We start from the raw sequence: 108883 nt of genomic DNA on the forward strand, positions 1-108883 counted from the left end.
GTCGTACTGGGTCTTGTAGGCGATCTTGGCGCCAGCGGCGCCGGGGGCTGCGTAAAGCATGTTGTCTTCCTCAGGATGGACGTTGATGGCAAGGCCTGTGTCTTCAGGCCCTCTGCTCTCTTCAAGTTCCATGCCATGGGCTTGGGCCCGGTGAAGCGCTGCACGAAAGCACACATGCGGGGTTCGCACTGTCCCGGAACCGTGCACAAGCGAACCGGCTGTCTCAAAGCGGCACACACGCCGGCGCCATGAAAAAAGCCACTGGTTGCGCGCGCAACCAGTGGCTGTGTTGAAGCGTCGGGCGTCAGGGCGCGGTGAGCGTGAGCCCATGTTGCTGGAAGATGGCCAGCAGCTCGCCGCTGTCGCGCATCGATTTCAAGGCCCCTTCCAGCGCCAGGCCCAGGTCCTTGTGTTCGGCCTTGATCGCCATGCCCACGGGCCAGCCGGTGTCGGGCACGCCGCCGAGCGAGAGCGTGCTCAGGCGGATGTGGCTCGGCCTCGGATCGGTGTGCGAGAGCACCGACTCGGCCTGCGCGCGCGTCACATACGCGGCGGCGGCCTTGCCCTCCACCACGGCCTGCACCGCCTGCTCGCCGCTGTTGTGGATGCCCACCTGCGCGCGCAGCAGACCGCCGCCATGGCCCATGAGCGCGCTGGCCGCGCCGGCCCCGCGCTCGGCGGCCAGCGGCAGGCCTTTGAGGTCTTCCGGCGTGGCCACCTCGGCGACGCGGCGCGTGTCGTGCGCCAGCACCAGCTGCTGGCGCATGTAGGGCGCGAGGATCATCACCTGGCGGTTCTTCTGCATCAGGTAGCGGTCCACCGGCACCTGCAGCATCACGTCGGCAGGGCCGTAGCCCAGGTAATGGCCGCGCCAGACCATGTTGCGCAGGTCGTCGTTCATGTTCTCGCCCGCGTCGAACGGCAGCAGCGCCAGCCTCAGCTGGAGCTGGCGCGCCAGCGCGGCGGCGATCGACACGTCCAGGCCGTGGAGGTCGTTGGCCGGGCCGTCGGAGAACGGCGCGTTGTCCTTGTAGACCGCCACTTTCAGCGCGCCATTCGCGCGGATGCGTTCGAGGTCGCTCAGGTCGGCCTGCGCGCGCGCCAGTGGCACGCTCGCGGCGAGCAGGGCCGCCAGCACCTGGCGGCGGTCGGGGTGGTGGTGATGGGTGGTGGTCATGCGCGTCTCCCGTCTCAGGGCTCGCGGCGGGTTTCGAGGTAGGTCTTGATCGACCAGATCGCCTCCTGCGACAGCGTGCCCTCGAACGGCGGCATGTACACGCGCCCGTCGCGCACGCGGCCCCGGCGCACGGTGGCCATGTAGTAGTCGTCCATCTCCTTGAAGCACGCGGCCTTCTTCGCCGCGTCGGCGTAACCCGAGCATTCGCCGTCGAACTTGCGCAGGTCGGGCGAGATGCCGCCGGAGATCGCCTCCAGGCCGTGGCAGCGCGCGCAGTTCTGGTTGTAGGCCGAGGTGCCGATGCGCAGCGCCTCCTTGTTCGCGGGACCGCTGCTGTAGGGGTTGGCATCGAGCCACTTGGTGCCCAGCTGCGGCAGGGTGCTCGTGTCCACCGCCTGCGGTGTCACATCGCCATGCGCCATCACGGCGGCCACGCCGCAGGTGACGGCCAGCGCGAGCAGGCCGCGCGCGCCCCGCAAGGAAAGAGAGAAACGCGAAATCTTCATGGGTTGTCTCCGGTTCAGAAAGGGTCTTTTCCGGCATGGACAGCAAGTTGCAGGCCATGGCGCCGTGGACCGGAGCCACGCAAGGGACGGGCCCGCCCGCAGGCCCGGTCAGGCCCGTGCAAGGTGTGCCAATTTGAATCACCGGGTCGCCTGCGATCGCACCGGATGTCACAGTCCGCCGCTTCATGGGCGCCTTGTGTGTCAACTTTGCGCGCCACGGCCTGGCCCAGGTGGTGGCCGGCTCTTTGCTAACAGCGAAGGTGTGACACTCGGGACACGCTGTTGCATCTCGGGATTAACCAGTGTTGCTCACAGGGACAGATATGAAGAGAATTGCATGAACCCGCGCGACCAAGACGACAGCCCGTCTGACGACCCGGAGCACCCGCCACGATGGGTGCCCGACTACTGGGGGGGATTTCCCCCGGATCCAGGAGACAACATGAGTGCTGCCCTCTTCACGCCTCCCGGCGGAAGACACGATGCGCCCGCGCCCCCCGGCCCGGACGGCAACGCACCACCCGATCCCATCGGCCAGGCCCACCGCCGGTCGCAGGCCTATGGCATCGACTCCACGGACGCGCCCGATTTCTCCAGCCCCGGCGTGGGTCTGCTCAACGATGCACGGGAAGAGAACCGATTCCTGTTCCAGCACGCCGCCCCGGTCATGGAGACGCTCTACGACCAGATCGTGAACACCCACAGCATGGTGCTGCTCACCTCCGCCAAGGGCCTGGTGCTGCATTCGCTGGGCGACACCGACTTTCTCGAAAAGGCCTCGCGCGTCGCGCTCACGCCCGGCATGGACTGGTCCGAGAAAAACAAGGGCACGAATGCGATCGGCACCGCGCTCAGCGAACAGGAAGCGCTCACGGTGCACGGCAGCCAGCACTACATGGACGCCAACAAGTTCCTCACCTGCTCGTGCTCGCCGATCTTCGATCCCTACGGCCAGGTCATCGGCGCGCTGGACGTGACGGGTGACCACCGCAGCTACCACCAGCACACGCTGGCGCTGGTGCGCATGTCGGCGCAGATGATCGAGAACCACATGTTCGCGGACATCTTCCCCAAGGCCATCCGCATCCACTTCCACACCCGCTCCGAGTTCCTGGGCACGCTGGTCGAAGGCATCGCGGTGTTCTCGCCCGAGGGCCGCTTCCTCTCGGCCAACCGCAGCGCGCAGTTCCAGATCGGGCTGCCGTTCAGCGCGCTCAAGGCCCACACCTTCTCCTCGCTCTTCGGCATGCCGATCTCGGCCCTGTTCGAGCTGTTCAGCGGCGCCATGCCCACGCCCAAGCAGCTGTGCATGCACAACGGCGTGTCGGTCTGGTGCCGGGTGAAGATCAAGGCCGCCAACCCCTGGTCGGGCGGTGGCAAGCCCACGGGCGCCGCGCCCGACGCGGCACCCGCTTGCGCCGCCGCCGCGGCCGAGCCGCTCAGGCCCACCGGCCGCAAGATGCAGTTCTCCTCGCTGCAGTACCTCGACACGGGCGACCCCCAGGTGTCGACGGTGATCCACAAGCTGCGCCGGGTCTCGGGGCGCGACATCCCGGTGATGATCCTGGGCGAGACCGGCACCGGCAAGGACCTGCTGGCCCAGGCCATCCACGGCGATTCCACGCGCTCGGCGCAGCCCTTCGTGTCGGTGAACTGCGCCTCGATCCCCGACACGCTGATCGAGTCCGAGCTGTTCGGCTACGAAGAAGGCGCCTTCACCGGCGCGCGCAAGAAGGGCTCCATCGGCAAGATCCTCCAGGCCCACGGCGGCACGCTGTTCCTCGACGAGATCGGCGACATGCCCAAGCACCTGCAGGCCCGCCTGCTGCGCGTGCTGCAGGACCGCAAGGTCAGCCCGCTGGGCGCGGGCAAGGAGGTGGAAGTGGACGTGACGGTGATCAGCGCCACGCACAAGAACCTCAAGGACATGATCGCGCGCGGCGATTTCCGCGAGGACCTCTACTACCGCCTCAACGGCCTGGTGGTGCGCCTGCCGGCGCTGCGCGAGCGCACGGACTTCGAACTGGTGGTGCACAAGATCCTCAAGGCGCTGTGCGACCAGGGCCAGCAGATCGGCATCGCGCCCAACGTCATGGCGCTGTTCAAGCGCTACCAGTGGCCGGGCAATTTCCGCCAGCTGCACAACCTGCTGCGCACCGCCGTCGTGATGGTGGGCAGCGACGGCGTGATCGACGTGGCGCACCTGCCCGACGATTTCCTCGACGAACTCGAACACGCCCAGGCCGCCGATGCGGCGGAGGGCGGCCTGGCCGAGTCCTTCGGCACCGCCCCGGGCAGCGAACCGCTGCCACCGCCCGCGCCGCTGAGCGAGGTGGCGCCGGGCGATGGCCAGCGCCTGCAGGACGTCACGCTCAGCGCCATGGCGCAGATGCTGCGTCTGCACAAGGGCAATGTGTCGGCGGCGGCGAAGGCGCTGGGCGTCTCGCGCAACACCATCTACCGCAAGAAGGACCAGCTACCGCCCGACCTGCTCGGCTGAAGCCGGCGGCGGCGCCTGCCGCATCCATAGCGGCTCCAGCTCGCGCCAGGCGCGCTGCACGTTGAAGTCCTGGCGCTGCGCGTGGCCGGCCCAGCCGCGCCATTCGGGCATGGGCACGGTGGCGCTCTCGCCGGCGTGGCGCCCCTGGTCCATGGCGCTCAGCACCTGATCGCGCAAGGCCTGCAGGTAGCCGCGTGTGCCCGAAAGAGCGGCGGGCCCTGAATCGCCCTGCGCGCTGGACACCACCGCGCCGATCACGTGGCGCGGCCCCAGTGCCTGCAAACGGTCCAGCGCGGCGAGCCAGCCGTCCACGCTGCCCTGCGCGAGTTCGGGCAGGCGCTCGCCGTACACCAGACCCCCCGCCCACAACACGCCCTGCTGCGCGTGCCAGAGCACCAGGTCGCTCTCGGTGTGCCCCTGCTCCACGCGCATCACGCGCAGGCGCTGCGCGCCCACCGCCAACACCGCGCCTTCGATCAGGCCGCGCGTGGGCCACACGATGGCCGTGCCCGCCATGGCCTGCGCGCCGGCGCGTTCGATGAGGCTTTGCAGGCAGGCCGGGCAGCGCTGCTCCATCGCCCGGCGCGTGCCCTCGGTGGCGAGCACCGTGGTCTGGCCGGTCTCGATGCGGTCGGCCCAGGCGCCATTGGCCAGCACGTTCTCGGCGTGCGCGTGGGTGTTGACGATCCAGCGCACCTGCACCCCGAAGCGGCAGGCCAGCGAGGCGCGCACGCGCTCGCCATGCCGATGGCTCGGGCCGGGGTCCACCACCAACGCCTCGCCGCCGTCGATCAGCACCGAGGTCGGCACCACATGGCCGGCGTTGTCGGGCGAGATCTCCTGCGGCGCCGGCGGCGACCAGGCCCACACGCCCGGTGCCACAGGTTGCCAGGGCACGCCGTCCGGGCAGTCGCGGCCCTGTGCGTTCACGGAGACACACAGCGCGAACAGCAAGGCGCCCAACGCTCTCATGGCAACGAGCGCCTCACGCACGCGCGCAGACACGCCAGCATCGTCGGCTCGCCACCGAGGTGGCCGCTGGGCGGCAGGTGCAACACCACCGGGCCACCCGCCCGCCGGCCCAACGCGGCCCAGCGGGCGCTGTTGGCCGGTGGACAGATCGCATCGAAGCGCCCATGCACCCAGTCCACCGGGATGCGCTCGCGCGCGAGCAGCGCCACCGCGCGGTCCAGCCCGCCCGGGCGCATGAAACCCCGGTGCAGCAGGTAGTGCGCCTGCACCCGGTACCGGGTCCGGGCCGCGCGGTCGCTGCGGCGCACACCGGGCTGGGGCAGGCGCGCCAGCGCGCGCCGCTGCTGGCGCTGCAGGCCGGCCCATTCACGGCGGATCGGGTTCGCCCAGGGCGAGCCGGTGTGCGCCGCGTGGCGCAGGCTGCGCCGCAGGCCATGCGCCGCGTCGGCGGTTTCGCGCAGGCCCCAGCCGCGCCACGCGCGCAGCGATGCAACACCGGGTGTGCCGTTTTGAATCAGTTGTCTCAGCCGTTGCAACGCCACCGGCACACCGTCACCCGGCCGCACCGGCCACAAAGCGGCCGGCGCCCTCAGGGTTTGCCCTCGCCTGGCCGACGGCAACAGCAGGCCGCCGATCTCGCGGCGCGTGAGCGCGAAGGCGCCGCGCAACACCAGGCGCTGCACGCGCGCGGGGTGTTGCTGCGCATACGCCAGCGCTACCACCGTGCCCCAGGAACCCGCCAGCACCGACCAGCGTTGAATGCCCAACTGCTCGCGCAAGCGCTCCAGATCGGCCACCAGCGCGAGGGTGTGGTTGCCCTGCGTGCGGCCACGCGGCCGCGAGGCGCCGGCACCGCGCTGATCGGGGGCGATCACGCGCTGGCGGCGCAGGTCGAAGGGCCGCAGCATGCCGGGCTGGCAGGCGCCGCCCGGCCCGCCGTGCAGCAACAGCCAGGGCTCGCCGCGCGCCGCGCCGAGCTCGCGCCAGGCCATGCGGTGCAGGCCACCGACGGGCAGGCGCCGGGGTGCTGGCCAGGGGGTGGCGTTCGGGGGCTTTTGCATGGCATCGATATTGCTGTTCAGGGTCGCGGCCGGTGTGGCGATGGTGCCATCCGGCTTGCAGACATGTTTCATGCCAACCCTTTCTGGAGAACGACCATGCAATGGACCACCCCGGCCTTCACCGACCTGCGTTTCGGCTTCGAGATCACGATGTACATCGCCAACCGCTGATCGATCGATCCGCCAGCGCACGTGTGAACAGCGCGTGCGCTTTTTTTGACCCTTCACCTTCCTCCATCGACCATGCGCATCCGGGTTCTGGGCTCTTCGGCCGGCGGCGGTTTCCCCCAGTGGAACTGCAATTGCCCCAACTGCGACGGCCTGCGCCGCGGAAAGCTCATGGCCCACGCGCGCACGCAGTCCTCGATCGCGGTGAGCGCCAACGAGGTGGACTGGCTGCTGGTCAACGCCTCGCCCGACATCCTCGGCCAGATCCGCGACACGCCGGAACTGCAGCCCGCGCGCGCGGTGCGCGACAGTGGCATCGCCGCCGTGCTGCTGATGGACGCGCAGATCGACCACGTCACCGGCCTGCTGATGCTGCGCGAGCGCGCAGGCGCGCTGCCGCTGCTGGCCACGCCCGAGGTGCTGTCCGAACTGGACAGCGGCTTTCCCATCACCCGCCTGCTCTCGCACTACTGCGGCGTGGCGCCCCATCCCGTGCCCACCGACGGCCGCACGTTCACCGCGCCCGGGCTGGAGGGCATCGAGCTGCAGGCCGTGCCGCTCGCGTCCAAGCCGCCACCGTATTCGCCGTTCCGCGGCAACCCGCGCCCGGGCGACAACATCGGCCTGGTGCTGCGCAACCCGGCGACTGGCGCGCGCGTGTTCTACGCCCCCGGCCTGGGCGAGGTCACGCCCGAGCTGCTGTCGCTCATGGCCACCTGCGCCGTGGTGCTGGTGGACGGCACCTTCTGGACCGGTGACGAGATGCAGCGGCTGGGCCTGTCGCCCAAGGCCGCGGCCGACATGGGCCACCTGCCGCAGAGCGGGCCCGGCGGCATGATCGAACACCTGGCGCGGCTGCCGGAGACCACGCGCAAGCTGCTGATCCACGTCAACAACACCAACCCCATCCTGATCGAGGACTCGCCCGAGCGCGATGAACTCACCCGCCAGCGCATCGAGGTGGCGCGCGACGGCATGGACATCCGCTTCTGAGCGCGGGCACGCCATGGACATCGCCACCACCCCGCGCCCCCGCACCGGCCTGCCAGCCTGGACGCGCGGCGAGTTCGAGGCCCAGCTGCGCGAGAAGGGCCGCTCGTACCACATCCACCACCCGTTCAACGTGCGCATGAACAGCGGCGGCTGCACGCCCGACGAGCTGCGCTGCTGGGTGGCCAACCGCTTCTACTACCAGATCTGCATCCCGCGCAAGGACGCGGCCATCCTCGCCAACATGCCCGACCGCGCGCACCGCCGGCTGTGGATCGAGCGCATCCTCGACCACGACGGCCATGGCGACCACGAAGGCTCGGCCGCCGGCGGCATCGAGGCCTGGACGCGGCTCGGTGAGGCCGTGGGCCTCGCGCGCGAAGACCTGTGGTCGCTGCAGGGCGTGGTGCCCGCCGTGCGTTTCGCCTGCGATGCCTACGTGAACTTCGCCGCCAGGGCGCCCTGGCAGGAGGCGGTGTGCTCCTCGCTCACCGAGATGTTCGCGCCCCAGATCCACAAGGACCGCCTGGCCACCTGGCCCACGCACTACCCCTGGATCGAGGCCGAGGGACTGGCCTACTTCCGCAAGCGCATCCCCCTGGCCGGGCGCGACGTGGCACACGGCCTGCGCGTGACGCTGGAGCACTTCGACACCCGCGAGGCCCAGCACCGCGCGCTGGACATCCTGCAGTTCAAGCTGGACATCCTCTGGAACATGCTCGATGCCATCGAGAAAGCCTGCCAATGAAGACCCCCCCTGCGCCGCTTCGCGGCTTCCCCCCTGAGGGGGGACCACACCAGCGGCCTGGCAGAGCCAGTTCCGCGGTGTGTGCTGGTCCAACGATCTCTTTGCGCCGACCATGACAGCCATCTCCACCCATCCCAAGCTCTCGCGGCGTTTCCGCCTGCAGTACGAGCCCGCGCAGGAGCGCTGGGTGCTGCTCTACCCCGAAGGCATGGTGCAGCTCAACGAGAGCGCGGCCGAGATCCTGAAACGCTGCGATGGTGAGCGCACGTTGGCCGCCATCGTGGAGGATCTGGAGACCACGTTTTCCATCCAGGGCATTGGCCGCCAGGTGAAAGACCTGCTCGAAGAAGGAGGCCGCCGTGGCTGGATCGATTGAACCGCCCGGCCCGCCGCTGTGGCTGCTGGCCGAGCTCACCTACCGCTGCCCGCTGCACTGCGTGTTCTGCTACAACCCCACGCAGCACGCGCGCATCCAGCAGGAGCTGAGCACCGCGCAGTGGGTGGACGTGATGCGCCAGGCGCGCGCGCTGGGCGCGGCGCAGCTCGGTTTCTCGGGCGGTGAGCCGCTGCTGCGCGACGACCTGGAAGAGCTGGTGCAGGAGGCGCACGCGCTCGGCTACTACACCAACCTCATCACCTCGGGCGTGGGCCTGACCGACGCGCGCGCCACGCGCCTGAAGGCCGCCGGCCTCGACCACGTGCAGCTCTCGTTCCAGGACAGCACGCGCGAACTCAACGACTTCCTGAGCCACACGCGCACCTTCGAGCTCAAGCAGAAGGTCGCGCGCATCATCAAGTCGCACGACTGGCCGATGGTGATGAACTGCGTGCTGCACCGGCACAACCTGCCACACGTGGGCCCGATCATCGAGATGGCGCTGGACCTGGGCGCGGAATACCTCGAACTCGCCAACACGCAGTACTACGGCTGGGCCTGGGTCAACCGCGACCACCTCATGCCCACGCACGAGCAGCTGGTGGAGGCCGAAGCGGTGGTGAACCGCTACCGCGAGCAGATCGGCTCGCGCTGCCGGCTGCTGTTCGTGGTGCCCGACTACTTCGAGCAGCGCCCCAAGGCCTGCATGAACGGCTGGGGCTCGGTGTTCCTCTCGGTCGCGCCCGACGGCCTGGCCATGCCCTGCCACAACGCGCGCAACCTGCCCGGCCTGGCCCTGCCCAACGTGGCGCACACGCCGCTGGCCGACATCTGGCGGACCAGCCAGGCCTTCAACGCCTACCGGGGCGATGGCTGGATGAAGCCGCCCTGCCGCGACTGCGACGAGCGACACAAGGACTTCGGCGGCTGCCGCTGCCAGGCCTTCCAGATCACGGGCGACGCGGCGCAGGCCGACCCGGTGTGCGGCAAGTCTCCCCACCACGACCAGGTGGTGCAACTCGTGAAGCAGGCGCCCACGCAACGCCACATCCCCATCGTGTTCCGCAGCGACACCGAGTCGCGCGGCCTGCACCCCGAGGTGCCGGCATGAACACCGCCACCGGCCACCACCGCATGCTGGGCGCGGCGGTGGTCAGCCACCTGCCGGTGCTGCGGCGCGGCCCGTTCGCGCTGGAGCACGCGCCGCACGGTCTCTTCCTGCTGTGGCTCGCCTTCATGGGCCTGGTGGGTTTCGGCGCCCTGCTGCTGTGGCAGGCCGGCGCCTGGCACCGGCTGGTGCACGCCGACCCCACGGGCCTGACCGTGGTCATCGTGCTGCTGTTCATCGGCGGCTCGCTCTGGGCTGGCCGCCGCGCCTGGGTGCTGGGCGAACAGCGCCTGCGGCTGGACGCCGCGCGCGAAGACCCGCTGGACACCTGGAGCGCCGAGTACCGCGACGGCTGCGCGCGGGCCGGTGCCGACCCCACGGTCTGGCTGCAGGTGCTGGGCGAGCGAGCGCACGGCCCGCACGAAATGGCCTGGTGGCTCAATGGCATCCAGCTCAAGCTGGGCCTGCTGGGCAAGGTGATCGGTTTCTCCATCCTTGCGCTGCAGCTCGGCGAGGTGCAGAGCTTCGACGCGAGCCAGTCCACGCAATTGCTCAAGAACCTCACCGGCGGCCTGGGCATCGCGCTGCTGACCACCGTGACCGGCCTCACCGGCAACATCCTGCTGGGCCTGCAGCTCATGCGGCTGGACCGGTTCGCCGACGCGCTCATCGCCGACACGCTGGCCACCACACCGACCCCGGAGGCGCGCGATGGCGATCGGCCGAGCGGTCCGTGACACCGAGACCGACCCGTTCTACGACATGTTGTTCAACATGCTGATCGCGTTCGTCTTCTGTTTCGTCATCGCGCTGCTCGCCTTCAACCCCAAGGCGCGCAAGAGCGGCGACATCCCGGCCAAGGCCGAGTTCATCGTCACCATCTCCTGGCCCGACAACAACCCCAACGACGTGGACGCCTGGGTCAACGAGCCGGGCGGCAAGACGCTGTGGTTCCGCCAGCGCGACGCCGGCATGCTGCACCTGGACCGCGACGACCGGGGCGCGAAGAACAACAGCGTGATCGTCAACGGCCGCGAGATCCGCAGCCCGGTGCGGCAGGAGATCGTCACGCTGCGTGGCCTGGTGCCGGGCGAGTACGTGGTGAACGCGCACTACTACGACTCGCGCGACCAGCAGCCGGTGGATGTGTCGGTGGCGGTGGTGAAGGTCAACCCGCAGGCGGAGATCGTCTACACCGGCACGCAGCAGATCCCGCGCAAGGGCGACGAGCGCACGCTGGTGCGCTTCACCCTCGACGAGGCCGGCACCGTGACCGACCTCAACACCCGGCCGCTCGCGATCGTGCAGCGCACCGGCCTTTGAACCACCGCCTCCGATGATCCCCACCGTCTCTTCCCAACTGCTGTGGCTGGTGCTGGTGTACGCGCTGCTGGCCTTCCTGTTGCTGTGTCTGCTGCTGGCCACGCGCTGGCACTGGGGCGTGAAGCTGGGCGCGGTGCTGCTGGTCAGCGGCTTCTACGCGCTGAGCCATGCCACGCTGCAGGGCATCGCGGGCTGGCCGAGCGACGACGCCCTGCCTCCACGTTTCGTGCTGCTTTCGGCGGTGTTCGACGAACCCAGCCCGGGCCGGGGCCACGCCGGCGCGATCTACATCTGGGTCAACCCCATGAAGGACAACCAGCCGCTGGCGATGCCACGCGTGCACCGCCTGCCCTACGAGAAGGACCTGCACCGCATCCTGGGCGACGGCCTGCGCAAGGCGCGCGACGGCAACACACAGATAGGCAGCACCGAACCGGTGCCGGGCTCGGGCGGCTTCGCCTGGCTGCGCCCGGCCGGCAACGACCGGCTGCAGATCAAGCTGAGCGACCTGCCGCGCGCTCAGTTGCCGGAGAAATGAGGCCCCTCCTGCCCGCGCTGCCGCTGGCCGCCCTGGTGCTGGCCGCTTGCCGGCCCGCGCCCGCCGACACCTGGTTTCCGCTGGTCGAAGGCGAGCGCATGGTCTACGCCGTGACGGTGGAGAGCGACGAAGCGCCACCGCCCGAGGCATGGACGCTCACCGTCACCGCGCCGCAGAACGTGGCCGGCCAGCGCACGCAGGTGCGCCACCATTCGGCCGGCGTGAGCTACCACCTGCTCAGCGACGAACAAGGCATTCGCCGCGTGGCCACGCGCACCGACATCGACCGCGAACCCACGCCCGACCCGGAGCCGCTGTGGGTGCTCAAGGCGCCCTACGAAGTGGGCACCGAATGGAGCACGCCGACCGTGCCCTACCTGATCCTGCGCCGCAACGAACACCCGCGCGAGCTGCGCTACAGCCACCGCGCGCTGATGACCTGGCGCATCGAGGCGGTGGACGACGAGGTGACCACGCCCACCGGCACGCACAAGCCCTGCCTGCGGGTCGTGGGCCGGGCCAGGCTCAACCTCTTCACCGACCCGGTGAACGGCTTCACCGACGTGCCGCTCACCAGCCGCGAGTGGTACTGCCGGGGCCAGGGCCTGGTGAAATTCGAGCGCGAGGAACCGGTACCACCCGGGTTTCTGGTGGGTGGGCGATTGACGGCGGTATGGGCACGCTAGGGCGACAGGTCAGCGCTTGCCACCGCCGTTGCCACCCCCGTGGCCGCCACCATTCCCACCGCCCTTGCCACCGCCGTGGCCGCCCCCATGACCGTTGCCCTTGCCCTGGCCGCTGCCGCCCGCACCGCGCGCGTGACCCACGGACGGGCCCGGGGCATCGATCGAGGCCGCCGCGGCCAGCTTGGTGTGTTTTGTGTCTTCGGCATGGCGCGCCCGGTTGGCCGAGCTCACCACCTCGCCCAGGCGCAGGCCGAGGTCGTTGGCGATCGCGCCCCAGCCCATGCCGCTGTCGCGCATGGCCTGCACCTCGTGGGTGGCCCTGGCCAGCTGCCGTCGGGTGGGGTGGTGGATGCCGTCCTGCGCCAGGTCGGCCTTGGCGATCTCGGTCGCGAAATTCCGAGCGGGCGATGGCGAGGTCGGGGACGGTACCTCAGGCAGTGGCTGCGCGAGCGCGGCACCCACCGCCAGCAGCGCGAGCATGAAGGAGGACCGGAGCAGAACGCGAGGGATCTTGGTCATGGCAGGTCTCCACATCGGGAACAGACCCTCATGCTAGCCGCACCGGCGGCGCGTGGTGCGCGAGTTGGTTACCAGTTGTTGAGCCGTGGCCCGCCTGTGCGGCGCGGGTGAAGAACGCCTCGGCCCGGGCCGGGTTGCGCGGCTCGCCCAGGCCCTCTTGGGCCAGCACGCCCAGCATGAACAAGGCCTCGGCGTTGCCCGTCTCGTCGGCCAGCGCCGCCCAGAGCTCGCGCGCCTGGGCGTAGCGGGCCAGCCGGAACTCGGCATGGGCCCGGTACCGCGCGTCGCCCACGCTGGACAGCAGGGCGAGGGCCGCACCCAGCAGGGTGCGGGGGTGGCACAGATCGGTCTGCGCGCTCATGGCGGGACAGGTGGGTGAGCCGGCTCAGGGCTTGACCGTGAGCACCCAGGTCGAGAGCGTCTTGAGGTCGGCCGCGCTCAGGCTGGGGTGGCCCGGCATGGGCACGCGACCCCACTTGCCTTTGGAGCCGTTCTGGATCGACTGCGCGAGCGAGGCCGCGGCGTCTTTTTCGCTCGCGTATTTTTCGGCGATGGCGCTGAAGGCCGGGCCGACCACCTTGTCGGCGTTGGCGTGGCAGCTGTAGCAGCCGCTGGCCTTGGCGAGTTCCACGGCGGCCACGTCGGCGGCGGTGGCGTGCTGGGCCAGGCCGGCCAGCACAGTGGGGAGGATCAGGAGGTAACGCATGGCGGGCACCGGAGAAAGGAAGGAAAGAAGGGACAGAAAAAAGGGGTGGCATGGCCTGGGCCACGCCACCCCCAACACCACATCACTTCATGAGCTTGAAGGTCCAGACCGAACCGCCCTGTTCGAGGAAGTTGACCTTCTTGGCCACTTCACCGCCCCACAGCGGCACGGCACCGCCCCAGCCCGAGACCACGCTGACGTACTGCTCGCCGCCCTCGGTCCAGGTGATGGGGGGCGCGACCACGCCGGAGCCGGTCTGGAACTGCCACACCACCTTGCCGGTCTTGGCGTCGGCGGCCTTCAGGTAACCCTCGGGCGTGCCCCAGAACACGAGGTCGCCGGCGGTGAGCACACCGCCCCACAGCGGCGCGCTGTTCTTGACTTCCCAGGCCACCTTGCCGGTCTTGGGATCGATCGCGCGCAGCGAACCGATGTGGTCGTCGAACAGCGGCTTGATGGTGAAGCCCGCGCCCAGGAAGGCCGCGCCTTTCTTGTAGGTGATGGGCTCGTTCCAGATCTCCATGCCCCATTCGTTGGTGGGCACGTAGAACAGGCCGGTCTTGGGGCTGTAGGCCATGGGCATCTGGTTCTTGCCACCCAGGAAGCCCGGCGCGGAGAACACCGCCTTGCCCTTGGCACCGTCGCCACCGGCGGCGGTCGGGTCGCCCGGGCGGTTGGTGTCGTCGAAGTTGGGGCGGCCGGTCTTGAGGTCGATGCCGGTGGCCCAGGTCACCTTCTTCACGAACGGGAAGGCGTTGACCAGCTTGCCGGTGGCCGCGTCGTTCACGTAGAAGAAACCGTTGCGGTCGGCCTTGGCGCCCATGCGCTTGCCGTCCATGTCGAAGGTGACGAATTCGTTGACGCCGTCGTAGTCCCAGCCGTCGTTGGGCGTGCTCTGGTAGTGCCAGACGATCTTGCCGGTCTTCACATCGATCGCGACGGTCGAGGCCGAGTACAGGTTGTCGCCCTTGCGCACATGGCTGTTCCAGGGGCCGGGGTTGCCGGTGCCGAAGTAGGCCAGGCCGGTCTTGGCGTCGTAGGTGCCGCCCAGCCAGGTGGCCGCGCCGCCGGTCTTCCACGTCTCGCCCGGCCAGGTGGCGTTGGTGGTGCCGGTGATGCCGTTTTCCTTGCCGTCCTTGTAGCCCATGTGGCCTTCGACGACGGGGCGCGTCCACACCATCTTGCCGGTGCGCGGGTCGCGTGCTTCCACGCGGCCGACCACACCGAACTCACCGCCCGAGACACCGGTCATCAGCAGGCCTTCGGCGATGAGGGGCGCGGCGGTGTAGCTGTAGCCGGCGGCGTAGTCGTCGATCTTCTCGCGCCACACCACCTTGCCCGTGTTCTGGTCGAGCGCGACCAGCTGCGCGTCGAGCGTGCCGAAGATCACCAGGTTGTCGTACAGCGCGGCGCCGCGGTTGATCACGTCGCAGCAGGGCATGATGCCTTCGGGCAGGCGGTGTTCGTACTTCCAGAGCTTCTCGCCGGTCTTGGTGTTGACCGCGTAGATGCGCGAGTAGGACGCGGTGACGAACATCTTGCCGTTGTGCACCAGCGGCTGCGACTGCTGGCCGCGCTGCTTCTCGCCGCCGAACGACATGGACCACACCGGCACGAGCTTGTTGATGTTGCGCTCGGTGATGCCGTTGAGCGTGGAATGGCGCTGGCCCTGGGTGCCCAGGCCCCAGCTCAACACGTTGTCGGGGGTCTTGGCGTCGTCGGCGATCATCGCGTCGGTCACGCCCTGGGCGCTCACGTGGGCGGTGGCGGCCAGAATCATCAGGCTCAATAGGGTGCGTTTCACAGTGTGTCTCCTGCTCGTTCGTGGATGTGTGATGCCTGCGACCGAGCACCATGCCCGGCCGCCCGTGAACACCCCGGCCCTGCGGCCGTCGGGGTTTGCACAGACAGCAAATGGCAACATCCATGCCAGCGTTTTCGAGCGGTTTTCCGGCCTGAAATGCGCCACGCCCGGGCCTCGCGGCGGGTCGCGGCTGTGACACTGTTCAGAAACGAATCAACCCCTGCAACAGGGTTCAGCGCGCGCGCGAATCCAGCGCCCGCTGTTCGTACCGCGGGTACCACTGCACGAGGCTGCGGTGCAGCTCGGCGGGCTGCGCGGCCCAGCCGGCGAAGCGCGCGGGCACGGGCGTGCGCAGCAGCTCGCTCAGGTCCAGGCCTTGTTCGGCGCTCGCCTGCATGAGCGTGGTGAGCCAGCGCAGCCAGTCGCGCGTCTGCTGCACGCCCACCGGCCCGCTGTGCACCGGGCCGTGGCTGGGCACGACCTGCCGCACCTCGCCCGCGGCGAGCCATTGCGCCAGCGTGTCCAGGCTGGCGAGCCAGGCGGCGGGGTCGGCGTGCGGCGTGGTGGGCACGCGCTCGGCGAACACCAGGCCGCCGGCGAACAGCACCCCGGTGCGGTGGTCGATCAGCACCAGGTCATCGCCGGTGTGGCCGCTCAGGCGCCGCAGCTCCAGCGTGTGTGCGCCCAGGCTCAGCGTGCGCGGTTCGATGGCTTCGCGTGCCGGTGTGGGCTCGGTGCCTTTCATCCAGTCGCCGCACAGGCGGTAGAGGTTGTCGGCGTAGGCCGCGCCCTCGGTTTTCATGCCTGCGATGCTGCCGGCCAGGGCCTGCGTGGGGCGGTCGGCCCAGGCCTGGTTGCCGAAGAAGTAGTCGGGGTGCAGGTTGAGGTTGAACACGTGGCGCACCGGTTCGTGCGTGAGCTGTTCGATGGCGCGGCGCTGCTGCTCGCCATAGCCGCGCGAAGGACCGGTGTTGACCACCACCACGCCCTCGCCCGTGGCGATGAAGGCGGTGTTGATGATGTTGCAGCCGTTGGCGCGCGAGAAGTCGGCCACCGCGCCTTCGATCACCCAGGTGTGTTCGGCGACCTGGCGCGGCCGCAGGCCGTGGTCGAGCCGCGCCACGTCGGGCTGCGGTTGCGCGTGGACCATGGCCGCGAACAGCAGGGCCGCTGAGGCCAGCGCGCCGCGCGCCGTCACGCGGGCACCTCGGCATCGATGCGGTTGCCGTTGTTGTCGCGCCCGGTCAGGCGGAAACCGCCCACGTGCTGCGGCGGCAGCTCGAAGGTGAGCAGCGGGTTTTCCGACACCGGCTCGTGCAGGGCCAGGCGCCACCAGGCCTGGCCCGCGCTGTCCACCAGCTGCAGCTGCTCGATGTAGAACGCGGGGATGCCCGCGACCAGGCCGGTGTCCATCGGGTGCATCACGCGCACGCGCAGGCGACGGCTGCCCTCGATCACATTCGGGAAGAAGCGCGCCTGCACCTGGTTGAGCGTGCGGCTCCACGAGCCGTCGGCGCGCGTGGCGCCGGGCACCGTGCAGCCCCCACCGGCCGCCTGCACCCAGGTGCCGCCCACGTGCCAGCGGCCGTCCGCCGTCTGCACCATCGCGCGCACCGGCGATGCCTGTTCCATGCGGATGCGGAACGCCAGCATGGGCAGCGCGCGCAAGGGCTCGAAGGCCAACACCTCGCGCACCGGGTTGCGGTCCACCACCACCAGGATGCGCGCCACACCGCCGCCCGTGCGGGCCAGGCCGCGCGCGTCCACCAGCAGCGGCACGTTCATCGCGTCGTCCGCGAAGGCCGGGCCGCGCACCGTCACCGCCTCGGAAAACACCATGGGCGCATCGCGCAGGTACTGCCGACGCAGCGTGGGCCATTGCATGGAGCCCAGCGGGTCGCCCCCGGTGCGGTCTTCGGCGGCAGCCCACAGCGGCGGCGCGCCGAGCAGGCCGCCCCAGAGCAAGGTTCGGCGCCGCAGCATGCTCAGCCCCCGCCCTTCTGGCGGATGAAGCCGCGCTGCGGGTCGTAGCCCCAGAGCGCGAGCACGAAGAACACGGCGGTGCACCCCAGCACCACGGCCCAGGCCACGGCGTTGAACTGCCCAACCATGGCAAAGCGCATGGCCTCCACCGCGTGGGTGAAAGGGTTGAACTCCGCGATCTTCAGCAGCCAGTAGGCGCCCGATTCCTCCAGCTTCCACAGCGGGTACAGCGCAGGGCTGATGAAGAACATCGGGAAGATCACGAAGTTCATGGTGCCGGCGAAGTTCTCCAGCTGCTTCACGTACACCGAAAGCACGAGCCCCAGCGCGGCCAGCATCGCGGCGGCGCAGGCCATGGCCAGCAACAGGCCCGGCAGATGCGCCCAGGCCAGCTCGACGCCGAAGGCCAGCGCGATCAGCAGGAACACCGCCATCTGCAGCACCGAGAGCACGGTGCTGCCCAGGAGCTTGAAGGCCAGCAGCCAGCCGCGCGCCAGCGGCGCGGTGAGCAGCAGGCGCATCACGCCCATCTCGCGGTCGTACACCATGGAGAGCGAGCTCTGCATGCCGTTGAACAGCGCCACCATGCCCAGCAGGCCCGGCACCATGTAGACCTGGTACTCGATGTAGGTCTCGTAGGGCGGGATGATGGCCACGCCGAACACGTTGTGAAAGCCGGCCGAGAACACCACGAACCACAGCAGCGGGCGCACCAGCGCCGAGCCCAGGCGCGTGGGCTGGCGCAGGAAGCGGCCCAGCTCGCGACCGACCACGGCGCGCAGCGCGCGCGCCAGGTGCAGCGGCAGCGAGGGCGCGGCCAGGGGGCTCAGGGGCGTTGCCGGCATGCGGTCTCCGCTTCGTCCACGCCCAGCGTGTCCAGCACGTCCTTGGGGTGCAGCACGCCGTCGAGCGGCGCCACGCCCGCCACGCCGTCGATGTGGCTCAGGAACACGGGCTGGCGCAACTGCCCGTCCCAGGCGCGGAAGGACAGGCGCGGGCCCTTGAAGCCGTCGATGAAGACGCTGCCGCCGCGCAGCTTCTTCAACTGCTGCGCCAGCGGTGCCTTGGGGTCGTCCACCAGCACCGCCGCCACCGCGCGGCCCGCCACCCAGGCCGACCAGTCGTGCGACCGCATGGGGCGCTGCGCGAGCTTCTGAAAACGGCGCGAGAGCTGCGGCCCGCCGTTGCGCTCCCACTGCGCATGCCAGGCGCTGGCCACCAGGCCGCTGGCACCGACCACCGGGCGCGGCCACTGCGTGGCGTAGGGCAGCGTGCGCGCGAACTCGCCGTCGGCGTCCATCACGGCCACCACCTCGTGCTCGCGCTCGCCGGTGAGCAGCCGGGTGTTGGCCAGGTCGCGCTCGCGTGGGTCGCCGGTGAGCTTGAAGGGTTTGCTCTGCACGATCTTCAGGCCGTAGCGCCTGGCCGCGCGGGTGAAGGACTCGCCCATGAGCAGGTCGGCCGGCTCCGGCCCCTGCAGCAGCAACACCTTGCGCCAGTTGCGCGCGGCCAGGTACTGCGCCAGTGCATCGCTGGCCATGTGGCGGCTGGGCAGGGTGTGCAGCAGGTGCGCGGCGCAGCCCTGCGCGCGCAGGCTGTCGTCGTCCAGCCCGGTGTTGAACACCATGGCACCACCGAGCGCGGCCGGCGCGCTCTGCACCAGCTGGCGCAGTTCGGCCAGCGGCAGGTCGGCCACGAGGTGCTGCACCTTCGCCGCCTTCAGCTCGGCCAGGGCCTTGGGCAGCGCCGCCGCATCGGGCAGCACCACCTCGCGCAGCGCGAGCTCGATGCCGGCGGCGTCCAGCTCGAACGCCGCGTCTTCCAGCGCGAGCCGCACGCCCTGCACCGCCCGGCCCTGCGGGTGGCCGGGGTAGGCGCGCTCCAGGCGGCGCGGCGCGTAGCGCGCGTCATCGGCCAGCGAGACCACAGCCACCGTCAGCTTGACCGCGGCGGCGTGCACCGACGGCGCACCGAGCAAGGCGGCCAGCGCGAGCAGCGGGGCTTTCCACATCAGGGCGCCACGATCACGCTGTGCGGCACACGGCCCACGGCCACCGTCTTCACCGTCTTGGCGCCGGCCGTGTCCACCAGGGTCATGTCGTCCGACAGGCCGTTGGTCACGTACAGCGTCTTGCCGTCGGGGTGCACCGTCAGGCCCCAGGCGCGCTTGCCCACCAGCACCTGGCGGCCCACGGTGCGCGTGGCCACGTCCACCTCTGCCACGTGGTTGGCGCGGCCCAGCCCGACCCACAGGGTCTTGCCGTCCGGGCTCAGCGCCATGCCCACGGGGGTGATGTCGGCCTCGCGCATGCCCTTCACCGCAAACTTCACCGTGCCCTTGACGCTGTGGTCTTTCGTGTCCACCACGCTCACGGTGGCGTCGAGTTCGTTGCTGACCCACAGCTCGGCGCCGCCGGCGGCGAGCACGAAGCGGCGCGGTCGTTTGCCCACCTTGATGTTCTTGATCACCTTCTTCTGGCCCAGGTCGATGACGTGCACGACGTTGGCCACCTCGGAGGTGACGTAGGCGAACTTGCCGTCGGGCGTGATCAGCACGCCCTCGGGCTCGCCACCGGTCTTCACCTCGAACAGGGGCTTCTTGCTCGCCAGGTCGTAGGCGGCCATCACGTTCTCGTCCTCGATCGACACGTACACCGTCTTGCCGTCGGGGCTGAGGTCGAAGATCTCGGGACTGTCCCCCAATGGAACAGTGCCGGTCATCTTGCCGCTGGCGGTGTCGACCACGCCAAGCTGGTTGCTGTCGCCGCAGCACACGTAGAGCTGGCTGCGGCTGGCATTGAACATCATGTGGCGCGGGCGCTTGCACACGTCGATGGCCGCGAGGCGCTCGCCTTTCGCGTCGAACACATAGAGCTTGTTGTCCTTCTCACTGGACACATACACCTTGCCCTGGGCCATGGCGAGGGTGGCACAGCCCAGCAGGGTGGCAAGGGTGAGCAGGCGAAGCGGGCGGGTCATGTCGGTGTCTCCTGAAGGGGTCTTGTGGGTGGCACAGCGGTCACCCGGGTGGCGCCGCTGCCCTTGTTCCGCAAATTCGATGCCAGCGCCAGTGGGGGAATGGAAATTGCGTTGACCTGCCCCAAACACCCCGTTGGCGACCCGATCGCTACGGACAAACCCTGAGACCACACGGCTTCGCAGGCCCGCACCGCATGACCCGACTGCCCCACGGCCCTCCCGACTGTTCCAGCAAGGAACACTGTTCTGTGACACGCCGCCGCGCGCTGGCCTGGGGCCTGGCGCTGGCGGCCTCGGCGGGCCCGTCGCTGGCCAGCACGGCGGCCTGGCCCATCCGGCCCCTGCAGCTCATCGTGCCCTGGCCCGCCGGCGGCGCGACCGACCTCACGCTGCGCATCCTGTGCGAGGAAGCCGAGCCCCTGCTGGGCCAGCCCATCGTGGTCATCAACCGGCCCGGCGCGGCGGGCACGCAGGTCGCGCCGCTGCTCAAGGCCGCCGAGCCCGACGGCCACACCATCGGCCAGGTGCCCATCACGGTGTACCGGCACGCGCTCATGAACCCCGTGCCCTGGGACCCGGTGACGGATCTCAGCCCCATCGTGCAGGTCTCGGGCACCACCTTCGGCGTGCTGGTGCCCAGCACCAGCCCCTGGAGGCAATTGCCCGAGATGCTCGACTGGGCGCGCGATCACCCGGGCGAACTCATCCTGGGCTCCACCGGCATCGGCACCACCGCCCACCTGGCGATGGAAGAGATCCTGTTGCAGCGCGGCATCCGTTATGTGCACGTGCCCTACCGGGGCACCGCCGACCAGATGCTCGCGGTGGCCAGCGGCCAGCTGATGGCGGGCGTGAACTCCACCGGCTTCGCGCCCTGGGTGGACCAGGGCCGCATGCGCGTGCTCGCGATCTTCAGCGCGCAGCGCAGCCCGCGCTGGCCCGACGCACCCACGCTGCGCGAGCTGGGTTACCCGCAATCGGTCTACACCTCGCCCTGGGGTCTGGCCGCGCCGCGCGGCACACCCGAGCCGGTGGTGCGGAAACTGCACGACGCCTTCGCCCGCGCGATGCAGAGCGAGCGCCACCTGCGCGAGCTGGCGCGCTACGACCAGACGCTGGACTACCTCAACACCCGCGACTACCGGCAGGCCGTGCGCGACACGGTGGAGCGCGAGAAACGCCTGCTGCAGCGCATGAACCTGCTGGCCCGGCCGATGGGAGCGACGGGATGAACCCCACCACCCTGCTCCAGGCCGGCGGCCTGCACAAGGCCTACGCCGGCAAGCCCGCGTTGAAAGGCGTGGACGTGGCACTGCGGGCCGGCGAGGTGCTCGCGCTGCTCGGTCCCAACGGCGCGGGCAAGTCCACGCTGCTGCAACTCCTCACCGGCCTGTTCACGCCCGACCAGGGCCGCATCGAGGTGCTGGGCCACGACATGTGCCGCCACCCCAGCCGCGCGCTGGCCGGGCTGGGCGTGGTGTTCCAGCAGAGCGCGCTCGACCTGGACCTGTCGGTGATGGCCAACCTGCTGTTCCACACCGACCTGCACGGCCTCCCGCGCGCGCAGGCGCGCGAGCGCATCGCGGCGCACCTCGATGCCATGGGCCTGGGCGAACAGGCGCGCGCCGTGGTGCGCAGCCTCTCGGGCGGCACGCGGCGCAAGGTGGAGCTGGTGCGCGCGCTGCTGCACGAGCCACGCGTGCTGCTGATGGACGAAGCCACCGTGGGCCTGGACCCGGCCTCGCGCCAGCAGTTGCTCGACACCGTGCGCACGCTGTGCCGCACACGGGGCATGGGCGTGCTGTGGGCCACCCACCTGATCGAGGAAGTGCACGGTGCCGCCCGCCTGATGCTGCTGCACCAGGGCACGGTGCGCTTCGAGGGCTCGATCCCGGCCTTCATGGCGCAGGCACAAGGCGCGGACTTTCAGGCCGAGGTGCTGCGCCAGCTCGGGCCGCCATAATCAGGGCATGCCCGACAAAGACCCGGACGCCCGCTTCAAGACCGCCCTGCAGGTGGTGGGCATCCTGGGCCTCACGGGCATGCTCGCGATGATCTTCCACAAGGGCTTCGCCGACATCTCGTTGCTGTGGCAACAGCACTCCGGGGGCGACTTCTGGGTGGCGCTGGCGCGCTACTTCTTTCGCAACCTGGCGGGGTGAGATGCGTCCGCCGAACCGTCAGGACAACTGGATCTCGACCACCGTGCGACCCGGCGCGCTCTGAAGAGAGAGCACCGCGCCGATCGCGCGGGCGCGTTCCCGCATCGCCAGCAGTCCCTTGCGCCACGCCACGGTGGCGTCGAACCCTCGGCCGTTGTCCACGATGCGCAGGCGCACACCCTGCTCGGCCGCGACGGCTTCGATGCACAGCTCGGTTGCCTGCGCATGCTGCAGCACGTTCGACAAGGCCTCGAAGACCATGAACTGCAGCTGGCGCATCGCGCCGGCGTCCAGCCGCTGCAGCGGCTCGATCAGTTCCACCGCCCAGCGAAGCGCGATGTCGCTGGCCTGCAGGCGAGGCTCCAGGCGGTAGCGCAGGTTGGCCAGCAGCGCCGTCACGTCGCCCGGCGGCAGGTTCATGGCGTCGATCGACAGCTTGAGCTGATCCAGCGAGTCGCGCAGCGTCTGCAGCAGCTCCTGCTGGCTGGACCGGCCCGACTCGAGCTGCCGGATCGCCGAGCTGATGTGGGCTCCCACGCCGTCGTGCATGTCGCGCAAGATGCGGGTCCGCTCGAAGGTGCGCTCCTGCTCGCGGGCCAGTTGCTCCACCCGCCGGTAGGTCTCGGCGAGCTCGCGCTCCTTCTCGCTCACCCGCGCGGCCAGGGTGTTCAGGAGGTCGCGCACCTGGGCCGACACCCGCCGGAACCGCTCGATCACGATGTAGACCAGCCCCAGGCCGAACACCACCGACGAATACCGCATCAGGCTGCTGTCGGCGTAGGTCGGGTCGATGCGAAACACGTAGAGATCGCGAAACCCCACCGCCACGTTGAGCAGCACCGCCAGCGCCACCACCCGGTGAGGCATGCTGGCGCCACGCAGCGCCTGGCCCAGGAAAACCGCACCGAACAACAGGAAGGTCAGGCCCAGCGCCGCGTACCACGCCGTGAGCGCCAGCGGGTGACCAAAGCCCAGCGCCCAGATCGCCATGGGCCCGCTGGCCAGCATCAGGGCGGTCAGCCAGGTGGCCATCAGGCGCCCGGCCGGCCGATTCTCCCAGCGCGCCACGTTCATGCAGAACAGCCCCATGCTCCAGCTCCAGACCGCGAGCGCCACCACCGGCACAACGCCCCACCAGGGCCAGGCCAGCACCGGGTTCTCGATGAGCACATCGCCGACGCGGACCGCCCAGAACAGTTCGGCCAGGCCGGCATACAGGTACAGCGGGTCGCGCCGCTGGTGAACCGTGTTGGACAGGTCGGGCTGAGTCACCCACAGGGACAGCGAGATCAGCCCGACCAGGAGGCTGAAGCCGACCACGACCATCGAGCCCGTCACCCGCCAGCGATGGGCCTCGGCGTACTTCGCGACGACCGCCTCCCGTGGCCCGATCCAGACGGTGGAGAGCCCACCCCGGCGGCCCACGTCGGCGCGCACCCGCACCTGCAGGGTGTTGTGTCGCTGCAGCAGGCCTGCGGGCAGCGGCGCCATGCGAGGCACCTGTCCGTAGTCGGCCCCGTTGGGCCGCAGCATGTCGCCCTCGTGCTGCACCCGCATGCCGTTAAGCCAGATTTCGTAGGCGTTGCCCAGCCGGGGCAGGTAGATGCTCCAGGGCTCCTGCGGCACCTCGGGCAAGGTGAAGCTCAGGTCGAAGGTCGCCCGGCCGGCTCGGCCGGGATGGTGCCGGTCCCAGTGGTAAGGCAGGGTCAGCAGGCGCTGCTCGATGCGATCGTCCACCACCACGGTGGCCTGGGCTTCGCGCAGCTCCAATGCGGGGTGATGGGGCGTTTCCCGATCATCGGCGTGCAGCGATCCCGTCAGGCCCAGGGCCAGACTGAGGCACACCAGCCAGCGCCACCCGATGCCCTCAGTCATGCCGAGGCAACATGCCCATGCGCGTGGCTTCAAACACCGCCTCCATCTTGGAATGCACCGCCAGCTTGCTGTACAGGCTCTTGATGTGCGCCTGCACCGTGTGCACGCTCACGCCCTGCAGGACAGCGATTTCCTGGTACGAGAAGCCTCGGGCGATCAGGCTGAGCACCTCCTGCTCGCGGCGCGACAAGGGCGGGCGTTCGACCGGCGGCGGCGCGGCGGCGGGGGGCGGGACGACGGCCTGGCGGGTGGCGTACTTGGCCAATACGCGGCGGGCGATCATGGGAGAGATCGGTGAGCCGCCGGCCTTCATCTCCAGGATGGTCTGGGCGATGTCTTCGGGTGCCGCGTCCTTGTGGATGTAGCCCAGCGCGCCGGCCTCGATGCTGGCCAGCACGTTGTCCTCGTCGCCGAACATGGAGATGACCAGGGTCTCGCAGGCGGGGTGGGTCAGGTGTGCCTGCTGAATGACCTCCAGACCGGACCCGTCGGGCAGGCCCAGATCGGTCAGCAGCACGTCCACGTCCAGGCCTGGACGGGTCAGGCAGTCTTTGGCGTGCGCCACGGTGCCCACACAACCGGCCAGCGTCAAGGCCGGCGAGCGGGCCACGCAGGACTCAAAAAAACCCCGCATCTCGGGGTCGTCTTCGACGATCAGCACACGCCACATCGGGATCGGTCTCCAGCGGCCCGCGGGTTGGACACATTGCGCGCGGGCTCCTTCGAGCATACCCAGAAAGCGGGCGCCGACCGTGCAAAGCGGCACGCCACGCGGGCCAGGAACGCCTCGAACCCCATGTTCATGGGATGCAATTTGTCGCCGCCAGACCTCCAATGCCGATGCCTGGGTCCAGGGATCCCGGGCCACTGTCCCACGAACACATGGAGATTGCATGCGAAACGACTACAGACGGTATGCCCTCGCGGGCTTGTTGATGCTGGCACTGGCGGGCTGCGGCGGCGGCAGCGGCGTCAACTCGGGCGCCGGGGGCGGCGGCACCGTCACCGCCCCGGTGGGCCTCACCGTCAGCGGCGTGGCCGCCACCGGCGCGGCCTTCACAGGCGCCGTCATCACCGTGGTCGACAGCCGCGGCGTCACCGTGGGCCAGAGCCAGCCCGTCGGCGCGAACGGCACCTACAGCATCCCGCTGGACGCGGCGGCCGTGGCGCCTTTCGTGCTGGTGGCCAACCGCACCGACGCCAACGGGGCCACCCAGACGCTGGTCAGCGTGATCGCTTCGGCCAGCGCGACCACCGCCAACATCACGCCGATCACCACGCTCATCGCCTCGCGCCTGTCGCCCTCCGGCGACCCGGGCAAGCTGGCCAGCGAACTGGCCGCGGGCAATGCGGTCATCTCGACGCAGGCCGTGGCCGCCACCGTGACAGAGGTGCAGGCCATCCTGGCGCCGTTGCTCACGGCCACCAGCACGACCGGCGTCAATCCGCTGACAGGCACCTTCAGCACCGACGGCACCGGCTACGACCGCTTGCTGGACTCGGTCAACATCACCTTCCTGCCGGCCAGCTCGACCACCACCAACATCGAGATCTCGGTCAAGCAGGAAGTGCCCGATGGCCAGCAACCCATCAGCCTGAGCTTCAGCAGCAACACGACGACCGTCGCGCCCCTGCCCGCGATCGATCCGACCACGCTCATCGCCGAAGGCACCTCCGCGAAGATCACCCAATTCCTTCAAGCGCTGACCGCCTGCTATGCCCTGCCGGCCAACCAGCGCGCGGCGGCGCCCAGCACCGTGCTGGCGGCCGCCTGCCTCGACGTGTTCCACGACAACGACCCCGCACTCTTCAGGAACAACGGTGGCACGGTGGGCAGCAGCGGCGCTTTCGCCAGCCTCTTCAACCCCAACGCCGTCGGTGTCGTGTTCAACCAGGGCAACTACGAATTCACCCGCGACAATGCCGACAAGGACATCGTCGTGGGCTACAAGACCACCAGCCCTGACGGCAGCGAGTCCTACGACAGCTTCGTGCTGCGCACCAGCACGGTGGACGGCAAGCTGCGGCTGATCGGCAACCAGTACCGCTTCCCCGGCCGCGTCGCGGCCTACCAGCAGCGGCGCAACTTCATCAGCCTGGGCCAGGAAGCCTACGACTACTTCAGCACCGGCTACGTGCTGGACGTGGCCAACCGCCAGCGCCCGGGCAACCAGGGTCCGCTCTTCAACCGCGTCGTCGTGACCACGCCGACCGGTTCGGTCCTCACCCTGCAACCGAGCGGCAACTCCAGTTTCCTGGGGCTGGTCAAGCCCGGGCCCGTGGTCTCCGGCACCAGCTTCGTGCGCTTGCGCAGCGAGTACGTGGATGGCAACACGTCGCGCCCCCATCCGCGCAACGTCGACCCCACGCTGTTCTTCGTGGCCGATCCGGACCGCACCGAGGCCAGCCTGGCCAGTGCCAAGTCGCAGGGCAGCTGGCGGTTCGATTACTACCTCAACGTCGACGACCCGGCCACGCCGCAGGACGACACCACGGTACCCGAGGTGCAGTACTACAAGAACCGCGCCCGCGCCCTCACCATCGCCGAACTCCGCACGCAGGGTCTCGCGCAGCTGACGCCGGCCCTGATCGCCGAAATCCGGTCGGGCACCGAGCCGGCCGGCGTGCAGGACGCGGGACAGATCGTGTTCGTCGCAGGCGACCCCGGCGACATCTCCTCGGAAGGCGGCGGCAACGGCTGGAGTGTGGGCACGGGCCAGTTGCCCCCCACGCAGATCACGATGTTCGGGCGCTCGCCGCGCACGGGCAGCAACGCCAACTTCACCGATTCGGTCGAGGTGCGATCGACGGCGCGCCAGGCTGTCGTGGCCTGCTCGCAGCAGAGCGTGACGGACGACCACTGCTTCAACGGCGGCCCGACCTTCGCCGAGGGTTCGCGCCTCAGCGGCCTGCACCTCTCGGCCCGCGACGTCGTCGGGCGGGAGTACGCCAACTTCTACGCGCTGTACCAGCTCAACATCGTGCCCTGAAGCCCCCGGGGCTGGCTCCGCAGCCCCGCTTCGGCGGGGCTTTTTCATGCCTGAAACGACAACGCCCCGCAAGCGGGGCGTTTCTGCCGCACCGGTTCAGTGGATCAGCTGAACAGTTCCTTCGGCACGTTGCCGCCGTTGGCGGCGATGTGGGCCAGCACGTTCTTGTGCAGCCACATGTTCATCTTGGCCGAATCGCCCATCAGCTCGTCGGGGCAATACAGCTCCTTGGCGAGCGCCTTGCGCGCCTCGAGGCTGCTGTCGAGGTCCAGCAGCTTGAGCAGGTCGACGATGGAGGTCTTCCAGTTCAGCTTCTGCGGGTTGGCGGCCGCCTTCTTCTCCATCAAGGCCATCACGTCGACCATGGTGATCGATGCGACGGCGGGCGCGGCGGCCGGCGCGGGTGCCGGTGCGTCAGCAGGCGCCGTGGGCACGGTGGGCGGTGTGATGACCGGGGCCTCCGCGGCCTTGGACATGCCGAGCTTCTCGAGGATGTTGCTGAAAAATCCCATGGTGTTCTCCTTGTTTCCGTTGAAAAAGGCCCGCCTGGCCAGTGTGGAGGCGCGCCACGCCAGCATAGGCCATAAATGCGACAAGCCCAACCGCCGGTCTTGATGCTTTCTTGATACCGGCCCGCGCAGTCTTGCGCCCGTCTTGACGCCCCCGTTCCTAGCATCGGTGGACTGTCTTGAACGGAGAACCCCATGGACTTCATCTACCTCGGCCTGGCCGCTGCCTGCGGCCTGCTCGTCTGGGGCCTGGCATTGCTCTGCCAGCGCCTGCAACCCACCGGCGGGGGTCGCGCATGAGCGCCGCGCCGGGCCGCCCCAAGCCAGCTCGCACCGCAGCGCGTCGCGCGGAGGTACTCCTATGAGCGGTTGGACCCTGCTGGCGGCCGCGCTTTCGGGCGGGCTGCTGATCTACCTGGTGGCCGTGCTGCTGCGGCCGGAGGACTTCTCATGAGCGCGATGGCATGGCTGCAACTGGCGGTGTTCCTCACGCTGCTGCTCGCGCTGGCCTGGCCACTGGCGCGCGCGATCGACGCGGTGATGGCCGGCCGCTTCGTGCTCGGCCAGCGTATCGAGGCGCCGCTGTGGCGCCTGGCCGGCGTGCGGCCCGAGCGCGAATCCGGCTGGCTGCGCTACGCGCTGGGCCTGCTGGTGTTCAACGGCCTGGGCCTGCTCGCGGTGTACGCGCTGCAGCGCCTGCAGGGCGGGCTGCCGCTCAACCCGCAGGCCTTCGGCGCGGTCACGCCCGACTCGGCCTTCAACACCGCCATCAGCTTCATGGCCAACACCAACTGGCAGGGCTATGGTGGCGAGTCCACCATGAGCTACCTCACACAGATGCTGGGCCTCACGGTGCAGAACTTCCTGTCGGCCGCCACCGGCCTCGTGGTGGTGGTCGCGCTGGTGCGCGGCTTCTCGCGCCATTCGGCCCAGTCCATCGGCAACGTGTGGGTGGACCTGACGCGCGCCACGCTGTGGGTGCTGCTGCCGCTCTCTCTGGTGCTGGCGGTGTTATTCGCGGGCCAGGGCGTGATCCAGAACCTCTCGCCCTACACCGAGGTGAAGACGGTCGAGACCGTCACCTGGGAAACCTCGACCCCCGGCGCCGAAGGCCAGCCGGCGCTCACCGAGGCGCACCGCAGCGCGGCGCAGACCCTGGCCATGGGGCCGGTGGCCTCGCAGCTCGCGATCAAGATGCTGGGCACCAACGGCGGCGGCTTCTTCAACGCCAACTCCGCGCACCCGTACGAGAACCCCACGGCGCTGTCCAACTTCGTGCAGATGCTGGCCATCTTCCTGATCCCGGCGGCGCTGTGCTTCGTGTTCGGCCGCATGGTCGGCGATCCGCGCCAGGGCTGGGCCGTGCTCGCCGCGATGGCGCTGCTGTTCGTGGCCTTCGTGGTCGCGGCCACCGCGTTCGAGCAGCAGGGCAACCCGGTGCTCGCCGCGCTCGGGGCCGACCAGGCCAGCAGCGCGCTGCAGTCGGGCGGCAACATGGAAGGCAAGGAAGTGCGCTTCGGCATCCACGCCTCCAGCCTGTTCGCGGTGGTCACCACCGCAGCGAGCTGCGGCGCGGTGAACGCCATGCACGACAGCTTCACGCCCCTGGGCGGCATGGTGCCGCTGGTGCTCATGCAGCTGGGCGAGGTGGTGTTCGGCGGCGTCGGCGCGGGCCTCTACGGCATGCTGGTGTTCGCCATCATGGCGGTGTTCATCGCCGGTCTGATGATCGGGCGCACGCCGGCCTACCTGGGCAAGAAGATCGAGGCGCACGAGATGAAGATGGTGTCCATCGCCATCCTGGTCACGCCCCTGCTGGTGCTCGTGGGCACCGCCGTGGCCGTGATGGCCGGCGCCGGGCGCGCGGGCATCCAGGACCCGGGCGCGCACGGCTTCACCGAGGTGCTGTATGCCCTGACCTCGGCCGCCAACAACAACGGCAGCGCCTTCGCCGGCCTGTCGGCCAACACGCCGTTCTACAACGTGCTGCTGGGCCTGGCCATGGTGTTCGGCCGCTTCGGGGTGATCGTGCCGGTGCTCGCCATGGCCGGCTCGCTCGCCGCCAAGCAGCGCGCCGGCGCCACCGACGGCACCCTGCCCACCCACGGCCCGCTGTTCGTGGCCCTGCTGATCGGCACCGTGTTGCTGGTCGGCCTCTTGAACTATGTGCCCGCGCTGGCGCTCGGCCCGGTGGCCGACCACCTGCTGCTGTGGGCCCGCTGAAAGCCTCATCACCATGACCCGCACAACCCTGACCCTGTTCGACCCGGCACTGGTGCGCCCGGCCCTGCTCGATGCCGTGCGCAAGCTCGACCCCCGCGTGCAGCGCCGCAACCCCGTGATGTTCGTCGTCTACGTGGGCAGCGCGTTCACCACCGCGCTCGCCTTCGCCCGGCCCGAGGCCTTCACCATCGCGGTGGCGCTGTGGCTGTGGTTCACCGTGCTGTTCGCCAACTTCGCCGAGGCCCTGGCCGAGGGCCGCAGCAAGGCGCAGGCCGCCGCGCTGCGCGGCCTCAAACGCCAGACCTGGGCCAAGCGGCTGGACCGCCATGTGCAGTACGACCGGCGCGTGCCCCGCACGTCCATGGCGTGGCTGCCGATCGAGGCCGACCAGCTGCGCAAGGGCGACGTGGTGCTGGTCGAGGCCGGTGACACGGTGCCGGCCGACGGCGAGGTGATCGACGGCGTGGCCTCGGTGGACGAGAGCGCCATCACCGGCGAGTCGGCCCCGGTCATCCGCGAATCGGGTGGCGACTTCTCGGCCGTGACCGGCGGCACGCGCGTGCTGTCCGACTGGGTCGTGGTGCGCGTCTCGGTCAACCCCGGCGAGACCTTCGTGGACCGCATGATCGCGATGGTGGAGAACGCCAAGCGGCAGAAGACGCCGAACGAGATCGCGCTGACCATCCTGCTGGTGGCGCTGACCATCGTGTTCCTCGGCGTGGTCGCCACGCTGCTGCCCTTCTCGTCCTTCAGCGTGCAGGCCAGTGGCGCGGGGCAGCCGGTGAGCCTGGTGGTGCTGGTCGCGCTGCTCGTGTGCCTGATCCCGACCACCATCGCCGGCCTGCTCAGCGCCATCGGCGTGGCCGGCATGAGCCGGCTGATGCAGGCCAACGTGATCGCCACCTCGGGCCGCGCGGTGGAAGCCGCCGGCGACGTGGACGTGCTGCTGCTGGACAAGACCGGCACCATCACGCTGGGCAACCGCCAGGCCAGCGCCTTCCTGCCGGCGCCCGGCGTCCAGGAGGCCGCCCTGGCCGACGCCGCGCAGCTCGCCTCGCTGGCCGACGAGACGCCCGAAGGTCGCAGCATCGTGGTGCTGGCCAAGCAGAAGTTCCAGCTGCGCGAGCGCGAGGTGGAGGCCCTGGGCGCGAGCTTCGTGCACTTCACCGCGCAGACGCGCATGAGCGGGGTGGACCTGCCCCAGGGCCGCACGCTGCGCAAGGGCGCGGCCGATGCGATCCGCCGCCACGTGGCGTCGCTGGGCGGCGCCTTCCCCTCCCACGTGCAGGCCACGGTGGACGAGGTCTCGCGCCGCGGCAGCACGCCGCTGGTGGTGAGCGACCGCGACCGCGTGCTCGGCGTGGTCGAACTCAAGGACGTGGTCAAGGGCGGCATCAAGGAGCGCTTCGCCGAGCTGCGCCGCATGGGCATCCAGACCGTGATGGTGACCGGCGACAACCGCCTCACCGCCGCGGCGATCGCCGCCGAGGCCGGCGTGGACGACTTCCTGGCCGAGGCCACGCCCGAGGCCAAGCTCAGGCTGATCCGCGAACACCAGGCGCAGGGCCGGCTGGTGGCCATGACCGGCGACGGCACCAACGACGCGCCCGCGCTGGCCCAGGCCGACGTGGCCGTGGCCATGAACACCGGCACGCAGGCCGCCAAGGAGGCCGGCAACATGGTCGACCTCGACAGCAACCCGACCAAGCTGATCGAGATCGTGGAGACCGGCAAGCAGATGCTGATGACGCGCGGCTCGCTCACCACCTTCAGCATCGCCAACGATGTCGCCAAGTACTTCGCCATCGTGCCCGCGGCCTTCGTCACCACCTACCCGCAGCTCTCGGCGCTCAACGTGATGCGGCTGACCAGCCCCGACTCGGCCATCCTCTCGGCGGTGATCTTCAACGCGCTGATCATCGTCGTGCTCATCCCGCTGGCGCTCAAGGGCGTGCGCTACCGCGCGGTCGGCGCGGCCTCGCTGCTGCGCCGCAACCTGGCCCTCTACGGCCTGGGCGGCATCGTGGTGCCCTTCATCGGCATCAAGGCCATCGACCTGCTGCTTTCGGCCATCGGCTTCGCCTGAACACCCCCAAGGATTTGTCATGAACCCCACAACGCCCTCTTCCGAATCCGATCCCGTGTGGCGCCCGGCCCTCGTGCTGTTCGTGCTGCTGAGCCTCGTCACCGGCCTGCTCTACCCCTTCTTCGTCACCGGCGTGGCGCAGGCGGTGTTCCCCCACCAGGCCAACGGCAGCCTGATCGAGCGCCAGGGCCAGGCCGTGGGCTCCGAGCTCATCGGCCAGCCCTTCACTCAGGCCGGGCACTTCTGGGGCCGCCCCTCGGCCACCGGGCCGATGGCCTACAACGCCGGCGCCTCCAGCGGCTCCAACCTCGGCCCCAACCACCCCGCGCTGGCCGAGGCGGTGAAGGCCCGCATCGACGCCTTGCGCGCGGCCGACCCGGGCAACACGGCGCCGGTGCCGGTGGACCTGGTCACCGCCTCCGCCAGCGGCCTGGACCCGCACATCAGCCTGGCCGGCGCGCGCTACCAGGTGGCGCGGGTGGCGCGCTCGCGTGGCCTCGCCCCCGAGCAGGTGAACGCGCTGGTGGACCAGCACACCGAGACCAGCCTGTTCGGCTTCCTGGGCGAGCCGCGCGTGAACGTGCTGGCGCTCAACCTCGCGCTCGACGCGCCGCGGCCATGAGCGGCGGCTGGCTGGAACCGGTGCTTGCGTTCGGGGCCATCGTGTTACCCCTGCTGCTGGCCTGGTGGCTGGTGGCGCGCGGGGCGCAGCGCCCCCGGCAGCGCAAGCGCCGCTCGGGCGACAATGGCAGCCACCCGCGCGACCCCTCCTGACGCGCCGGCCCCGCCACCCCATGCCCGATTCCTCCCGCCCCGACCCGGATGCCCTGCTTGCGCGGGTGCAGCAGGAAGAAGCCCGCGCGCGCCGGGGCAGCCTGAAGATCTTCTTCGGCGCCTCGGCCGGCGTGGGCAAGACCTACGCCATGCTCTCGGCCGCGCGCGCGGCCCTGGCCCAGGGCACGCCGGTCACCATCGGCGTGGTGGAGACGCACGGACGGCCCGACACCGAGGCCCTCGCGCGCGGCCTGCCCCGCCTGCCGCTGCAGGCCGTGGCCTACCGGGGCCACCAGCTGCACGAGTTCGACCTCGACGCCGCGCTGGCCTTCGGCGCGCAGCACCCCGGCCAGGCCCTGGTGCTGCTCGACGAGCTGGCCCACAGCAACGTGGCCGGCACGCGCCACCTCAAGCGCTGGCAGGACGCCGAGGAGCTGCTGGTGGCCGGCATCGACGTCTGGTCGACCATGAACGTGCAGCACCTGGAGAGCCTCAACGACATCGTCAGCGGCATCACCGGCATTCGCGTCTGGGAGACCGTGCCCGACCACTTCTTCGACGACGCCGACGAGGTGGTGGTGGTCGACCTGCCACCCGACGAACTGCTGGAGCGCCTCAAGGCCGGCAAGGTCTACCTGCCGCAGGGCGACGACCAGCGCGCCGAACGCGCGGCGGCCAACTTCTTCCGCAAGGGCAACCTGCTGGCGCTGCGCGAACTCGCGCTGCGCCGCACCGCCGACCGGGTGGACGACGAGATGCGCGCCTACCGGCGCGGCGGTGCCGACAAGCCGGTGTGGCCCAACCGAGAGGCCCTGCTGGCCGGCGTGGGGCCGGGCGCGCACGCCGAGAAGGTGGTGCGCAGCACGGCGCGCATGGCCGCCCAGCTCGACGTGCCCTGGCACGCCGTGCACGTGGAGACCCCGGGGCGCCCGATGGCCGAGGCCACGCAGCGCACCCTGCGCCTGGCCGAATCGCTGGGCGCGAGCACCGCCACGCTGTCCTCCACCGACGCCGCCACCGCCCTGGTGCGCCACGCGCGCGAACACAACCTGGCGCGCCTGGTGCTCGGCCGCCGCCGCGCGCGCCGCTGGCCCTGGCAGCGCAGCCTGGCCGAGCGGGTGGCCGAGCGCGCCGACGACCTGGACCTGGTGCAGGTCGGCCTGCCCGCGGCGCCCGACGACACCCCGCCCGCCGCGCGCGCCGAACCCACCGAGGGCCGCTGGCGCGGCTACCTCTGGGCCGCCGCCACCTGCCTGCTCATGGCCCTGCTCGCGATGCCGCTGCGCGACGTGCTGGAGCGCAGCAACATCGTCATGCTGTTCCTGCTCGTGGTGGTCGGCGTGGCCCTGGTGCTGGGCCGCGGGCCGGCCGTGCTCGCCGCCTTCCTGGGCGTGGGGCTGTTCGACTTCCTGTTCGTGCCGCCCTTCCACAACTTCGCGGTGAGCGATGTGGAATACCTCGTCACCTTCGGCGTGATGCTGGTGGTGGCGCTGGTGGTGGGCCAGCTCACGGCCGGACTCAAGCAGCAGGCCGAGGCCGCCACCCAGCGCGAACACCGCGTGCGCAGCCTGTACGACATGTCGCGCGACCTCTCGGCCGCGCTGCTGGCCACGCAGGTGGCCGAGATCGGCGCGCGTTTTCTCACCGGCGAGTTCGGCGCGCGCTCGGCGCTGCTGGTGGCCGACGACCACGACCGGCTGCAGGCCCTCGACGGCGGCAGCGCGCCGGTGGACACCGCCGTGGCGCAATGGGCCTTCGAGCGCGGCGAAGAAGCCGGGCGCGGCACCGACACCCTGCCCGCCAGCGCCTGCCTGGTGCTGCCCCTGAAAGCGCCCATGCGCGTGCGCGGCGTGCTGGTGATCGAGCCGCCCGGCGGGCGCCCCTGGGGCATCGAACAGCGCCGCCTGCTGCAGACCTGCGCCTCGCTGCTGGCGATCTCGCTCGAGCGCATCCACTACATCGAGGTGGCGCAGAGCAGCACGGTGCAGATCGAGTCCGAGCGGCTGCGCAACTCGCTGCTCTCGGCGATCTCGCACGACCTGCGCACGCCCCTGGCCTCGCTGGTGGGCCTGGCCGACGCGCTCGAACTCACACCACCCGCGCTCGGCGAGGCGCAGCGCGAGGTCGCCAGCGCGATGCGGCAATCGGCCCAGCGCATGAACGCCCTGGTGAACAACCTGCTCGACATGGCCCGCCTGCAGGCCGGCGCGGTGCAGCTCAACCGCGCCTGGCAGCCGCTGGAAGAGGTGGTGGGCAGCGCGCTCGCCGCCTGCGGGCCCTTGCTGGCCGGGCGCGACATCCGCGTGGACCTGCCCGACGGCCTGCCCCTGCTGCACCTGGACACGGTGCTGATCGAGCGCGTGCTGGTGAACCTGCTGGAGAACGCCACCAAGTACACGCCGGCGGGCAGCGCCATCCAGATCGCGGCGCGCGAGCGCAGCGACAGCGTGGTGATCCTGCTCGACGACCACGGCCCCGGTCTGCCCAAGGGACACGAGGCGCGCGTGTTCGAGAAGTTCGAACGCGGCCAGCGCGAGAGCGCCCTGCCCGGCGTCGGCCTGGGGCTGGCGATCTGCCGCGCCATCGTGCAGGCGCATGGTGGCACCATCGAGGGCCACAACCGCGAGTCGGGCGGCGCCGTGCCGGGCGCCCGCTTCGTCATCACCCTGCCCCGGGGCACACCGCCCGCCGACCTGGGCACGCACACCGAGGACGCGCCCCCGCCATGAGCACCGCCGGCAGCCAGATCCTGATCGTCGAAGACGAGGCCCACATCCGCCGCTTCGTGCGCCTGGCGCTGGAGGCCGAGGGCCACACCGTGCACGAGGCCGAGAACTACCAGCGCGGCCTGATCGAGGCCGGCACGCGCCGGCCCGATCTGGTGGTGCTGGACCTGGGCCTGCCCGATGGCGACGGCGTGGACCTCATCCGCGAACTGCGCCAGTGGTCGGCCATGCCGGTGATCGTGCTCTCGGCGCGCAGCGCCGAGGCCAGCAAGATCGCCGCGCTCGACGCGGGCGCGGACGACTACCTCGTCAAGCCCTTCGGCGCGGGTGAACTCGGCGCGCGCGTGCGCGCCCAGCTGCGCCGCCACCAGCAGCAGACGCCGAGCGGCGCGCCGCAGATCGTGTTCGGCGAGGTGCGCATCGACCTCGTGCGCCGCGTGGTGGAGCGCGCGGGCGAGGCGCTGCACCTCACCCCCATCGAATACAAGCTGCTCACGCACCTGGCCTCGCAGCCCGACCGCGTGATCACGCACGCGCAACTGCTCAAGGCCGTGTGGGGCCCCGGCCACCTGGAAGACTCGCACTACGTGCGCGTGCACATGGCCAACCTGCGCAAGAAGATCGAGGCCCAGCCTTCGATGCCGCGCCACCTGGTCACCGAGACCGGTATCGGCTACCGGTTCGTGGCCTGAGCGGTCTCGAACTCGGGCAGGAACACCGGCAGACCTCCACCCGCGTCGTCCACCTGGTGCACCCCCGCGCGGTAGAGCGCGCGCAGGCCCTCGGCCTCGATCACCGCCCCCACCGCGCCTTCGCCCAGCACCTGGCCCTCGCGCATCAGCAGCGCGCGGTCGGCGCAGCGCAGGGCCTGGTTGGGGTCGTGCGTGGTGAACAGCACCGCCAGGCCTTCGCGCGCCAGCGTGCGGATGGCGCGCATCACCAGGCCCTGGTTGCCGAAGTCGAGGCTGGCGGTGGGCTCGTCGAGCAGCACGGCCTGCGGCTGCTGCGCCAGCGCGCGGGCGATCAGCACCAGCTGGCGTTCGCCGCCGCTGACCTCGTGCACCGAGCGCGCGGCCAGGTGCGCGATGCCCAGGCGCTCCAGCGCCTGCAACGCGATGGCGCGGTCTTTCGCGCCGGGCCGCGCGATCAGGCCCAGGTGCGCGGTGCGGCCCATCAGCACCATCTCGAGCGCGGTGAAACCGAAGGTGCTGGCCTGGCCCTGGGGCACATAGGCCACCACGCGCGCGCGCTCGGCCAAGGGCCAGGCCGCGAGCGCGCGGCCCTGCAGCCGCACCGAGCCCGCCAGCGCGGGCAGCAGGCCGAGCACGGTCTTGAGCAGCGTCGTCTTGCCGCAGCCGTTGGGGCCGAGCAGCGCGAGCACCTCGCCGCCGCGCAGTTCGAGCGAGAGGCCCGCGCCCACCACGCGGCCCGGGTAGCCCACGCTCAGGCCGTCGGCGTGCAACAGGGCCGCCGTCATGTCCAGCCCCGGGAGGCGCGCCGCAGCAGCACGATGAAGAACGGCGAACCGATCAGCGCGGTGAGGATGCCCAGCGGGATCTCCACCGGTGCCAGGGTGCGCGCCAGCGTGTCGATGAGCAGCAGCAGGCCACCGCCGAGCACGGCCGAGGTGGGCAGCAGGCGCACGAACGAAGGCCCGACCAGAAAGCGCGCCAGGTGCGGCACGACCAGCCCGACCCAGCCCACGATGCCGGCGGCCGCCACACTCGCGGCCGTGACCAGCGTGGCGGCGGCGACGATAAGCAGGCGCAGGCCGGTGGTGCGCGCGCCCAGCGAACGCGCCTCCTCCTCGGGCAGCGACATCACGTCCATGCGCCAGCGCAGCAGCAACAGCACCACCGTGCCCAGCGCCACCGGCCCGATCAGCGAAGGCAGGTCGTTGGCGTGGGCGCCGGCCAGGCTGCCGAGCAGCCAGAAGGTCATGGCGGGCAGCTGGTTGTAGGGGTCGGCCAGCACCTTGACCAGGCCGATGCCCGCGCCCAGCAGCGAGCCGATGACGATGCCCGCGAGCAGCAGCACCAGCACCGGGTCGCCGTGCCGCACGGTGGAGCCCACGCCGTACACCAGCGTCACCGCGAGCAGGCCACCCACGAACGCGGCCATCTGGATGCCGAACACGCCGAACGAGAAGAAGATGCCCAGCACCGCGCCGAGCGCCGCGCCGGCCGAGGCGCCCAGGATGTCGGGCGAGACCAGCGGGTTGCGGAACAGGCCCTGGAAGGCCGCGCCCGCCACCGCCAGCGCCGCCCCCACCGCGAGGGCGGCGAGCGCGCGCGGCCCGCGCACCTGCAGCACGATGGTCTGCACCTGCTCATTGGGCGCGGGCGCGCCCTGCAGCAGGGCGGCCGCCCATTGCACGAGGTCGCCGAGCGGGATATCGATGCGGCCCTGCGTGAGCGCGAGCAGCAGGCCCGCGAGCAGCACCGCCCCCGCCCAGAGGCCGCCGCCTTTCATGTTCAGTCCCGGCCGGCGAGCACGCGCTGCACCTGCGCTGGCGTCAACTCGACCTGGTAGAACAGCTGGTAGAACTCGCGCGTGATCGCGCCCAGGTCTTCGGGGAACAGCGCGGGAAACACCTTGCTGCCCAGCCACCACAGGCCCGGCAGGCGGTTCACGCTGGGCGGGAAGTCGATCCAGCCGAAGGGCAGCTTGGGCGAGAGGTGCACGCGAGCGTTTTTCACCGCGCTCACGCCGCGCCACAGCGGGTTGTTGTGCACGGTCTGCGCGAAGCTCTGGTCGATGGTGACGATCACCTCGGGGTCCCAGGCCAGCACCTGTTCGATCGACACCGTGGCCAGGCCCCCTTGCAGGCCGGCGGCCACGTGGCGGATGCCCATGGCCTCGAACATCTCGACGTTGATGGATCCACCCAGGCCGGTCTCCAGCCCCTCGGGGCCGCGCGCGTAGTACACGCGGGGTGGTGCGGTCGCGCGCGCCACGCGCTCGCGCACCGTGCGCAAGGTATCGGCGGTGTAGCGGGCCAGCCGCGCCGCGCGCTCGGTGCGCCCGGTGAGTTCGCCCAGCAGGGTGTAGCCCTGCGCCGTGGCCTCCAGCCGGCCGTCGAGCAGCGCGTAGGGAATGCCGGTCTGCGCCTGCATGCGGTCGGCGAGTTCGACGAAGGTCTGGCGCGTGGAGCCGGCGTCCACGATCAGGTCGGGCTTGCTCGCCAGCAGCTGTTCAAGGTTGGTGGTGTTGCCGCGCCCGGTGAGCCGCCCCACCTCGGGCCGGTTGCCGATGCCGGGCAGCAGGAACTCGAGCTCGGGGCCGCGGTTGGCGCGCGGCCAGCCGATGAGCGCATCGGGCGCGAGCGTGTAGAGCCAGATGGCCGCCGGCGGACCGGCCGGGAAGATGCGCTGCACCCGCGCCGGCACGTTGACGCGCCGGTTGGCGCCGTCGACCACGCTGCGCGTGGCCTGTGCCCCCGCCGGCAGGCAGGCGCCCAGGCCGGCGGCGATCAGCAGATCGCGCCGGCGCGGGTGGGCATGTTCAGGGTTTTCCAAAGCCATAACGCGCGAACGTGGCTTGCGCGGGCGGCGCCAACAGGGCCTTGGCGAAGGCCTCGGCCTGCGCGGGAGCCCCTTGTCGCACCGTGAGACCATACGACGCCCCCACCTGCAATTCCACCGGCACTGGCACCACCTTCAGGCGCGGGACTTCCTTCTGCGACGCCACGGCGTTGGTGCAGTACGTCAGGAACACATCGGCCTGGCCCTGGTCCATCACCCAGGCGTACGTGCCCTGGCCGGCAGGCGGCTTGGGCGAATCCGGGCCGCCGGTGAGCTTGAGGGCCTTGGCGTCGAGCGCCGCGTAGGCGCCAGCGCGCACCTGGTCGGCCTTGCGGAACAACTCCCACGCATAGTCGCCCGACGGATCGGCCTTGGGCGTGGACGTGCCCAGCTTCACCGCCGGGTTGAGCATGGTGGCCAGCAAGGTCTGCGGCGTGGCGTTCACGTTCGCCTGCGTCAGTGCGCACAGGCTGTTGCGAACGAACACGGTGTGCGGCGCCCAGCCTCCCGCGGCGGCCAGGCGTTGGGGATGCTGGGTATCCGCCGAGGCAAACACCATCGCGCCCTCGCCTTTCTCGATGCGTTCGCGCAGCAAGCCGGAGGCGCCGAACGTCAACGCAATCTTCTGCCCGGTGCGCATCTCGTGATCGCGCGCGATCTCGGTGAGCACCTCGCGCAGGCTGCCGGCGGCGTAGACCTGAAGGGGTTCTTTCATCGGCGCCACCTCAGGCGAGGCACAACCGATCAGCGTGGCCAGGGCAACGGCCGTCAGGCTGGCGCGGTGCATCACGCTTCACTTCGCCGCGTTGGGGAAAAAGAGCTGCTCGCCGCCGATCTTGTAGCTGGCGATGGCCGCCTGACCGGCCGGGCCGGTGACCCAGTCCACGAACTTCTGGCCTTCGGCCGTCTTCACCTGCGGGTGCTTGGCCGCGCTCACCAGCATCACGCCGTACTGGTTGAACAGGCGCTTGTCGCCCTCCACCAGCACCGCGAGGTCGGCGCGGTTCTTGAAGTTGAGCCAGGTGCCGCGGTCGGACAGCACATAGCCCCCGCTGCTGGCGCCGATGTTGAGCGCCGGGCCCATGCCGCAGCCGCATTCCTTGTAGCCGCTGCCCTTGTTGGCGTCGGTGTCGGTCATCTTCCAGAAGCGCAGCTCGGCCGCGTGCGTACCACTCTTGTCGCCGCGCGAGATGAACTCGGTGTTGGTGCTGGCGATCTTCTTCAGCGCGGCCACGATGTCGTCGCCCTTGGTCTTCGCGGGGTCGGCCTTGGGGCCGATCAGCACGAAGTCGTTGTACATGACCTCCTGGCGCTTGGCCGAGAAGCCGTCGGCGACGAACTTCTCTTCGGCCACCTTGTCGTGCACGAACAGCACGTCGGCATCGCCCCGGCGCGCCATGTCGATCGCCTGCCCGGTGCCGAGCGCGACCACCTTCACGTCGATGCCGCTGGCCTTCTTGAACTCCGGCAGCAGGAAGGAGAACAGGCCCGACTGCTCGGTGGAGGTGGTGGAGGCCACCACGATGCTCTGGGCGAGCGCACCGGCGCTGGCCAGCAGGCCGGCGGTGCCCAGCACGGCGGTGAGGGTGAGGTGGCGGAAGGTGGTTTTCACAGGCTTTCTCCTTGGACAAACAAATGGGCCTGCGGGCACAGGGACCGCAGGAGATCGTGGTTGAAAAAATCGGTCACGGGCAGGTCCGCCAGCAGGCGGCCCTTTTCCAGATACACGACGCGGCTGGCCAGGCGCTTGACCTGGCCGAGGTTGTGGCTGCTGAAGACCAGCGTGGTGGGTTTGCCCGTGGGTTGGCCGGCCACGTCGCGCTGGCCGGCGGTGGTGAACTCGGCGATCAGCGCCTCCACCTCGCGCTTGGCGTGCGGGTCCAGGCTGGCGGTGGGCTCGTCGAGCAGCCACACGGCCGGGCGCAACGCCCAGGCCCGCGCGAGCGCCAGGCGCTGCTGCTGGCCGCCGGAGAGTGCGCGCCCGTTGCGCTCGGCCAGGTGGCCCATCTCCACGCGCTCCAGCGCCTGCAGGGCCAGCGCGCGCGTCTGGCGCGCGGGCACGCCCTGCAGCCACAGACCGAGCTGGATGTTGCGCCGCGCGCTCATGCGCAGCATGTGCGGCCGCTGGAACAGCATGGCCACGCGCTGGTGCGCGGGCATGTGCAACTCGCCCGCGCTGGGGCGCTGCAGCCCGTGCAGGGTGCGCAGCAGCGTGCTCTTGCCGCTGCCGTTGGCGCCGACCAGCGCCACGCGCTCGCCCTCTTCGATGCGCAGAAACACGTCCGTCAAGGCCTGCAGGCGCGCGGCCGGGCCCAGGTGCACCTGCACGCCGCGCAGCTCGAAACAGGGGGCAGGCGCCACGGCGCGGCGCGCGGTCACGGGCAAGCCGCTCATGCCGCCACCAAGGCCGGCGCGGCGCTGGCCGCGCCGTCGGCGCGCTCGCGCCAGCGGCTCAGCAGCGACACGAGGGCGTTGAGCAGGAGCACCACCAGCAGCAGCACCACGCCCAGGCCCAGCGCCAGCGGCAGGTCGCCCTTGCTGGTCTCGAGCGCGATGGCCGTGGTCATGACGCGCGTGAAACCTTCGATGTTGCCGCCCACGATCATCACCGCGCCCACCTCGGACACGGCACGGCCGAAGGCGGTCAGCAGCACAGTGAGCAGCGCGTAGCGCTCGTCCCAGGCCAGCAGCAGGCTTCGGAAAGCGGCACCGGCGCCCAGCGAGGCGAGCTGCTCGCCATGGCTGCGGTCGGCGTCTTCCACCACCTGGCGCGTGAGCGCGGTCACCAGCGGCAGCACCAGCACCGTCTGCGCCAGCACCATGGCCTGGAAGCTGAACAGCCAGCCCAGGAAACCCAGCGGCCCCGAACGCGAGAGCAGCAGGTAGATGACCAGGCCGACCACCACCGAGGGGATGGCCAGGAAGGTGTTGAGCACGGTGAGCACCGCGCCCCGGCCAGGGAAGCGCGCGGCCGCGAGCCAGGCGCCCAGCACCAGGCCCAGCCCGCAGGCCAGCAGGCAGGCCGTGGCACTGACCGCCAGGGAGCGCATCACCACCGCCCACAGGCCCGGGTCGCCCGAAAGAATCAGCCGCAGCGCCGTGGCCAGGCTGTCTGAAAATGTGTTCATATGTTCGGCCGAGCTTACGGGTGTGCTCCTGAATCGAGAGTACGTAATGACGCGGTATGAAATTCAATGCATAGGGCGCCCGCTCGCCGGACCCGCCCTTGGTTTGGTGCAAACTCGGCGTCCATGCGAAAAATCGAGCTCTCCTACACACTGACGTCACCGACGCCGGAGCGCTCGTCCCATCCCGTGCAGCTGCGCAATCCCATGATGGACGTGCTGCACGCCGTGCGCAGCAGCGGCTCGATCTCGGGCGCGGCGCGCGAGCTGGGCCTCTCGTACCGCCACGTGTGGGGCCAGTTGAAGGACTGGGAAGCCAGCCTGGGGCAGGCGCTGATCTTCTGGGAACGCGGGCAGGCCGCGCGCCTCACGCCTTTTGGCGAACGCCTGCTGATGGCCGAGCGGCTCGCCCAGGCGCGCCTGGGCCCGCAGATGGAGAGCCTGCGCGCCGAGCTGGAGCGCGCCTTCGCCATGGCCTTCGACGAAGGCCAGCACGCCAGTGCGGCCGACGTGCTCACGCTCTACGCCAGCCACGACCACGCGCTCACCGAGCTGCAGCATCAGGCGGGCAACGCCGCGCCGCCCCTGCACCTGGACATCCGCTTCTGCGGCAGCGTGGACGCGATCCGCGCGCTCAACGAAGGGCGCTGCGAGCTCGCGGGCTTCCACACCCAGCCCTTCGCCGCCGCTGGCAGCCTGAGCGCGCGCGCCTACCGGCCCCTGCTCAAGCCCGGCCTGCACAAGATCATCGGTTTCGCGCGCCGCTCACAGGGCCTGATGGTGGCGCCGGACAACCCGCTGCGCCTGCGCGACATTGCCGACGTCTCGCGCCTGCAGGCGCGCTTCGTGAACCGCGCCATCGGCACCGGCACGCGCCTGCTGCTCGACGAGCTCCTGGCCCAGGCCACGTTGCTGCCCATGGACATCGTGGGCTACCACAACGTGGAAAGCTCGCACGCGGCCGTGGCCCAGGCGGTGGCCAGCGGCAGCGCGGACGTGGGCCTGGGCACCGAGTACGCCGCGCGCTCTCGGGGCCTGGACTTCGTGCCCCTGACCGAGGAGCGCTACCTGCTGGTGTGCCTCAAGAGCGCGCTGGAGCAGCCCGCCATGCAGCGCCTGCTCAAAAGCCTGCGCAGCCGCGCCTGGCAGGAGCGGCTGAACGCCCTGCCCGGTTATGCCACCGACCACTGCGGTGAGGTCGCGGCGATGAAGCGCCTCTTGCCCTGGTGGGACTGAAAGAGCCCCCACGCTCCACCGCTGCGCGGGTCGCTGCCCCCCGAGGGGGCTGATCCGGCTTGGGGCGGCCCGGCGCAGGATCGTAGCCCCCACGCTCCACCGCTGCGCGGGTCGCTGCCCCCGAGGGGGCTGATCCGGCTTGGGGCGGCCCGGCGCCGGATCGCTTTTCGCCGGCTACGGCCAGTCCCGCATCACCTCGGCCGCATCGGGCTTGCTGAACTTGGGCGAACCCGCCTTGCGCGGCGTGCCCAGCACCACCCAGCCCACCAGCTGCTCCCCCGGCTCGCAGAACGCGGCCACCACCGGTGCGGCGCGCACCTTGGCACCTGAGAGCATCTTGCCGCCGTAGCCCAGCGCGTGCGCGGCGTTGAGGAAGTTGGTGAGCGCGCCCCCCACGGTCATCCACTGTTCGTGCGGCGTGGCCACCGGGTGGCCAGGGTCGATGCGCGCGATCACCGCCACCAGCAGCGGGGCATTCAGCGCACGGCCACGGTCCAGCGACGCCTCTGCCGGGTTTTTCCCGGCCAGAACAGCGGCCTGCTCGAACAGGTCGGCCAGGCGCTCGCGCGCGTCGCCCCGCACCGCCGCGAAGCGGAACGGCACCAGACCGGCGTGATCAGGCGCGCGCAGAGCGGCCTCGGTCATGCGGTGCAGCGCTTCCAGGGAAGGGGCGGGCTCTTCCAGGTGCTTGGCGCCCACCGAGAAGCGGCCCAGCAAGCCCGCCAGCAACGCATCGCCCGCCGACGCATCCATCGATCGCATGGCCACCCAGCCTAGGACGACAGGCGGCGCGCGATCTCGGCCACCAGTTGGCGCGCCAGCACCAATTTGGGCGCGCGGAGCAGCTCTTTCATGCCGCGCTCGTCCACCAGCAGCAGCGCGTTGTCGTCCTGGCCGAAGGTGGCCGGGCCGATGTTGCCCACCAGCAGCGGCACGCCCTTGCGCTTGCGCTTGGCCTGGGCGTGCTCTTCCAGGTCGTGGCTTTCGGCGGCGAAGCCCACGCAATAAAGCTCGCCGCTCTTCGCGCGTGGCGAGGCCGCGATGGCGGCCAGGATGTCCGGGTTCTCGACGAACGACAGCGTGGGCACCTCGCCCGAGCCGTCCTTCTTGATCTTGTGTTCCGCCGATGTCGCGGGGCGCCAGTCGGCCACGGCCGCCGCGGAGACGAAGACCGTGGCGCCGGGCACCAGCAGGTCCAGGCTTTTCTGCATGTTCAGCGCCGACTTCACGTTCACCCGCCCCACGCCTCGCGGCGTGGGCAGCCCCACCGGGCCGGCCACCAGCGTGACCTGGGCGCCCGCCTCGTGGGCGGCGCGCGCGATGGCGAACCCCATCTTGCCGCTGGAGAGGTTGGTCAGGCCCCGCACCGGGTCGATGGCTTCAAAAGTCGGGCCGGCGCTCACCAGCACGTGCTGGCCGGCCAGCGGCTTGGGCTGGAAGAAGCGGGTGAGGTCGTAGAGCAGCTCGTCAGGCTCCAGCATGCGGCCATCGCCCGTTTCACCGCAGGCCTGCTCGCCCGCGCCCACGTCCAGCACGGTGGCGCCGTCGGCGCGCAGCTGCTTGACGTTGCGCTGGGTCGCCGGGTGGGCCCACATCTCGCGGTTCATGGCCGGCGCCAGGATCAGCGGCACCCGATCGATCGGCCGCGCCAGGCACATCAGGCTGAGCAGGTCGTCGGCCCGGCCATGCACCAGCTTGGCCATGAAGTCCGCGCTCGCGGGCGCCACCATGATGGCGTCGGCCTCGCGGCTGAGGTTGATGTGGGCCATGTTGTTGCCCGGGCGCGCGTCCCACTGCGAGGTGAACACCGGCCGGCCCGACAGCGCCTGCATGGTCACCGCGGTGGTGAACTGTTCGGCCGCCTCGGTCATGACGACCTGCACCGTCGCGCCCTCCTTGACCAGCGCCCGGCAGAGTTCGGCGGCTTTGTAACAGGCGATGCCCCCGGAGAGGCCCAGCACGATGTGTTTTCCGGCGAGGTCGTTCATGCGCGCAATGTAGCAGTTCGGGTCTGCCCCGACAGACCCCATGGATAGCCCGGGAAGAGGCGGCCTTTATAATCGCCATTTCCACCTCCTGCGAGCAACCGGCTCGCCCGAGACATGACCAAATTTGTGTTCGTCACCGGCGGTGTGGTGTCCTCCCTGGGCAAGGGCATTGCCTCCGCATCACTGGCCGCTCTCCTCGAGTCCCGCGGCCTCAAAGTCACCCTCATCAAGCTCGACCCGTACATCAACGTGGATCCGGGCACCATGTCCCCCTTCCAGCACGGCGAGGTCTTCGTCACCGACGACGGCGCCGAGACCGACCTGGACCTGGGCCACTATGAGCGTTTCATCGAAACGCGCATGAAGAAGACCAACAACTTCACCACCGGCAAGATCTACCAGTCGGTGCTGGAGAAGGAACGCCGGGGCGACTACCTCGGCAAGACGGTGCAGGTGATCCCGCACGTCACCAACGAAATCCAGGAGTTCATCCAGCGCGGCGCGGGCATCGGCACGCCCGACGCGGTGGACGTGGCCATCGTCGAGATCGGTGGCACCGTGGGCGACATTGAGTCCCTGCCCTTCCTGGAGGCCGTGCGCCAGATGAGCCTGCGCCTGGGCCCGAACAACTCGGCCTTCGTGCACCTGAGCTACGTGCCCTGGATCGCCGCCGCCGGCGAGCTCAAGACCAAGCCCACGCAGCACACCGCCAAGGAACTGCGCGCCATCGGCATCCAGGCCGATGCGCTGCTGTGCCGCGCCGACCGCCGCATTCCCGACGACGAGCGCGCCAAGATCTCGCTGTTCTCCAACGTGCCCGAATGGGGCGTGATCTCCATGTGGGACGTGGACACCATCTACAAGGTGCCGCGCATGCTGCACGAGCAGGGCCTGGACGGCCTGATCTGCGACAAACTGCGCATCAACACGCCCCCGGCCAAGCTCCAGCGCTGGGACGACCTGGTGCACGAGGTCGAGCACCCGAAACACATCGTGAAGATCGCCATGGTCGGCAAGTACGTCGACCTGTCGGACAGCTACAAGTCGCTCAACGAGGCGCTGCGCCACGCCGGCATGAAGAACCACGCCAAGGTGCAGATCGACTACATCGATTCGGAAACCATCTCGCCGGCCAACGTCGCCAAGACGCTGGGCGCGTTCGACGCCATCCTGGTGCCCGGCGGCTTCGGCAAGCGCGGCATCGAAGGCAAGATCTGCGCGGCCCGCTATGCGCGCGAGCAGAAGGTGCCCTACCTCGGCATCTGCCTGGGCATGCAGGTCGCCACCATCGAGTACGCGCGCCACGTCGCCGGCCTCAAGAACGCCAACAGCACCGAGTTCGAACCCGACACGCCGCACCCCGTGATCGCCCTGATCACCGAGTGGAAGGACGCCGACGGCAGCATCCAGCAGCGCAGCGCCAGCTCCGACCTGGGCGGCACCATGCGCCTGGGCTCGCAAAGCTCCGACGTGGCCCCCGACACCCTGGCCCACCAGATCTACGGCCCGGTGGTCACCGAGCGCCACCGCCACCGCTACGAAGCCAACGTGAACTACCTGGACCAGCTGCGCGCGGCCGGCCTGGTGATCGCGGCGCTGACCCAGCGCGAGCAGCTCACCGAAATGGTCGAGCTGCCGCAGAAGGTGCACCCCTGGTACGTGGGCGTGCAGTTCCACCCCGAGTTCAAGTCCACCCCGTGGGACGGCCACCCGCTGTTCAACGCCTACGTGAAGGCGGCGCTGGTCCACCAGGGCCAGACGAGCACCCAAACCCCGGTCGCGGCCTGAGCACCCCACGGAGAGGCACCCCATGAAACTCTGCGACTTCGACATCGGCCTGGACCGGCCCTTCTTCCTGATCGCCGGGCCCTGCGTGATCGAGTCCGAGCAGTTGCAGATGGACGTGGCGGGCCAGCTCAAGGAGATCACGGCCAGCCTGGGCGTGCCCTTCATCTTCAAGAGCAGCTTCGACAAGGCCAACCGCAGCAGCGGAACCAGCTACCGCGGCCCGGGCCGCGACAAGGGCCTGGAGATCCTGGCCAAGGTCAAGCGCGAGCTCGGCGTGCCGGTGCTCACCGATGTGCACAGCGAGGACGACATCGCCGATGCGGCCAAGGTCTGCGACGTGCTGCAGACCCCGGCCTTCCTGTGCCGCCAGACCGATTTCATCCGCGCGGTGGCGCAGAGCGGCAAGCCGGTGAACATCAAGAAGGGCCAGTTCCTCGCGCCGCACGACATGAAGAACGTGATCGACAAGGCGCGCGCGGCCGCGAAGGAAGCCGGCCTCGACGAAGACAGCTTCATGGCCTGCGAGCGTGGCGCGAGCTTCGGCTACAACAACCTCGTCTCCGACATGCGCGGCCTGGCCATCATGCGCGAGACCGGTGCGCCGGTGGTGTTCGACGCCACGCACAGCGTGCAGTTGCCCGGCGGGCAAGGCACCAGCAGCGGCGGCCAGCGCGAGATGGTGCCGGTGCTTGCGCGCGCGGCGGTCGCCGTGGGCGTGGCCGGCCTGTTCATGGAAACCCACCCCGACCCGGCCAAGGCCCTGAGCGACGGGCCCAACGCCGTGCCGCTCAAGCACATGAAGGCGCTGCTGGAAACCCTGCTCGCGCTCGACACCGTGACCAAGAAGAACGGTTTCCTCGAAGACCGTTTCAACACCTGATTTCCCCTTCTTTCTTCTTCTTTCTGTCTCTGACCCAAAGGTAGTGAATCCATGAGTGCAATCGTTGACATCGTTGGCCGCGAAATCCTGGACAGCCGCGGCAACCCCACCGTCGAATGCGACGTGCTGCTGGAAAGCGGCGTGATGGGCCGCGCGGCCGTGCCCTCGGGCGCCTCCACCGGCAGCCGCGAAGCCATCGAGCTGCGCGACGGTGACAAGAGCCGCTACCTCGGCAAGGGCGTGCTCAAGGCGGTGGAGAACATCAACACCGAGATCAGCGAAGCCGTGCTGGGCCTGGACGCCTCCGAGCAGGCCTTCCTGGACAAGACCCTGATCGACCTCGACGGCACCGACAACAAGGGCCGCCTGGGCGCCAACGCCATGCTGGCCGTCTCGATGGCCGTGGCCCGCGCCGCCGCCGAAGAGGCCGGCCTGCCGCTGTATCGCTATTTCGGCGGCATGAGCGCGGTGCAGATGCCCGTGCCCATGATGAACGTGGTCAACGGCGGCGCGCACGCCAACAACAACCTGGACCTGCAGGAACTGATGATCATTCCCGTGGGCGCGCCGAGCTTCCGCGAGGCTGTCCGCTGGGGTGCCGAGGTGTTCCACGCGCTCAAGAAGATCATCCACGACAAGGGCATGAGCATCGCCGTGGGCGACGAAGGCGGCTTTGCCCCCAACGTGGCCAACCACGAAGCCGCGATCCAGATGATCCTGGAGGCCATCGGCAACGCCGGCTACACCGCCGGCGAGCAGATCGCCCTGGGCCTGGACTGCGCCGCGAGCGAGTTCTACAAGGACGGCCAATACCACCTGGAGGCCGAAGGCCTGGTGCTCAGCGCCGAGGACTGGACCAACATGCTGGCCACCTGGGTCGACAAGTACCCCATCATCAGCATCGAAGACGGCATGGCCGAAGGCGACTGGGACGGCTGGAAGGTGCTCACCGAACGCCTGGGCGCCAAGGTGCAGCTGGTGGGCGACGACCTGTTCGTCACCAACACCAAGATCCTCAAGGAAGGCATCGAGAAGGACATCGCCAACTCGATCCTGATCAAGATCAACCAGATCGGCACGCTGACCGAGACCTTCGCCGCCATCGAGATGGCCAAGCGCGCCGGCTACACCGCCGTGATCAGCCACCGCTCGGGCGAGACCGAGGACAGCACCATCGCCGACATCGCCGTGGGCACCAACGCCGGTCAGATCAAGACCGGTTCGCTCTCGCGCTCGGACCGCATGGCCAAGTACAACCAGCTGCTGCGCATCGAGGAAGACCTGGGTGATGTGGCCGTGTACCCCGGCCGCGACGCCTTCTACAACCTGAAGTAAGCTTCGGCTTCATGGCCCGCCGCTTCATCCCCGCCCTGCTGATCGCGCTGCTCTTCATCGTGCACGCGCAGCTCTGGTTCGGGCGGGGCAGCGTGACCCAGGTGGCGAGCATGAAGCAGCACCTGGCCACGCAGGAGCAGACCAACCGCGAGGCCCAGTTGCGCAACGACCAGTTGCTCAGCGAAGTGCGCGACCTGCAGCAGGGCCTGGACATGGTCGAGGAACTCGCCCGCCAAGAATTGGGCATGGTCAAGCCCAACGAAATCTTCGTGCAGATCGCGCAGAACAAGCGCTGATCGATGGCGGTCTGCGTCGCGCTGCTCGGCGGCGAATCCAGCGGCAAGTCAACGCTGGCCCAGGCGCTCGAACGCCACCTCAACGACATCCACGGTCTGCGCGCGGTCTGCGTGCCCGAGCACCTGCGCGCCTGGTGCGAGGCGCGTGGCCGTGCCCCCCACGCCCACGAGCAGGCCGCCATCGCGGACGAGCAGACGCGGCTCATCGACCGCGCGAAGCACGCACCCGGTGTGGACCTGGTGATCGCCGACACCACGGCCCTGATGGTCGCGGCCTACAGCGCGCTCTACTTCCAGGACGACACCCTGCTCGCGCCCTCGCTCGCCGCACAGCGGACCTGCGACCTCACCCTGCTCATGGGCCTGGACCTGCCCTGGACGCCCGACGGCCTGTTCCGCGACAGCCCGGCCGTGCGCGACGCCACCGACAGCCTGCTGCGCCGCGAGTTGCAGGGCGCGGGCATCGCCTTCCAGACGGTTTACGGGCAAGGCGACGCGCGCCTGCAACAAGCCCTGCGCGCCGTGGGCACGGCGCTGGGCCGGCCGCTGGTGAAGGAAGACCCCGCCCTCGCCAACGGCCTGCGGCCCTGGTCATGCGACAACTGCAGCGACCCCGACTGCGAGCACCGGCTGTTCACCGGCCTGCTGTCACGCAACGCTTAGAGGGGGAGTTCCCAGGCCAGAACACCGCGGAACTGGCTTTGCCAGGCCGCAGGTGTTGCCCCCTGGGGGGGTAGCGCGCAGCGCTGCGGGGGGGTCAATGTTTCTGGTCGCTGGCCGGCGCTTGCTGGGCCGGTTGCAGGAAGACTTGAGCGGCGTCCACCGGATCGAAGCGGTACTGGGCGCCGCAGAACTCGCAACCCACCTCCACCTGCCCCTGCTCCGCGAGGATGGATTCCACCTCGTCGCGCCCCAGGCTGCGCAGCATGCTGCCCACGCGCTCGCGCGAGCAGGTGCAGGCAAAACGCGGGCCCTGCTCGCCGGTGAGCGGTTCGAAGCGGCGCACGTCCTCTTCCCAGAACAGGCGGCGCAGGATGGTGTCGGCGTCCAGGCTCAGCAGCTCCTCGCGCTTGAGGCTGGACGCCAGGATCGCGATGCGGTTGTAGTCCTCGTTCACGCCGATCTGGTCCTCGTCGCGCGCGCCCGACTGACCCGCGAGGTTGTCCACCCCCTGCAGCGGCAAGCGCTGGATCAGCAGGCCGGCGGCCATCTTGTCGTCGGCCGCGAGCACCAAGCGCGTGTCGAGCTGCTCGCTCTGCAGCATGTAGTGCTCGATCACCTCGCTGAGCTTTTCGAGCTTCTCGCGCCGGTCGCCGAACAGCGGCACCACGCCCTGGTAGGGCTGCTGGCCCGGCAGGCGGTCCTTGGGGTCGAGCGTGATGGCGCAGCGGCCCTGGTTGGTGACGTTGACCATGTGCGACAGCGGCGCATCGGCCGCCACCTCGCCCACCACGGTGGCGGTGGCGCGCAGGCTCAGGTCGGGCTGCACCTCGGCCACGGCCAGCTTCACCGGCCCGTCGCCCATGATCTGCATGATCAGCGCGCCGTTGAACTTGATGTTGGCCTGCATCAGCGTGGCCGCCGCCGTCATCTCGCCCAGCAGCTCGGTGACCGCTGCGGGGTAGCCCCCGGCGTCGCGGTGGCGCTGCAGGATTTCCTGCCATGCGTCGGTCAGGCGCACGAGCATGCCGCGCACCGGCAGGCCTTCAAAGACGAATTTGTGGAGTTCGGACACGCGGGGCTTTCAGGGACAAGTCAAAAAAATCGAAGGGGAACAGGTCGGGGTCAGGCGATCTTTTTCAAGCCCTGGCGGTAGCGCGCGGCGTTCTCGATGTAATGCCCGGCGCTGCGGCGCAGGCCCTCGATCTGCTCCGGCGTGAGCGACTTCACCACCTTCGCCGGGCTGCCGATGATCATGCTGCCATCGGGGAATTCCTTGCCCTCGGTGACCAGCGAACCCGCGCCCACCAGGCAGTTTCTGCCGATCTTCGCGCCGTTGAGCACCGTGGCACCAATGCCGATGAGCGATTCGTCGCCGATGGTGCAGCCGTGCAGCATCACCTGGTGGCCCACGGTCACGTGCTTGCCCACGCTCAGCGGGAAACCCACGTCGGCGTGCATCACGCTGCCGTCCTGGATGTTGCTGCCCTCGCCGAGCGTGATGGTCTCGGTGTCGCCCCGCAGCACCGCCCCGAACCACACGCTGCTGTTCTCGCCCAGCACCACGTTGCCCATCACCTGCGCGCTGTCGGCCACCCAGGCCGAGTCGGCCATGCGGGGTGCGACACCATCGAGTTCGTAAATCGCCATGGGGGAAGTCTCCGTCGTTCCTGAAACCTAGAATTGTAGGGATGCAAGCCCCCGCGCCCCTGTCGCCACCGTCCCCGGTCTCCCTGCGCGCGCAGGCCCTGAACGCCCTGTGCCTCACCGACCCCGGCCTCAAGGTGGCAGCCACCCATGCGCTGTTCGAGGCCTGGCAGGCCGGCCAGACCGTGCTGGACATCACCGAGCACCTCACACCAGCCCTGGGTGCCTCCCTGCCCGGCCGCCCTGAGCAGCCCGTGCTGCTGCCCCCCGTGGACGTGCCCCAGCGCTCGCCCTTCACGCCACCGGGCCTGGCCATGCTGCTGCACGCCGTGACCCACATCGAGTTCAACGCGATCAACCTCGCGCTCGACGCGGTGTGGCGCTTCCCCGGCATGCCACCCGATTTCTACACCGACTGGCTGCGCGTGGCGCACGAAGAGGCCATCCATTTCAGCCTGCTGCAGACCCACCTGCAGAGCCTAGGTCACCACTACGGTGAATTCGCGGCGCATGGCAGCCTGTGGGAGATGTGCGTGCGGACCCAGGGCGACGTGACCGCCCGCATGGCGCTGGTGCCCCGCACCCTGGAAGCCCGGGGCCTGGACGCCACGCCGCCCATGCAGGCGCGCCTGCGCAAGGTGGGCACACCGGCCGCGCTGCGCGCGGTGGAGATCCTGGACGTGATCCTGCGCGACGAGATCGGCCACGTGGCGGTGGGCAACCGCTGGTACGGCTGGCTGTGCGCGCAACAGGGCATCGAGCCCCTGGGCCACTACCGCCGCCTGGCGCGCGAGCATTCGGCGCCGCGCCTGAAGCCGCCCTTCAACGACGCGGCGCGGCTGGCGGCCGGGTTCAGCCGGCCCGAGCTGGACGCGCTGCTCGGCCCCTGACAGGCGTCAATCAAGAGAGGCGGAAGTCGTCCCGCAGGGCGGTGCGCCGGTGCGTCACCGGCGCAGGCGCGCGGCCCAGCAGCTGCGGCAGCGCATTGGGCACCGGCATGTTGTCGCGCTGCAGCAGGATCCAGTGGCCATAGCTGAACGGGCTGAAGCGGAACACATCGCACAGGTGGGCGCCCATGCGGCTCACCCAGTCCGGCAGCAGGACCTGCAGCGCCGGTTTCACCGGTTGCTCGGCATGCTCCACGCCGCGCAACACCTGCAGGTAATGCCGGTAGGCGAACAGGCGTTCACCGCCCAGGTTGGCCTCGCGCTGCTGGGCCAGCGTGGGCAGGCGCGCCAACACGGCATAGGCCTCGCCCAGGTCGGTCGCCTGCAGCGCGGCGATGCGGCCAGTGGCGCCGCGCGGCACGAAATGCACCGGCCAGCTCGCCAGCATGCGCAGCCAGCTGGCGCCAAAGCCGCCCAAGCCGTCGATCAGCGAAGGGCGCACGATGCAGTGGTCCGCGCCGCTGGCCTGGATGGCCTGCTCGCCTTTGAGCTTGCTCGACAGGAAGCGGCTCTTCGCCCCTTCGTGCAGACCCAGCGCGGAGGTGTGGATCAGGCGCACGCCCGAGGCCGCGCACGCGGCGGCCAGCGCCTTGGGCATGAGGTGGTGCACCTCCTCGTAGCGCTCGCCCACCCGCTGGCGCAGGATGCCCACGCAGTTGATGACGACGTCCATGCCTTGCAGGTGCTCGCGCCAGGCGCCGGGCTCCCGCAGCGTGTGCAGTTGCAGGTGCTTCCAGGTGACGCCCCCGGACTCGCCAGCGCCCGTTGCAGGGGCCGCGCGGCGCACCCCCACCACCGCCATGCCCTGGGCGAGCAAGGCCTGCACCACATGGCGGCCGATGAAGCCATTGGCCCCCAACACCAGGACACGCGGTGGCGCGCCCGGCGCCACCGGGGAATCGGCGCTGGTGGTGCGCCCTTGCTCCAGAAACATGCGATTCACTCCCTGCCGGCGCCGGTGCGGCCGGTGGTGCGGCGGATTCTACGGGGCGATCCCGGATAATTCGGGATGACTTCCGCACCCTCGACCGCCTTCAGCGCCCTGCCGCTCTCCCCCGCCATGCTCGCCAACCTGGAGCAGCTGGGCTACACGGCCATGACGCCCATCCAGGCCGCCGCCCTGCCACCCGCCCTGCTCGGCAAGGACCTCATCGCCCAGGCCAAGACCGGCAGCGGCAAGACCGCCGCCTTCGCCCTCACCCTGCTGGCCAACCTCAACCCGCGCCGCTTCGCGGTGCAGACCCTGGTGCTGTGCCCCACGCGCGAGCTGGCCGACCAGGTGACCACCGAAATCCGCCGCCTCGCGCGCGCCGAAGACAACATCAAGGTCGTCACCCTCTGCGGCGGCGTGCCGCTGCGCGGGCAGCTCGCCACGCTGGAGCACGGCGCGCACATCGTGGTCGGCACGCCCGGCCGCATCATGGACCACCTGGAGCGCGGCAGCCTGCAGCTCGACGCGCTCAACACCCTGGTGCTGGACGAAGCCGACCGCATGCTCGACATGGGCTTCTTCGACGACATCGTGACCGTCGCCAAACAATGCCCCAAGGCGCGCCAGACCCTGCTGTTTTCCGCCACCTACCCCGAAGGCATCGCCAAGCTCAGCGCGCAGTTCATGCGCGAGCCGCTCACCGTGAAGGTGGAAGCCCAGCATGCGGGCGCGCAGATCGAGCAGCGCTGGTACGAAGTGACCGAGAACGAGCGGCTCGACGCGGTGGGCAAACTGCTCTTCCACTTCCGCCCGGCCAGCACGCTCGCCTTCTGCAACACCAAGGCGCAGTGCCGCGACCTCGTGGCCGTGCTGCAGGCCCAGGGCATCAGCGCGCTGGCGCTGTTCGGCGAACTGGAGCAGCGCGAGCGCGACCAGGTGCTGGTGCGCTTCGCCAACCGCAGTTGCTCCGTGCTGGTGGCCACCGACGTGGCCGCGCGCGGGCTGGACATTGCCAGCCTGGCCGCCGTGATCAACGTGGACGTGACACCCGACCCCGAGGTGCACATTCACCGCATCGGCCGCACCGGCCGCGCGGGCGAAAGCGGCCTGGCCCTAAACCTCGCCAGCCTCGACGAGATGGGCAGCGTCGGCAAGATCGAACACCTGCAAGGCCGCGAATCTTCATGGCACCCGCTGAGCGAGCTTCAGCCCGCCAGCAAGGACCCGCTGGTGCCGCCCATGGTCACGCTGCACATCCAGGGCGGGCGCAAGGAGAAGATCCGCCCCGGCGACGTGCTGGGCGCGCTCACCGCCGACCTGGGCTACACCCGCGAGCAGGTGGGCAAGATCAACGTGAACGAGTGGTCCACCTACGTCGCGGTGAACCGCGACATCGCCCAGCAGGCCGCCAGCCGGCTCAACGCCGGGCGCATCAAGGGCAAGGGTGTGAAGGTTCGCGTGCTGGAGGACTGACATGGCGCCAGGCCGAGCGCAGAAAAGTCTGGAGTCAATGCTTTCGTTCTGGCGCGAGCAACGTCGATAGCTGACCGTGCGCTTCCGCTCGCTCTGAGTAGGTCTGCTTTGGGCAGCGGATTCAACCGGTCGATGCAACACATTCGCTGAACATCTCAGCGGGCGGCGAAACCGTCCGCCCGAGCCAGTGGTCAGGCCTCTCTTGCAGGATGTAGCGCCTGTCAGCTGCTTTTGTGGGTCGTGGACCACCAGCGGGGCCTCATCACCCGCGTACACCGAAAAAGCGCCGAAGCGCTTGGCCTACCATCCTCGCCATGAGCTCCCAATACGAATGCCTGCGTCCCGACCACCTGTACCGGGATATTTTTGACGTCGACGCGCCCAGCGACACCGCGGTGGGTCGCCAGGTGTGGCCCCGCCGCCCCGGCGTGTTCATCCGCAACCAACCGGCACCGCCTTCGGTCGAAGGGGCCGAACATCCGTACCCAGGCGTGATCGAGCACGAGCTCGTCGTGGGGCAGTTCGGCCTGGTCCCGCCCTGGGTGAAATCCGCTTCCGACGCCAAACTGCGTTCGACCAAGCTGGTCAACGCACGCTCGGAGACCGCGAGCACGTCCAACAACTTTCGCGGCGCCTGGCTGGGTGCGCAGCGTTGCATCGTGCCCATGATGGCGTTTCAGGAAGACGACTTGCGCAGCGGCAAGGCCGTGCCCACGCGTGTCGCGCGGGTGGACGGCAAACCCATGGGCGTGGCTGGTCTGTGGGAACGCTGGACCGGTGCGGACGGCGAGGTGATCGTCAGTTTCTGCCTGCTCACGGTGAACGCCAACAGCCACGCGCTGATGCACCGTTACGGGCAACCGGGCAGCGAAAAGCGCATGTTGGCGATCTTGAACGAAGGTTCGTATGGCGCCTGGCTGAGCGCGGCCCACCCGGAGAAAGCGCGCGAATTCATGCGGGCGTATCCGGCCGAGGGGCTCACCGCCAACCCCATCGAGAAGAAGCCCTCGGCCGCTTGATCAGCGCAGCGTGTGAAGAGCTTGGCCGGCGACTCATCAAGGGCAAGAGCGTGAAGGTTCGCGTGCTGGAGGACTGAGCGGCGCGATCAGGGCATCAGGCCCCGAGGCACGGATCGGCGATATAGATTCAACGTCTATGGACTGGCGAACCCAGCCGGGCCACACTTTCCGGCATGCGAAAGAAGGCCTCCTTGCCCGAAGACCACACAACCGCGCGGACCGACATCAACGCAACCGTTCGCCCCATGCGCGATCTGCTTCGCCAGTTGCCCCGCCTTCACACGGACGGGCAAGGCACCGTCGACTACGCCAACTCGGACCAGGCAATCGTCGCTGCGGCTGGGCAGAACGCGGCATGCATGGCCAGCGCGCTGCACATGGGCATCGGCGCCATCGGCCAGCTGCTGGCCACGTCGGCGCCGCAGATCGAGGACGGCTCGGTGGACTCGGACGCCATTGAGGCACTGGGCTGGCTGATCGCCGAACTCGGTGATCTGGGCGCGGAGCTGGCGCTGATGGCGATTCAGTGCCGCCGCCGCACGGGCCGCACGTCTAGAACGTGACCCTCAACGACGGCGCGCCGCGCTTGGCCTCACTGTGGTAAACGGCCTCGAGCATCTGCGCGCGCCGGCACCGCACCACTCAACGGTGCCAGCGCGGCCTGGATGCGCGCCATCTGCGCCGCGTTGACGTGCTCACCCAGCAGCTTCTGGAAGCGCGGCTCCAGCGCGCCCGAGACGATGTATTGCCAGCGGTAGGCCTTCAGCACCGTGGCCTTCACCGCCTCGGCGCGATCGCCGTCGCCAGCGATGCCGGTGACGGCGAGGAAGTAGGCCGCATCGGCAGCGGCCTGCATCTGCAGGATGCCGTCGACGCCGCCGACCAGCGCGATCAGGTCGTCCACCGCCGCGTCGCGCTCGGCCTCGCTCAACCGGGCGTCTTCGCGCGCCCACTCCAGCTCGTCGATGATGGCGTGCTGGGACTCTTCCCGCCAGTGGAACAGGAACACGTCCTTGAACAGCGGCGAGAGGTCCGTGGCGCCCTCGATGCTGGCGCGGTAGTGCGCCTGGGAGAACAGCTCGATGTGGCAGGTCAGCGCCAGCACGGCCCAGGTGCATTTGCCCAGCACGAAGCTGGCCACGTCGTTGGGCGACACGTCGAAGCGGTAGCCCGCCGGCATGCGCTCGGCCACGAGCTGCTCGATGCGGCGGAACAGCTCCTGGTGCTTCAGCTCCTCGTCGGTGAAGCGCACGATGGCTTCCAGGGCGGTCTGGTCGCCCAGCCAGTGGTCGCGGCTCTGCTCCAGCATCTTCGCGCCGATGAAGCGCTCGACCAGGCCGAACATGTGGGCGTAGGTGCGGCCCTGCACCTGGCTCAGGAAGCGGTGCTCGGACGGGCTCAGGAAAGTCAGCTCGTCGGCCAGCGACAGCCCGTCGGGCAGAAAGGTGTGGGCCAGGTCGAAGCGGCGGCCGCGGATCACGTCGCGGTCGATGTCCCAGCGCACGCGTTTGGAAACTTCGATGGTCTTGGCGTAGCGCGGGGTGTCCAGGGTGGTGGCATGGGTTTGCATGGTGGGTCCTTTCGGTGGGCATCCGTCCTGTCGACGTGACCGCAAGGATTCCCGAGCGCACGCGCGGGCGCATGAGGCGCTTGTCCCGTTTCTGCCGGCGCGGGGGCCGAAGCCTGGGACAGACGGCCCAGGCGGCGAGAGAATGGCGCATGCCCGCTGCCCAGCGCCCGCCCCCGAACCTGCGCCAGAGCCTGCGCTTCTGCACCGCGGCCGACGGCACGCGCATCGCCATCGCCTCGCTCGGCAGCGGGCCGCCCCTGCTGCGCGCCGCGCACTGGCTGAGCCACGTCGAGCACGACCTGCACAGCCCTGTGTGGCGGCCCTGGCTGGCCGAACTCGGGCGCGACCACCACTACATCCGCTACGACCAGCGCGGTTGCGGCCTGTCCGACAGCGTGGTGGCCGACTTCTCGCTCGACGCCTGGGTGGGCGACCTCGAAGCCGTGGTGGACAGCCTGGGCCTGCGCCGCTTTCCGCTGATCGGCATGTCGCAAGGCGGCGCGGTGGCCGTGGCCTACGCGGTGCGCCACCCCGACAAGGTCTCGCACCTGGTGCTGCACGGCGCCTACGCGCGCGGCGCGCTGCAACGCGCCACCAGCGACGCCGAGCGGCTCGAAGCCGAGACCCTGGTCAACCTGATCCGCCTGGGCTGGGGGCGCGACAACGCGGCCTTCCGCCAGGTGTTCACCAACCAGTTCATCCCCGGCGGCACACCAGCGCAGCACCAGTGGTGGAACGAGCTCGAACGCCTGACCGCCAGCCCCGAGAACGCCGCGCGCACGCTCGACGCCTTCCACCGCGTCGACGTGACCGAGCTGGCGCGCCAGCTGCAGGTGCCCACCCTGGTGCTGCACGCGCGGGGCGACGCGCGCGTGCCCTTCACCGAAGGGCTGCGGCTGGCGGCGCTGATCCCGGGCGCGCGTTTCGTGCCGCTGGAGAGCGACAACCACGTGCTGCTGGACACCGAGCCGGCGTGGGCCGGCTTCCTGCTCGAACTGCGCGGCTTCCTCGGCACCGCGCCGGCCGGCACCGATGAAGGCGTTGAAGACGCGGCGCTCACACCGGCCGAGCGCGAGGTGCTGCGCCTGGTGGCCCTGGGCCTGGACAACGCGGCCATCGCATTGCGCCTGAACAAGCGCGAGAAGACGGTGCGCAACCAGGTGTCGAGCATCTTCGACAAGCTGGGCGTGCGCACCCGCGCCGAGGCCATCGTGCACGTGCGCGACCGGGCGCCCTGAGCGCGCCCCGAAGGCGCCGGATGGCTAGAACGTGACCTTCACCGAAGGCGCGCTGCGCTTGGCTTCGCCGTGGTACACGGCCTCGATGTTGTTGCCGTCCGGGTCGATGACGAAAGCCGCGTAGTAGCCCGGGTGGTACTTGCGCTCGCCCGGTGCGCCGTGGTCCTTGCCACCGGCGGCCAGCGCGGCCTGGTGGAACGCATCGACCATGGCCCGGTCCTGCGCCTGGAAGGCCAGGTGGTGCCGGCCGGTGAGCTGGCCGTCCGCGGCCTCGCTGTCGGCGGTGGAGACGAACAGCTCGTCGGCCCAGAAGTAGTTGTCTCCCTTGCCGCTCATCGGCACCTTCAGCGCCTTGAAAACGGCTTCGTAAAAGGCCTGGCTGGCGGGCAGGTCCTTGACGACGAGCTGGATGTGGTCGATCAGGCGGCCTCGGTGCAGTTCCATGGTGCGCTCCTGTGCTTGAAAGGGTGAAACGGAGAGGACATGCTACCGGGGCCGCCCACTAAACTCTGTGCGATGGCTCGCGTAAAAATCTGCAAACCCTGTCTCTGGACCGCACTGGCCGGCATCGGTTTCCTGTGCATCTGGTATTTCAAGGTGCTGGCCCTGGGCTACTACTGGCTCAGCACCTCCATCAATGCGGCGCAATGGGAAGGTTCCTCCCTCTGGCTGCCGGGCTACCAGGTGGCGGTGGAAGGCGCTCCCATCGAAGGCCTGTCGCGCAACGCCTCGGGGCTCACCTTCAACTCGGAGACCGGCACCCTGTTCACGGTGATCAACCGCCCGCCACAGATCGCCGAGCTCACGACCGACGGGCGGCTGCTGCGCATCATCGAACTCGAGGGCGCGAAAGACCCCGAGGGCATCACCTACGTCCAGGGCGACACCTACGTGATCTCCGACGAGGACAGCCACAGCATGTACTGGGTGCAGATCGGGCCACAGACCTCGCGCGTCTCGGTCACCGGCAAGTCCAGCCTGGGCATCCGCATCGACAGCGTGCACAACAGCAGCTTCGAGGGAGTGTCCTGGGACAGCGTGCAGGACCGCCTGTTCGTGGTGAAGGAAAAGCTGCCCCTGCGCGTGCTGGTCATCAGCGGGCTGGACGTGTTCAATGCCTCCACCGGTTTCAACATCGACATCAGCGAATGGAAGTCGTCCAGCGCGGCCTCGCTGTTCATGAGCGACCTGTCGTCCCTCACCCTGCACGAACCCACCGGCCACCTGCTGCTGCTCAGCGACGAATCGGCCCTGGTGGTGGAGTACGCGCCCGACGGTCAGCCCATCAGCATGCTGCCGCTCTGGCGGGGGTTTAATGGGCTCCAGCGCAAGGTGCCCCAGCCCGAGGGCCTGGCCGTCGGCCCCGACAACGCGATCTACGTGCTGTCCGAACCCAACCTGTTCTACCGCTTCGAACGCACCCCAACCCCATCGGCCAGCCGCTAAGCTCGCCCATTACCGCCACCATCACCAAAGGAACACGCCATGGGCGCACAGTGGAAAGCCAAACACAAGGACCTCGCGGCGAACGCCAAGGGGCGGCTCTTCGGCAAGCTGGTCAAGGACATCGTGATCGCCGCCCGGCACGGCGCCGACCCGGCCTCCAACGCGCGGTTGCGGCTGGTGATGGATCAGGCGCGCAAGGTGTCCATGCCCAAGGACACGCTGGACCGCGCGATCAAGAAAGGCGCCGGCCTCACGGGCGAGGCCGTGCACTACGAACATGTGGTCTACGAAGGCTTCGCACCGCACCGCGTGCCGGTGATGGTGGAATGCCTCACCGACAACGTGAACCGCGCGGCCTCGGAAATGCGGGTGCTGTTCCGCAAGGGCCAACTGGGCAGCTCGGGCACGGTGGCCTGGGACTTCGACCACGTGGGCATGATCGAAGCCGAAGCCACCCGCAAGGACGCCGACCCCGAAGTGGCCGCCATCGAGGCCGGCGCGCAGGACTTCCACCCCGGCCACGACGAAGGCGTGACGGTGTTCCTGACCGACCCGACCGATCTGGACCTGGTGAGCCGCGCCTTGCCGGCGCAGGGCTTCACGGTGCTGTCGTCCAAGCTGGGCTACAAGCCGAAGAACCCGATCGACCCGGCCAGCCTGAGCGCCGAGCACCTGGAAGAGGTGGAGGCCTTCCTCGCCGCACTGGACGTGAACGAGGACGTGCAGAACGTCTTTGCCGGCCTGGGCGGTTGACCGACAATCTCCCCCATGAACGACGCAACCGCTTCCACCCCCAACCGCCCTCCCCTGCCCGACCACCTGTCCATCGACCCGCGCAGCCCGCACCACGTGGCCGCCGTGTTCGAACACGACATCGGCATCCGCTTCAACGGCAAGGAACGCTTCGACGTGACCGAGTACTGCATCAGCGCCGGCTGGGTGAAGGTGCCTTCGGGCAAGACCCTGGACCGCAAGGGCAACCCGCTGCTGATCCAGCTCAAGGGCACGGTGGAAGCCTTCTACAAATAGAGACGACTTGCCCTGAACCTGCGGCGCCCCTCGGGCTCGAACCGGTACCCATGCGACGCAGAACCCTTCTTCTCTCCCTTCCCCTGGCGCTCGGCGGCCCGGCCCTGGGCCTGGCGGCCGACACCGAAGACCGGCCCGAGCAGCCAGCGGGCTACCCGGTCTCGCTCGAGCAGATGCAACAGGCGGTGGCACAGCGCTTCCCCCGCCGCTACCCGGTGCAAGGCCTGCTCAACCTGGACCTGCAGACCCCGCGCCTGCGGCTGCTGCCCGAGCAGAACCGCCTGCGCGCCGAGATGGCCGTGGAGGCCGCCGGCCCGGCGCTCAACCGGGCACACCAAGGCCGTTTCGACGTGGAGTTCGGCCTGCGCTACGAAGCCAGCGACCGCACCCTGCGCGCCCACCAGCTGCGGCTGGCCCGGCTCGACTTCCCCACCCTGCAGCCCAAGGTGGTGGAGATGCTCAACACCTACGCGCCCGTGCTGGCGGACCAGTCGCTGCGTGAGGTGGTGCTGCACGAGCTGACCGCGAAAGACCTGGCGGCCGTGGACGCCATGGGCATGCAGCCCGGCCCCATCACCGTCACCCGCAATGGGCTGGTGGTCGGCCTGGTGCTCAAGCCGCTTTGAACTTCAACCGCGTGGGTGGTGCTGCGCCACGATGCTCTTGAGGCGCTCGCGGGCCACATGGGTGTAGATCGTGGTGGTGGAGATGTCGGCGTGGCCGAGCAGCATCTGCACCGCGCGCAGGTCGGCGCCGTGGTTGAGCAAATGGGTGGCAAAGGCGTGGCGCAGCGTGTGGGGCGACAGCGGCGAGGTGATGCCGGCCTGCAGCGCGTACTTCTTCACCAGGTGCCAGAACATCGCGCGCGTCATGGCCTCGCCCGCGCGCGAGCCGCGCGAGGTAACGAACAGGTCTTCGCTCTGCTGGCCGTGGAGGATCTCGCCGCGCGCCTGGCCCAGGTAGCGCTGCAACCATTGCCCGGCCAGCTGGCCGAAGGGCACCAGGCGCTCCTTGTTGCCCTTGCCGGTGATGCGCAGCACGTGCTCGTTCATGCCCACGTGCCAGGTCTTGAGCGTGACCAGCTCGCTCACGCGCAGGCCGCTGGCGTAGATGAGTTCGAGCATGCAGCGGTCGCGCAGACCCAGGGGCGTGCCCACGTCGGGCGCGTTCAGCAGCGCCTCCACCTGGGCCTCGGACATGGTCTTGGGCACGCGCAGCGGCTGGCGCGCCGGCACCAGGCGCAGCGTGGGATCGGCCTGGATGGCACGCTCGCGCAGCGCCCAGCGGAAATAGCGCTTGAACACCGTGAGCCGCCGGTTGGCGGTGGTGGCGCGGGTTTCGGCGTGGCGGTCGCTGAAGTAAGCGTTGAGGTCGGCCTCGCTGGTCTCGGGCAGGGTCTTGCCGCGCCCGGCCAGCCACTGGCCGAGCAGCACGAGGTCGCGCCGGTAGGCGTCGAGCGTGTTGCGCGAGAGGCCTTCCTCCAGCCAGAGACTGTCGATGAAGGCCCCGGCGATGCCTTCGCTGGCCGATGCCAGGGCCTGGTCCATCACTCCAGCTTGAGCTTCTGCTTGGCGACCACTTCCTTGTAGACCTCGAACTCGGCCTTGATCTGCGCGGTGAACTCGGCCGGCGTGTTGCCCACGACCAGCGAGCCGGTGTCCTCGATGCGCTTCTTCACGGCCGGGTCGGTCAGGGCCTGCTTGGTCGCGTTGTAGACCTTGTCCACCACCTCCTGCGGCAGGCCCTTCGGCCCGATCAGGCCGTAGTAGGCCATGCGGTTCACCGGCTCCAGGCCCACTTCCTTGAAGGTCGGCACATCGGGCAGCACGGCCAGGCGCTGCGGCGCGGCCACCACGATGGCCACCAGGCGACCCGACTTGATGAAGGGCAGTGCCGAGGGCAGGTTGTCGAAGATGATGGGCACGGTGCCGCCCACGGTGTCGTTGAGCGCCGGGCCCGCGCCGCGGTACGGAATGTGCGTGATGAAGGTGTTGGTCAGGCTCTTGAACAGCTCGGTCTGCAGGTGGCCGATGCCGCCGGTGCCCGAGCTGGAGTAGCTGTACTTGCCGGGGTTCTTCTTGAGTTCGGCGACGAAGGACTTGTAGTCCTTGGCCGGGAAGCTGGGGTGCACCGCGATCACGTTGGGCGTGGCGGCGATGTTGATGATGGGCGTGAAGTCCGTGAGCGTGTTGTACGGGATCTTGTCGTTGATCGCCGGGTTGGCGGCGGTGGTGGACACCGTGGCCATGCCCAGGATGTAGCCGTCGGCGGGCGTGCGGGCCAGCTCGGTGGCACCGACCACCCCACCGCCACCGGCCTTGTTCTCGACCACCATGCTCTGGCCCAGGGCCTTGCCCAGGGACTCGGACATGACGCGCGCGATGATGTCCGTCGTGCCGCCCGGTGCGAAGGGCACTTGCAACTTGATGATCTTGTTGGGGTAGGCCTGTGCCCAGGCGCTGCCTGCCACGGCCACCGAGGCGGTGGCCAGACCGATCGCAACCATCTGACGACGAGAAACCATGACGTGTACTCCTTGACGTTGAAACATCGAAAAATTCCAGGGTGGTGCCCATGCTAACCGCCCGGTCCACCCTGACCAGCCCCGCACTTTAGACGGGGTGGCCCGAAGTGAACATGGGGAGACTACATACGTATTAACCCGGAAACGGCACCGGCCTGCGGCTATGCTCTGGCGGTGAATTTCGCCCAGCTTCTCTTCCCCGATTTCTCGCTGATTCTTTGCGGGTACCTCGTCTGCCGCTTCACCGCGCTCAACCGCAAGGTGTGGGAGCAGGTCGAGAGCCTGGTGTATTACTTCCTGTTCCCGGTCCTGCTGTTCCACTCGATCGTGAAGAGCCCGCTGGACCTGGGCGCGGCCTCCAGCCTGATGGGCGCGGGCATCACCATGGGCCTGCTGGGTATCGCGCTGAGTTATTCGCTGCCGCACTGGCCCTGGCTGGGCCCGAAGCTGGACGTGCGGCTGCACGCCGCGAGCGCGCAGGTGGGTTTCCGTTTCAATTCCTTCATTGCCCTGGCCCTGGCCGACAAGGTGGCCGGCCCGCAGGGGCTGCTGATGATCGCGGTGCTGATCGGTGTGTGTGTGCCGCTGTTCAACGTGGGCGCGGTCTGGCCGATGGCGCGCCACGCGAACAAGGGTTTTGGGCGCGAGCTGCTGCGCAATCCGCTGATCATCGGCACGGTCTCTGGCCTGGTCGCGAACCTGTTGGGCTTCTCGATTCCGTTCTGGCTGGAGCCGACGGTGAACCGCATCGGCCAGGCGTCGCTGGCCTTGGGCCTGCTGGCGGCGGGCGCGGGCATGCAGTTCGGCATGCTGGCCTCGGCCAAGCTGTTGGGTGGGCTGGTGCTGGCCTGCAAGCACCTGGGCATGCCCTTGCTGGCTTTTGGTCTGGCGAAGCTGTTCCGCCTGGACCCGACGCAGACGACCGTGTTGCTGATGTTCTCCGCGGTGCCGACCGCGTCGAGCTGTTATGTGCTGGCGGCGCGCATGGGCTACAACGGGCCCTATGTGGCGGGGTTGGTCACGTTGTCCACTTTGTTGGGCATCGTGAGTCTTCCCTTTGCTTTGGGGGTGTTGGGGGGGATGCCTTAGTTTTCTCACCTCCTTGGTCTGCTGGGCCCCAGGGGCGGGCGATCGGCTCCGCGAATGTCCCCCGGCGGCTGGTGCCGCCTCCTCCTTTACTTCGCTGCGCCAATCACCCACCCCTGGGGCCTTGCCACCATGCAGGCATACAACCGTTTGATGCGCCAGCATCGCTTCGGATCGACCACCCGGGCGTTCTGCGCAGCGGGGTAAAGGAGGAGAACCGGCGAAGCCGGTTCGGGGGACACCCGCGGAGCAGAGCGCCCGGGTGGTCGATCCCGCGAGACAGAAAAGCGAAAGGCTCAGTACCCCAAAAGGTTCTGCCGCACATGCAGCAGATGCGCCAAGGTCAACTCACGCGCCCGCACCGCATCCCGATCCCGCAGCGCCCCCACGATCGCGCGGTGCTCGGCCTGATAGGCCAACCGGCGCTCCGAAGTCACGCTCTTCTTCTTGAGCTGCCCCCAGTCCCCCTGCGCCCGCACCGTCTTCATCAACGTGAACACATTCGCCACGAAACTGTTGTGCGCCGCGTCCGCGATCGCCTGGTGCAACTCCGCGTCCCAGTGCTCGAAAGCCTCCAGCGTATCGGCCGCCTCCGCGTTGACACAGCAAGCCTCCATGCGCTGCAAATCCGCCTGGTTCGCGTTGCGGATCGCCATGTCGATGATCGCCGGCTCCATCGCCAGCCGCGCCTCCATCAGCTCCGCCGGGCTCGTGTGCTGCGACGAGTCCTGCTGCACCCGCTGCCCCAGGCGCGCGCCCACCTGCTCGGCCACATAGGTGCCACTGCCCACGGTCTGCTCGATCAGGCCCTGCTGCTTCAGATCCAGCAAGGCCTTGCGCACCGTGGTGCGGCTCACGCCGAACCGCTCCGAGAGCTCGCGCTCGGTCGGCAGCCGGTCACCCGCGCGCCAATGGCCCGAACGCAGCTGGTCCAGGATCGATTCGCGCAAAGGCGTTGACATGCTCATGGGTGACGAATGTACCAAAACAGACCAATCAGGCAACACCATACCAATTAGGTGATTTCCCCAGGTCCAAAACCGCTCTCATCGCCTACCATCATGGTTCTGGTACCAATTGGTATTTTTTGGTATCTCATCTGGATTTTCAACAAGGAGTTTGCGTGCGCCTCGCCACTTTCGTTCACCAGGGCCAACGCCAGGTCGGCCTCGTCTCGGCCGACGGCCAGACCGTCACCCCCCTCGCCCTGAACCCCGCCGATGCCCAGCGCGGCGTGCTGCCGCTGATCGAGGCCGCGGCCGCTGGCCAACCCCTGCCCGCCACCACCGGCGCGGCGCTGAAGCTGGCCGACGTGACGCTCGACGCCCCGCTGCCCCTGCCCCGCCGCAACCTCTGGTGCGTGGGCCGCAACTACCACGAGCACGCCAAGGAACTGCAGGGCTCGGTGTTCAAGAACAACAACGCCAACCCCGCCGTCTGGCCCATCGTCTTCACCAAGGTGCCCGAATGCGTGATCGCCGACGGCGCCGACGTGGTGCTGCCCGGCGACGACATCTCGCCCCAGATCGACTACGAGGCCGAGCTGGCCGTGGTCATCGGCACCGGCGGCAAGAACATCGCCAAGGCCGACGCCATGAAGCACATCTACGGCTACACCATCGTCAACGACGTGACCGCGCGCGACGTGCAGATGCGCCACCAGCAGTGGGACATGGGCAAGAGCTTCGACACCTTCTGCCCCATGGGCCCGTGGATCGTCACGGCCGACGAGCTCGACGGCCAGCACACGCGCGTGCGCTGCTGGGTCAACGGCGAGCAGCGCCAGGACGGCCGCACCGAAGACCTGATCTTCGACATCCCCACGCTGATCGAGACCATCTCGCGCGGCATCACGCTCTACCCCGGCGACGTGATCGCCACCGGCACACCGGCCGGCGTGGGCCTGGGCATGACGCCGCCCACCTTCCTGAAAAGCGGCGACGTGGTGCGCATCGAGATCGACGGCATCGGCACGCTGCAGAACCGCTTCGTCTGAGCCCCCGCGCTTTCACCGACCGACAACAACAGGAGACAAGAATGAACCGAACCGCACTCCGGCTGTGCAGCCTCGCACTGGCGCTGGCCGCCACCGTGGGCCTGGCCCAGGCCCAGGACGCCTACCCCAGCAAACCCGTGACCATGGTCGTGCCCTTCCCGCCCGGCGGCGTGGCCGACGTGGTGGGCCGCCCGGTGGCCGAGGCCATGGCGCGCCACCTCAACCAGTCGGTGGTGGTGGTCAACCGCGCCGGCGCGGGCGGCGGCATCGGCATGGCGCAGGTGGCCAAGGCCGCGCCCGATGGCTACAACGTGTTGATGGCGCTGTCCTCCATCGTGGTGCTGCCCGAGGCCGACAAGATCCTCGGCCGCGCCCCGATGTTCGAACTCTCGCAATTGATCCCCGTGGCACGCATGACGGCCGACCCCACGGTGCTGGTGGTGCGCGCCGACAGCCCCTGGAAGACGTACGCCGAGTTCATCGCGCACGCCAAGGCCAACCCGGGCCGCATCACCTTCGGTTCATCGGGCAACTACGGCACCATGCACGTGCCCATGGAGCAGCTCAAGGCGGCCACCGGCAGCTACATGCTGCACGTGCCCTACACCGGGGCGGGCCCGGCCATCCTGGGCATGCTCAGCGGCCAGGTCGACGCCGTGGCCACCGGCCCCGCCAGCGCGGTGGGCCAGATCAAGGCCGGCAAGCTGCGCGCGCTCGCGCACTGGGGCGAGGGCCGCCTGGCCCTGCTGCCCGATGTGCCGAGCTTCCGGGAGCTCGGCGTGCCCATCAACTACTCGCAGTGGGCGGGCATCTTCGTGCCGGCCGGCACGCCGCCTGCGGTGGTGAACAAGCTGCGCGAGGCCGCGCGCATGGCCGCGCAGGACCCGAAGACGGTCCAGGTGATGACCACCGCCGGCACCTCGTTCCAGTTCCAGGACGCGGCGGACTTCGACAAGTTCGTGCAGAGCGACGCCAAGGCCATGGCGGCCGTGGTGCAGAAGATCGGCAAGGTGGACTGAGGCCAGGGCCTAGGCCTTGGCCTCGCACAGGGCGCGCAGGGCCTCCAGCGCCTTGGGCCACGCGGCCTCCATCATGGGCACGTAGTCCTCCAGCATGTCCTGCGTGATGGTGAGCTGCGTGCCGCCACCCACGGCCTCGAAGCGGTAGTTCTCGTGGGCCGGGGCCCACGAGGTCACGGCCTCGCTGGTGGTGTCGTCCTTGCCGTTGGCCACGAAGCCCAGGTGCCGGATCGAGATGAACTCGTGCAACTGGTTGCGCTCGATGGTGGCCACCATGCCTTCGCCGCTGGGCGAGAGAAAGCGGATGGTGGCGCCCTCGTCCCACGAGCCTTCGTAGTACGAGCCTTCCATGAAGGGGCGCGTCCATTCGCGGTAGCTGGCCGGGTCGAGCATGGTGTTCCACACCAGCTCGCGCGGGGCCTTGATGGTGGTGGTGAAGGTCATTTGCTGCATGGGGACTCTCCTGGTGGGGAAGAACGGGCCCCGCGCAGGCGCGCGTCAGCGCGCGGCGGTGCCCAACACGAGGTCGATGCGCCGCTGCAGGCGCGCCGCCTCCTCCGATGCGCCTGCGGCCTGGGCGCGTTGCAATTGCAGGCCGAGCCAGGCCCCGAGGGGCCGGCGCCAGCCCTGCGCCGAGGCGGTGTCCACCGCCTGCGTGAGCACGGCCGGTGTGGCGCGGTCGCTGCGCAGCAGCACGCCAGCGGCCACCAGCCGCGACAAGGGGTCTTTCACCGCGGCCAGGGCCGCGTCGGGCGAGCCAGCGCTCAGGAGCGCGCGCTGCGCCTCGGGCAGCAGGGCGGCGTCGGCCGGCATGGCGGTGCCCGCGAGGTAGCGCGCGTAGGCCTGCTCGGCCGGTGCCGCGTCCTGCGCGAGCGCCTCGAAACCGGTGCAGGGCTCGAACACCAGCGCGGCCACGCGCGTGGCGCAGCGCAGCAGCTCGGCACGCGCCAGCAGATCGGGCCGGCCGGTGCTGGTGAGTTCGCGCCGCACGCGCGCGAACTCCGCCGACTCGATGGCCGAGTCACCGCGCAACCAGGCCTCGGCCGCGCGCTCGGTGCCGTCCTTGGCATTCAACTGCCATTCGGGTACGGGCGGCTTGCTGCCGCAACCGGTCAGGGTCACCACGGCGCACGCCATCAGAATGGTTTGCAGCTTCATGGCAGCTTGATTTCTGTGTCCTTCGAGAAAGGCCACTTGCGGTTGATGTCGTTGATCATCGAGTCCACCTTGCGCAGACTGGCTTCGACCTCACCGCGCAGGTAGCCCAGGTCGCTGGTGGCCTCGCGCGTGTTGCCGGCGATGCCCTGCACCTCCACCAGCACCGCGTCCACCTTCTTGAGGCTGGTGCGCGTCTCGGCCAGCAGGCCGTTGAGCTGCTGCACCGTCGCGCGCGCGTCGCCCACCAGGCCGGCCTCGCCGGGCGCGGCTCCCTGGCCGAACACCTGGCGGTCCGCATTGGCGGCCAGGCTGTCCAGCCGCCGGGCCAGCGAGTCGGCGCGCAGCAGCAAGGCATTGGTGCGGTCGATGGTGGCGACGAGCTTCTTCGCGTCCTCGTCGTTGCCCATCAGCACGCCCAGGCCGCCGTGCGGCCCCTGGAGGCGCTCGGTGGCCACTTTCACGCCACCCAGGGTGCCGGCCACCGCGCCATCGCTGGCCGTGAGCGCGGCGAGGTTGTCGAGCACATCGCGCATGCTGGCGGCCAGCTTGGGAATCTCGGCCGCGGTGTCGCCGCGCAGCACGGTGCGCTCGGCGCCGTCGGGCAAGGCGGGGTCTTCGAGCACGCCGCTGTAGGCGCGGATGCGCGTGCCGCCCACCAGGCCCCGCTCCATGGTGAAGATGCTGGAGGTGCGCAGCCATTTCGCGTCCTTGCGCGGCACGTCGATGAGGATGCGCGCGTTGCCGTCGTCGCCCAGCTCGATGCGCGCCACGCGGCCGATGGCGAAGCCGGCGAAGGTCATGTCCATGCCCACGACCACGCCCTCGGAGTCGTCGGAGATCAGCACCAGGCGCTGCGTGGGTTCGAGCACGCCGCGTGCGAACAGGATGTAGGCCGCCGAGCCCACCAGCAGCACGGCCATGAGCATCAGCAGCAGCCCGGCCTTGAATTCCAGGTTCTTCACCGGCGGGGCTTCGGGCGGCGGTGGCGGAGGGGGCGTGGGGTTCATGGTGTCAATAGTAGTTGCCGACCAGCGACACCACCTCGATCAGCAGCACGACCGAGAACAGGCGGGCGAACTCGCTCATGTCGCTGCGCCGGCTGTAGCGGCCGTCGCGGTCGGCCTGCGCCGCCCCGGCCAGCGGCACCACGGCCACCGCGAGGCTGAAGAACACGGTCTTGAGGCCGAAGATCAGCGTGACCGCCGGCGAGAACACACCGCCCACGGCGCGCGTGTAGCCCGGCAGGCCCCAGGGCGAGAAGCCGTAGACCGTGAGGTAGGTCAGCACCAGCGCCACCACCGAGCTCAGGCCCGCGAGCAGCAGCACCGAGAACATGCTGCCCAGCGCGCGCGGCAGCAGCTGGTTGGCCAGCAGCGACTGCCGCTCGGGCAGGCTGCCCTCGCGCTGCTGCAGCGCCAGCTGCTTGCGCACCTCCTGCGCGCCCGGCATGGCGTAACGCACCGCCACGAACATGGCCACGTAGAGCGGGATGAGTTCGAGCACCAGCGTGCGCACCAGCACCTCCAGCGCGTACTGAGACAGGCCATAGCTGTAGGCCGTGGCCACCACGATGCGGATCAGCACCAGGCTCACCAGCGCCGAGAGCACCAGGAACCAGGTGAGCAAAGGCGCGGTGGCGCGGTACAGGCTGCCGAGCACCGCCTGGCGGTGCGTGGGCGCGCGGTAGCTGGCCGGCGACAGCGCCAGCACCAGGATCTGCGCGCCCACGAACAGGGTGTGCCACCAGGCGTTCCAGCTCGCGCGCAGGCCCCGGCCCCAGCGGCCCAGGGTGTCGTGTGCGGCGTTCACGGGATTCATGGGGCCATGATAGCCGTGGGTCTTCGCCACAGCGGGGGCGCGGCCACCGGCAAATGTGACAGCATGCAGCCGCTGCAACGGTCAGAATCCGTTGGCGCCCTTTCCGCCGACAGGAGACAACCATGACCGCTTCCGTGCACCCCGTGGTCCGCCGCCAGACCATCGCCGACGCCCTGCGCCGCACCGCGCAGCGACTGCCCGCCAAGTCCGCCGTCGTCTGCGGCGACACGCAGTGGACCTACGCCGAGTTCGACGCCCTGGTCAGCCGCCTGGCCGCGGGCCTGGCGCGCATCGGCGTGGCCCAGGGCGACAAGGTGGCCGTGCTGGCGCGCAACTCGCACGGCTTTGCCGCGCTGCGCTTCGCGCTGGCCCGCCGGGGCGCGGTGATGGTGCCGATCAACTTCATGCTCAAGGCCGACGAGGTGGCCTACATCCTGCGCCACGCGGGCGCGCGCACCCTGGCCACCGACAGTGGCCTGGCCGAGCTGGCGCGCGCGGCGGCGGCGCTGGAGACGCAGGTCCAGCAGTACCTCTGGCTGCCCTCGGAAGACCCGAGCGAGCCAGTGGCCGGCATGCACCGCTTCGACGAACTCGCGGCCTGCACCGACCCGCTGCCCGAGGTCACGCTGGGCAGCCACGACCTGGCGCAGATCGTCTACACCAGCGGTACCGAGTCGACGCCCAAGGGCGCCATGCTCACGCACGACGCGGTGCTGTGGCAGTACGTGAGCTGCGTGATCAACGCCGAGATCGCCGAAGACGACCACGCCCTGCACGCGCTGCCGCTCTACCACTGCGCACAGCTCGATGTGTTCTTCGGCCCGGCGGTCTACATCGGCAGCAGCAACGTGATCACGGCCAAGCCGGTGCCCGACCACCTGATCGCGCTGATCGAGAAGTACCGCATCACCAGCTTCTTCGCGCCACCCACGGTGTGGATCGCGCTGCTGCGCTCGCCGCTGTTCGACGCGGCCAAGCTCCAGAGCCTGGCCAAGGGCTACTACGGCGCGTCCATCATGCCGGTGGAGGTGCTCAAGGAACTGGCCTCGCGCCTGCCTTCGGTGCGGCTGTGGAACCTGTACGGCCAGACCGAGATCGCGCCGCTGGCGACCATGCTCGGCCCGGACGACCAGCTGCGCAAGCCCGGCTCCTGCGGCAAGGCCGTGATCAACGTGGAAACGCGCGTGGTCACGGACGACATGCGCGACGTGGCGGTGGGCGAGGTCGGCGAGATCGTGCACCGCTCGCCCCACCTCATGCTGGGCTACTTCAACGACCCCGAGCGCACGCGCAGCGCGTTCGACGGCGACTGGTTCCACAGCGGCGACCTCGCGATGATCGACGACGAGGGCTACATCACCGTGGTGGACCGCAAGAAGGACATGATCAAGACCGGCGGCGAGAACGTGGCCAGCCGCGAGGTGGAGGAAATGGTCTACCGCCTGCCGGCCGTGAGCGAGGTGGCGGTGATCGGCCTGCCCGACCCGAAGTGGGTGGAAGCCGTGACGGCGGTGATCGTGGTCAAGGCCGGGCAGGCGCTCACCGAGGCCGAGGTGATCGCGCACTGCAACCAGCACATGGCGGCCTTCAAGAGCCCGAAGCGCGTGGTGTTCAGCGACAGCCTGCCCAAGAACCCGAGCGGCAAGCTGCTCAAGCGCGAGCTGCGCCAGCGCTACACGGGCTGAGGAATGGTTTGCGGCCAACAAAGAGAACGGGGGCGACCCTGGACGGCGGCGTGCCCGGAGACATTTCGATGAACGATTTCACTGTCGTAAAGGAAGGAACGTGGTTGTACGACGGCAGCATGCCGACAGGCGTCCGTACTGTTGGTTGGACCAAGTTCTGAGGTCCGGGCGATTTCCCTGGATGACAACACGCATCGCCGCCACGATCTGTCCGCCATTTCCCAGAAAAATGTCCCAACCAAGCCAAGCAGGTCACATCTTCCTTGAAATAAACGGTGCGAGCAGACCAGTCAAGTCACATACATGGTAATTTCAATACCACTTGCAGCAAGAAAAAACCAGGGCTTCCATGTTCATTCTTCCCGCCATTTGGCGGTGACTGTCATTGGGATGTCGGACAGGTGTCGGAGCTGATCTGGGAATAGGCGCGCGCGACAATCTCGTACACGCATCCGCTCTTGCTCCGCTTAGTTGAATTCAACGCCTTAACAGAGGGTCAACAATGACAGTCGACAGCATCGCTCGCTCCGTTGCCAAGTTCATACCCTCAGCCATGCCGGTGTTGAAAGCAGGCTATCGCGCCAGCGAGCGCATGCTCAGTTCACTTGGGGAGACTTGGCCATCGATCGTGCGAGCGCGGACCGAAAGAATCACCATAGCCATCACGGCCCATTGCAACTTGCGGTGCAAGGGCTGTAGATATGGCCGGGACTTTATGCCAGGAGCGCAGCTCCCACTGAAAATCGTCGAGCAGTTGCTGGAAGATGCGGCCGCCGCCAAGGTCCCCGCTGTCCGCCTCTATGGAGGCGAACCGTTGCTCCACCCCGATGTGGTCAAAATGGTCGAGACCGCCACCCGTCTCGGCGTTGGCTGCTACATCACGACCAATGCACTCACATTGGACAAGCGAATCAAGGAGCTGCACGCTGCAGGCCTGCGCAAAATCACGGTGGGCTACTACGGGGAAGGCAGTGCGTTTGACGAGTATGTCCAACGCCCTGGACGCTTCGAACGTCTGATCGAAAGTCTTGAAAACACACGAAAGATGTTTGGGCCAGACGAGCTGGAGATTCAGTTCAACTTCCTGCTCAGCCGCCGCTCAGCAAGCATTGAGTCCGTAGACGAGATTGTCCGATTTGCAGACCGCTTCAAGGGCCGCATTCACATCGATATCGTTCATTACTCGCTACCCTATTTCCAGGAAGGTGAGGACCGTGAGCTTCAGTTCACGCCCAGTGACGAGGTTGCGCTTGAGCAAGTTACCCGTCATCTGCTCACGCTAAAGGCCACTCGTCCTGAGTTGCTGACCGAATCCGCGGTTGCCATTGCATCTCTGGCGGATTGGGCGCTGAAGCAGGAACAAATGCGAATTCCTTGCGATGCACGCAAGCTGCTCTGGGTTGGTGCAGACGGCAGCGTCATGCTCTGCTACGTGACCTTTCCCCTTGGCAATCTGCACGAGAAGCGGCTCAGCGAGATCATCTACTCGAAAGCTCACCATGAGGCTGCGCAGGACGCCTTCAAACTCAACTGTCCCAATTGCCACTGTGAAGCCGCCTCGAGAATAGAAAAGCACGCGCCGAGCTATCGCAAGTATGCGGGTGAGGCGCGCAGTCGGCTCGGTGCTGGCGGATGAGGGCGCCCACAAGGCGGAACGTGAAAACGACCCAAGACCCGTCATGATCCGCGTCGCTCACCTGCTCCCGACCATGGAGATCGGCGGGCGTGAGCGGATCGTCTCGGACCTGTGCCGCACCGGGCCCAGCCTGGGCATCGATCCGGTCCTGATCACCTACGATCCGCCGACCGAGGGCTACTCGCTGATCGATGCGCCCGGTGTACCGGTCATCGGTCTGGATCGCCGTGATTCGGCCTTTCCCGATCGGTTGCGCACGATTCTAGAAAGGCAAAAAATCCATGTGTTGCATGCACAGGGACACATATCAGCTGCACTGGCCGCGGGATCGCTAGGCCATGTGCCGATGTTGGCCACCATGCACATCGCGCTCGGCTCGGGCTGGCGTTGGCTGGTTCCCATCATTCGGGGGCTTCGCGCCGCTGAGCGCCTGACTGCAGTGTCAGAGGATCTCGCTCGTCGCTACGGGTACCTTGCCCGGCGCCAGATCGAGGTGATTCCGACCGGCGTTGATCTAGGGCACTTTTCGCCTTCACCCAGATGCCGAGACACGAGCACGCCCTTCACCGTTGGCGTTGCAGCCAGGCTCCATCCAGTAAAGCGTCTGGACGATGCTGTCGCTGCGATGCGGGTTTTGAAAGGACGCGGCCTGAGTTGCCGATTGGTCATCGCAGGGGAGGGACCTTGCCGCAGGCATATCGAGACACTCGCCGTTGGCCTGGACGTTGAACTGCGAGGTGCTGTCATGGACATGCCAGAATTTCTGCGCAGCCTCGATGTGTTCCTTCTACCGTCGGACCATGAGGGCACCCCAGCTGCTTTGCTCGAAGCAATGGCTATCGGGTTGCCTTGCATCGCAACACGAGTCGGCGGCATGCCCGCATTGCTCGGTAGCGCGGGTGTGCTCGTCCCTCGTCGCGACCCGCATGCGATCGCCGATGAGGTCCAGCACTTGCTTGGCAACCCTGGTCGGCGTCTGGATCTTGGAAAGGCGGCGGCGCAGCGCGCGATGTCTCATTCCATGACGTACCAGGCGCGGGCCTACGCAGACCTCTACGCTCTGATTTGCGCATGTGGCTCCAACCCGCGAGCTATGCGTCAGCGCGACGCCTGAGGAAGCGCGGGCGGGTGTCGACGCGCTGATCAAGAACGCACGCAAGCTGCCGCAGGAGCGCCACAAGTCGCTGCCTGGGATCGAGACACCGAGTGCACGCTCACAAGCAGTTCACGGTGGCCACGGACATTCCGGTCTACTTCTGCGATCCGCAAAGCCCATGGCAACGGGAGAGCAACGAGGCAAGAGCAGCAGCGCCGTTCGCTCAACCGACCAGCGTTTCGTGGTGCCCGACGGCGCCGCGCTTCCAGTAGGCGGAGGCGCGCACGCGGCCCTTGTCCAGGCCATGCCCGTCCACCAGCGCCTGCCGCACGGCCGCGATGCTGGCGGCTTCGCCACCGGCCCAGGCAAAACCTTCACCGGCGGGCAGCTTCAATGCGGCCACCGCCTTCGCGAGCGCGTCGGTGGCGCCGGTCTGAATCCAGTGCGTCTGCAGGCGCGCGCGGCTGCTGAAGGTGCGGCGGTCGGCCGCGTCGCCGGTCTCGATCACGGTGATGGCCTGGGCCGTCTCAGGCAACTCCTCCAGGCGCCGCGCGATCGCGGGCACGGCGGACTCGTCGCCCACCAGCAGGTGCCAGTCGAAGCCCGTGGGCACCACGAAGGAGCCCCGGGGCCCGCCCAGGCCGACATCGTCGCCCGGCTGGGCCGTTTCGGCCCAGCGCGAGGCCACGCCGTCGCCGTGCAGCACGAACTCGATGTCCAGCGTGCCGGCGGCGCGGTCGAACTGGCGCGGCGTGTAGTCGCGCATCACCGGTTTTTCGACGCCCGGCGGCAGAGCCAGGCCGTCGGGGCCGGGCTGGGGCAGCACCAGCGGCTGGCCGGGCTGGGCCGGCAACATGAGCTTGGCGTGGTCGTCGAACGAGGCGCTGACGAAATCGCGCAGGGCCTCACTGAAAAAACGGATGCGAAGGAAGTGCGGGCTGACCGCGTCGATGCGCTGCACCGTCAGGCGGCGCGCCTTGATCTCGTGGCGCACGCGCTCCACGGCCAGGGGGTTGGGAATGCTTGTGTTCATGGTTCTACTTGGTTGATAATGACAACCATCATGCCTTGATTGGATGACACTGTCAACAACATGGACAACCCACGATGACAAGAAATGTGAACACCGATGTGCTGGACCGCCTGCACAGCCTCATGCACGGCCTGCGGCGCCACCTGCAGGAGGCCATGCGCCACGACGGCGAGGGCCTGGGCCCCATGGAGGCGCGCTGCCTGGGTTACTTCATGCGCCACGACGGCGCCACGCAGAGCGACCTGGTGCAGCACTCGGGCCGCGACAAGGCGCAGATCGCGCGCATCGTCAAAGCCCTGCACGAGCGCGGCCTGCTGCACAGCCGCCCCGACCCCGACGACGGCCGCAGCCAGCGCGTGGGCGTGACCGCCGAAGGCCAGGCGCTGCAGCGCAAGATGCAGCAGCACCGCGTGCGCTTCGAGAAGACCATGATGGCCGGCCTCACCGACCACGAGCGCACCACCCTGCTCGCCCTGCTCGACCGCCTGGAGGAGAACGTGGGCGAGGCCTGAGCCCCTGGCTCAATGGGTGGCGGTGCGGCCTTGCGCCATCGCCCAGGCCACGTGCTCTCGCACCAGTTCGCTGGGGTGTTCGGCCCGGGCCTGCAGCGCGCGCCGCACGCCGTCGTCGGGTCCGGCGCGCAGCGCGTTGCCGAGCGAGACCGCGATGTTGCGCAGCCAGCGCTCGTGCCCGATGCGCCGGATGGGGCTTCCCTCGGTGCGGCGCAGGAACTCCGGCTCGCTCCAGGCGAACAACTCCACCAGCGTGGCACCGCTCAGGCCCTCGCGCGCGTCGAAGTCGGGCAAGGGGCTGCGCCGGGCGAACTTGTTCCAGGGGCAGATCAGCTGACAGTCGTCGCAGCCGTAGATGCGGTTGCCGATCAAGGGGCGCAGGGCCTCGGGAATCGGGCCGGCGTGTTCGATGGTCAGGTAACTGATGCAACGGCGTGCGTCCAGCCGGTGCGGTGCGGTGATGGCCTGGGTGGGGCAGATGTCGATGCAGGCACTGCAGGCGCCGCAGTGCGCGCTGATCGGCTCGGTGGGCGGCAGGGGCAGGTCGGTGTAGATCTCGCCCAGGAAGAACATCGAGCCGGCTTCGCGGTGCAACAGCAGCGTGTGCTTGCCGCGCCAGCCCTGGCCGCTGCGCTGCGCGAGCTCGGCCTCGAGCACCGGCGCCGAGTCGGTGAACACGCGGTGGCCCAGCGGCCCGGCGGCGGCCTGGATGCGCTCGGTCAGGGTCTGCAGCCGGTTGCGCAGCACCTTGTGGTAGTCGCGCCCCCGGGCATAGACCGACACGATGGCCTCGCCCGGGCGCTGCAGGCGCTGCAATTCCTGGGCCTGCCAGTCCTCGGGCGTGCCACGCGGCAGGTAGTCCATGCGCGCGGTGATCACGCTCAGCGTGCCCGGCACCAGCTCCGCCGGGCGGGCACGCTTCATGCCATGCGCGGCCATATAGGCCATGTCACCGTGCCATCCAGCCGACAACCAGGCCTGCAAACCCGGTTCCGCGGCCGACAAATCCACACCGGCCACGCCAATTTGGGAAAATGCAAGCTCCTGGCCCCAGGCCTGTATCTGCGAGACGAGTTGAGCGGCATCAAAAGCGAACTTCATGGAAAGCCGATTGTAGGAACCGCACCGGTTTCTGCGGGCCTTGTGCCCCCTGTCGAACGCTGGCAGGGCCAGTGGGCCACCGAAGAAGACACCCAGGCCTTCGCGCGCCGCCTCGCCACCACCCCGGCCATCGCCCACGCCACGCTGACCCTGCAGGGCGACCTGGGCGCGGGCAAGACCACGCTGGTGCGCCACCTGCTGCGCGCGCTGGGCGTGCGCGGTCGCATCAAGAGCCCCACCTACGCGGTGGTCGAGCCGCACAGCGCGATCGACTGCGCGGTGATGCCCGAGGGCGAGCCGCTGCAGATCTGGCACTTCGACTTCTACCGCTTCAACGACCCGCGCGAATGGGAAGACGCGGGCTTCCGCGAACTTTTCGCCAGCCCCGGCCTCAAGCTGGTGGAATGGCCCGAGCGCGCCGGCGAGTTTCTGCCGGTGGTCGATCTCCAGATCGACATTCAACCCGACGACATGACCACACCGCAAGCCCCCACCGACCCGGACCAGGACACCCAGCGCACCGTGCACGCCACGGCGCTCACCGCCACCGGCCGCCGGTTGCTGGAGGCCTTGGCATGAGCGAAGCGCCGGGCCGTTCCCAAGCAAGCTCGCACCGCAGCCCGCAGGGCGAAGGTCTTCCAATGAGCGGCAACCTCAGCCGCCGCACCCTGCTGCGCACCGGCTCGCTGGTGCTGCTGCTGGGCGCGCAGCAGATCGCGCGCGGCGCCAGCGTAGTGGCCGTGCGCATCTGGCCGGCCGAGGACTACACGCGCGTGACCATCGAGTCCGACGGCGTGCTGCAGGCCAAACAGTTCTTCGTGACCGACCCGCCCCGGCTGGCGGTGGACATCGAAGGCATCGACCTGCTGCCCGGCCTGCGCGAGCTGGTGGGCAAGCTCAAGTCGGACGACCCCAACATCGCCGGCATCCGCGCCGCGCAGAACGCGCCCAACGTGGTGCGCCTGGTGATCGACCTCAAGAAGCCGATCAAGCCGCAGGTGTTCAACCTGGAGCCCGTGGCGGCCTACCAGCACCGCCTGGTGTTCGACCTCTACCCGCTCAACCCGCCCGACCCGCTGGAGCAACTGATCGCCCAGCGCATGAAGGACATGGACGCGGCCAGCGAACGCGCCGCGCGCCTGCTGGGCCTGGAAGCCGACAAGGTCACCAAGCCGGCCACCCCGGCCGACGACCCGCTGGGCGAGCTGATCGCGGGCCGCGAGCGGCCCAAGGCCCCGGCCAACCCCGACCAGGGCCCGCCGCTGCCGGCGGCCAAGCCGCCAGGCGGCAGCGACGACACCGCCGTGGCCGGTGCCAACCCCAAGGGCAGCCCGGCCAAGCAGCCGCCCGGCGGCAAGGGCAAGACCGAGCGCCTCATCATCATCGCGCTCGACCCCGGCCATGGCGGCGAAGACCCGGGTGCCATCGGCCCCAACGGCACGCAGGAAAAACGCGTGGTGCTGCAGATCGCGCACAAGCTGCGCGAGCGCATCAACGAGACCCGCGTCAACGGCAACCCCATGCGCGCCTTCATGACGCGCGACAAGGACTTCTTCGTGCCGCTGCAGGTGCGCGTGCAGAAGGCCCAGCGCGTGCAGGCCGACCTGTTCATCAGCATCCACGCCGATGCCTTCCTCACGCCCCGGCCCCAGGGCGCCAGCGTGTACGCGCTGAGCACGCGCGGCGCCAGCAGCTCGGCCGCGAAGTGGATGGCCGACAAGGAGAACGCGGCCGATCTGGTGGGTGGCCTGAACACGAAAACGGCCGACGCGCACGTGCGCCGCGCCCTGCTCGACATGAGCACCACGGCCCAGATCAACGACAGCCTGAAACTCGGCACGGCCATGCTGGGCCACGTCAAGCGCATCGGCAAGCTGCACAAGCCCCAGGTGGAGCAGGCCAACTTCGCCGTGCTGCGCGCGCCCGACATCCCCAGCGTGCTGGTGGAGACGGCCTTCATCAGCAACCCCGATGAAGAAAAGCGCCTGAACGACCCGAAGTACCAGGACGACCTCGCCGACGCGCTCGTGCGCGGCATCGTCGCCTACTTCTCGAAGAACCCGCCGCTGGCGCGCAACCGCCAGATCTAGACCGGGTAAATCAGCGAGTTCAGCACCATCTCGCTGTCGTACACGCAGAGCCGGCTTTTCAGCTTCAGCCCGGCATCGGTCTGCACGAAGTCGTCGATGTAACGACCCACCTGGTACACCTCGCTCACACCGCCGGGTTTGGTGCGGAACACCGCGTAGTTCGCCTCGGCGCGGATCGGATCGTCCACCGTGCCTGTGCCCGCGTGGGTCACTCGCGCCGGGCTCACCACGTGGCGCGTGTAGTACGGGCCGTGGTAGATGGTCTGGCTGGTGCCGTAGATGCGGTCGCGCATCATGCCCTGGCTCTCCAGCGCGATCAGCGCCAGCGGAAGCTTGCGGTCGAAGTTCTCGCGCGCCTGCACCTTGTAGCGCGCGTCTTCCACGAAGCACTCGGGCCATTCGCCGAAGCGTCGCTCGTCGAGCGAGGCCGCATAGGCCGCGTTGAAACGGTCGATGGCGTGGTGCAGCAGCAGGCTCTGCAGATCGGTGTCAATCACAGCATTCATGGATAGGTTTGTTCGGAGACAGGGGACTGGTGACCAGAGGTGCCGCGGAACCGGCTTTGCCGGGCCGCCAGCACCGCCCCCTTGAGGGGGTCGAGCGAAGCTCGGCGGGGGTGTTTCACTAGACCCCCATCGCTTTCTTCCAGTAGGCGTACATCGAACGAATCAAGGTCTCGGTGACCATGTGCTCGGTGGGCGGCTGACCCACGTCGTCCTCGCGGCCACCCAGTTCCACCAGCGTGGCGCCCTCTTCGCCCCACTGTTCGAAGCCGTCCTGGCTGAACTCGATCACTTCGCCGTCGTCGGCGCTCACGAAACCGGCCGGGCCGAACAGGTTGGCCTGGCGCAGGCGGCGTTGGGTCATCTCCTCCGTGTCGTCGGTGAAGCCGAAGTGCGTCCACACGAAATCGAACTCGCCCGCGCCCCGCGGCACGATGTGGCGGGTGGACAGCGAGTTCACCTGCTGCTGGATGATGAGGCTGGGGAACAGCGTGATCATGGTCACCGTGGGCGTGATGGTCGCGCCCGGGTGGGACGGGTCGTCCACCGTCCACCAGGGTTCGGGCACCACGTCGAGCAGGCGCGTGTCGTTGAGGGCCATGTCGGCCTTGAAGCTGGTCACGCCTTCGGTCACCGTCTTGTTCGCGCCGCCGTCGTTGCGGCGCGAGATCATCACGGCGTGGCGGCCTTGCGCGTCCATCACCATGCGGCTTTTCTGGTCGGCGCGCCACAGGCCGAAGGTGACGAACCAGGTGTGCAGCAGGCCCGGATGGTACGGGTCCTTGATGTTCTCCATCATGAGCTTCCAGTTGCCCGGAATGCGCTGGCGGTTGTAGCCCAGCAGCTTGAGTTCGCGGCCTTGGAAGATGCGGTCGAGCCAGGGCATGACCTGCGGGCCGATGTACTGCTCGAAGGGTTCGGCCTCTTCGCTGAAGGTGGCGAACACCAGGCCGTGCAGCACGGCCACGCGCAGCTTGGTCAGGCCGTTCTTGCCGAGGTCGAAATCGGCCGGCATGCCGCCGTTGACGCACTCGCCGTCCTTCACCCCGTCCTTGAACGGCAGGCCGGCCAGGTCGCCGTTGAGCTTGTAGGTCCACTGGTGGTAGGGGCAGACGAAGCTGCGCGCGTTGCCGGTCTGGCCGTCCATCGGCGACTGGCAGAAGCGCACGCCCCGGTGCGCGCAGCGGTTCTCCACCACGCGGATGCCGTGGTCGGTGGCGCGCTCCTTGGGCGCGACGCGGTCGCGCACCATGATCACCTGGCGCTCGCCGATCCAGCTCAGCCTGTAGTCGCCAGTGTTGGGGATTTCGATCGCCAGGCCCACGTAGCTCCAGTGCGGGCCGTAGAAGAGGCGCTCGAGTTCGCGCTGGTACAGCGTGGGGTCGGTGTAGGCCCAGAAGGGCACCCGGCTGGTGCCGGGTTCGCGCCAGCGCGACAGGGTTTGCGGTGCGTTCATGTCTCCTCGCGTGCGGGAAACGCCCCGCTTGAAGAAAATGATACGCCTACTCATCAATTCAGGCAAAACCCGGGCGTTCCCCAGGGCACAGCCCCATTCTGGCCGTCAACTGCATATCTTCAAAGTATTGAAGTTGTTGATTTCATATATTTGACGCACATCCTCCATGTCTCTATCGTCCCGCCGACCAGCGAGCCAAGCAGGCATCGCCGGCCTACAACGACGGAGACAACGGACATGAGCCATTCGCACCGCCCGGGGCAGCCTCCCAGGCTTCCCCTCCCCCACGCCCTCCTCGCCGGCACCGCGCTGTGCCTGCTGCTCGCCGCCTGCGGCGGCGGGGGCTCCGACAGCGCCGCGGGCAACAGCGACGACGACGCGGGCGGCGGCCCGCCCCCGGTGGTCGCGCCGCCCATCGACCCGGTGGCCGCCTGCGCCGCGCTCAACGGCTTCACGCTCGCGGCGGCGGACCTGTCGCTGCCCTCCGGCGGCGCCTCGGTGACCGCCGCCACCTACCTCACCGGTGGCCCCCTGGGCAACCACTGCCAGGTGCGCGGCGCGATCCGCCCGGTCGACCCGAGCGCGCCCGACATCGGCTTCGCCGTCAACCTGCCCACGGACTGGAACGGCAAGGCCATCCACTTCGGCGGCGGCGGCTTCAACGGCCGCCTGATCGACGGCACCGAGCAGATCCGCTTCGGCCCGCCGGACAAGCCGGCCCCACTGGCGCTGGGCTACGCCACCTTCGGCGACGACAGCGGCCACCAGAGCAGCAGCATCACCGACGGCTCGTTCGCCGCCAACGACGAAGCGCTGGCCAACTACGGCGGCCTCGCGCTCAAGAAGACCCACGACGTCGCCATGAAGCTGGTGCGCGCGCGCTACGGCAGCGCACCGAAGCAAGCCTACTTTCTCGGCACCTCCACCGGCGGGCGCGATGCGTTGGCCCACATCCAGCGCTGGCCCGCCGACTACAACGGCGTGATCGCCAACGAACCCGCGCTCAACTACAGCGGCACGCGCCTGAGCAACCTGGCCGTGGGCCGCGCGCTCTACCTCAACGGCGGCGCGGGCTGGCTCAACGTCGCCAAGACGCTGCTGGTGCAGCGCACCGCCATGACCACCTGCGACACGCTGGATGGCGCGGCCGACGGCATCGTCAGCAACGTGGAGAGCTGCCGCCTGCTCAACGCGCAGGTGCTCAACGCCCTGCGCTGCCCCGGGGGCGTGGACACCGGCAACACCTGCCTGTCGGACGCGCAGCTCGACACCGTGCGCGCCATCGAATCGCCGCTGGACTTCACCACCTACACCCTGGCCCATGGCGTCACGCGCGCGGGCGGCTACAACCTGCTCGAAGGCGCGCTGGTGGCCGGGCCGTACACCTCGCGCGACCTCGGCACGCGGGCGGTGCCGGGCAACCCCGCCACCTCCGCGGACGCCAACATGTACGTCACGGGCGACCAGTGGGCCAAATACTTCGTCACGCGCGTGGCCTCGTTCGACTCGCTCGGCTTCGACCCGCTGAACCCTGGCCTGTACACGGCGCGCGTGCAGGCGGCCTCGGCGCAGACCGACGCCACCAACCCCGACCTCTCGGCCTTCCTCGCGCGCGGCGGGCGCCTGATCATGCTGCACGGCCTGGCCGACGAGGTCATCAGCCCGAACTCCACCATCGACTACCACCAGCGCGTGCTCGCCACCGTGGGGCAGGCCGCCGTCGAGGCGGGCATCCGCTTCTACACCGTGCCCGGCATGGGCCACGGCACGGGCGTGTTCATCCCCAACTGGGATTCGCTGGCGGCGCTGGAAAACTGGGTCGAGCGCGGCCTTGCGCCCGCCACCGTCACCGCCTTCGACGCGGTCGCCGGCACCTACGGCCGCACGCGCCCGCTGTGCGAGTACCCGGCCTACCCGAAGTACCGGGGCAGCGGCAGCCTGGACGCAGCGGTGAATTTCAGCTGCGTCACCGAGGTGGGCGACCCGCTGGCCTGCAGCCACCTGCCCAGCGCGCTGACCAGCTACAAAGGCGGCAACACGCGCGGCGAGGAACTGACGCTGCAGGTGGACCCGGCCACGCTGGCCTACACCCTCACCATCGACGCGAGCCTGCAGCGCGCGCCGGGCACGCAGCGCAGCGGCACCCTGATCGCCCAGGGGCAGTGCAGCTACGCCAGCGCCGAAAACGGCGCGCTCTTCACCTTCAGCGCCGGCGGCCTGGTGCACGGCGGCATCGCGGCGGCCAGCGGCGGCGGCCACCTGCCCCTGCTGGCGTTCCGCGACACCTTCGTCAACACCACCGCGGGCAGCGGCTTCAACACCATCGCGGGCGACTTCAACGCCGTGGGCGCCGACTACAGCGCGGGCGGCACCCTGAGCACCTGGGCCGGCACCGGCAAGATCCGCAACGCGGGCACCTGGCAGACCTGCCAGGCCACCGGCACGCCGCCGGGCTTCATGCTCTACGAGGCCAACTGCTCACCGGCCACCAAGGGCTACCTGCAGTACAGCGCCGTGCGCAACGCCTACGAGCTCATGCTCACCTCCACCTGCGGTGGCGCGGGTTGCCCCTCGACGCCCACCTCGGGCGGCACGGTCACCGGCTCCGTGGTGGCCGGCATGGTCGGCGGCAACCCGGTGCCGCTGGTGCTGCTGCGCGCGGCCGATGCCAGCAGCTCGGGCATGCGGCTCTACGCCAGACAGGCCACCCTGTTGCCCGGCACGGGCGATGGCCGCTACGCGATGAACAGCACCGACGGCAGCGCGGTGGGCGACGCCACGGTGCTGGGCACCGCCCTCACGCGCGGCGCGCAGTCCGATGTGCTGGACTTCGACACGCCCGTGGCGGGTGTCACACAGACCCGCGCGGCGCCACCGGCCCACCTGCTGTTCAGCAACGGCGTGCTCGGCCAGCTGGAGACCACCCGGCTGCTGCTGGGCGTTCGGCACTGAGAAAAACACCCCCTGCGCCGCTGCGCGGCTTCCCCCTCTCTGGCGCCTTCGGCTGGGAGGGGGACGGCACCTCGGGCCGGCGGAGCCGGACCCTTGTTGCCCCTGGTGGGCGGCGCGCTCCGGCGGAGTAGTCAGCTCAGGCGGTGCCGGCGCGCTTGGCCTCGCGGCTGGCTTTCCAGGCGCCGAAGATGGCGATCAGGCCGGGCACGATGATCAGGGCCCAGATGATCATGCTCAGGTTCTCCTGCACCCAGGGCAGGTTGCCGAACAGGTAACCCGCCGTGGTCAGGCCCACCACCCAGATCAGCGCGCCGATCACGTTGTAGGCCGTGAACTTGACGCGCGTCATCTCGGCCACGCCGGCCACGAAGGGCGCGAAGGTGCGGATGAAGGGCATGAAGCGCGCCAGGATGATGGTGATGCCGCCGTATTTCTCGTAGAAGGCGTGCGCCTGGTTGAAGGCGTTGCGGTTGAACAGGCGCGAGTTCTCCCACTGAAACACCTTGGGGCCGAAGTAGCGGCCGATGGTGTAGTTGGTCTGGTCGCCCAGCACCGCGGCGATGACCAGCAGCACCATGGCCAGCGGCAGGCTCATCAGGCCCACGCCGCACAGCGCGCCCACCACGAACAGCAGCGAGTCCCCGGGCAGGAAGGGCATCACCACCACACCGGTCTCGGTGAAGATGATCAGGAACAGCAGGGCATAGACCCAGGCCCCGTAGTTCTGCACGAAGGTCTGAAGGTGCTGGTCCACATTCAGGATGAAGTCGATGAGGAAGGTAACGATTTCCATGGTGGGGGCATTATCCCTGCGGCCTACAATTTGCCCGTGACAAGCCTTCCCACCCCCACCGCCCTCCCCCGCCGCCCCATCCGCGAACTGCCCGATGAGCTGATCAGCCAGATCGCCGCGGGCGAAGTGGTCGAGCGGCCCGCCTCGGTGGTGCGCGAGCTGGTGGACAACGCGCTGGACGCGGGCGCGACGCAGATCACGCTGCGCCTGCAGGCCGGCGGCGTGCGGCTCATCAGCGTGGAAGACAACGGCTGCGGCATCCTGCGCAGCGAGCTGCCCCACGCGCTCAAGCGCCACGCCACCAGCAAGATCGCCAGCCTCTCCGACCTGGAGTCGGTGGGCACCATGGGTTTTCGCGGCGAGGCGCTGGCCGCCATCTGCTCGATCGCCGAGGTCTCGCTGCTCACGCGCGTGGACACGCCCGACGAACCCCACGGCTGGCTGCTCGACGGCCGCAGCGGCGAGCTGCAGCCCACCGCCCGCGCGCCCGGCACCACGGTGGAAGTGCGCGAGCTGTTTTTTGCCACGCCCGCGCGGCGCAAGTTCCTCAAGACCGACGCGACCGAACTCGCCCACTGCATCGAGGCCGTGCGCCGCCACGCGCTGGCCCGGCCCGACGTGGGCTTCGCCATCTGGCACGAGGGCAAGCTGGTGGCGCAGTGGCGCGCGGTGGCCGGCGACAGCGGCATGGCCGCACTGCGCCAGCGCCTGGCCGACGTCCTGGGCGAGGACTTCGTGGCACAGGCCGTGGCGGTGGACTGGCCCATCGACCCCCCCGTCCTGGTGGCGAATGGCCAGCAGCGCCTGCGCGTGTGGGGCTTCGCCGGCGTGCCCGACGCGGCACGCTCGCGCGCCGACTGGCAGTTCGCCTACGTGAACGGCCGCTACGTGCGCGACAAGGTCATCACCCACGCCGCGCGCAGCGCCTACGAAGACGTGCTGCACGGCCACCGCCAGCCGGTGTACGCGCTGTTCGTCTCGCTCGACCCCACGCGCGTGGACGTGAACGTGCACCCCACCAAGATCGAGGTGCGCTTTCGCGACAGCCGCGAGGTGCACCAGGGCGTGCACCATGCGGTGGAAGCCGCGCTCGCGGTGCCCCGCTCGGGCAACAGCGCAGCAGAGGCGGCCCCCCTGCCGGCGGCCGCGCCCGCCGCCCCGGCCTGGACGCCCCCGGCGCGGCAGGCCCCGTTTGCGTTCGCGCCGCGCGAGCCCGAGGTGGGCCACCGCGTGAGCGACGTGGGCGCCCTGTGGGCCACCGCGCCGGCCGCGGCCCCCCCGACCACGGCCAGCCTCAACACCAACGCCTGGGCCCCGCCCGCGCGCAGCGCCGACCCCGCGCCACCTCAGGCCTTGCCCGAGGGCGACTGGCCGCTGGGCCGCGCCATCGCGCAGCTGCAGGGCGTGTACATCCTGGCCGAGAACGCGCACGGCCTCGTGGTGGTGGACATGCACGCGGCCCACGAGCGCATCGTCTACGAGCGGCTCAAGCAGCAGCTCGACGAGCAGCAGCTGGCCAGCCAGCCGCTGCTGATCCCGGCCACCTTCTCCGCCACGCCCGACGAGGTGGCCACCGCCGAGGACGGCGCCGACGTGCTGGCCACGCTGGGCCTGGAAATCACCGCCCTCTCGCCCAAGACGCTGGCCGTGCGCGCCGTGCCGACCACGCTGGCGCAGGGCGACCCGGTGGAGCTGGCGCGCAGCGTGCTCGCCGAGCTGGGCCAGCACGAAGCCAGCACCGTGGTGCAACGCGCCCGCAACGAACTGCTGGCCACCATGGCCTGCCACGGCGCGGTGCGCGCCAACCGGCGCCTCACGCTCGACGAGATGAACGCGCTGCTGCGCCAGATGGAAGTGACCGAGCGCTCCGACCAGTGCAACCACGGCCGACCCACCTGGCGGCAGATGGGCATGAAGGAACTGGACGCCCTGTTTCTGCGCGGCCGCTGACTCGCGCCCGCTTTTTCGCACCAAAAACAGGCAAGACCCTAGGGTAAACGAGAAGGACGCCGACCGTCCGCTGCGCCAAAACAGGGCGTTTTGCGTCACGAAATGCAGGTTGCGCATAATCTCATGCACTTTTTTAAAGCATGAGACACATGAAATACACCTCGGCCCACCATTTCCTCGAACACGTCGCGCACCAGAACCCCGGTCAACCCGAATTCCACCAGGCCGTCTCGGAGGTCATGGAAAGCCTCTGGCCTTTCATTGCCGCCCACCCCAAATACGCCGAACACGGCCTGCTGGACCGCCTGGTCGAACCCGAGCGCGTGGTGATGTTCCGCATTTCCTGGGTCAACGACCACGGTGACGTGCAGGTCAACCGCGGCTACCGCATCCAGCACAGCTCGGCCATCGGCCCCTACAAGGGCGGCATGCGCTTCCACCCCTCGGTGAACCTGTCGATCCTGAAGTTCCTGGCCTTCGAGCAGACCTTCAAGAACGCGCTGACCACGCTGCCCATGGGCGGCGGCAAGGGCGGCTCCGACTTCGACCCCAAGGGCAAGCGCCCGGGCGAGGTGATGCGCTTCTGCCAGGCCCTGGTGAGCGAGCTGTTCCGCCACGTCGGCAGCGACACGGACGTCCCGGCCGGCGACATCGGCGTGGGCGGGCGCGAAGTCGGTTTCATGGCCGGCATGATGAAAAAGCTCAGCAACCGCGCCGACTGCGTCTTCACCGGCAAGGGCCTGTCCTTCGGCGGCTCGCTGATCCGCCCCGAGGCCACGGGCTACGGCACGGTGTACTTCGCCGAAGAGATGCTCAAGCAGCGCGGCATGAGCTTCCAGGGCCTGCGCGTGAGCGTGTCCGGCTCGGGCAACGTGGCGCAGTACGCGGTCGAAAAGGCCATGGCGCTGGGCGCCAAGGTGGTCACGGTCTCCGACTCCAGCGGCACCGTGATCGACGAGGACGGCTTCAGCCCCGCCAAGCTCGCCGAGCTGATGGAGGTGAAGAACCACCTCTACGGCCGCGTGAGCGACTACGCCGAGCGCACCAAGACGCGCTTCGAGCCCGGCAAGAACCCCTGGGCCGTGCCGGTGGACGTGGCCCTGCCCTGCGCCACCCAGAACGAGCTCAACGCCGAGGACGCGGCCACCCTGATCCGCAACGGCGTGATCTGCGTGGCCGAGGGCGCCAACATGCCCACCACCATGGAGGCGGTGCAGCGCTTCGAGCAAGCCGGCGTGTTGTACGCGCCCGGCAAGGCCAGCAACGCCGGCGGCGTGGCCACTTCCGGCCTGGAGATGAGCCAGAACGCCATGCGCCTGTCCTGGCCGCGCGACGAGGTCGATGCCCGCCTGCACACCATCATGCGCGGCATCCACGAGGCCTGCCTGCAGCACGGCCGCCGCGCCGACGGCACGGTGAGCTACGTGGACGGCGCGAACATCGCCGGCTTCGTGAAGGTGGCCGACGCGATGCTGGCCCAAGGCGTCATTTAGCGCACCCCCTGCGCCGCTCACGCGGCTTCCCCCTGAAGGGGGACGACACCTGGGGCCGGCAAAGCCGGACCCTCGGTGTCTCTGGCTGCTCTGCCCGCAGGCGCAAGGCGTGATCTAAACCACGCGGGCGCCTTCGCGGTGCCCCGGCGGTGTGGCATGGAACCTGCGGAAGGAGGAAAGTACCTGAACTTTTTCCCCTTCTGGTGCATCCATCACCGCCATGAAGCGCCTCATTGTCACCCTGCTCGCCGCCCTGGCCCTGTTGGCCGGGTGCGCCACACTGGATGAGAAGCAGCGCTTCTGGATCTTCCAGCCCTCCGACCGCACCTGGGCAGGCGGCCTCAGCGCCGCCGAGGGCATGGACGACGTGTGGATCGATTTCGACTCCCCCAAGACCGGCAAGCCGGTGAAGCTGCATGGCCTGTGGGCGGCGCACGAGAACTTCGAGCGCCGCAAGGACGCGCCGGTGCTGCTCTACCTGCACGGCGCGCGCTTCAACGTCACCGGCTCGGCCTTCCGCGCCCGGCGCATGGAAGACCTGGGTTTCTCGGTGCTGGCCATCGACTACCGGGGTTTCGGCAAGAGCACGAACGAGCTGCCCTCCGAGACCACCGCCTACGAAGACGCGCGCGCGGCCTGGAACTGGCTTGGTGAAAAATACCCCGGGCGGCCGCGTTACATCTTCGGCCACTCGCTGGGCGGCGCCATCGCCATCGAACTCGCGGCCCAGGTGGACGACGAAGCCGGCACCGTGGTCGAAGGCACCTTCACCTCCATTCCCGACGTGGTCAGCACCTTCAAATGGGGCTGGCTGCCGATCTCGCTGCTGATCACGCAGCGCTTCGAGGCCGTCAAGCGCGTGCCCGAGATCGGCTCGCCACTGCTCGTGGTGCACGGCGGGGACGACCGCCTGATCCAGCCCGAGCTGGGCCGCAGGCTGTACGAGGCCGCCAAGGGCCGCAAGGCCTTCGTGCTGGTCGAAGGCGGCTCTCACCACAACACCAATTCGGTCGGGCAGGCGCAGTACCGCGCCGCGCTCTCCAGCCTGTTCGGCATGCGCGACGAGAGCGCGGACGCGCTGAAGGTGGTCGAGCGCTAGACCCGGCTCAGTGCTGCACCGCCTGGGCCAGCGCCGCCCAGGCCTTGTGGTTCAAGGGCATGGTGGCCGCCGCCGCCGCGATCGGGTGCGAGGACAGCTTCACCACCACCATCTCGGCCTTGGGGTTGATGTGGATGAACTGGTTGTGCACGCCGGCCGCCTCCCAGGCGCCATCGGCGTTGTGCAGCGCCCACCACTGGTTGCGGTAGCTGTAGCCCGCGCGCGCCTGCTGGCCCGGTGCCTTGGCGAACTTCTCGCGGTCGCCGCCGCGCGCGGTGTCGGCGATCACCTCGCTGGCCAGGATGCGCTGGCCGTTGAACTCGCCGCCCCGGCGCAGCATCTCGCCAAAGCGCGCCAGGTCGCGCAGCGTGGCGCTCATGCCCGAGCCCTGCAGCGGCGTGCCCACCGAGTCGATCATCACGCTCGCGTCTTCCTCGGCGCCCAGCTTCTGCCAGACGCGTTCGCTCAGCAGGTCGGCGAAGTGCTGGCCGCTCGCGCGCGAGACGATCCAGCCCAGCACCTCGGAATGCACGGTGCGGTAGACGAAGGCCTCGCCGTGCTCGCCCTCCTTCTTCAAGGTCTTGAGAAAGCTGTAGATGTCCTTCGGCCCGGTGTAGGTGGCTGGCGCGGGCAGCATGCCGCTGGAGAACAGGTAGGGGAACACCTCGGTCGTGGGATCGGTGTAGACCTCGCGGTAGCGCACCGCGCCGGTCATGTCCATCACCTGGCGCACGCTCATGTCGTCCCAGGCGCTGCCGGCCAGTTCGGGCACGTACTGCGTCACGCGCGCGGCCGGGTCGATGCGGCCTTCGTGCGCGAGCTGCGCGGCCAGCAGGCCGGTGAAGCTCTTGGTGACGGAGAACAGCAGGTGCGGCGTCTCGGGCTTCATGTTGCGGTAGCGCTCGTACACCACCCGGCCGCGGTGCAGCACGATGAGGGCGTCGGTGTAGGTGTTGCGCTGCCACTCGGCGATGGTGGTGCGCCCGCCCTGCTCGTCGGCGAAGGCCCAGTCGTCCAGGTTCTTCTCGCGGCGCGGCAGCGGGGCCACCGCCGCCGGGCCGCGGCGGATGTTGCGCGTGGGCAGCAACTCGCGCACGTGCTGCAGCGACCAGGTCATCTGCGGGTAGCGGGTGCGGTTGCCGTTGTCCACCAGCTTGTCGGGGGCCGGCGGAAAGCCTTCCATGTAGCCGAGCTTGTCGAGCAGCACGCTGTCGGGTGGCGGCAGTTGCGGGGCCTGGGCCCAGGCCGTGGGCAGGGCCAGCAGCAGGCCGCAGAGGGCGGTGGTGATCGGTCGGACGCGGTGGCGCATGGGTCTTGTCTCCTGTTGTGGTTCGGGAATACCGGGGTCTCGCCACGGGCAAGTTACCGGGACAATGGCGCGCAATCTTGATGAGAACCTGATGCCCAGTCCCGCACGCGACGACGACAACGACGCGCCCACCGGCACCCACCCCGGCGGGCTGGGCTACACCGCCGCCGACGACGGCGATGTCTGCCACCACGGCCGGCCGCTCGCGCTGCCGCCCAAGGAGCGCGCGGTGCTGCACCTGCTGCTGCGGCAATGGCCGCGCACCGTGTCCAAGGAGCAGTTCGCGCGGCAGGTGTGGGCCGGCCAGCCGATGTCGGACGAAAGCCTGGCCCGCTGCATCGCACAGCTGCGCCAGGCCCTGCCGCCGGCCACCGGCCTGGCCCTGCGCGCGGTGTACCGGCGCGGCTACCGGCTGGAGGTGATCGCCTCCACCAACGAGGCCCCGTCGCCCGCGCATGGTCGGCTGGCGCATGCCGCCATGGCAGCGCCGCACCAGGTGGAGACGCTGACCCACGCGCGCCAGCTCGTGCAGCAGCGCACCGCCGAGGCGCTCGTGCGCGCCGAGCGGCTGCTGCGCGCGCTGATCGACGAAGTGCCGGACTACCTCGCGGCGCCGCTCGCGCTGGCCGAGTGCCTCGCGGCCACGGTGAGCTGCGGCCTGGCTGTGCGGCGCGAGCGCATCGACGAGGCCCTGGCGCACCTGGACCGCGTGGCCCACGGCGCGCCCCACATGCCCGGCCTGTGGGCCGAAAGCGCGCACCTGCTCGACTGCGCCTGGCGCTTCGACGAGGCCGCCGCGCTGCACGGACGCGCCCTGGCCAGTTCGCCGCTGGACGCCGCCACGCACTACTACCGGGGCTGGCACCTGCTCGCCACGGACCGGCCGCGCGAGGCCGTGGCGGCGCTGGAGCAGGCCCTGCGCTTGAACCCGTTCTCGGTCTACATGGCCATCCTGCTGGCGCGCGCGCTGGCCACCGCGGGCGACCCCGAAGCCGCGCTCGCGCGGGCCCGGCGCACGCGCGAGAACGCGCCCGAGCACCGCGCCGCCGCCTTGCACCTGCTGGGCGTGCAGGCCCTGGTGGCGCCCTCGCCCGCACTGGCCGCCCAGGCCCTCGAGCTGCTGCCCGACCCGGCCGCGTGGGTCTTCGCCGCGTCCACGCTGGGCTATGTGCTCGCGCGCTGCGGCGAGGCCGACGCGGCCGCGCGCGTGATCGCCGGCACCCAGCAGGGCAACCCGAGCGAGCAGGCCACCCACGTCGCGGCGCTCGCGCTGCTAGGCCGCCGCGATGAAGCGATGGACCGCCTGGAGCGCGCCGCCACCGAGGGCTGCGGACACCTGCCGCTGGTGCTGCTGGCCACCGAGAATCACGGCCTGCGCAGCGAACCGCGCTGGCCGGCCATCGCGGCCCGCGTCTGGCCACCCCGCTAGCCACGCGCCGCAAGGCGTTCTGCTACCCTCGACCGGATGCCCGCCCCGCCTCCTTCGCCCTCTTCTTCCGCCATGTCGCCCGGCCTGATCGTGCTGGTGCTGTCGCTGCTGCTGGGCCTGCAGCCGATCGCCACCGACCTCTACCTGCCCGCGCTGCCCGCGCTCACCTCGGGCTTTGGCGCGCCCATGTCGCAGGCCCAGCTCACGCTCACCGCGCTGCTGCTGTGCTTCGGCCTGTCGCAGCTGGTGTGGGGCCCGCTGTCGGACCGCCACGGCCGCCGGCCCGTGCTGCTGGTGGGCATGAGCGCCTTCGTCGCGGCCTCGATCGGCAGCACCTTCGCGCCGTCGATGGAACAGCTCATCGTCTGGCGCGCGGTGCAGGGCGCGGCCATGGGCGCGGGCGTGATGTGCGCGCGCGCCATCGTGCGCGACCTGTACGCGCCCAGCGAAGGCGCGCGCGTCATGTCCAAAGGCCTCACCGGCCTGGGCGTGATCGCCTGCGCCGCGTCGCCCACCGGCGGCCTGCTGTCGGACCTGTTCGGCTGGCGCGTCTCGCTCATGGCGCTCGCGGTGTTCGGCGCCATCACCCTGCTGGTCGTGGCCTGGCGTTTCGAAGAGACCCTGGCGCAGAAGAACCCGCGCGCGCTCTCGCCCGGCACCCTGTTCGGCAACTGGGCGCAGATCGCGCGCCACCCCACGTTCTGGGCCTTCGCGCTGCTGTCCACCGCGTCCTACGGCGGCCTGTTCACCTTTCTCGCGGCCTCGTCCTTCGTGTTCATCCGCGTGCTCGGCCTGTCCACCACGGCCTATGGCGTGGTGATGTTCAGCATCTCGCTGGTCTACATCCTGGGCACCTTCCTGTGCCGACAGCTGCTGCCGCGCCTGGGCCTGCGCCGCACCGTGGCCGTCGCCGGGGTCATCACGCTCACCGCCGGTACCAGCATGGGTGTCCTGGGGCTGCTGGGCGTGCAGAGCACCTGGGCCATCCTGGTGCCGTTCTGGCTCTTCATGCTCGCGCACGGCGTGCACCAGCCCTGCGGCCAGAGCGGCGCGGTGGGCCCGTTTCCGCAGGCCGCCGGCGCGGCCTCGGCGCTCAGCGGTTTCCTGTCGATGGTCACGGCCTTCGCCATGGGCGGCTGGCTCGGCGTGAGCCTGGCCGGCATCGGTGAAGGGCGCGGCTCGGTGCTGCCGCTGACCAATGGCCTGTGGTTCTGGAGCGTGCTCATCGCCCTCGTGGCCTGGACGCTGGTGCAGCGCCATGGCGAGGCGCACACCGCGCCGCAGCGCGTGAGCGCATCGGCCCGTTGACACCCCTCACCATGCCAGTCGCTCCCCGTTGCATCGCACTCGCCGGCCCCACGGCCAGCGGCAAGAGCGCGGCCTCGCTGGCCATCGCGTTGCGCTGGCCGGTGGAAATCATCAGCGTCGACTCGGCCCTGGTCTACCGCGGCATGGACATCGGCAGCGCCAAGCCCAGCGCGCAAGAACGCGCCCAGGTGCCGCACCACCTGATCGACATCCTCGACCCGCTGCAGAGCTACAGCGCCGCCGACTTCGTGCGCGACACCACGCGCCTGGTGGACGAGATCGCCGCGCGCGGCCGCACCGCGCTGCTGGTGGGCGGCACCATGCTGTATTTCAAGGCCCTGCTGGTGGGCCTGGACGAGATGCCCCAGGCCGACGCCCGCGTGCGCGAACGCATCGAAGCGCGCGCGCTCGAACTGGGCTGGCCGGCGCTGCACGCCGAACTCGCGCGCGTGGACCCGATCACCGCCGCGCGCCTGCCGCCCAACGACTCGCAGCGCATCCAGCGCGCGCTGGAGGTGCACGAGGTCTCGGGCCAACCCCTCTCCAGCTTCCAGACCGGCCGCACCCACAACCCGGACAGCCCGCTCGCGCCCGAGCACCTGATCTCGCTCGAACCGCAGGACCGCGCCTGGCTGCACGCGCGCATCGCCCAGCGCTTCGACGACATGCTCGCCGCCGGTTTTCTCGACGAGGTGCGCGCGCTGCGCGCGCGCGGCGACCTCTCCACCGAGCTGCCGTCCATGCGCTGCGTGGGCTACCGCCAGGCCTGGGACATGCTGCAGGCCCACGGCGACGCGCTCACGCGCGAACAGCTCGCCGAGCTGCGCGACCTCGGCATCTTCGCCACCCGCCAGCTCGGCAAGCGCCAGCTCACCTGGCTGCGCTCCATGCCACAGCGCCGCGTGATCGCCTGCGACGCGCCCGACGCACTGGCCCAGGTGCTGCACACCGTCGAAACCTGGCTGGGCCCGGCCGCATGAGCACGCCGGCCCTGGTGGTCCACGAACTCGGCAAGCGCTACGGCGACACGCCCGTGTTCAGCCAGGTGAGCCTGAGCGTGGCCCCGGGCGAGTTCGTCGCCATCGTGGGCGAGTCGGGCGTGGGCAAGTCCAGCCTGCTCAACTGCCTGGCCGCGCTCGACGACTGGAGCGAAGGCCACATCACCCACCAGGGCGTGGACCTCGGCACGCTCGACGAGACCCAGCGCGCGCACTGGCGGCGCGAGCACCTGGGCTTCGTGTTCCAGGCCTTCCACGTGCTGCCGCACCTGGACGTGGCGCAGAACGTGGGCCTGCCCCTGCTGCTGCTGGGCCGCCCCGACCCAGCGCGCGTGCGGCAGATGCTCGACGCCGTGGGCCTGGGCGGGCTGGGCGCGCGGCTGCCGGCCGAACTCTCGGGTGGTCAGCTGCAGCGCGTGGCGATCGCGCGCGCGCTGGTGCACCGCCCTGGTTTGCTGCTGGCCGACGAGCCCACCGGCAACCTCGACCCCAGCACCGCCACCCAGGTCATGGACGTGCTGCAGCAGCAGGCCACCGAGAGCGGCGCGGCGCTGGTGCTGGTCACGCACTCCCGCGCGGCCGCTGCGCGCGCGCAGCGCGTGCTGCACCTCACCGCCTCGGGCCTGCAGCCCGCGCTCACCACCTGACACGTTTTCCGCGTGCACGGCGCGGGGCATCGCGGTAAGGTCAGGGCATGGCCGGGTGAAAAGAACCCGCCATGTAACTTGATTACAATAAAATCCAAAATCACAAGTAACTAAATTAGACCATGGTCACAACGAATCCCGCCCCCACCCCTGCCGAGCCGCTCGATCTGGTGATCTTCGGCGGCGTGGGCGACCTCTCGGTGCGCAAGCTGCTGCCCGCGCTCTACATGGCGCACCTGCACCGCAACCTGCCCGAGGCCACGCGCATCCACGCCCTGGGCCGCCAGCCCTGGGACCGCGAGACCTTCACCGCCTTCATCCACGAGAAGGTGCGCGCCTTCATCGCCCCCGAGACGCTGGACGAAACCGCCTGGCAAGGCTTCGTGGCGCGCCTGGGCTATGTGTGCCTCGACGCCACGCAGCCGGCCGACTTCACCGCCCTGGCCGGCGCGCTGCAGCCGGGTTCGGACCGCGTGTACTACCTCGCCACCGCGCCCACGCTGTTCACCGGCATCTGCGCCAACCTGCATGGCGCCGGCCTGATCGACGAGCGCTCGCGCGTGGTGCTGGAAAAGCCGCTGGGCCACGACCTGGCCTCGGCGCGCGCCATCAACGACGAGGTGGGCCGCTACTTCAGCGAGGGGCAGACCTTCCGCATCGACCACTACCTGGGCAAGGAGACGGTGCAGAACATGATGGTGCTGCGCTTTGGCAACACCATCTTCGAGCCGCTCTGGCGCAGCCCCTACATCAAGAGCGTGCAGATCACGGTGGCCGAGTCGGTCGGCGTGGGCAGCCGCGCCGGCTTCTACGATGGCACCGGCGCGCTGCGCGACATGGTGCAGAACCACCTGCTGCAGCTGCTGTGCATCGTGGCCATGGAGCCCCCGGTCTCGCTCGACCCCGATGCCGTGCGCGACGAAAAACTCAAGGTGCTGCGCTCGCTGCGCCCCATGACCGAGGCCGACGTGGCGCGCGACACCGTGCGCGGCCAGTACACCGCCGGCGCCTCCAACGGCGACAAGGCCGCGGGCTACCTGCAGGAAGCCAACGTGCCCGCCGACAGCACCACCGAAACCTTCGTGGCCCTGCGCGCGCACATCAACAACTGGCGCTGGGCCAACGTGCCGATCTTCCTGCGCACCGGCAAGCGCATGGCCGAGCGCCGCTCGGAGATCGTCATCGAGTTCGCCGACCTGCCGTACACCATCTTCCCCGACGCACCGCGCCAGCCGGTCAACCGGCTGATGATCCGCCTGCAACCCGAGGAACACGTGCAGCTGCAGATGATGGCCAAGGAACCCGGCAGCGGCATGCGCCTGCGCCCGGTGAGCCTGGACCTGGACCTCGAATCGGCCTTCAGCGCGCGCCGCGCCGAAGCCTACGAGCGCCTGCTCATGGACGTGATCAAGGGCCGCCTGACGCACTTCATGCGGCGCGACGAACTCGAAGCCGCCTGGACCTGGGTCGAGCCCATCCTCGACGGCTGGAGCAACCTGAGCGAGAAGCCCCGCCCCTACACCGCCGGCAGCTGGGGGCCCGCCGCCTCGTCCGCGCTGATGGCGCGCGAAGGCTCGGCCTGGGTGGAAGAAGCCTGACCCCATGAACGCGCTCGACCGCCCCCCACCCAACCCGCTGCAGGTGCACCCCGCCAGCAACGCGGCCGAACTCGCGGCGCAGCTGGCCCTGCATGCCGCGCAGCGCCTGCGCGAGGCGATCGGTGCGCGTGGCCACGCGGTGCTCGCGGTCTCGGGCGGCAAGTCGCCGGTGGCGATGTTCGAACGCCTGCGCGAGCAGCCGGTGGAATGGGACCATGTGAGCGTGCTGCTGGTGGACGAGCGCTGCGTGCCGCACGACCACCCCGAGAGCAACACCGCCCTGGTGCGCACCCACCTGCTGCAGGGCGCCGCCGCCGCGGCCCGCTTCGTGCCCTTCTTCGACCGCCTGCCCACCGTGCTCGACGACGCCGCGCTCGCGGCCCTCGCCGACGGCGCCAACCACCGCCTGGCCACCCAGCCCTGGCCCATGGACCTGGCCGTGCTCGGCATGGGCGAGGATGGCCACACCGCGTCGATCTTTCCGGGCGCGCCCGGCCTGGCCCGCGCGCTGCACGGCAGCGGCCCGGTGACCTGGCAGCGCCCCGCCGAAGCGTCGCGCGCGCCGCACGCGCGCCTCACCCTCACCCTGCCGGCCTTGCTCGCCACGCGCGAACTGGCCCTCTCCATCAGCGGCGCGAGCAAGCTCGCCGTGTACCAGCAGGCCCGGCTCGCCGCCGACGAAAGCCTGCCGGTGTCGCTGGTGCTCAACCAGCACCTCACGCCCGTGAGCGTCTGGCTGGCCTGAACGAGACACCCAAAATGACCACCACCACGAACGCCCCCCTGCACCCCACCCTGGCCCACGTCACGCAGCGCATCACCGAGCGCAGCGCCGCCACGCGCGCGACCTACCTCGCCGCCATGGCCGCGCAGCGCAAGAAAGGCACGCAGCGCACCGGCATGGGCTGCGCCAACATGGCCCACACCACGGCCGCGCTGCCCCTGGCCGACAAGCTCCAGATCCACGCCGAACGCGCGCCGCACCTGGGCATCGTCACCGCGTACAACGACATGCTCTCGGCGCACCAGCCCTACGAGACCTACCCGCAGAAGATCCGCGACCACGCGCACGGCCTGGGCGCCACGGTGCAGGTGGCCGGCGGCGTGCCCGCCATGTGCGACGGCATCACGCAGGGCGCGGCCGGCATGGAGCTCTCGCTGTTCTCGCGCGACGTGATCGCGCTCTCCACCGCCGTGGCGCTCTCGCACAACGTGTTCGACGCCGCGCTCATGCTCGGCATCTGCGACAAGATCGTGCCCGGCCTGTTCATGGGCGCGCTGCAGTTCGGCCACCTGAGCACCGTGTTCGTGCCCGCCGGCCCCATGACCTCGGGCCTCTCGAACGACGCCAAGGCCAAGGTGCGCCAGCAGTACGCGCAAGGCCTGGTGGGCCGCGACGCGCTGCTCGAATCGGAGGCCCAGGCCTACCACAGCCCTGGCACCTGCACCTTCTACGGCACGGCCAACAGCAACCAGATGCTGATGGAGATCATGGGCCTGCACCTGCCCGGCGCCTCGTTCGTCAACCCCGGCACGCCGTTGCGCGAGGCACTCACCCTGGGCGCGGTCAAGCGCGCGGTGGCCAACACCGGCCGCACCGGCGAACCCGCGCTGAGCCTGGCCGACATCGTGACCGAGAAGACCCTGGTCAACGGCATCGTCGGCCTGCTGGCCACGGGCGGCTCGACCAACCACACGCTGCACCTCGTGGCCATGGCGCGCGCCGCCGGTGTGCTGATCGACTGGGACGATTTCGCCGAGCTCTCGCACGTGGTGCCGCTGCTGGCGCGCGTCTACCCCAACGGCAGCGCCGACGTGAACCACTTCCACGCCGCCGGCGGCATGGGTTACCTGATGCAGCAGCTGCTCGCCGCCGGCCTGCTGCACGCCGACGTGAACACCGTGATGGGCGCGGGCCTGGACAGCTACACGCGCGAGCCCTGGCTCGACAGCGGCCAGCTCGCCTGGCGCCCGGTGCCCGAACAGAGCGGCGACCTCTCGGTGCTGCGGCCGGTGAGCGAGCCCTTCAGCGCCGACGGTGGCCTGCGCCTGCTGCAGGGCAACCTGGGGCGCAGCGTGGTGAAGGTCTCGGCGGTCAAGCCCGAGCACCGCGTGGTGCGCGCCCAGGCCGTGGTGGTGAGCGACCAGCAGGACCTGCTGACCCTGTTCAACGAAGGCAAGCTGGAGCGCGACCTGATCGCCGTGGTGCGCTACCAGGGCCCGCGCGCCAACGGCATGCCCGAGCTGCACAAGCTCACGCCGCCGCTGGCCGTGCTGCAGGACAAGGGCTTCAAGGTGGCGCTGGTCACCGACGGCCGCATGTCCGGCGCCTCGGGCAAGGTGCCTGCGGCCATCCACCTCAGCCCCGAGGCCTTGTCCAACGGCCCGATCGCGCGCGTGCGCGACGGCGACTGGATCACGCTCGACTGCGAGCGCGGCGTGCTCGAACTCGAGGTCGATGCCCGCACCCTGGCCCGCCGCCGCATCAAACACCCCGACCTGAGCGCCAACGAACACGGCAGCGGGCGCGAACTGTTCGGCCTGTTCCGCGAAAATGCGGGCGCGGCCGAATCGGGCGCCTCGCCCCTGTTCGCCCCGCTGGCGGTGAACCGCCCCGTGGCCCCCGTTGCAACCCCCACCGCCTGAACCCAGACACCATGACGACCACCTGCTTCACCCGCCCTGCTTTCACCGCCCGTGTCGTGCCCGTCATCGTCCTGAGCGACGAGGCCCAGGCCGTGCCGCTGGCGCATGCGCTACTCGAAGGCGGCATCGACGTGATGGAGATCACCCTGCGCTCGGGCGTCGCGCTGCGCGCCATCGAGGCCGTGGCGCGCGCCGTGCCCAAGATGCACCTGGGCGCCGGCACCGTCACGCGCGCGGCCGAGGTGACCCAGGTGGTGAACGCGGGCGCGAAGTTCGCCCTGTCGCCGGGCTGCTCCGACGCCCTGGTGGACGCGGTGAAGGCGGCCAGGCTGCCCTTCATTCCCGGCGTGATGACGCCCAGCGAGGTGATGCGCGCGCGCGACCACGGCTTCACGCTGATGAAGCTGTTTCCCGCCGCGCAGGCCGGCGGCATCGGCATGCTCAAGGCGCTGGGTGCGCCCCTGCCCGACGTGCGCTTCTGCCCCACCGGCGGCGTGAGCCCCGAGAACCTGCGCGAGATCCTGGCCCTGCCCAACGTGGCCATGGCCGGCGGCTCCTGGCTCACGCCCTCGGACGCGCTGCGCCAGGGCGACTGGAAACGCATCGCCCGCCTCGCGCGCGAAGCCACCACCCTGGCCACCGCCGTCTGACGCCACCGCACGCCACCGACCCATGACCCTGCCCACCACCCTGCCCGCCTGGGCCCAGCTGCAATCCCTGGCCGGGGCACCGCAGCCCCACCTGCGCGAGCTGCTGCCCGCCGACACCGGCCGCGCCGAGCGCATGGCGCTGCGCGCCGCCGGCATCACGCTGGACGCGAGCCGCCAGCGCGTCTCGCCCGCCATTCAGCAGGCGCTGCTGGCGCTGGCCGAGCAGGCCGGCGTGGCGGCCCAGCGCGACGCCATGTTCCGCGGCGAGCCCATCAACACCACCGAAGGCCGACCCGTGCTGCACGTGGCGCTGCGCGGCGACCCGCTGCACACCGGGCCCTGGGGCGCGGACGTGCAGAAGGCCGTGCAGGTCGAACTGGCCCGCGTCTGCGACTTCGCCGAAGCCCTGCGCGCGGGCACGGTGCGCGGGCACAGCGGCGAAGCCATCACCGACGTGGTGAACATCGGCATCGGCGGCTCCGACCTCGGCCCGCGCATGGCGGCCGACGCGCTGGCGCACCTGGCCCACCCGGGCGTGCGGGTGCACTACGTATCCAACCCCGATGCCTGGGCGCTGTGGAGCGTGTTGCGTGGGCTGGACGCCGCGCGCACGCTGTTCATCGTCTCCAGCAAGACCTTCACCACGCAGGAAACGCTGACCAACGCCGCGAGCGCGCGGCGCTGGCTGAGCGACCACGGCTGCCCGGCCGACGCGCTGGGCCAGCACCTGGTGGCCATCACCGCCAGCCCGGCGCAGGCCGCGAAGCTGGGCTACCCGGCCGAGCGCACCTTCCTGTTCTGGGACTGGGTGGGCGGGCGCTATTCCGTGTGGTCGGCGCTGGGCCTGCCGCTGGCGATTGCCATCGGCTCCGAGCATTTCCGCCTCTTCCTGGCCGGCGCTCGCGCCATGGACGAGCACTTCCGCACCACGCCGCTGGCGCAGAACCTGCCGGTGCAGCTGGCCCTGAACGGGATCTGGAACCGCAACTTCCTGGGCCTGCCCACGCAGCTGGTCGTGCCCTACGCCTCGCGCCTGGTGCGTTTCACGCCCTTCGTGCAGCAGATGGACATGGAGTCCAACGGCAAGCGCACGCACACCGACGGCACGCCCGCCACGGTGGACACCGGCCCCATCGTCTGGGGCGGGCTGGGCATCGACGGGCAACACGCCTACTTCCAGCTGATCCACCAGGGCCGGCACACCGTGCCGGTGGACTTCATCGGCGTGCAGAACGAAGACACGCCCCTGCCCCTGGCCGCGACGCACCACGAGGTAGTCAACCTCAACCTGCGCGCCCAGGCCGAGGCCATGGCGCGCGGGCGCTCGCTGGCCGACACGCAGGCGCTGCTGCAGAAGGACGGCATGAGCGAAGCCGATGCCCGGGCCATGGCGCCGCACCGCAGTTTCGAGGGCAACATCCCGAGCCACATCCTCTGGCTGGACCGCCTGGACCCGGCGCGCCTGGGTGCCCTGATCGCGCTCTACGAACACAAGGTGTTCACCCAGGCCGCGGTCTGGCGCATCAACGCTTTCGATCAGTGGGGCGTGGAGCTGGGCAAGACCATGGCCAAGGCGATGGAGCAGGCCGCCCGCTGAGCCTGGTGGCGACAACGGGCCGCAAGCGGGCCCCAAACCGTGCTTTGTCGCGCAAAAATGCGGCAAAAAATACCGTATCGGGTATAAACGCAAAAGTTCCCGAAAGGGCAGGCGCTATTCCATCAGGTTCGGCACACACGGACAGCATCCACCAGCATGCAAAGAGTCAAGACCTTCCTCAGCAGCCTGACGTCGATCCTCACGCCGAATTCGGAGTCCGCGCCCAAGGCGCCCGACCCGAGGGCGATGGTCCTGATCCAGAAATCGATGCTCCGCCTGCTGGGTGTGCGAGGCGCCGAACTCAATCCCCAGCTGGAACACCGCATCCGCTACGCCTCCAGCATCGAGGCCCTCTGGTTCCTGCGCGCCGACCTGGCCCAGGCCCTGTGCCTGCAGCGCGACGAGTCCAGCGCCCTGGCCGCCGTCTCCGACCTCACGCCCCTCTTCGAAGGCAACGTCTCCAAGGCGCAGCTGCAGTCCTTCCAGCGCGGCCAGCGCCGCTGAATGACCCGCGTGGTTGCGTCAAGCGCGACCCGTGACGCCTGAAGCAACGCCCACCAGGGGCATCGAGGGTCCGGCTCTGCCGGCCCCAGGTGCCGTCCCCCTCCCAGCCGAAGGCGCCAGTGAGGGGGAAGCCACGAAGTGGCGCAGGGGGTGCCGCCTTCTTCACGCCAAGCCGCCGTTGGCGCGCAGCACCTGACCATTGACCCAGCCGCCGGCCGGGCTCACCAGAAACCCCACCACCGAAGCGATGTCGCCCGGCTCGCCCAGCCGCTGCAGCGGCGGCATCTGGGCATGCATCTGGATCTGCTCGGGCGTCTTGCCGTCGAAGAACAGCGCGGTGGCCACCGGGCCGGGCGCCACCGCGTTGACCGTGATGCGGCGCCCGCGCAACTCCTTGGCGAACACCTGGGTGAGCGACTCCACCGCCGCCTTGGAGGCGATGTACACGCTGTAGCCCGGCAGGTTCAGCGCCACCGTGGTGCTGGAGAAGTTGACGATGCGCCCACCCTCGTTCAGCCGCGTGGCGGCCTCGCGCAGGGTGTTGAAGGTGCCGCGCACGTTGGTGTCGAAGGTGCGCTCGTACAGCGCATCGCTGGTCTGCGCCAGCGGCACCGTCTTGAGCACGCCGGCGTTGTTCACCAGCACGTCCACCGGGCCGAGTTCGCGCTCGGTGACGTCGAAGAGGGCCCGCACCTCCTCGGCCTTCGAGACGTCGGCCCGCACCGCGATGGCCCGGGCGCCGCCGGCGCGCAACTCGGCCACCAGGGCCTCGGCCTCGGGGGCGCTGTGGGCGTGGTTCACCACCACGGCGTATCCGTCGGCGGCCAGGCGGCGGGCCAGTTCGGCGCCGATGCCGCGCGAGGCGCCGGTGACGATGGCGACGGGGGAGGAGGCGTTGGAGCTCATGGGGTTTTTCCTGAAAGTTGAACGATGGCCCGATGATGGATCGTTCTCCTCGAAAGATCATTGCCTCGAAATTGGCAACATCGTTCGAATTTCATCAACAATACCGCCCATGGACCGATTCCAGGAAATGCAGGTGTTCGTGCGCATCGCCGAGCGGGGCAGCTTCACGCAGGCGGCAGACGACCTGCAGCTGCCGCGCGCGACGGTGAGCAACCTGATCCAGCGGCTGGAGGCGCGCCTGGGCGTGCGCCTGCTGGAGCGCACCACGCGCACGGTGCGGCTCACGCCCGATGGCGAGGCCTACCGCCAGCGCTGCGTGGGCCTGCTGGCCGACCTCGAAGAAGCCGACGGCCTGTTCCGCCAGGCCGTGCCCAAGGGCCTGCTGCGCGTGAACCTGCAGGGCACGCTGGCACGCCGCTTCGTCGTGCCCGCCCTGCCCGCCTTTCTCGCGCGGCACCCGCAGCTGGAACTGCAGATCGGCGAGGACGACCGCCTCGTCGACCTGGTGCGCGAAGGCGTGGACTGCGTGCTGCGCGCCGGCCAGCTGCGCGACTCGTCCCTGGTGGCGCGCCGGGTGGCGCTGCTGCCGCAGCTCACCTGCGCCAGCGCGAGCTATCTCGCGCAATTCGGCGAGCCTCGGACCCTGGCCGACCTGGCCGGCCACCGCGCGGTGAACTACCTCTCCAGCGCCACCGGCCAGGCCCTGCCGCTGGAGTTCACGGTGAACGGCGAAGTGCGCACGCTGAGCCTGAGCGGCCCGGTCTCGGTGACGGGGGCCGACGTCTACGCGGGCGCGGCGATCGCCGGCCTGGGCCTGGTGCAGGTGCCGCGCTACCGCGTGGCCGACGAACTGGCCTCGGGCCAGTTGCGCGAGGTGCTGGTGGACCTGCCACCGCCCCCGCTGCCGGTGTCGGTGCTGTACCCGCAGAACCGCCAGCTCTCCGTGCGCGTGCGCGCCTTCGCGCAGTGGCTGGGTGAGCTGTTCGAAACGCTCACCTGATCCCCCACTGCGTTAGCATCGCCCCCCATGAAACCCCAGGTGCAATTCCGCCTCCGCATCAAGCGCGGTGATGTCATCGCCATCGGCCCGGGCAAGGTGAGCCTGCTCGAAGCCATCGCGCGCACCGGCTCGATCTCGGCGGCCGGCCGGGAACTCAACATGTCGTACCGGCGCGCCTGGCTGTTGGTGGACGAAATCAACCGCTCGCTGACCGGGCCGGCCGTGTCCACGGCAGCCGGCGGGGCCAAGGGGGGCGGTACCTCGCTCACGCCCGTGGGCGAAGAGCTGGTGCGGCGCTACCGCGCCATCGAGGCCATCGCCCTGGCCGCGGCCTCGGCCGAGCTGCAGCAGCTCACCCGCCTGATCGCGCCCTGAAGCGGGCCGCCCTCAGGGCGCCTCGGCGCCGGGCGCCCCCTGCGCCAGCGTGAGGCTCAGGTCCTGGGCGTCCTGGGCCCCGAGCACGAAGGACAGGCTCACGTGCTCCGACAGCACCAGGGTGAGCGCCAGCTCGGTGCTGCCCGCCACGGGCTCGACCATCCATTCGCACACCCGCACGGCGCTGCGCAGTTCGGGCAGGCGGCTGAGCGCGCCGCGCACCGGCACCTCCTGCGAGACCAGGTGGCTTGGCAAGGCATTGAACACGGGCGCGCTGTGCGAGGCCTGCTGCGCGTGGGTGGGTCCGGTCATGGCGTGCTCCGAAAAAGTGGGTCCGGCTTTCGCTATATTTCTCAGTATATAACCAAGACCGCGCCCTGGCACCGGCAGGGCGTCGCCCGTATGCTCGGCCAGACAACGGAGATCCACATGAACATCGATTGGGCCCACTTCACGCCCTGGGCCTCGCTGGCCGGGGGCATTCTGATCGGCCTGGCGGCGGCCGCCTTCATCCTCATGAACGGCCGCGTGCTCGGCATCAGCGGCATTCTGGGCGGCCTGCTGCCGCCCCGGGCGGGCGACGCGGGCTGGCGCATCGCCTTCCTGCTCGGGGTCTTCAGCGCCCCCCTGCTCTACGGCTGGCTCGCGCCCGACGGCCTGCTGCGCGCGCCGCGCATCGACGCGGGCACTGGCCTGCTGGTGGCCGCAGGCTTGCTGGTGGGCCTGGGCACGCGCTACGGCTCGGGCTGCACCAGCGGCCACGGCGTGTGCGGGCTCTCGCGCCTGTCGCCGCGTTCGCTGGTGGCCACGCTGTGCTTCATGACCGCGGGCTTCGCCGTCGTCTACGCCGTCCGCCACCTGCTCTGAGGAGACCCCACACCATGCAACGCATCATCGAATTTCTCGTCGGCCTGCTGTTCGGCCTGGGCCTGCTGCTCTCGGGCATGGCCGACCCGGCCAAGGTGCTGGGCTTCCTCGACCTGTTCGGCACCTGGGACCCCTCGCTGGCCTTCGTGATGGCGGGCGCGATCGCGGTGGGCGTCTTCGCCTTCGCGCTGGCGAAGCGGCGCACCACCAGCTTCTTCGGCGACGCCATGCACCTGCCGAAAGCCACGCAGATCGACCGGCGCCTGGTGCTGGGCAGCCTGGTGTTCGGCGCGGGCTGGGGCCTGGCGGGTTTCTGCCCGGGCCCCGCGCTCGTGTCGATGGCCTCGGGCGAGTTCAAGGCCGCGGTGTTCGTCGCGGCCATGCTGGTGGGCATGCTGATGCACGGCTGGGCCGAGCGCCTGCTCGCCCGGCCGGCGGCGGCCGCGCGCTGACGAACCCGGCTTACTTCGCGGCGCGCGCCTTGGCGACGGCGGCCTGCGTTTCCTTCCACAGGTCTTCGCCCACGTTGGCGGCGATGCCCGAGTTCACGCCAGCGAGTTTTTCGCGCATGCGGTTGGCTTCGGCCGGCGAGAGCTGGTTGATCTGCATGCCCTTGCCCTTGAGGTCGGCCAGCGCCTTGTCGGCCTCGGCGCGCGTGTCCTGGCGCTCGAAGTCGCGGCTCTTCCTGGCGGCGTCCAGCAGCACCTTGTGCTCGTCCTTGCTCAGGCCGTCCCAGTACTTCTTGCTCACCAGCACGATCCACGGGCTGTAGACGTGGTTGGTCACCGTGAGGTACTTCTGCACCTCGTAGAACTTGCTCGAGAGGATGGTGTTGTACGGGTTCTCCTGGCCGTCCACGGTCTTGGTCTCCAGCGCGGTGAACAGCTCGGAGAACGGCAGCGGCACGGCGTTGGCGCCCAGGGTCTTGAAGCTGTCGATGAACACGTTGTTCTGCATCACGCGCAGCTTGATGCCGTCCATGTCCTCGAGCTTGGTGACGGCGCGCTTGTTGTTGGTGAGGTTGCGGAAACCGTTCTCCCAATACACCAGGCCGACCAGGCCTTTTTCCTGCAGCTTGTCCATCACCTTCTGGCCCACCGGGCCGTCGAGCACCACGTCGGCTTCCTTGGCGTTGTCGAACAGGAAGGGCGTGTCCCAGATCGCCATTTCCTTGGTGATGCCCACCAGGGTGGCGGTGGAGCCCACCATCATTTCCTGCGCGCCGCCGATCAGCGCCTGCTGCATCTGCACGTCCGAGCCCAGCGCGGCGGCGCCGATGGCGCGGATCTTCATCTTGCCGCCCGAGGCCTTTTCGACCTCTTCGGCGAACAGCTTGGTGGCGCGGCCCTGGTTGGAGATTTCGTTGAGGCCGTAGCCGAAACGGATGATGCGCGGCTTGATGTCCTGCGCCCAGCTGGCGGCGAAGGGGGTGGCGAGCGCGGCGGCCGCGGTGGCGGCGATCAGGGTGCGGCGAAACAGGGTCATGGTTGTCTCCTTGGGGGTGGGTGAAGGGGAAGTGGCAAGGTCAGCGCATCCAGGCCACGGGCGCGGTGACGATCTGCGGGAACACGATGAACAGGCCGAGAACGATGAGGTAGGTGATCAGGAAGGGGTTCACGCCCTTGATGACCTGGTGCATGGGCAGGCGCCCGACCCCGGCCACCACGTTGAGCACGGTGCCCACCGGCGGCGTGACCAGGCCGATGGCGCCGTTGAGCACGAACATCAGCCCGAAGTACACCGGGTCGATGCCCGCCTTCACGGCGATGGGCAGCATCACCGGCGCGAAGATCAGGATGGTGGGCGTGAGGTCCAGCGCGGTGCCGATCGCCACCAGCACCAGCATCATCACCACCATCAGCACGCGCGGGTGTTCCACCAGCGGGCCCAGCCAGCCGGTGAGCGTGGATGGCAGGTCGGCCAGCGTGATCATGTAGCTGGCCACGGCGGCGCCGGCGCACAGGAACATCACCACCGAGGTGGTGCTCGCGGCGCGCACCAGCGCGCTGTACAGCTCGGGCAGGCGCATCTCGCGGTGCACGAAGAGCGCGATCACCAGCGCGTAGAACGCGGCCACCACGGCGGCCTCGGTGGGCGTGAAGATGCCGCTCTTCATGCCGCCGATGATGATCACCGGCATCACCAGCGCCCAGACCGCGCGGCCCGTGAGGCGCAGGCGCTCGGCCATGGGCACCGGCGGCGAGCTGGTCAGCGTCATCTTGCGCAGCACCACGCGCCAGGCCACCACCAGCGCCACGCCCATCACCAGGCCGGGCACGATGCCCGAGATGAACAGGGCCGAGATCGAGGTGTTGGTGGTCACGCCGTAGATCACGAAAGCCATGGACGGCGGGATGATCGGCCCGATGACGCTGCCGGCGGCGATGAGCCCGGCCGACGAGGCCACCGGGTAGCCGTGCTTGCGCAT

At 69.5% G+C, this 108883-nt stretch carries 111 protein-coding genes and 1 pseudogene (2 of these 112 cut by a window edge); 64 read left to right on the forward strand and 48 right to left on the reverse strand.

Annotated elements, in window-relative coordinates:
- The 3 genes from exaC to pedF all read right to left on the reverse strand — a co-directional run.
- Positions 1–60 carry the 5' portion of an acetaldehyde dehydrogenase ExaC gene (gene exaC, locus AC1Q9M_RS03930; protein WP_444688653.1) on the reverse strand. It extends 1461 nt beyond the left edge of the window, so the window shows 60 of its 1521 coding nt (coding positions 1–60); its start codon is at positions 58–60; its stop codon lies beyond the left edge, outside the window.
- 244 nt (positions 61–304) lie between these two features.
- A complete protein-coding gene (locus AC1Q9M_RS03935; protein WP_444688652.1) occupies positions 305–1177 on the reverse strand; it encodes a substrate-binding periplasmic protein in 873 nt (290 codons plus the stop codon).
- A gap of 14 nt (positions 1178–1191) precedes the next feature.
- Positions 1192–1683 carry a cytochrome c-550 PedF gene (gene pedF / locus AC1Q9M_RS03940; protein ID WP_382323886.1) on the reverse strand — a complete coding sequence of 164 codons (492 nt, stop codon included), beginning with the start codon at positions 1681–1683 and terminating at the stop codon, positions 1192–1194.
- A gap of 442 nt (positions 1684–2125) precedes the next feature.
- On the opposite strand from pedF, the gene AC1Q9M_RS03945 reads away from it, so the two are divergent.
- A complete protein-coding gene (locus tag AC1Q9M_RS03945) occupies positions 2126–4183 on the forward strand; it encodes a sigma-54-dependent Fis family transcriptional regulator (RefSeq protein ID WP_382323885.1) in 2058 nt (685 codons plus the stop codon).
- Here AC1Q9M_RS03945 and AC1Q9M_RS03950 read toward each other — a convergent pair.
- Together AC1Q9M_RS03950 and AC1Q9M_RS03955 are read right to left on the reverse strand one after the other, a co-directional pair.
- Positions 4160–5155 carry an MBL fold metallo-hydrolase gene (locus AC1Q9M_RS03950; RefSeq protein WP_492432502.1) on the reverse strand — a complete coding sequence of 332 codons (996 nt, stop codon included), beginning with the start codon at positions 5153–5155 and terminating at the stop codon, positions 4160–4162. The genes AC1Q9M_RS03945 and AC1Q9M_RS03950 overlap by 24 nt on opposite strands.
- Positions 5152–6216, reverse strand: a complete 1065-nt coding sequence (locus tag AC1Q9M_RS03955; RefSeq protein ID WP_444688649.1) for an alpha/beta fold hydrolase — start codon at positions 6214–6216, stop codon at positions 5152–5154. The genes AC1Q9M_RS03950 and AC1Q9M_RS03955 overlap by 4 nt, the downstream gene beginning before the upstream one ends.
- Positions 6217–6312: 96 nt before the next feature.
- Here AC1Q9M_RS03955 and pqqA point away from each other — a divergent pair, with 96 nt between their 5' ends.
- The 9 genes from pqqA (at position 6313) to AC1Q9M_RS04000 (ending at position 12153) form a co-directional block, all read left to right on the forward strand.
- On the forward strand, positions 6313–6387 hold the full coding sequence (gene pqqA / locus AC1Q9M_RS03960; protein WP_068167214.1) for a pyrroloquinoline quinone precursor peptide PqqA: 75 nt from the start codon (positions 6313–6315) through the stop codon (positions 6385–6387).
- Between the two features lie 72 nt (positions 6388–6459).
- Complete coding sequence (gene pqqB, locus AC1Q9M_RS03965; protein ID WP_492432504.1) at positions 6460–7377, forward strand: pyrroloquinoline quinone biosynthesis protein PqqB; 918 nt, start codon at positions 6460–6462, stop codon at positions 7375–7377.
- A gap of 13 nt (positions 7378–7390) precedes the next feature.
- A complete protein-coding gene (gene pqqC / locus AC1Q9M_RS03970) occupies positions 7391–8122 on the forward strand; it encodes a pyrroloquinoline-quinone synthase PqqC (RefSeq protein ID WP_444688647.1) in 732 nt (243 codons plus the stop codon).
- Positions 8123–8234: 112 nt separating this feature from the next.
- Complete coding sequence (gene pqqD, locus AC1Q9M_RS03975) at positions 8235–8498, forward strand: pyrroloquinoline quinone biosynthesis peptide chaperone PqqD (RefSeq protein ID WP_382323882.1); 264 nt, start codon at positions 8235–8237, stop codon at positions 8496–8498.
- Complete coding sequence (gene pqqE, locus AC1Q9M_RS03980; protein WP_382159203.1) at positions 8482–9609, forward strand: pyrroloquinoline quinone biosynthesis protein PqqE; 1128 nt, start codon at positions 8482–8484, stop codon at positions 9607–9609. The genes pqqD and pqqE overlap by 17 nt, the downstream gene beginning before the upstream one ends.
- Positions 9606–10343: a hypothetical protein gene (locus AC1Q9M_RS03985; RefSeq protein WP_382323880.1), complete on the forward strand. Its 738-nt coding sequence runs from the start codon at positions 9606–9608 to the stop codon at positions 10341–10343. The genes pqqE and AC1Q9M_RS03985 overlap by 4 nt, the downstream gene beginning before the upstream one ends.
- The gene (locus AC1Q9M_RS03990) at positions 10318–10929 is read left to right on the forward strand and encodes a DUF2135 domain-containing protein (RefSeq protein WP_291119094.1); all 612 of its coding nucleotides are present in this window, start codon (positions 10318–10320) and stop codon (positions 10927–10929) included. The genes AC1Q9M_RS03985 and AC1Q9M_RS03990 overlap by 26 nt, the downstream gene beginning before the upstream one ends.
- A gap of 13 nt (positions 10930–10942) precedes the next feature.
- Positions 10943–11467 (forward strand): hypothetical protein, encoded by a 525-nt coding sequence (locus AC1Q9M_RS03995; protein ID WP_492432507.1) that lies wholly within the window; start codon positions 10943–10945, stop codon positions 11465–11467.
- A complete protein-coding gene (locus tag AC1Q9M_RS04000; protein ID WP_492432509.1) occupies positions 11464–12153 on the forward strand; it encodes a hypothetical protein in 690 nt (229 codons plus the stop codon). The genes AC1Q9M_RS03995 and AC1Q9M_RS04000 overlap by 4 nt, the downstream gene beginning before the upstream one ends.
- Positions 12154–12162: 9 nt before the next feature.
- Here AC1Q9M_RS04000 and AC1Q9M_RS04005 read toward each other — a convergent pair whose 3' ends face one another.
- The 9 genes from AC1Q9M_RS04005 to AC1Q9M_RS04045 form a co-directional block, all read right to left on the reverse strand.
- Complete coding sequence (locus tag AC1Q9M_RS04005) at positions 12163–12672, reverse strand: hypothetical protein (protein WP_492432511.1); 510 nt, start codon at positions 12670–12672, stop codon at positions 12163–12165.
- Positions 12673–12700: 28 nt separating this feature from the next.
- The gene (locus tag AC1Q9M_RS04010; RefSeq protein WP_492432513.1) at positions 12701–13033 is read right to left on the reverse strand and encodes a hypothetical protein; all 333 of its coding nucleotides are present in this window, start codon (positions 13031–13033) and stop codon (positions 12701–12703) included.
- Positions 13034–13057: 24 nt separating this feature from the next.
- The gene (locus AC1Q9M_RS04015) at positions 13058–13378 is read right to left on the reverse strand and encodes a c-type cytochrome (RefSeq protein WP_492432515.1); all 321 of its coding nucleotides are present in this window, start codon (positions 13376–13378) and stop codon (positions 13058–13060) included.
- 82 nt (positions 13379–13460) lie between these two features.
- Positions 13461–15158: a PQQ-dependent methanol/ethanol family dehydrogenase gene (locus AC1Q9M_RS04020; RefSeq protein ID WP_382325551.1), complete on the reverse strand. Its 1698-nt coding sequence runs from the start codon at positions 15156–15158 to the stop codon at positions 13461–13463.
- 256 nt (positions 15159–15414) lie between these two features.
- Positions 15415–16380, reverse strand: a complete 966-nt coding sequence (locus tag AC1Q9M_RS04025; RefSeq protein WP_492432517.1) for a quinoprotein relay system zinc metallohydrolase 1 — start codon at positions 16378–16380, stop codon at positions 15415–15417.
- Entirely contained in the window at positions 16377–17165 is a 789-nt protein-coding gene (locus tag AC1Q9M_RS04030; protein WP_382323872.1) for a quinoprotein dehydrogenase-associated SoxYZ-like carrier, read from the reverse strand. Before AC1Q9M_RS04030 ends, AC1Q9M_RS04025 begins: the two co-directional genes overlap by 4 nt.
- A 2-nt stretch (positions 17166–17167) precedes the next feature.
- On the reverse strand, positions 17168–18010 hold the full coding sequence (locus tag AC1Q9M_RS04035) for an ABC transporter permease (protein ID WP_382323871.1): 843 nt from the start codon (positions 18008–18010) through the stop codon (positions 17168–17170).
- Positions 17992–19176 (reverse strand): ABC transporter substrate-binding protein, encoded by a 1185-nt coding sequence (locus AC1Q9M_RS04040; protein ID WP_444688639.1) that lies wholly within the window; start codon positions 19174–19176, stop codon positions 17992–17994. The genes AC1Q9M_RS04035 and AC1Q9M_RS04040 overlap by 19 nt, the downstream gene beginning before the upstream one ends.
- Entirely contained in the window at positions 19176–20144 is a 969-nt protein-coding gene (locus AC1Q9M_RS04045) for a PQQ-dependent catabolism-associated beta-propeller protein (protein ID WP_492432520.1), read from the reverse strand. Before AC1Q9M_RS04045 ends, AC1Q9M_RS04040 begins: the two co-directional genes overlap by 1 nt.
- Positions 20145–20392: 248 nt before the next feature.
- Here AC1Q9M_RS04045 and AC1Q9M_RS04050 point away from each other — a divergent pair, with 248 nt between their 5' ends.
- Genes AC1Q9M_RS04050 through AC1Q9M_RS04060 form a run of 3 tightly spaced genes read left to right on the forward strand, consistent with a single transcriptional unit; the run spans position 20393 to position 22306 of the window.
- Entirely contained in the window at positions 20393–21376 is a 984-nt protein-coding gene (locus AC1Q9M_RS04050; protein ID WP_444691508.1) for a tripartite tricarboxylate transporter substrate binding protein, read from the forward strand.
- Positions 21373–22107 carry an ATP-binding cassette domain-containing protein gene (locus tag AC1Q9M_RS04055; RefSeq protein ID WP_492432522.1) on the forward strand — a complete coding sequence of 245 codons (735 nt, stop codon included), beginning with the start codon at positions 21373–21375 and terminating at the stop codon, positions 22105–22107. The genes AC1Q9M_RS04050 and AC1Q9M_RS04055 overlap by 4 nt, the downstream gene beginning before the upstream one ends.
- A 7-nt stretch (positions 22108–22114) precedes the next feature.
- Positions 22115–22306: a hypothetical protein gene (locus AC1Q9M_RS04060; protein ID WP_382159231.1), complete on the forward strand. Its 192-nt coding sequence runs from the start codon at positions 22115–22117 to the stop codon at positions 22304–22306.
- An 18-nt stretch (positions 22307–22324) separates the two neighbouring features.
- Here AC1Q9M_RS04060 and AC1Q9M_RS04065 read toward each other — a convergent pair whose 3' ends face one another.
- Together AC1Q9M_RS04065 and AC1Q9M_RS04070 are read right to left on the reverse strand one after the other, a co-directional pair.
- Positions 22325–24181: a sensor histidine kinase gene (locus tag AC1Q9M_RS04065; RefSeq protein WP_382323868.1), complete on the reverse strand. Its 1857-nt coding sequence runs from the start codon at positions 24179–24181 to the stop codon at positions 22325–22327.
- Positions 24174–24851, reverse strand: coding sequence for a response regulator (locus tag AC1Q9M_RS04070; protein WP_492432525.1), 678 nt, complete (start codon positions 24849–24851; stop codon positions 24174–24176). Before AC1Q9M_RS04070 ends, AC1Q9M_RS04065 begins: the two co-directional genes overlap by 8 nt.
- A 223-nt stretch (positions 24852–25074) precedes the next feature.
- On the opposite strand from AC1Q9M_RS04070, the gene AC1Q9M_RS04075 reads away from it, so the two are divergent.
- Positions 25075–27171 carry a hypothetical protein gene (locus AC1Q9M_RS04075; RefSeq protein WP_492432527.1) on the forward strand — a complete coding sequence of 699 codons (2097 nt, stop codon included), beginning with the start codon at positions 25075–25077 and terminating at the stop codon, positions 27169–27171.
- A 104-nt stretch (positions 27172–27275) separates the two neighbouring features.
- Here the strand turns inward: AC1Q9M_RS04075 and AC1Q9M_RS04080 are convergent, their stop codons facing one another.
- Positions 27276–27683 (reverse strand): DUF3597 family protein, encoded by a 408-nt coding sequence (locus tag AC1Q9M_RS04080; RefSeq protein WP_382159239.1) that lies wholly within the window; start codon positions 27681–27683, stop codon positions 27276–27278.
- Between the two features lie 358 nt (positions 27684–28041).
- Between AC1Q9M_RS04080 and kdpF the strand changes: the two genes are divergently transcribed.
- The 7 genes from kdpF to kdpE are packed head-to-tail and all read left to right on the forward strand — an operon-like array spanning position 28042 to position 36181.
- The gene (gene kdpF, locus AC1Q9M_RS04085) at positions 28042–28134 is read left to right on the forward strand and encodes a K(+)-transporting ATPase subunit F (protein ID WP_291119061.1); all 93 of its coding nucleotides are present in this window, start codon (positions 28042–28044) and stop codon (positions 28132–28134) included.
- Positions 28131–29903 (forward strand): potassium-transporting ATPase subunit KdpA, encoded by a 1773-nt coding sequence (gene kdpA / locus AC1Q9M_RS04090; protein ID WP_492432529.1) that lies wholly within the window; start codon positions 28131–28133, stop codon positions 29901–29903. The genes kdpF and kdpA overlap by 4 nt, the downstream gene beginning before the upstream one ends.
- 13 nt (positions 29904–29916) lie before the next feature.
- On the forward strand, positions 29917–31989 hold the full coding sequence (kdpB, locus tag AC1Q9M_RS04095) for a potassium-transporting ATPase subunit KdpB (protein WP_492432531.1): 2073 nt from the start codon (positions 29917–29919) through the stop codon (positions 31987–31989).
- A gap of 19 nt (positions 31990–32008) precedes the next feature.
- Positions 32009–32611, forward strand: coding sequence for a potassium-transporting ATPase subunit KdpC (kdpC, locus tag AC1Q9M_RS04100; RefSeq protein WP_382323862.1), 603 nt, complete (start codon positions 32009–32011; stop codon positions 32609–32611).
- Positions 32608–32763: a hypothetical protein gene (locus AC1Q9M_RS04105; protein WP_382159247.1), complete on the forward strand. Its 156-nt coding sequence runs from the start codon at positions 32608–32610 to the stop codon at positions 32761–32763. The genes kdpC and AC1Q9M_RS04105 overlap by 4 nt, the downstream gene beginning before the upstream one ends.
- 20 nt (positions 32764–32783) lie before the next feature.
- Positions 32784–35492: a DUF4118 domain-containing protein gene (locus AC1Q9M_RS04110; protein WP_492432534.1), complete on the forward strand. Its 2709-nt coding sequence runs from the start codon at positions 32784–32786 to the stop codon at positions 35490–35492.
- The gene (gene kdpE, locus AC1Q9M_RS04115) at positions 35489–36181 is read left to right on the forward strand and encodes a two-component system response regulator KdpE (protein WP_492432536.1); all 693 of its coding nucleotides are present in this window, start codon (positions 35489–35491) and stop codon (positions 36179–36181) included. The genes AC1Q9M_RS04110 and kdpE overlap by 4 nt, the downstream gene beginning before the upstream one ends.
- Here the strand turns inward: kdpE and AC1Q9M_RS04120 are convergent.
- The 7 genes from AC1Q9M_RS04120 to AC1Q9M_RS04150 are packed head-to-tail and all read right to left on the reverse strand — an operon-like array spanning position 36163 to position 42141.
- A complete protein-coding gene (locus tag AC1Q9M_RS04120; RefSeq protein ID WP_492432538.1) occupies positions 36163–36966 on the reverse strand; it encodes an ABC transporter ATP-binding protein in 804 nt (267 codons plus the stop codon). The genes kdpE and AC1Q9M_RS04120 overlap by 19 nt on opposite strands.
- Positions 36963–37961, reverse strand: coding sequence for a FecCD family ABC transporter permease (locus AC1Q9M_RS04125; protein ID WP_492432540.1), 999 nt, complete (start codon positions 37959–37961; stop codon positions 36963–36965). The genes AC1Q9M_RS04120 and AC1Q9M_RS04125 overlap by 4 nt, the downstream gene beginning before the upstream one ends.
- A gap of 2 nt (positions 37962–37963) precedes the next feature.
- The gene (locus AC1Q9M_RS04130; protein WP_492432542.1) at positions 37964–39013 is read right to left on the reverse strand and encodes an iron ABC transporter substrate-binding protein; all 1050 of its coding nucleotides are present in this window, start codon (positions 39011–39013) and stop codon (positions 37964–37966) included.
- Positions 38994–39800 (reverse strand): molybdate ABC transporter substrate-binding protein, encoded by an 807-nt coding sequence (locus tag AC1Q9M_RS04135; protein WP_492432544.1) that lies wholly within the window; start codon positions 39798–39800, stop codon positions 38994–38996. Before AC1Q9M_RS04135 ends, AC1Q9M_RS04130 begins: the two co-directional genes overlap by 20 nt.
- Positions 39801–39806: 6 nt before the next feature.
- Positions 39807–40589: an ABC transporter substrate-binding protein gene (locus AC1Q9M_RS04140; RefSeq protein WP_382163670.1), complete on the reverse strand. Its 783-nt coding sequence runs from the start codon at positions 40587–40589 to the stop codon at positions 39807–39809.
- A gap of 32 nt (positions 40590–40621) precedes the next feature.
- On the reverse strand, positions 40622–41407 hold the full coding sequence (locus AC1Q9M_RS04145; RefSeq protein ID WP_492432546.1) for an ATP-binding cassette domain-containing protein: 786 nt from the start codon (positions 41405–41407) through the stop codon (positions 40622–40624).
- On the reverse strand, positions 41404–42141 hold the full coding sequence (locus tag AC1Q9M_RS04150) for an ABC transporter permease (protein WP_444688629.1): 738 nt from the start codon (positions 42139–42141) through the stop codon (positions 41404–41406). Before AC1Q9M_RS04150 ends, AC1Q9M_RS04145 begins: the two co-directional genes overlap by 4 nt.
- Before the next feature lie 123 nt (positions 42142–42264).
- Here AC1Q9M_RS04150 and AC1Q9M_RS04155 point away from each other — a divergent pair, with 123 nt between their 5' ends.
- On the forward strand, positions 42265–43374 hold the full coding sequence (locus AC1Q9M_RS04155; protein ID WP_492432548.1) for a substrate-binding domain-containing protein: 1110 nt from the start codon (positions 42265–42267) through the stop codon (positions 43372–43374).
- Positions 43375–43548: 174 nt separating this feature from the next.
- Here the strand turns inward: AC1Q9M_RS04155 and AC1Q9M_RS04160 are convergent, their stop codons facing one another.
- Together AC1Q9M_RS04160 and coaBC are read right to left on the reverse strand one after the other, a co-directional pair.
- Positions 43549–44136 (reverse strand): nitroreductase family protein, encoded by a 588-nt coding sequence (locus AC1Q9M_RS04160; protein ID WP_444688627.1) that lies wholly within the window; start codon positions 44134–44136, stop codon positions 43549–43551.
- A gap of 11 nt (positions 44137–44147) precedes the next feature.
- Positions 44148–45362 carry a bifunctional phosphopantothenoylcysteine decarboxylase/phosphopantothenate--cysteine ligase CoaBC gene (gene coaBC, locus AC1Q9M_RS04165; protein ID WP_492432550.1) on the reverse strand — a complete coding sequence of 405 codons (1215 nt, stop codon included), beginning with the start codon at positions 45360–45362 and terminating at the stop codon, positions 44148–44150.
- A 114-nt stretch (positions 45363–45476) separates the two neighbouring features.
- On the opposite strand from coaBC, the gene pyrG reads away from it, so the two are divergent.
- Genes pyrG through AC1Q9M_RS04190 form a run of 5 tightly spaced genes read left to right on the forward strand, consistent with a single transcriptional unit; the run spans position 45477 to position 50324 of the window.
- The gene (pyrG, locus tag AC1Q9M_RS04170; protein WP_382323853.1) at positions 45477–47150 is read left to right on the forward strand and encodes a CTP synthase; all 1674 of its coding nucleotides are present in this window, start codon (positions 45477–45479) and stop codon (positions 47148–47150) included.
- Positions 47151–47172: 22 nt separating this feature from the next.
- Positions 47173–48030, forward strand: a complete 858-nt coding sequence (gene kdsA, locus AC1Q9M_RS04175) for a 3-deoxy-8-phosphooctulonate synthase (protein ID WP_492432552.1) — start codon at positions 47173–47175, stop codon at positions 48028–48030.
- Positions 48031–48081: 51 nt separating this feature from the next.
- Positions 48082–49365: a phosphopyruvate hydratase gene (eno, locus tag AC1Q9M_RS04180; protein WP_444688625.1), complete on the forward strand. Its 1284-nt coding sequence runs from the start codon at positions 48082–48084 to the stop codon at positions 49363–49365.
- Positions 49366–49376: 11 nt separating this feature from the next.
- Entirely contained in the window at positions 49377–49661 is a 285-nt protein-coding gene (locus AC1Q9M_RS04185; protein ID WP_382159299.1) for a septum formation initiator family protein, read from the forward strand.
- A 3-nt stretch (positions 49662–49664) separates the two neighbouring features.
- Positions 49665–50324: an AAA family ATPase gene (locus AC1Q9M_RS04190; RefSeq protein WP_492432555.1), complete on the forward strand. Its 660-nt coding sequence runs from the start codon at positions 49665–49667 to the stop codon at positions 50322–50324.
- A 94-nt stretch (positions 50325–50418) separates the two neighbouring features.
- Here AC1Q9M_RS04190 and hslO read toward each other — a convergent pair whose 3' ends face one another.
- Both hslO and AC1Q9M_RS04200 read right to left on the reverse strand, forming a co-directional pair.
- A complete protein-coding gene (gene hslO, locus AC1Q9M_RS04195; RefSeq protein ID WP_382159303.1) occupies positions 50419–51396 on the reverse strand; it encodes an Hsp33 family molecular chaperone HslO in 978 nt (325 codons plus the stop codon).
- A gap of 50 nt (positions 51397–51446) precedes the next feature.
- The gene (locus AC1Q9M_RS04200) at positions 51447–51971 is read right to left on the reverse strand and encodes a gamma carbonic anhydrase family protein (protein WP_382323850.1); all 525 of its coding nucleotides are present in this window, start codon (positions 51969–51971) and stop codon (positions 51447–51449) included.
- Positions 51972–52012: 41 nt separating this feature from the next.
- Here AC1Q9M_RS04200 and AC1Q9M_RS04205 point away from each other — a divergent pair, with 41 nt between their 5' ends.
- Positions 52013–52858, forward strand: a complete 846-nt coding sequence (locus tag AC1Q9M_RS04205) for a ferritin-like domain-containing protein (protein WP_382327071.1) — start codon at positions 52013–52015, stop codon at positions 52856–52858.
- A gap of 10 nt (positions 52859–52868) precedes the next feature.
- Here the strand turns inward: AC1Q9M_RS04205 and AC1Q9M_RS04210 are convergent, their stop codons facing one another.
- Positions 52869–53849 carry an NAD(P)H-binding protein gene (locus AC1Q9M_RS04210; RefSeq protein WP_492432558.1) on the reverse strand — a complete coding sequence of 327 codons (981 nt, stop codon included), beginning with the start codon at positions 53847–53849 and terminating at the stop codon, positions 52869–52871.
- Between the two features lie 75 nt (positions 53850–53924).
- Between AC1Q9M_RS04210 and dbpA the strand changes: the two genes are divergently transcribed.
- From dbpA to AC1Q9M_RS04225, 3 genes are all read left to right on the forward strand, one after another.
- The gene (gene dbpA, locus AC1Q9M_RS04215; RefSeq protein WP_444688623.1) at positions 53925–55319 is read left to right on the forward strand and encodes an ATP-dependent RNA helicase DbpA; all 1395 of its coding nucleotides are present in this window, start codon (positions 53925–53927) and stop codon (positions 55317–55319) included.
- 314 nt (positions 55320–55633) lie between these two features.
- Positions 55634–56338, forward strand: a complete 705-nt coding sequence (locus AC1Q9M_RS04220; protein ID WP_444688622.1) for an SOS response-associated peptidase — start codon at positions 55634–55636, stop codon at positions 56336–56338.
- Between the two features lie 191 nt (positions 56339–56529).
- Positions 56530–56901: a hypothetical protein gene (locus AC1Q9M_RS04225; protein WP_492432560.1), complete on the forward strand. Its 372-nt coding sequence runs from the start codon at positions 56530–56532 to the stop codon at positions 56899–56901.
- 29 nt (positions 56902–56930) lie between these two features.
- Here the strand turns inward: AC1Q9M_RS04225 and AC1Q9M_RS04230 are convergent, their stop codons facing one another.
- The gene (locus tag AC1Q9M_RS04230; protein WP_492432562.1) at positions 56931–57908 is read right to left on the reverse strand and encodes a hypothetical protein; all 978 of its coding nucleotides are present in this window, start codon (positions 57906–57908) and stop codon (positions 56931–56933) included.
- 149 nt (positions 57909–58057) lie between these two features.
- Here AC1Q9M_RS04230 and AC1Q9M_RS04235 point away from each other — a divergent pair, with 149 nt between their 5' ends.
- Entirely contained in the window at positions 58058–59146 is a 1089-nt protein-coding gene (locus AC1Q9M_RS04235; protein ID WP_492432564.1) for an alpha/beta fold hydrolase, read from the forward strand.
- 24 nt (positions 59147–59170) lie between these two features.
- Here AC1Q9M_RS04235 and AC1Q9M_RS04240 read toward each other — a convergent pair whose 3' ends face one another.
- Positions 59171–59590, reverse strand: coding sequence for a VOC family protein (locus AC1Q9M_RS04240; RefSeq protein WP_444688618.1), 420 nt, complete (start codon positions 59588–59590; stop codon positions 59171–59173).
- 72 nt (positions 59591–59662) lie between these two features.
- Between AC1Q9M_RS04240 and AC1Q9M_RS04245 the strand changes: the two genes are divergently transcribed.
- Genes AC1Q9M_RS04245 through AC1Q9M_RS04260 form a run of 4 tightly spaced genes read left to right on the forward strand, consistent with a single transcriptional unit; the run spans position 59663 to position 62247 of the window.
- Positions 59663–60592, forward strand: a complete 930-nt coding sequence (locus AC1Q9M_RS04245) for an SdiA-regulated domain-containing protein (RefSeq protein ID WP_492432566.1) — start codon at positions 59663–59665, stop codon at positions 60590–60592.
- 39 nt (positions 60593–60631) lie between these two features.
- Entirely contained in the window at positions 60632–61345 is a 714-nt protein-coding gene (locus AC1Q9M_RS04250) for a YebC/PmpR family DNA-binding transcriptional regulator (protein ID WP_492432568.1), read from the forward strand.
- A 15-nt stretch (positions 61346–61360) separates the two neighbouring features.
- Positions 61361–61621, forward strand: a complete 261-nt coding sequence (locus AC1Q9M_RS04255; RefSeq protein ID WP_291113155.1) for a DUF3297 family protein — start codon at positions 61361–61363, stop codon at positions 61619–61621.
- A gap of 50 nt (positions 61622–61671) precedes the next feature.
- Positions 61672–62247 (forward strand): DUF1439 domain-containing protein, encoded by a 576-nt coding sequence (locus tag AC1Q9M_RS04260; protein ID WP_444688616.1) that lies wholly within the window; start codon positions 61672–61674, stop codon positions 62245–62247.
- 3 nt (positions 62248–62250) lie between these two features.
- Here the strand turns inward: AC1Q9M_RS04260 and xerD are convergent, their stop codons facing one another.
- Complete coding sequence (gene xerD, locus AC1Q9M_RS04265) at positions 62251–63168, reverse strand: site-specific tyrosine recombinase XerD (RefSeq protein WP_382159326.1); 918 nt, start codon at positions 63166–63168, stop codon at positions 62251–62253.
- Positions 63168–64145 (reverse strand): tripartite tricarboxylate transporter substrate binding protein BugE, encoded by a 978-nt coding sequence (locus tag AC1Q9M_RS04270; protein WP_444688615.1) that lies wholly within the window; start codon positions 64143–64145, stop codon positions 63168–63170. Before AC1Q9M_RS04270 ends, xerD begins: the two co-directional genes overlap by 1 nt.
- Before the next feature lie 174 nt (positions 64146–64319).
- Here AC1Q9M_RS04270 and AC1Q9M_RS04275 point away from each other — a divergent pair, with 174 nt between their 5' ends.
- Entirely contained in the window at positions 64320–65234 is a 915-nt protein-coding gene (locus AC1Q9M_RS04275) for an AEC family transporter (protein ID WP_492432571.1), read from the forward strand.
- Between the two features lie 293 nt (positions 65235–65527).
- Here the strand turns inward: AC1Q9M_RS04275 and AC1Q9M_RS04280 are convergent, their stop codons facing one another.
- The gene (locus AC1Q9M_RS04280; protein ID WP_492432573.1) at positions 65528–66199 is read right to left on the reverse strand and encodes a FadR/GntR family transcriptional regulator; all 672 of its coding nucleotides are present in this window, start codon (positions 66197–66199) and stop codon (positions 65528–65530) included.
- 155 nt (positions 66200–66354) lie between these two features.
- On the opposite strand from AC1Q9M_RS04280, the gene AC1Q9M_RS04285 reads away from it, so the two are divergent.
- Positions 66355–67227, forward strand: a complete 873-nt coding sequence (locus tag AC1Q9M_RS04285) for a fumarylacetoacetate hydrolase family protein (RefSeq protein ID WP_492432575.1) — start codon at positions 66355–66357, stop codon at positions 67225–67227.
- A 41-nt stretch (positions 67228–67268) separates the two neighbouring features.
- A complete protein-coding gene (locus AC1Q9M_RS04290) occupies positions 67269–68246 on the forward strand; it encodes a tripartite tricarboxylate transporter substrate binding protein (protein WP_382323838.1) in 978 nt (325 codons plus the stop codon).
- A 9-nt stretch (positions 68247–68255) separates the two neighbouring features.
- Here AC1Q9M_RS04290 and AC1Q9M_RS04295 read toward each other — a convergent pair whose 3' ends face one another.
- From AC1Q9M_RS04295 to AC1Q9M_RS04310, 4 genes are read right to left on the reverse strand one after another with little or no spacing between them, the layout of a single operon-like run.
- The gene (locus tag AC1Q9M_RS04295) at positions 68256–68699 is read right to left on the reverse strand and encodes an SRPBCC family protein (RefSeq protein ID WP_444688611.1); all 444 of its coding nucleotides are present in this window, start codon (positions 68697–68699) and stop codon (positions 68256–68258) included.
- 45 nt (positions 68700–68744) lie between these two features.
- Positions 68745–69404, reverse strand: a complete 660-nt coding sequence (locus AC1Q9M_RS04300) for a hypothetical protein (protein WP_492432578.1) — start codon at positions 69402–69404, stop codon at positions 68745–68747.
- Positions 69401–70411 carry an MlaD family protein gene (locus AC1Q9M_RS04305; RefSeq protein ID WP_444688610.1) on the reverse strand — a complete coding sequence of 337 codons (1011 nt, stop codon included), beginning with the start codon at positions 70409–70411 and terminating at the stop codon, positions 69401–69403. Before AC1Q9M_RS04305 ends, AC1Q9M_RS04300 begins: the two co-directional genes overlap by 4 nt.
- A gap of 4 nt (positions 70412–70415) precedes the next feature.
- Positions 70416–71222 (reverse strand): MlaE family ABC transporter permease, encoded by an 807-nt coding sequence (locus AC1Q9M_RS04310; RefSeq protein WP_444688609.1) that lies wholly within the window; start codon positions 71220–71222, stop codon positions 70416–70418.
- Positions 71223–71344: 122 nt separating this feature from the next.
- On the opposite strand from AC1Q9M_RS04310, the gene AC1Q9M_RS04315 reads away from it, so the two are divergent.
- From AC1Q9M_RS04315 to AC1Q9M_RS04330, 4 genes and pseudogenes are all read left to right on the forward strand, one after another.
- Positions 71345–72907 (forward strand): acyl-CoA synthetase, encoded by a 1563-nt coding sequence (locus tag AC1Q9M_RS04315; protein ID WP_382323833.1) that lies wholly within the window; start codon positions 71345–71347, stop codon positions 72905–72907.
- Between the two features lie 502 nt (positions 72908–73409).
- Positions 73410–74543 (forward strand): radical SAM protein, encoded by a 1134-nt coding sequence (locus tag AC1Q9M_RS04320; protein ID WP_382323832.1) that lies wholly within the window; start codon positions 73410–73412, stop codon positions 74541–74543.
- Positions 74544–74586: 43 nt separating this feature from the next.
- Positions 74587–75657, forward strand: coding sequence for a glycosyltransferase (locus tag AC1Q9M_RS04325; RefSeq protein ID WP_444688606.1), 1071 nt, complete (start codon positions 74587–74589; stop codon positions 75655–75657).
- 16 nt (positions 75658–75673) lie between these two features.
- Positions 75674–75839, forward strand: a pseudogene (locus tag AC1Q9M_RS04330) (IS30 family transposase); the annotation flags it as partial.
- A gap of 23 nt (positions 75840–75862) precedes the next feature.
- Here AC1Q9M_RS04330 and AC1Q9M_RS04335 read toward each other — a convergent pair.
- Positions 75863–76672, reverse strand: a complete 810-nt coding sequence (locus AC1Q9M_RS04335) for a siderophore-interacting protein (RefSeq protein WP_492432581.1) — start codon at positions 76670–76672, stop codon at positions 75863–75865.
- Positions 76673–76746: 74 nt separating this feature from the next.
- Here AC1Q9M_RS04335 and AC1Q9M_RS04340 point away from each other — a divergent pair, with 74 nt between their 5' ends.
- A complete protein-coding gene (locus tag AC1Q9M_RS04340; protein WP_444688604.1) occupies positions 76747–77184 on the forward strand; it encodes a MarR family winged helix-turn-helix transcriptional regulator in 438 nt (145 codons plus the stop codon).
- A gap of 9 nt (positions 77185–77193) precedes the next feature.
- Here the strand turns inward: AC1Q9M_RS04340 and queG are convergent, their stop codons facing one another.
- On the reverse strand, positions 77194–78285 hold the full coding sequence (gene queG / locus AC1Q9M_RS04345) for a tRNA epoxyqueuosine(34) reductase QueG (protein WP_444688603.1): 1092 nt from the start codon (positions 78283–78285) through the stop codon (positions 77194–77196).
- A 42-nt stretch (positions 78286–78327) separates the two neighbouring features.
- On the opposite strand from queG, the gene tsaE reads away from it, so the two are divergent.
- Positions 78328–78864 carry a tRNA (adenosine(37)-N6)-threonylcarbamoyltransferase complex ATPase subunit type 1 TsaE gene (gene tsaE / locus AC1Q9M_RS04350; RefSeq protein WP_444688602.1) on the forward strand — a complete coding sequence of 179 codons (537 nt, stop codon included), beginning with the start codon at positions 78328–78330 and terminating at the stop codon, positions 78862–78864.
- Positions 78865–78926: 62 nt separating this feature from the next.
- Positions 78927–80375, forward strand: a complete 1449-nt coding sequence (locus tag AC1Q9M_RS04355; protein ID WP_382323826.1) for an N-acetylmuramoyl-L-alanine amidase — start codon at positions 78927–78929, stop codon at positions 80373–80375.
- Here the strand turns inward: AC1Q9M_RS04355 and AC1Q9M_RS04360 are convergent.
- Together AC1Q9M_RS04360 and AC1Q9M_RS04365 are read right to left on the reverse strand one after the other, a co-directional pair.
- A complete protein-coding gene (locus tag AC1Q9M_RS04360) occupies positions 80372–80881 on the reverse strand; it encodes an aromatic-ring-hydroxylating dioxygenase subunit beta (RefSeq protein ID WP_492432584.1) in 510 nt (169 codons plus the stop codon). The genes AC1Q9M_RS04355 and AC1Q9M_RS04360 overlap by 4 nt on opposite strands.
- A 118-nt stretch (positions 80882–80999) precedes the next feature.
- On the reverse strand, positions 81000–82334 hold the full coding sequence (locus AC1Q9M_RS04365; RefSeq protein ID WP_382159360.1) for an aromatic ring-hydroxylating dioxygenase subunit alpha: 1335 nt from the start codon (positions 82332–82334) through the stop codon (positions 81000–81002).
- Between the two features lie 237 nt (positions 82335–82571).
- Between AC1Q9M_RS04365 and AC1Q9M_RS04370 the strand changes: the two genes are divergently transcribed.
- Positions 82572–85286 carry a tannase/feruloyl esterase family alpha/beta hydrolase gene (locus tag AC1Q9M_RS04370; protein ID WP_382323823.1) on the forward strand — a complete coding sequence of 905 codons (2715 nt, stop codon included), beginning with the start codon at positions 82572–82574 and terminating at the stop codon, positions 85284–85286.
- A 136-nt stretch (positions 85287–85422) separates the two neighbouring features.
- Here AC1Q9M_RS04370 and AC1Q9M_RS04375 read toward each other — a convergent pair whose 3' ends face one another.
- A complete protein-coding gene (locus tag AC1Q9M_RS04375) occupies positions 85423–86079 on the reverse strand; it encodes a DedA family protein (RefSeq protein ID WP_382159364.1) in 657 nt (218 codons plus the stop codon).
- Between the two features lie 36 nt (positions 86080–86115).
- Between AC1Q9M_RS04375 and mutL the strand changes: the two genes are divergently transcribed.
- The 3 genes from mutL to AC1Q9M_RS04390 all read left to right on the forward strand — a co-directional run bounded on the left by mutL (position 86116) and on the right by AC1Q9M_RS04390 (position 90621).
- Complete coding sequence (gene mutL / locus AC1Q9M_RS04380) at positions 86116–88029, forward strand: DNA mismatch repair endonuclease MutL (RefSeq protein ID WP_492432587.1); 1914 nt, start codon at positions 86116–86118, stop codon at positions 88027–88029.
- Between the two features lie 149 nt (positions 88030–88178).
- Positions 88179–89522: an NADP-specific glutamate dehydrogenase gene (gdhA, locus tag AC1Q9M_RS04385; protein ID WP_492432589.1), complete on the forward strand. Its 1344-nt coding sequence runs from the start codon at positions 88179–88181 to the stop codon at positions 89520–89522.
- A 220-nt stretch (positions 89523–89742) separates the two neighbouring features.
- Positions 89743–90621 carry an alpha/beta hydrolase gene (locus AC1Q9M_RS04390; RefSeq protein ID WP_492432591.1) on the forward strand — a complete coding sequence of 293 codons (879 nt, stop codon included), beginning with the start codon at positions 89743–89745 and terminating at the stop codon, positions 90619–90621.
- 7 nt (positions 90622–90628) lie between these two features.
- On the opposite strand, the gene AC1Q9M_RS04395 is transcribed toward AC1Q9M_RS04390, so the two are convergent.
- The gene (locus AC1Q9M_RS04395) at positions 90629–91930 is read right to left on the reverse strand and encodes a serine hydrolase domain-containing protein (protein WP_382159371.1); all 1302 of its coding nucleotides are present in this window, start codon (positions 91928–91930) and stop codon (positions 90629–90631) included.
- Between the two features lie 91 nt (positions 91931–92021).
- On the opposite strand from AC1Q9M_RS04395, the gene AC1Q9M_RS04400 reads away from it, so the two are divergent.
- From AC1Q9M_RS04400 to AC1Q9M_RS04445, 10 genes are all read left to right on the forward strand, one after another.
- Positions 92022–93359 carry a winged helix-turn-helix domain-containing protein gene (locus AC1Q9M_RS04400; protein ID WP_492432593.1) on the forward strand — a complete coding sequence of 446 codons (1338 nt, stop codon included), beginning with the start codon at positions 92022–92024 and terminating at the stop codon, positions 93357–93359.
- A 36-nt stretch (positions 93360–93395) separates the two neighbouring features.
- Positions 93396–94667: a Bcr/CflA family efflux MFS transporter gene (locus AC1Q9M_RS04405; protein WP_382159375.1), complete on the forward strand. Its 1272-nt coding sequence runs from the start codon at positions 93396–93398 to the stop codon at positions 94665–94667.
- 11 nt (positions 94668–94678) lie between these two features.
- Positions 94679–95647, forward strand: coding sequence for a tRNA (adenosine(37)-N6)-dimethylallyltransferase MiaA (gene miaA / locus AC1Q9M_RS04410; RefSeq protein ID WP_492432595.1), 969 nt, complete (start codon positions 94679–94681; stop codon positions 95645–95647).
- The gene (locus AC1Q9M_RS04415; RefSeq protein ID WP_492432597.1) at positions 95644–96312 is read left to right on the forward strand and encodes an ABC transporter ATP-binding protein; all 669 of its coding nucleotides are present in this window, start codon (positions 95644–95646) and stop codon (positions 96310–96312) included. The genes miaA and AC1Q9M_RS04415 overlap by 4 nt, the downstream gene beginning before the upstream one ends.
- Before the next feature lie 122 nt (positions 96313–96434).
- Positions 96435–97910, forward strand: coding sequence for a glucose-6-phosphate dehydrogenase (gene zwf, locus AC1Q9M_RS04420; RefSeq protein ID WP_382323814.1), 1476 nt, complete (start codon positions 96435–96437; stop codon positions 97908–97910).
- A gap of 4 nt (positions 97911–97914) precedes the next feature.
- Positions 97915–98655, forward strand: coding sequence for a 6-phosphogluconolactonase (gene pgl / locus AC1Q9M_RS04425; RefSeq protein WP_382159383.1), 741 nt, complete (start codon positions 97915–97917; stop codon positions 98653–98655).
- Positions 98656–98669: 14 nt separating this feature from the next.
- Positions 98670–100556 carry a phosphogluconate dehydratase gene (gene edd / locus AC1Q9M_RS04430; protein WP_492432599.1) on the forward strand — a complete coding sequence of 629 codons (1887 nt, stop codon included), beginning with the start codon at positions 98670–98672 and terminating at the stop codon, positions 100554–100556.
- 11 nt (positions 100557–100567) lie between these two features.
- Positions 100568–101206 (forward strand): bifunctional 4-hydroxy-2-oxoglutarate aldolase/2-dehydro-3-deoxy-phosphogluconate aldolase, encoded by a 639-nt coding sequence (gene eda, locus AC1Q9M_RS04435; RefSeq protein WP_382159385.1) that lies wholly within the window; start codon positions 100568–100570, stop codon positions 101204–101206.
- Between the two features lie 22 nt (positions 101207–101228).
- Positions 101229–102803: a glucose-6-phosphate isomerase gene (pgi, locus tag AC1Q9M_RS04440; RefSeq protein WP_382323812.1), complete on the forward strand. Its 1575-nt coding sequence runs from the start codon at positions 101229–101231 to the stop codon at positions 102801–102803.
- A gap of 156 nt (positions 102804–102959) precedes the next feature.
- Positions 102960–103307 (forward strand): hypothetical protein, encoded by a 348-nt coding sequence (locus AC1Q9M_RS04445; RefSeq protein WP_291113075.1) that lies wholly within the window; start codon positions 102960–102962, stop codon positions 103305–103307.
- A 162-nt stretch (positions 103308–103469) separates the two neighbouring features.
- Here AC1Q9M_RS04445 and AC1Q9M_RS04450 read toward each other — a convergent pair whose 3' ends face one another.
- A complete protein-coding gene (locus AC1Q9M_RS04450) occupies positions 103470–104213 on the reverse strand; it encodes an SDR family oxidoreductase (protein WP_492432602.1) in 744 nt (247 codons plus the stop codon).
- Between the two features lie 109 nt (positions 104214–104322).
- On the opposite strand from AC1Q9M_RS04450, the gene AC1Q9M_RS04455 reads away from it, so the two are divergent.
- Complete coding sequence (locus tag AC1Q9M_RS04455; protein ID WP_382323811.1) at positions 104323–105213, forward strand: LysR family transcriptional regulator; 891 nt, start codon at positions 104323–104325, stop codon at positions 105211–105213.
- A 27-nt stretch (positions 105214–105240) separates the two neighbouring features.
- Positions 105241–105588, forward strand: a complete 348-nt coding sequence (locus tag AC1Q9M_RS04460) for a winged helix-turn-helix domain-containing protein (RefSeq protein WP_382159393.1) — start codon at positions 105241–105243, stop codon at positions 105586–105588.
- 12 nt (positions 105589–105600) lie between these two features.
- Here AC1Q9M_RS04460 and AC1Q9M_RS04465 read toward each other — a convergent pair whose 3' ends face one another.
- The gene (locus AC1Q9M_RS04465; RefSeq protein WP_492432605.1) at positions 105601–105900 is read right to left on the reverse strand and encodes a hypothetical protein; all 300 of its coding nucleotides are present in this window, start codon (positions 105898–105900) and stop codon (positions 105601–105603) included.
- Between the two features lie 117 nt (positions 105901–106017).
- On the opposite strand from AC1Q9M_RS04465, the gene AC1Q9M_RS04470 reads away from it, so the two are divergent.
- Entirely contained in the window at positions 106018–106455 is a 438-nt protein-coding gene (locus tag AC1Q9M_RS04470; RefSeq protein ID WP_492432607.1) for a YeeE/YedE family protein, read from the forward strand.
- Between the two features lie 14 nt (positions 106456–106469).
- The gene (locus tag AC1Q9M_RS04475; protein WP_492432609.1) at positions 106470–106907 is read left to right on the forward strand and encodes a DUF6691 family protein; all 438 of its coding nucleotides are present in this window, start codon (positions 106470–106472) and stop codon (positions 106905–106907) included.
- A gap of 10 nt (positions 106908–106917) precedes the next feature.
- On the opposite strand, the gene AC1Q9M_RS04480 is transcribed toward AC1Q9M_RS04475, so the two are convergent.
- Together AC1Q9M_RS04480 and AC1Q9M_RS04485 are read right to left on the reverse strand one after the other, a co-directional pair.
- The gene (locus tag AC1Q9M_RS04480) at positions 106918–107940 is read right to left on the reverse strand and encodes a TRAP transporter substrate-binding protein (RefSeq protein WP_382159399.1); all 1023 of its coding nucleotides are present in this window, start codon (positions 107938–107940) and stop codon (positions 106918–106920) included.
- A 40-nt stretch (positions 107941–107980) separates the two neighbouring features.
- Positions 107981–108883 carry the 3' portion of a TRAP transporter large permease gene (locus AC1Q9M_RS04485; protein ID WP_291113066.1) on the reverse strand. 390 nt of this gene lie beyond the right edge of the window, so 903 of the gene's 1293 nt are visible here — the last part of the coding sequence; its start codon lies off the right edge, out of view; it ends in the stop codon at positions 107981–107983.

It is taken from the genome of Hydrogenophaga sp. GW823-FHT04C09 (genome assembly GCF_058796355.1).

What these genes read in the sequence shown, in the direction of transcription:
- AC1Q9M_RS03935 (WP_444688652.1), bottom strand. Translation starts at nt 1,177, where the DNA reads ATGACCACCACCCATCACCACCACCCCGACCGCCGCCAGGTGCTGGCG.
- pedF (WP_382323886.1), bottom strand. Translation starts at nt 1,683, where the DNA reads ATGAAGATTTCGCGTTTCTCTCTTTCCTTGCGGGGCGCGCGCGGCCTG.
- AC1Q9M_RS03945 (WP_382323885.1), top strand. Translation starts at nt 2,126, where the DNA reads ATGAGTGCTGCCCTCTTCACGCCTCCCGGCGGAAGACACGATGCGCCC.
- AC1Q9M_RS03950 (WP_492432502.1), bottom strand. Translation starts at nt 5,155, where the DNA reads ATGAGAGCGTTGGGCGCCTTGCTGTTCGCGCTGTGTGTCTCCGTGAAC.
- AC1Q9M_RS03955 (WP_444688649.1), bottom strand. Translation starts at nt 6,216, where the DNA reads ATGCAAAAGCCCCCGAACGCCACCCCCTGGCCAGCACCCCGGCGCCTG.
- pqqB (WP_492432504.1), top strand. Translation starts at nt 6,460, where the DNA reads ATGCGCATCCGGGTTCTGGGCTCTTCGGCCGGCGGCGGTTTCCCCCAG.
- pqqC (WP_444688647.1), top strand. Translation starts at nt 7,391, where the DNA reads ATGGACATCGCCACCACCCCGCGCCCCCGCACCGGCCTGCCAGCCTGG.
- pqqD (WP_382323882.1), top strand. Translation starts at nt 8,235, where the DNA reads ATGACAGCCATCTCCACCCATCCCAAGCTCTCGCGGCGTTTCCGCCTG.
- AC1Q9M_RS03985 (WP_382323880.1), top strand. Translation starts at nt 9,606, where the DNA reads ATGAACACCGCCACCGGCCACCACCGCATGCTGGGCGCGGCGGTGGTC.
- AC1Q9M_RS03990 (WP_291119094.1), top strand. Translation starts at nt 10,318, where the DNA reads ATGGCGATCGGCCGAGCGGTCCGTGACACCGAGACCGACCCGTTCTAC.
- AC1Q9M_RS03995 (WP_492432507.1), top strand. Translation starts at nt 10,943, where the DNA reads ATGATCCCCACCGTCTCTTCCCAACTGCTGTGGCTGGTGCTGGTGTAC.
- AC1Q9M_RS04000 (WP_492432509.1), top strand. Translation starts at nt 11,464, where the DNA reads ATGAGGCCCCTCCTGCCCGCGCTGCCGCTGGCCGCCCTGGTGCTGGCC.
- AC1Q9M_RS04005 (WP_492432511.1), bottom strand. Translation starts at nt 12,672, where the DNA reads ATGACCAAGATCCCTCGCGTTCTGCTCCGGTCCTCCTTCATGCTCGCG.
- AC1Q9M_RS04010 (WP_492432513.1), bottom strand. Translation starts at nt 13,033, where the DNA reads ATGAGCGCGCAGACCGATCTGTGCCACCCCCGCACCCTGCTGGGTGCG.
- AC1Q9M_RS04015 (WP_492432515.1), bottom strand. Translation starts at nt 13,378, where the DNA reads ATGCGTTACCTCCTGATCCTCCCCACTGTGCTGGCCGGCCTGGCCCAG.
- AC1Q9M_RS04020 (WP_382325551.1), bottom strand. Translation starts at nt 15,158, where the DNA reads ATGATTCTGGCCGCCACCGCCCACGTGAGCGCCCAGGGCGTGACCGAC.
- AC1Q9M_RS04030 (WP_382323872.1), bottom strand. Translation starts at nt 17,165, where the DNA reads ATGCTGCGGCGCCGAACCTTGCTCTGGGGCGGCCTGCTCGGCGCGCCG.
- AC1Q9M_RS04035 (WP_382323871.1), bottom strand. Translation starts at nt 18,010, where the DNA reads ATGCCGGCAACGCCCCTGAGCCCCCTGGCCGCGCCCTCGCTGCCGCTG.
- AC1Q9M_RS04040 (WP_444688639.1), bottom strand. Translation starts at nt 19,176, where the DNA reads ATGTGGAAAGCCCCGCTGCTCGCGCTGGCCGCCTTGCTCGGTGCGCCG.
- AC1Q9M_RS04045 (WP_492432520.1), bottom strand. Translation starts at nt 20,144, where the DNA reads ATGACCCGCCCGCTTCGCCTGCTCACCCTTGCCACCCTGCTGGGCTGT.
- AC1Q9M_RS04055 (WP_492432522.1), top strand. Translation starts at nt 21,373, where the DNA reads ATGAACCCCACCACCCTGCTCCAGGCCGGCGGCCTGCACAAGGCCTAC.
- AC1Q9M_RS04060 (WP_382159231.1), top strand. Translation starts at nt 22,115, where the DNA reads ATGCCCGACAAAGACCCGGACGCCCGCTTCAAGACCGCCCTGCAGGTG.
- AC1Q9M_RS04065 (WP_382323868.1), bottom strand. Translation starts at nt 24,181, where the DNA reads ATGACTGAGGGCATCGGGTGGCGCTGGCTGGTGTGCCTCAGTCTGGCC.
- AC1Q9M_RS04070 (WP_492432525.1), bottom strand. Translation starts at nt 24,851, where the DNA reads ATGTGGCGTGTGCTGATCGTCGAAGACGACCCCGAGATGCGGGGTTTT.
- AC1Q9M_RS04075 (WP_492432527.1), top strand. Translation starts at nt 25,075, where the DNA reads ATGCGAAACGACTACAGACGGTATGCCCTCGCGGGCTTGTTGATGCTG.
- AC1Q9M_RS04080 (WP_382159239.1), bottom strand. Translation starts at nt 27,683, where the DNA reads ATGGGATTTTTCAGCAACATCCTCGAGAAGCTCGGCATGTCCAAGGCC.
- kdpF (WP_291119061.1), top strand. Translation starts at nt 28,042, where the DNA reads ATGAGCGGTTGGACCCTGCTGGCGGCCGCGCTTTCGGGCGGGCTGCTG.
- kdpA (WP_492432529.1), top strand. Translation starts at nt 28,131, where the DNA reads ATGAGCGCGATGGCATGGCTGCAACTGGCGGTGTTCCTCACGCTGCTG.
- kdpB (WP_492432531.1), top strand. Translation starts at nt 29,917, where the DNA reads ATGACCCGCACAACCCTGACCCTGTTCGACCCGGCACTGGTGCGCCCG.
- kdpC (WP_382323862.1), top strand. Translation starts at nt 32,009, where the DNA reads ATGAACCCCACAACGCCCTCTTCCGAATCCGATCCCGTGTGGCGCCCG.
- AC1Q9M_RS04105 (WP_382159247.1), top strand. Translation starts at nt 32,608, where the DNA reads ATGAGCGGCGGCTGGCTGGAACCGGTGCTTGCGTTCGGGGCCATCGTG.
- AC1Q9M_RS04110 (WP_492432534.1), top strand. Translation starts at nt 32,784, where the DNA reads ATGCCCGATTCCTCCCGCCCCGACCCGGATGCCCTGCTTGCGCGGGTG.
- kdpE (WP_492432536.1), top strand. Translation starts at nt 35,489, where the DNA reads ATGAGCACCGCCGGCAGCCAGATCCTGATCGTCGAAGACGAGGCCCAC.
- AC1Q9M_RS04120 (WP_492432538.1), bottom strand. Translation starts at nt 36,966, where the DNA reads ATGACGGCGGCCCTGTTGCACGCCGACGGCCTGAGCGTGGGCTACCCG.
- AC1Q9M_RS04125 (WP_492432540.1), bottom strand. Translation starts at nt 37,961, where the DNA reads ATGAAAGGCGGCGGCCTCTGGGCGGGGGCGGTGCTGCTCGCGGGCCTG.
- AC1Q9M_RS04130 (WP_492432542.1), bottom strand. Translation starts at nt 39,013, where the DNA reads ATGGCTTTGGAAAACCCTGAACATGCCCACCCGCGCCGGCGCGATCTG.
- AC1Q9M_RS04135 (WP_492432544.1), bottom strand. Translation starts at nt 39,800, where the DNA reads ATGCACCGCGCCAGCCTGACGGCCGTTGCCCTGGCCACGCTGATCGGT.
- AC1Q9M_RS04145 (WP_492432546.1), bottom strand. Translation starts at nt 41,407, where the DNA reads ATGAGCGGCTTGCCCGTGACCGCGCGCCGCGCCGTGGCGCCTGCCCCC.
- AC1Q9M_RS04150 (WP_444688629.1), bottom strand. Translation starts at nt 42,141, where the DNA reads ATGAACACATTTTCAGACAGCCTGGCCACGGCGCTGCGGCTGATTCTT.
- AC1Q9M_RS04155 (WP_492432548.1), top strand. Translation starts at nt 42,265, where the DNA reads ATGCGAAAAATCGAGCTCTCCTACACACTGACGTCACCGACGCCGGAG.
- AC1Q9M_RS04160 (WP_444688627.1), bottom strand. Translation starts at nt 44,136, where the DNA reads ATGCGATCGATGGATGCGTCGGCGGGCGATGCGTTGCTGGCGGGCTTG.
- coaBC (WP_492432550.1), bottom strand. Translation starts at nt 45,362, where the DNA reads ATGAACGACCTCGCCGGAAAACACATCGTGCTGGGCCTCTCCGGGGGC.
- pyrG (WP_382323853.1), top strand. Translation starts at nt 45,477, where the DNA reads ATGACCAAATTTGTGTTCGTCACCGGCGGTGTGGTGTCCTCCCTGGGC.
- kdsA (WP_492432552.1), top strand. Translation starts at nt 47,173, where the DNA reads ATGAAACTCTGCGACTTCGACATCGGCCTGGACCGGCCCTTCTTCCTG.
- eno (WP_444688625.1), top strand. Translation starts at nt 48,082, where the DNA reads ATGAGTGCAATCGTTGACATCGTTGGCCGCGAAATCCTGGACAGCCGC.
- AC1Q9M_RS04185 (WP_382159299.1), top strand. Translation starts at nt 49,377, where the DNA reads ATGGCCCGCCGCTTCATCCCCGCCCTGCTGATCGCGCTGCTCTTCATC.
- AC1Q9M_RS04190 (WP_492432555.1), top strand. Translation starts at nt 49,665, where the DNA reads ATGGCGGTCTGCGTCGCGCTGCTCGGCGGCGAATCCAGCGGCAAGTCA.
- AC1Q9M_RS04200 (WP_382323850.1), bottom strand. Translation starts at nt 51,971, where the DNA reads ATGGCGATTTACGAACTCGATGGTGTCGCACCCCGCATGGCCGACTCG.
- AC1Q9M_RS04205 (WP_382327071.1), top strand. Translation starts at nt 52,013, where the DNA reads ATGCAAGCCCCCGCGCCCCTGTCGCCACCGTCCCCGGTCTCCCTGCGC.
- AC1Q9M_RS04210 (WP_492432558.1), bottom strand. Translation starts at nt 53,849, where the DNA reads ATGTTTCTGGAGCAAGGGCGCACCACCAGCGCCGATTCCCCGGTGGCG.
- dbpA (WP_444688623.1), top strand. Translation starts at nt 53,925, where the DNA reads ATGACTTCCGCACCCTCGACCGCCTTCAGCGCCCTGCCGCTCTCCCCC.
- AC1Q9M_RS04220 (WP_444688622.1), top strand. Translation starts at nt 55,634, where the DNA reads ATGAGCTCCCAATACGAATGCCTGCGTCCCGACCACCTGTACCGGGAT.
- AC1Q9M_RS04230 (WP_492432562.1), bottom strand. Translation starts at nt 57,908, where the DNA reads ATGCAAACCCATGCCACCACCCTGGACACCCCGCGCTACGCCAAGACC.
- AC1Q9M_RS04235 (WP_492432564.1), top strand. Translation starts at nt 58,058, where the DNA reads ATGCCCGCTGCCCAGCGCCCGCCCCCGAACCTGCGCCAGAGCCTGCGC.
- AC1Q9M_RS04240 (WP_444688618.1), bottom strand. Translation starts at nt 59,590, where the DNA reads ATGGAACTGCACCGAGGCCGCCTGATCGACCACATCCAGCTCGTCGTC.
- AC1Q9M_RS04245 (WP_492432566.1), top strand. Translation starts at nt 59,663, where the DNA reads ATGGCTCGCGTAAAAATCTGCAAACCCTGTCTCTGGACCGCACTGGCC.
- AC1Q9M_RS04250 (WP_492432568.1), top strand. Translation starts at nt 60,632, where the DNA reads ATGGGCGCACAGTGGAAAGCCAAACACAAGGACCTCGCGGCGAACGCC.
- AC1Q9M_RS04255 (WP_291113155.1), top strand. Translation starts at nt 61,361, where the DNA reads ATGAACGACGCAACCGCTTCCACCCCCAACCGCCCTCCCCTGCCCGAC.
- AC1Q9M_RS04260 (WP_444688616.1), top strand. Translation starts at nt 61,672, where the DNA reads ATGCGACGCAGAACCCTTCTTCTCTCCCTTCCCCTGGCGCTCGGCGGC.
- xerD (WP_382159326.1), bottom strand. Translation starts at nt 63,168, where the DNA reads ATGGACCAGGCCCTGGCATCGGCCAGCGAAGGCATCGCCGGGGCCTTC.
- AC1Q9M_RS04270 (WP_444688615.1), bottom strand. Translation starts at nt 64,145, where the DNA reads ATGGTTTCTCGTCGTCAGATGGTTGCGATCGGTCTGGCCACCGCCTCG.
- AC1Q9M_RS04280 (WP_492432573.1), bottom strand. Translation starts at nt 66,199, where the DNA reads ATGAGCATGTCAACGCCTTTGCGCGAATCGATCCTGGACCAGCTGCGT.
- AC1Q9M_RS04290 (WP_382323838.1), top strand. Translation starts at nt 67,269, where the DNA reads ATGAACCGAACCGCACTCCGGCTGTGCAGCCTCGCACTGGCGCTGGCC.
- AC1Q9M_RS04295 (WP_444688611.1), bottom strand. Translation starts at nt 68,699, where the DNA reads ATGCAGCAAATGACCTTCACCACCACCATCAAGGCCCCGCGCGAGCTG.
- AC1Q9M_RS04300 (WP_492432578.1), bottom strand. Translation starts at nt 69,404, where the DNA reads ATGAAGCTGCAAACCATTCTGATGGCGTGCGCCGTGGTGACCCTGACC.
- AC1Q9M_RS04305 (WP_444688610.1), bottom strand. Translation starts at nt 70,411, where the DNA reads ATGAACCCCACGCCCCCTCCGCCACCGCCGCCCGAAGCCCCGCCGGTG.
- AC1Q9M_RS04310 (WP_444688609.1), bottom strand. Translation starts at nt 71,222, where the DNA reads ATGAATCCCGTGAACGCCGCACACGACACCCTGGGCCGCTGGGGCCGG.
- AC1Q9M_RS04315 (WP_382323833.1), top strand. Translation starts at nt 71,345, where the DNA reads ATGACCGCTTCCGTGCACCCCGTGGTCCGCCGCCAGACCATCGCCGAC.
- AC1Q9M_RS04320 (WP_382323832.1), top strand. Translation starts at nt 73,410, where the DNA reads ATGACAGTCGACAGCATCGCTCGCTCCGTTGCCAAGTTCATACCCTCA.
- AC1Q9M_RS04325 (WP_444688606.1), top strand. Translation starts at nt 74,587, where the DNA reads ATGATCCGCGTCGCTCACCTGCTCCCGACCATGGAGATCGGCGGGCGT.
- AC1Q9M_RS04335 (WP_492432581.1), bottom strand. Translation starts at nt 76,672, where the DNA reads ATGAACACAAGCATTCCCAACCCCCTGGCCGTGGAGCGCGTGCGCCAC.
- AC1Q9M_RS04340 (WP_444688604.1), top strand. Translation starts at nt 76,747, where the DNA reads ATGACAAGAAATGTGAACACCGATGTGCTGGACCGCCTGCACAGCCTC.
- queG (WP_444688603.1), bottom strand. Translation starts at nt 78,285, where the DNA reads ATGAAGTTCGCTTTTGATGCCGCTCAACTCGTCTCGCAGATACAGGCC.
- AC1Q9M_RS04355 (WP_382323826.1), top strand. Translation starts at nt 78,927, where the DNA reads ATGAGCGGCAACCTCAGCCGCCGCACCCTGCTGCGCACCGGCTCGCTG.
- AC1Q9M_RS04360 (WP_492432584.1), bottom strand. Translation starts at nt 80,881, where the DNA reads ATGAATGCTGTGATTGACACCGATCTGCAGAGCCTGCTGCTGCACCAC.
- AC1Q9M_RS04365 (WP_382159360.1), bottom strand. Translation starts at nt 82,334, where the DNA reads ATGAACGCACCGCAAACCCTGTCGCGCTGGCGCGAACCCGGCACCAGC.
- AC1Q9M_RS04370 (WP_382323823.1), top strand. Translation starts at nt 82,572, where the DNA reads ATGAGCCATTCGCACCGCCCGGGGCAGCCTCCCAGGCTTCCCCTCCCC.
- AC1Q9M_RS04375 (WP_382159364.1), bottom strand. Translation starts at nt 86,079, where the DNA reads ATGGAAATCGTTACCTTCCTCATCGACTTCATCCTGAATGTGGACCAG.
- gdhA (WP_492432589.1), top strand. Translation starts at nt 88,179, where the DNA reads ATGAAATACACCTCGGCCCACCATTTCCTCGAACACGTCGCGCACCAG.
- AC1Q9M_RS04390 (WP_492432591.1), top strand. Translation starts at nt 89,743, where the DNA reads ATGAAGCGCCTCATTGTCACCCTGCTCGCCGCCCTGGCCCTGTTGGCC.
- AC1Q9M_RS04395 (WP_382159371.1), bottom strand. Translation starts at nt 91,930, where the DNA reads ATGCGCCACCGCGTCCGACCGATCACCACCGCCCTCTGCGGCCTGCTG.
- AC1Q9M_RS04400 (WP_492432593.1), top strand. Translation starts at nt 92,022, where the DNA reads ATGCCCAGTCCCGCACGCGACGACGACAACGACGCGCCCACCGGCACC.
- AC1Q9M_RS04405 (WP_382159375.1), top strand. Translation starts at nt 93,396, where the DNA reads ATGCCCGCCCCGCCTCCTTCGCCCTCTTCTTCCGCCATGTCGCCCGGC.
- miaA (WP_492432595.1), top strand. Translation starts at nt 94,679, where the DNA reads ATGCCAGTCGCTCCCCGTTGCATCGCACTCGCCGGCCCCACGGCCAGC.
- AC1Q9M_RS04415 (WP_492432597.1), top strand. Translation starts at nt 95,644, where the DNA reads ATGAGCACGCCGGCCCTGGTGGTCCACGAACTCGGCAAGCGCTACGGC.
- zwf (WP_382323814.1), top strand. Translation starts at nt 96,435, where the DNA reads ATGGTCACAACGAATCCCGCCCCCACCCCTGCCGAGCCGCTCGATCTG.
- pgl (WP_382159383.1), top strand. Translation starts at nt 97,915, where the DNA reads ATGAACGCGCTCGACCGCCCCCCACCCAACCCGCTGCAGGTGCACCCC.
- edd (WP_492432599.1), top strand. Translation starts at nt 98,670, where the DNA reads ATGACCACCACCACGAACGCCCCCCTGCACCCCACCCTGGCCCACGTC.
- eda (WP_382159385.1), top strand. Translation starts at nt 100,568, where the DNA reads ATGACGACCACCTGCTTCACCCGCCCTGCTTTCACCGCCCGTGTCGTG.
- pgi (WP_382323812.1), top strand. Translation starts at nt 101,229, where the DNA reads ATGACCCTGCCCACCACCCTGCCCGCCTGGGCCCAGCTGCAATCCCTG.
- AC1Q9M_RS04445 (WP_291113075.1), top strand. Translation starts at nt 102,960, where the DNA reads ATGCAAAGAGTCAAGACCTTCCTCAGCAGCCTGACGTCGATCCTCACG.
- AC1Q9M_RS04450 (WP_492432602.1), bottom strand. Translation starts at nt 104,213, where the DNA reads ATGAGCTCCAACGCCTCCTCCCCCGTCGCCATCGTCACCGGCGCCTCG.
- AC1Q9M_RS04455 (WP_382323811.1), top strand. Translation starts at nt 104,323, where the DNA reads ATGGACCGATTCCAGGAAATGCAGGTGTTCGTGCGCATCGCCGAGCGG.
- AC1Q9M_RS04460 (WP_382159393.1), top strand. Translation starts at nt 105,241, where the DNA reads ATGAAACCCCAGGTGCAATTCCGCCTCCGCATCAAGCGCGGTGATGTC.
- AC1Q9M_RS04465 (WP_492432605.1), bottom strand. Translation starts at nt 105,900, where the DNA reads ATGACCGGACCCACCCACGCGCAGCAGGCCTCGCACAGCGCGCCCGTG.
- AC1Q9M_RS04470 (WP_492432607.1), top strand. Translation starts at nt 106,018, where the DNA reads ATGAACATCGATTGGGCCCACTTCACGCCCTGGGCCTCGCTGGCCGGG.
- AC1Q9M_RS04475 (WP_492432609.1), top strand. Translation starts at nt 106,470, where the DNA reads ATGCAACGCATCATCGAATTTCTCGTCGGCCTGCTGTTCGGCCTGGGC.
- AC1Q9M_RS04480 (WP_382159399.1), bottom strand. Translation starts at nt 107,940, where the DNA reads ATGACCCTGTTTCGCCGCACCCTGATCGCCGCCACCGCGGCCGCCGCG.